Genomic DNA, 82,556 nt, shown 5'->3' with positions numbered 1-82,556 from the left:
CTGCGGCCTGCGCGCCTTGGCACACGTCAGCTATCTGGAGAGCACCCGCGCCAAGGCGCAGCTAAACCGCGACCAAGCTGATCAATTTTACACCGGGAACTTGGCCAATTTTGCTCCGGGATTGACACACACGTTTGACGCTGACGTCTTTGTTGCAACCTTGCGCAGCTTGCGTCCGGTAGGGAGCGCAGGTGCGGTCCCGCTTTTTGATCGTAGCCAAGATCAAACTGTGCCGGCGGGCCGGACCGTTGCGGACTCCGTTGGTATCCTTGTCGTCGAAGGGAATTACCTGCTGCTCGCGTCGCAGCCATGGCAACAAGTTGCCAGTCTGCTCGATGCCACGGTCGCGCTAAGGCCGTCACTTGGCACGCTCGAACAGCGGCTGATGAAACGCTGGCGCGCGCACGGGCTGTCACCGCAGATGGCCTATGGCAAGACCCATGGCAATGACCTCAACAACGCCAAGCGGGTGTTGAATGAAAGCGCCGATGCGACTTTGACATTGCACCAGCTGCATTGATAGCGCGCTCTGAACTGAATGGAGAGACCATGAAAATATTTGCTGATACCGCCGATCTGGACGCGATCAAGACCCTTGCCGCCTCGGGGCTCATTGATGGCGTGACCACCAATCCGACGCTTGTTGCGAAAAGCGACAAACCCTTCCTGAGCGTGATTGCAGAGATTGCGGAGTGTGTCGACGGCCCCGTCTCAGCGGAGGTGACGGGTCTTGAATATGACCAGATGATGCGCGAAGCAGAGGTCTTGCGAGCCATCGCGCCAAATATCTGCGTAAAACTTCCGCTGACACTCGACGGGTTGCGCGCCTGTCGACGACTTACGGATGAGGCTTGCCAGACCAATGTAACCCTCTGTTTCACGGCCAATCAGGCGCTTTTGGCGGCAAAAGCCGGGGCGACCTTCATCTCACCCTTTGTTGGACGCCTTGATGATATCGGCCTTGATGGTGTGGATCTGCTGCGCGACATTCGGCAGGTTTATGATAACTATCCCCGTTTTCAGACCCAGGTCCTTGCGGCGTCGTTGCGCGGGACGAACCATGTTCAAGCAGCGGCACTCGCTGGCGCGGATGCCGCGACTATGCCGCCGCAAGTAATCAGGGCTCTGACTGACCATCCGCTGACGAAAGCCGGCCTTGCAGGGTTTCTGAAAGATTGGGCCGCGACAGGTCAGACAATCTTGCCTTAATAGACAGACCAAGATCTGTTTACGCGTGAAGCAATTCCAGATTTGTGGGCAGCGCCCGTAGCCCCCACATCCAAAGTAGCGATGCGGCGATGTAGACTGCGCCTTAGCTGGCGAAGGCTCGGTCGGCGAAGTCGGCCTCGAGCTGCGTGAGTAGCCAACCAAAGAGCGCAAGGCTCGCATCGCCCGGCATGAGCAGGAACATGGAGGCGTCAGCGCGCCACCATGCGCAGATAGTAGAGCAACTGGCGATCTTGGCCAGCGCGGCCAAAGGGTAGATCTGCGCAATCGGCCTCCCAGGTTGCCTTTCCGTGGTCAGTGAGGCAAGCGGCGTTATCGCGCAGGATTTCCAGCCGAGCGATCCTAAGTTCGACATCCTCAAGCTGGCGCTTCGCAATGCGATCTACATCCGCGCAAGAGTGGTCTGGGTTGTCAGACAGATTTAGAAGCTCGCGATCGCATCGAGAGTAGAGCCAAGTTGTCGGGCGTGCCGGATGAAGGCCGTCTCGGGTTCCCTGCCTCCAGCATACGAAGCTGCCCAACGGTTTGCTCGATTCTGATGACAGGCACCGTCAGCCAGTGCATTGAGGTTGCTACAGACCAAGCTTTACCTCAGCGCGGTCACCGAGCCGGTTTGCTTCGCAAGATTCTGAGCCTGACGTAGCGTAAATTTTTAACATTTTTCGGGACGTCACACTGTTACAAAACATCACGTAAGCGATTGTTTTTATTAATACCAATAACGGTTCAAATCCGTTATCGCCCACCATCACTTCCCCAACAGAAACGGGATTTCCTTTTTCAAAGGGGTCTGTCCGTTCCTTTTTTGTATCAAAATCGGTCTGCATCAGCGGGCGCACCAAGATGCCTTGGGTATGCTGGGCAGCCGGGCAGAGTGCCGATGTCGCGCGCGACTTTTGCCGCGCATCTGGGCACCGCGCCCCGTTTGTCCTCGCCGTGTAGCACGCGCCCCGCGTCAGACGGCACGGGGCGCGTTGGTTTCAAGTTTCATCGGTCAGTTTCTTGTCTTCGCGCATCTCGAACCACATGGCGTTCAGGACGGCGAACATCGCGGCCAGCGGTAGGCCCAATATCCAAGCGAAATACCACATTTTCCGGCTCCTTTCAGTAAGCGTTCTTGTTGGTGATCATCTCGTCTTCATCGACCTTGCCCCACAGCACTTTATAGACCCAAGCGGTGTAGATCAGGATCAGCGGCATGAAGATGGCCGTGCAAACCAGCATGATGAACAGGGTCAGGTGCGAAGATGACGCGTCCCAGACCGTCAGCGACGATTTCGGGTCTATGGACGAAGGCATGATGAAGGGGAACATTGTCAGGCCGACGGATGAGATGACGCCGGTAATCCCCAGTTTCGACCATAGCAGGGCCGACACCTCGCCACCACGGGCCAAGCCGCGCACCGCCAAGGCCATGCCGACAAAGCCCATGACCGGCGCGATCATCGCCCAGGGTCGCACGTTATAGGCGTTCAACCACGACCCCTCACGCACCACCGCGGACATCAACGGGTTTGACGGGCCATCGGTCACGACTTGCCCGACCATCTGGAACCCGGTGATCCCGAATGCCAGCCACAGACCGGCCAGCGCATAACCTGCGATTGCAACCACCCCGGCCCAAAAGCCGATGCGACGGGCGCGGGCCAGAATGTCGGGCGAGTCCACCTTTACGGCCAACCATGTCGCACCATGGGCCACCAGCATCGCCAGCGACACAACGCCAGCCAGCAGCGCGAACGGGTGCAGAAGCTGGAAGAACGTCCCTTCATAGAGCGAGAACAGGTTGTCGTTCAGCCGGAACGGCGCGCCCAGCATCACGTTGCCCACGGCCACACCGAACAGCAGCGCAGGCACCGCACCGCCGATGAACAGCGCCCAATCCCAACCGCTGCGCCAGCGCGCCGAGGGGCGCTTGGAGCGGTATTTGAACCCGACAGGCCGCAGGATGAGCGCGGCAAGCACCACGAACATCGCAAGGTAGAACCCAGAGAAGCTGACCGCGTAGAGCGGTGGCCAAGCGGCGAAAATCGCGCCACCGCCAAGGATGAACCAAACCTGGTTGCCTTCCCAGACCGGACCAACGGTGTTGATGACCACGCGCCGCTCTGTGTCGGATTTCGCGACGAAGGGCAGCAAAGCGCCCACGCCCATGTCGAACCCGTCTGTCAGGGCGAAGCCGATCAGCAGCACTCCCAGCAGCAGCCACCAGATCAGGCGCAGGATTTCATAGTCGATAAGTTGGTGAAGAATCATCAGTCTTACTCCGCAGGCGTGCCAAGGGGCACATTGCCGTCATGGGTGCGCAGCCGGTGAGCGTGGCGTGCCATGGCGATTTCGGTTTCTTCAACGTCCTGCTCTGGCCCTTTGCGGATGTATTTCAGCATCAGCGACATCTCGATCACCAGAAGCACCGTGTAGAAGGCGACAAAGCCCATCAGGGTCAGCGCGACAGAGGTCATCGACAGGTGGCTGACCGACATCGCAGTTGGCAAAACACCATCCACCGTCCAGGGTTGGCGGCCAAATTCGGCCACGAACCAGCCCATTTCAGCGGCAAGCCATGGCGTCGGGATGGCGGCAACAGCCCCCCACAAAGCCCAGCGCGGATAGTCGCGGCTGCCGAAATTGCTGCGGATGAAGAAGAACAACATCACCCCGATGAACGCAAAGCCCAGAACCACCATCAGGCGGAAGGCCCAGAACAGCGGCCAGACGGTTGGCACTGTATCATCCGCGGCTTGCAGGATTTGCGCCTCGGTCGCGTTGCGCGGGTCATCTGTGTATTTCAGCAGCAAGAACGCATAGCCAAGGTCGGCGCCATGGACCTCGAAGGTTTCCAGCACATCCGGTGCCGTCGCCTCGCGGTCCGTGCGGATGGTCATCAGCGCGTCATAGGCGATGATCCCGTTGCGGATACGGTCCTGCGATTCCAGCACCAGATCGTTGATGCCCGGAATTTCCTTGGTCAGCGAGCGCGTGGCGATCAGGCCCATCGCATAGGGGATGTGGATGGCATAGTGGTTTTCCCGCGCTTCCTGATCGGGCAGGCCGACAAGGGTAAAGGCGGCAGGCGCATCATGCGTTTCCCACATGCCCTCCATGGCGGCCAGCTTCATGCGCTGCGTGTGCGTGGCGCTATAGCCCGATTCGTCGCCCAGCAGGACAACAGACAGGGCAGCGGCCAGACCGAAGCTGGATGCCACGGCAATCGACCGGCGGGCCAACTCGATATGGCGGTCCTTCAGCAGATACCACGCCGACACGCCCAGCACGAAGACCGATGCGGTCACATACCCGGAGCTGACGGTGTGCACGAATTTCGCCTGTGCGACCTCGTTGAACAGAACGGCGAAGAAGTCCGTCATTTCCATGCGCATGGTCATCGGGTTGAATTCAGCGCCGACGGGGTTTTGCATCCAGCCATTGGCGATCAGGATCCACAAGGCAGAGAAGTTCGACCCAATGGCGACCAGCCAGCCGACGACAAGGTGTTGCACCTTGCTCAGCTTGTCCCAGCCAAAGAACCACAGCCCGACGAAGGTCGCTTCCAGAAAGAAGGCCATCAGCCCTTCGATGGCCAGCGGCGCGCCGAACACGTCGCCCACGTAATGGCTGTAGTAGCTCCAGTTCATGCCGAACTGGAATTCCATGGTGATGCCGGTCGCAACACCAAGCACAAAGTTGATCCCGAACAGCGTGCCCCAGAACTTGGTCATCTGCCGCCAGATCACACGGCCGGTCATGACATAGACCGTTTCCATGATGGCAATCAGAAGTGACAGACCAAGCGTGAGCGGCACGAACAGGAAGTGATACATGGCCGTCATCGCAAATTGCAGGCGCGACAGCTCGACGATCCCGAATTCCATATCATTGCTCCACTTAAGCAGGGGAACCCCCCGGTTATGGGCCGAGCAATGCGCCCGTAAGCGAGTCGCAACATTGATCCATGTCAATAAGTCGTAGCTGCGGCACCAGTTATCCCAGCGTGATGGTGCGGTCTGCTGTCGCAGCCTCTCGCGCATGGTGGCTGGCCAGAACGATCATGGCGTCCGGCAGATAGCGGCGCAGACCGGCCAGAACCTGTGTGGCTGTCGCGTCGTCCAGCCCCTCAGTCGGTTCATCGAGCAGTAAAAGCGTGGGGCGGCGCAACACTGCGCGGGCCAGCGTCAGACGACGCGACTCGCCCCCCGACATCCCTGCGCCGCGCGGACCAAGCACCATGTCCAAGCCACCATTCGGGCTGATCGTATCGGCAAGCGCAACGGCCTGCAAAACGGCCCATAATTCGGCGTCTGATGCGTCAGGGCGCGCCAGTTGCAACGCCTCGCGCACCGAACCGGCCATCAATGCACTGCGCTGGGGCAGGTAGGTGATGTGCTGGCGCAAGCCGTCCTCGGACCAGTCGCCAAGCGACAGGTCGCCCAACATGATCTGCCCCGCATCCAGCGGCACCAAACCGGCAAGCGTCTGCAACACGGTGGATTTGCCGCAACCGCTGGGCCCGGTCAGCGCAAGGGTTTGGCGCGGGTGCAGTTCGAATCCAAGATCGCGCACCAGCGCCACTGCGCCACCGGGCCGCGCAAGTGTAATGCCATCGACCCGCAGGTATTCGGGCAAGGCCACGCGCCCCGCACTCGCGGCATCCGCACGGTCCAGCGACCTTCGCACGCGGCGCGCGGCCACCGCCATCCGGCCCAGATCGGCCACGGCGCGGCGCAAAGGGGCCACGGTTTCAGCCAAAGCCAGCATGGTGAAAAAGCCAAGCGCCGCAAGGGCTGCATCAAGCTGTCCGGCCTGCACCATCGCCGCCCCCAGCCAGAGCGCGCCCCCCGCCATAAGCGTCGCCAGCACGGATACCGCAGCGCCGGTGCGGCGTTCGACCGTATCAAGCCGCGCGCGTAACGCATCAAAACGCGCATGTGCCTTCAGCGCACTGTCAGCCTGCGCGCCAAGTCGCCCATGCGCGGCCAATGTGTCACGACTGCGCACCAGATCAATGATCCGCGCCCGCATCGCTTGCATTGCGGCTTCGGCGCGGCGCGCCAGTGGCGCGGCTGGCCGCGCGGCAAGCCAGATCACAAGTGCCGCGCCAAGAGTCCAGCCCAAACCGGACAAGAGTGCCAGCGCGGGCCCGACCAGCCACCACAAAATCGCAACCGCCAGAACATGCGTGCCAAGGCCTGCAATCAAGGGCAGAACCAGCCGCAAGGGCACACCGTCCAGCGCGTCTATATCGGCGGTCAGGCTGGCAATGGCCTGTGCGCCGCGCAACCGCGCCATGGCGTTGAATGGCAGCCGCAACAGCCCACGCAACAGGCGCAACCGCAAGGTTTCAAGCGCGCGCAGGGTCGCATCATGGGTCAGCATCCGCTCTCCGTAGCGGGCGGCTGTGCGCCCCAGCGCCAGAAAGCGGATCGCGGCAGAGGGGCTGAACACATCGAACACCGCGCCCATGCCCAGCAACCCGGCGGCAGCGGCGGCGGTGATGAACCACCCCGACACGCCCAGAAGCAAACCGCCCATGACAAGCACGACGAAGCCAAGCGCGACACCACGCAGCAGAGCTTGGCGCTGCGCAGTCCAGATCAGCCGAAAGACGTACCAGATATCGCTCATTCCGCGCGCCTCAGCTCGATTACACGGTCCATGCGCGCGGCAAGCGTCTGGTCATGCGTGGCAATCACAAGCGTCGCGCCGCGCGCGCCTTCGGCCAGCAACGCCTTGGTAATCTGGGCGGCAGTGTCCGGGTCCAGATCGGCGGTCGGTTCATCTGCCAGAATGACATCCGGCGCACCATGCACCGCGCGGGCAAAGGTAATGCGTCGCCCCTCGCCCCCCGACAGGCCCGCACCGGTTTCGCCCAGACGGGTATTCAACCCCTGCGGCAATGCCGCGACCACCGGCCCGATCGCGGCGCGGTCCAGCGCGCGCGCGGTCGCGGCGGCATCCGCTTGGCCCATGTCAATGTTGCGCCGAAGGCTCGCATTCAGGAAATGCGGCGCTTGCGGCATCCAGCCAAGCCGTGCGCGCCACGCATCTGCGGTGCTGTCATCCAGCGTCTGGCCTGCGACGCGCACCTGTGCGCCGGGCAGTTGCACCAGCCCGGCCAACACCCGCAACAGCGTGGTTTTGCCCGCGCCACTGGGGCCGATAAGCGCCACACGCTCGCCTGGCCGAATGTGCAAATCGGGCAATGACACACCGGATGGTAGACGCGCATCCGTCACCGTCATCTCTGGCGGGCCCGATAGCGGCATGGCGGCCATGCCCGCACCCAGACGCGCCGCAGCGCCGGTCTGGGACCAGTCATGGTATTCCTCTGCAACGGCTTCTGCCGCAGCCTTGTCGTGCCATGCGGCAGAAAGATCCCGCAACGGCTGGAAAAAGTCGGGCGCCAGAAGCAGCAGGAAGACCCCTGCCGCCGGGTCCAGCTTGGCACCCCATGTGCCGAAAGTGACAATGTCCAGCAGCGAGAATCCCACGAAAACCGCGACCATTGCCACCCCCAGCGCCGAGAACAGTTCCAGCACTGTTGAGGACAGGAACGCCACGGCCAGTACGCGCATGGTGCGGCGGCGCAGATCCTCTGCCCGCGCGGCAAAGCCGTCCAGCACCTGCGATTGCGCGCCCAGAACCCGAATATCGGCCAAGGCCGATAACCGTTCGACCAACGTGTCGTTCAGCGTGCCGATCTCTGCCAGTTGGCGCGCACTGGCCTCTTTCGCGGCCCAGCCGACAAGCGCCATGAACACCGGGATCAGCGGCCCCGCAACCAGCAGGACTGCCGCGACGACCCATGCCTGCCAGAAGGACAGCGCAAGGATCACCAGCGGCACCAACGCAGTGCGCAAGCGCGCGGGTTGATAGCGGGTGATATAGGGGATCAGCAGGTCCAGCTTTGTGCTGCCCAGCGCGGCAATGGCCCCAGCCCCGCCGAAACGCGTGTCACCGGCCCGCGCGGCTTCCGACCGCACAAGGGTTTCGCGCGCACCCGCCACGACAGCACGGGCGCTGGCTTGCAGGTTGCGGTCTGCCATCGCGGACAGTGCGGCCCGTATCAGCCCCAAAGCGACAAAGCCTGCAATAAGTGGCACGATGCCGCTGTCCGGCGCAGTCAGCATCCGGCTGATTGCCAGGGCCACCAACGCTGCCTGCGCGGGCCACAATACTGCACTGACCGCTGAAATCAGGCTGGCATGTTGAATGGCGCGCGCTTCAGCACGGACCATTTTCTGCAAAGCACTTGGAGGAGAAGATCTGGACAAATCGGCAGGCCGCTAAGTTGTATTCGCATGACCACTTAACGCTTGCTGCCGGGTTGCGAATTGATCCAGATCACCCCAGAGGGCCAAACCGACCACGACATGTGCCGCAAGGCTCCGACAAGCAAAACCGCGCGGAACACGCGGGGCAGCATGATCGAGGCCGATGGCCGTTCGAGCACGAGCATGAGGGCGTGCGGCTCGGTCCGGGTCCAGACATGGTCCGGATCGGCGAGGAATGCGCCAAGATTGGCCGCGCTTTCCCCATGATCGTCAACCCCGCCGACATGCATCCGCAGGTGCTGCTCGGGCGCTGAGAGAAGTCATGCGGAAATCTCTTTTCTGACGTGAATAGGGGCGGCCCGCAGCAGCGCGACCCCGACGACGATGAACCAAGCGATGGCACCAAGGCCAAAGACGGCGCCAGCGATCTTTCCAAGCGGCGGCAGGATGGTCGCGAGCCCCGCGGCCCCGCTGATAACGCCGATCACGGCAGCAAGGCGGCCCAAGGTGCCGCTGGCAATACCGTAGAGGCTAACCGCCACGATCCATGCGCCACCGGCGATCTCGTTACCGCCGCCTAGGCCCAGTTCGACCACATGCATCGTCGACCACAGTTCAGCAGCGGCCTCCGGCTCGTCGGCGAGAGCATGGACGTGCTCCACCGCGACATTGGCAATCATGCCAGCGCCGAGGACAAGGGTCGCCCAGATCAGACCGATCGCACCCCCCAATGCGGCGGCGTCAGGGCGCTCTGCGGCGATTTGGCGGTGCAGTGCGACGACCAGCACCGTCAGCGCCAGCGCGTTGACAACGTAGATCGTGGTGTTCCAAAGAATCATCATGCCCGGATTCTCGGCGGTATAGGCCACCACGGCGGGAATATCGATCTCGCCCGGGCCGAAGCCGAGCGGGGCGAACACGGTGACGAGAAAGACGAAGCCGAAGATGTAGGTTCCGGCACAAATGAGGGCGGCGAGGCCGCCGGCTTTGGTAAGGGTCATTTCCGTTCTCCTGAAGGATTGTGGACCGCCTCGGCGGCAAGCGTTGCAAAGTGGTCGGCAAGACGTCGCGTCCCGAAGCGGGGCGCGACCATGTCCATGCCGAGCGCGGTCAAGAAAAAGCGCGCGGGGCCGTCCAGCCGACGGGGCAGGATCGGCAGCACGGAAAGCGTGGCGCGGCGCAGGGCGTCCGGCAGATGGAAAATGCGCGGCTGCTTCCCAAGAGCGGCAAAAGCGGCGCGGGCGATTTCGTCCTGCGTCATCACGTCGGGGCCACCGATCTCAATCCAACCCCGCCCTGCATCGGTCGCGTTCGCGATGGCCAATGCAAGGTCGGCACCATCAATGGGGTTGAGGCGCTGTGCCCCATCACCGAACAGCCAGACGCGGCCACCCTGCGCCATCGCAAAAATATCACCCATGTCCGAAAAATAGCCGGTGGGCGCGATCACGGTCGCGGGCACGTCAGAGGCACGAAGCGCGTCCACAAAGGCGGTCTTTGCATCGACAAGCGGAACGCCCGCCATGGCGTCAGCGTTCAGGACATGAACATAAGCAAATCGTCCGACGCCTGCGGCCTCTGCCTCGCGCAGCAGATTCAGGTTCGCTTGGAAGTCAACGTCTCTATAGTTTAGCCCGTCAGCCTGCCGCGTGATGCCGAGCGACGAGACAATGAGGTCCATCCCGTCCATGATCCCCCTGAGCGTCTCGGGCTGGGTGGCTTCGGCCTCGATCAAAAGATCGGCAAGCCCCTCAGCCCGCGCGGTGTTTCGGATCAGTGCGGTAACATGGTGCCCACGCCGTGCGTATTCGGCGCAAAGGTAACGGCCAAGATAGCCGGTCGCGCCGGCGATGAGAACTTTCATGAATCGTCTCCGATGGTCATGTGAAGGCGACGCCAAGCGCTGCGGCAGCCATGAGGAAAAGAACCGGCGTCCACAGTAGGCGCTCTGGGCGCGATGGGCTGGCGGCGTTTGCGGCAAGCGACAGCAAAGTGAGCACAACAGCAGGCCAGAACATCGGCACCAGCTGCGCCGCGCCGATGCCGGCCCGTGCAAGCACCGCCCCGGCCATTGACCCGAGCAGCGCGGCCTGTGCCAGAGCCAGCACCCGCCAAACGGGCGGCAAACGGCCGGGGAACCGACCACCCACAGTCAGGCGACCCAGCGGGGCACCTGCACCAACGGCCAGGTGCATCAGCACTGGCAATGTGGCAAGACCGGCATAGGCGACGGCAAAAATCTGGGTCACGGGCCGGACCCTCCCCACCGCAGCAGACGCGCTGGAAGGGACCGACGCGGACTGCGTGGCGTTTGCTCCGGCTGGCCAGTATTGCCCCAGAGATGCCGAGGCGGGTACTCGCAACGCCACGTTGGTTGGGCCCTTTGCCCGGTCAGCATGTGGTGCAAACTCTTCATGCGGGTGCGAACTTCATGCATGGCTCTCTCCTTTAGTTGACCACCGCGTGGCCGCGCCCGCGCAGGCAGTTCAGAACAATGCCCCTGCGCGTGTCGCTTGCCTTGGATGCGCCAGCGGCAGCGCCTGCCAATGCGCCGACAACGGCCCCACCCAGCGCATCGCCGCCGCTGTCGGCTTCGCCCAGAAGGCCGCCAATTCCCGCACCAATGGCGGTCGAGGCCATCGTTTCATGGTGCAGCTGCGATTGGCTTCGGGCGAGGCTGCGGCAAGCTGCGACATCGCTGTGGAATTGCGGGCTTGGGGCGCCATCCAGTATCGGGTCCACATCCGCGCCCGTCTCGGCGCAGGCGCCAAGCAATGCGGCAAGGCACAGGGGAGCGATCAGTAGCGGTCTCATGTCAGGTTTCTTTCGACTGTTAAACGTGTCGAGGAAGGGTCTATCTGCCGGCGTCGGGCAGCGGCATGACCGCAGAGATCAGCGGATTGACCGCAAGCATCAATCGTTCAGTTTCGCGCCAACCACGTCGTCGGACTCGCCCCAGTCCAACGCCGGAAGGCCCTCACAAAGGCTGATGCCTCTGAGAACCCCAAAAGATAGGCTGTCTCTCCGACCGAGACCTTTCGTGCGCTCAGGTAATCCATCGCCATACGGCGGCGCAGGTCGTCATGAACCTGCGCGAAGGTGACGCCTTCGTCCTTCAGACGGCGGTAAAGCGTTTGCCGACTCATGCCCAGGTCGCGGGCGGTCCGGTCCATGGACAGCGTGCCCTCGTGCAGATCGGCCAGCATCGTTGCCTCTACCGCCGAGCGCACGGTATCACGCGCTGCAAGCTCGTCCAGCAGCGTATCAGCATGGCGCGTGAAAACGCCAAAAACATATTCCTTTCCACCGTCAAATGGGACGTCGAGCCAGATCGGATTGATGCGCAGCGCATTGCGCGGTGCGCGGAATGTCACCGGAACCCGGAAAAGCTCGGGATAACGATTTGCATGCGGTGGCGGCGCATAGCTCACCTCTAGCGCCATCTCGAACGGGTGCTCCGGCGCTGATCGGCGGAACTCGGAGATGAACCGCGCGAAACTCGCCTCCGTCGCCATCCAGCTGCCATCGCAGGGGCGATGGTCCACCAGCCAAATCGCGTCTGCCTCTTGCACCAACTCGAACTGATCCCGTCCACCGGGGATCGCGACATCGGCCATCAGCCGTGAATATCGGTTCAACTGGTCAAGGCTGTGCGGGAAGGAGGTGGAGGCATGCACGATCTGTCCGACGATGGACATTGTCTCCAGCCGGGTTTCCAGCACGTGGCGCAGAAGCAGCGAGGTGTCGCCGGCAAACGCGATCCCAGAGGCGATAAGCGACTGGTAGGCGGCGACTGGGATGCGCGTATCCTGATCCGCCAGATCTTGTTCCGTCAGCCCGGACTCCGACAGCAGGCGGCCCCGTGGTGCCCCCTCGGCCACAGCATAGTCCAGAAACGCGGTCGCGAAACCGGCAGCCATGGTCTGGTCTGACATGCGGCGGACCCCTCGCGTCACGATCTTGATACGCCCGGTCACGCAGTTACTGCACCGGTTTCGGTAGATTGTCCCAAGATACAATGATGAGACAACCCCTATAGGTGGGATCATCCGCCCTGCAATAAACGGCCACTATTCTAATTAACGGTTCGTGGAGACGGCCAGTGGTCGAGGCTGACGGGCTCGTGTTCCTCACCTTCTGCACAGGAAGCTGTTCAAGATTTGCTCGGTTGCAATGACAGGCATCAAAAGGCGTTGCATCTGCTTGCTGCAGGCTGGGCTATGTCTGAGCGTGATCGCCGAGCCCGTTTGCTTTGCCGGATCCTGAGCTTGATTTGGCATAGTCTTGGTCATTGTTCGGGGCGTCATAATGCTGCAAAAATAGCATAAGTCATTGATTTATTTTTACCCTCAACGATTCAGATCCGCTACGGATTTCCAATTCCCTTTTTGAAACACCGATGTCGATGCTGTTAGGACAAGCCGTTCCCAAGGGACTTTGTACCGCTTGGAATTTTCTTGGACTCGCGGTTCTGAAAGACAGCCTTGCAATCCGCGGGCTACGCGCCTAAATAGCTTTCATAATGCTTGCGTATGCAAGTTTTTTGCAAAGGATTTGAGCTATGACCACGATCGAGACCACAAATGCTCTGCGGCTTTTGCAAGCCGCTGACGAATTCTGCGCCGGTCTGGGGGGTGAATTCTCTGCTGTTCACGGCATCTCGGTAAACGAGTTCCTGATGCTGCTTCATCTGGACCGCGCAGCATCGAACCGCCTGCCAAGGGTTGATCTGGGAAAGCGGATGCATGTCAGCGCCTCCACCATCACCCGCATGGCTGCGCCGATGGAGAAAACCGGACTGCTCGCGAAAGAATCGGACGCGCGCGATGCGCGGCTGTCCTTCGTCGTGATCACACAAACGGGCAAACAAAAGCTATCAGAGGTGTTCGCTACGTTCGAAAAACGGGCGCAATACCTGTTTGATGACAGGTGCAGCACTGAAGAACTGGAACAACTATCCGCATTGCTACGGCGGATCGCGCCCAAGGCTTTGGGCACTCTGACCGCCTAGAGGATGCGCAATCAAGGGGGAGCAGACATGCGCTCCGACCGTCATTCGTTTGGCGGCATCTGAAACGCTATAATTCACTCTGGTCCACCTGACGCGCAACAAAAAGGCCCGGTCTTGCGACCGGGCCTTTGTCGTCTTCAGGGTTCGGGATCAGCGGTTGCTGAATTCCGGATAGGCTTCCATGCCCAGTTCGGACGTATCCAGACCGGTGATCTGGTCTTCGTCGCTGACACGAATGCCCATGATGGCTTTCAGGATGAACCAGACGATGCCCGAAGCGACAAACATGAAGGCACCGATTGCAACGATACCGTAGATCTGCGCGCCGATGCTTGCATCGCCGTTGGACAGCACGACCGCCAATGTGCCCCAGATACCCGCAAACAGGTGGACAGGGATGGCACCGACAACGTCATCGATCTTCATCTTGTCCAGCATCGGGACCGTGAAGACCACGATCACACCGCCGACAGCACCGATCAACGTTGCCAAGCCAAGGCCCGGAGCAAGCGGTTCTGCCGTGATTGACACCAGACCAGCCAGCGCGCCGTTCAGCACCATGGTCAGATCGACCTTTTTGTACAGGATTTGCGTCAGGATCAGCGCAGCGATCGCACCACCGGCAGCCGCCGTATTGGTGTTGGCGAAAATGCGGCTGACATCAGCGATGTCGCTGACAGTGCCCATGGCAAGCTGCGAACCGCCGTTAAAGCCGAACCAACCCAGCCACAGAATGAACATGCCCAGCGTCGCCAGCGGCAGGTTCGAACCGGGCATAACCGTGATACGACCGTCTTTGCCGTATTTGCCGGTCCGCGAGCCGAGGATCAGAACACCGGCCAGTGCAGCCCAACCGCCTGCACCATGCACAATCGAAGAACCTGCAAAGTCAGAGAAGCCAGCCTCGGACAGGAAGCCGCCACCCCAGCTCCAGCTTGCCTGGATCGGGTAGATGATGCCGGTCAGGATGACCACGAACGCAAGGAAGGGCCACAGCTTGATGCGCTCTGCAACAGCACCGGACACGATAGACGCGGTTGCCGCACAGAACATCAGCTGGAAGATGAAGTCAGAGCCGACCGACGCATAGGACACGTCGACAAGGTCGTCATAGCCGACGCCGACGGGTTCCAGTTCGGTCATCGAGAAGCCGCCCATCCAGCCCTGGATGATCCAGCCATCGCCCGGATACATCAGGTTGAAGCCGACGACGAAGTAAGCGACCGACGCGAGCGAGAATAGCGCGACGTTCTTGACCAACTGCATGGTCGCGTTCTTGGACCGGACAAGGCCGGTTTCCAGCATGGCAAAGCCTGCCGCCATGAAAAACACAAGAAAGCCGCCCATCAGGAACAGCAGGGTGTTCATGATGAACACCATTTCAGAGTTTACGCGGTCTGCGGTGACAGCCGCGTCCTGCGCAAGACCGAGGCTGGGCAAGAGCGCCGCCGCGGCCACAATCGGAAGGAGTTTTTTGAGTTGCATCAGCTTTTGTCCTTTTTGAACTGAGTCCACGAGATCACAGGGCGTCGTCGCCGGATTCACCGGTGCGCACGCGCGTGGCTGCGGCCAGATCAAGCACAAAGATCTTGCCATCGCCGATCTTGTCGGTCTTCGCGGTTTTTTGGAGCGTCTCGACCACCTGGTCGGCCATCGCGTCGCTGACGCCGATTTCCAACTTCAGCTTGGGCACGAAATTGACGGCATATTCCGCACCGCGATAGATCTCGGTATGGCCGGATTGCGCGCCGAACCCCTTGATTTCGGTCACCATCATGCCGCGCACGCCGATAGAGGTCAGCGCTTCGCGGACCTCTTCCAGCTTGAACGGTTTTATCGCCGCAATGATATATTTCACGGTGTCATCCCCTTTCATCCACTTTGTTGGCCAGTCGCGGCCGCACACCGTAAACAGAAGGTGAAGGGCGGGGTTGCTCAACTTTCTGCGGGCTTTCAGGCGCTGCAATGCGGCAGAATCCGAAAAACCGTGCACAAAATAACGCCACTGCCTATTTTTTAGGCTTTTATTGGACACTCCAAACCCTGTCCCGGTGTGGAACCGGCCGGATGCCTACCGATTCCACTGGTGACTCGGACCGGGCACAGTTGCGCGATGTGGGGGCAAAGAAGGTGGAAAACCGGCGCGCTGCATGGCAAGAAGGCGAAAACAAATGTATTTGCGCCAGCAATCGGCAATCAGGCATAGTGAATCATGAGTAGCGCCAAGCCCCCTCGCAAAAAGCTGGTTGCCCCGCAACGCGCGCAGACCAAGCAAAAACCGGCAACGCGCAAAGCTCCCGCGCGCAAACGCAAACCGGCGCGCGCGCCGCGTAGGGGGAACCCCGTCACGCGGTTCTTCCGCGCGGCGCTGTCGTTTCTTTGGCGTATCATCTGGGGCGTGGCATGGCGTGGGGCCGCGATGGTGGGCCTGATCCTTGCGCTTGCAACCTTCTATTTCTATTCGACCCTGCCACCCTTGGCCGACATGCTTGACGACCGCGCGCAAGGGTCTGTGACCATGATGGACCGTCATGGCGAAGTGTTCGCGTGGCGCGGCGAGACCTTCGGCGGCGTCATCACGGCCAGCACTGTCAGCCCGCATTTGAAAAACGCCATCGTGGCCACCGAGGACCGGCGCTTCTACCGCCATTTCGGGGTGTCTCCGCGCGGGATTGCTGGCGCCATCCGGGCCAACCTGTCCGAAGGGCGCGGAGCGTTTTCGGGCGCGGGCGGTTCCACGATCACGCAGCAGGTGGCGAAACTGCTGTGCCTTGGCGTGCCATATGACCCAGAGACATGGGAGTCTGAGGCCGACTACGAATCGGATTGCCGTCGCGGCACGCTCTGGCGGAAAATCAAGGAATTGCCCTACGCCTTCGCGCTGGAAGCGAAGTTCTCCAAGAATGACATCCTGACGATCTATATGAACCGCGCTTTTCTGGGCGCGGGCGCGCGCGGGTTCGAGGCCGCCGCGCAGCGCTACTTCAGCCGCTCAGCCAACGAAGTCGGTCCGGCCGAGGGCGCGATGCTGGCGGGCCTGCTGGTCGCACCGTCCTATTACGCGCCGACGCGCAATCTGGAACGCGCGCAGCAACGTGCCGCCGTGGTGGTCGAGCTGATGCACGATCAAGGGTATCTTGATGCGCATGAATACGCAGAGGCACGCGACCACCCCGCAACCCTGTCGGAGCGCGCAGAAGAGCAACAAGGCATCGCTTTTGCCGACTGGCTGATGCTGGAAAGCCCCGCCTATCTGGCGCGCGAAACCACTGAAGATGTCATCATGCGCACCACCTTCGACCCGCGCCTACAGGCCGCGACCGAAACGGCGGTCAGCGAAGTCTTTGCCAACAAGGTGCGCGATGGTTCAGAAGCAGAGGTTGCGGTCGTGGTCATGTCCGCCGATGGCGCCGTGCGCGCCATGGTCGGCGGTCGTGAAGCACAGGTGGGCGGCTTTAACCGTGCGGTGCAAGCGGTGCGGCAGACCGGCTCTGCGTTCAAACCGTTTTTGTTCGCAGCCGCTTTGGAAAACGGGTTCCAGCCCTTCGATATCGTCGAGGACGCGCCCCTGACCATCAACACGCCCGGATCCGGGCCTTGGTCTCCGCGCAATTACGATGGCGAGTTTCGGGGCTTTGTGACCATGTCAGAGGCGCTGGCGGAATCGCTCAACACCCCAGCTGTGCGCATTTCAGAGGCGATGGGCCGCGACCGCGTGCGCGAGGTGGCCAACGCCTTTGGCCTGCGCAGCGATCTTGCCGAAGGACCGGCGCTGGCGCTTGGCGCATCGGAATCCAACCTGCTGGACATGACAGCCGCTTATGCGGGCATTCTGAACGGTGGCAGCGCCGTGCGTGCCTATGGCATAGAAGAGCTAAAATTGCTGGGTGACAGCACACCGTTGTTCGGGGTTTCGAGCGGGATCGGCGAACGGGTCATATCCGAGACCTCCGCGCAGATGTTGACATGGATGATGAGCCGCGTGCTTGAAGACGGCACTGGACGGCGTGCGCGTCTGCCAGAACGGCAGGCCGCCGGGAAAACAGGCACCACGCAGGCCGCCCGCGATGCTTGGTTCATCGGCTTTACCGCCGACTATGTGGCAGGTGTCTGGATGGGCAATGACGACAACACACCACTGACCGGCGTAACCGGCGGCGGGCTACCCGCAGAGATATGGCACGAAACGATGCTTCGGGTGCATGAAAACCTGCCCATACGGCCCTTGCCGATGACCGCACCCGAGCGCCCAAGGCAGGTCGAGGAACCGCGCGCGCCTGCACCGCAACAACCCCGCACCGCGCCGCTGGATGATGCCATTCGCGGTATTCTGGGCACACTCTTTGGTGGCAACTGACCGCCCAAAGCACGCAGGATTGGTAAGGATGCGATGACACAGGACCAAGGCCTGATCTTTGCCATTCTGGCCGTGACCATGGGCCTGTTTTTGTGGGGTCGGTTCCGGCATGACGTTGTCGCGTTGGCTGCACTGCTTGCCAGCACGGTGGCCGGTCTGATCGCGCCCGAACTGGCCTTTGCAGGTTTCGGGCACCCTGCAGTGATCACTGTGGCCTGCATTCTGGTGCTGAGCCACGGGCTGCAACGCACCGGCGCGATAGATGCCGTAACCCGTCGAATGCTGCCCGCCGATGCAGGGCCGATGGTCAGCATGGCCGCGCTGCTGGGGCTGGGCGCGTTCCTGTCCGGCTTTATGAACAACGTGGGCGCGATGGCGCTTCTGATGCCGGTCGCGATCCAGATGGCCGGACGCCTGTCGCTGCGGCCCGGTCAAGTGCTGATGCCGCTGGCATTCGGCACCATCCTTGGCGGTATGACCACGCTGGTCGGAACCCCGCCCAATATGATTGTCTCTGGCTTTCGGGCCGAAGCGGGCTTGGGCGCCTTCGGCTTTTTCGACTTCGCGCCCATCGGGGCCAGCGTCGCGGTGGCGGGCGTGGCTGCCATTGTGCTGATAGGCTGGCGCTTGGTGCCCAAGCGCAAGGCAGCAGCGGGCGATGATTACGAGACCGGGGCCTACATGGCAGAGCTGCGCGTGCCAGAGGGCAGCAAAGCCGTGGGCCTGACCATTCGCGGGTTCGAGCGCGAGATCGACGTAAGTGGCGCGCAAATCGTGGCCATGATCCGCGCGAAAACGCGGGTCAATGCCCCGCATGGCGGGCGACGCATAAAGGCGGGCGACCTGCTGGTTCTGGAAGGGGAAACCGACGCGATTTCCAAGGCTTTGTCAGTGTTTGACGTGACACTTGATCTGGCCAAACCATCCGAGTCAGAGACAGATGCATCGCAGGAAGACGAGATCGTCCTGCGCGAACTGGTCGTTCAATCCGGCGCCGCGCTGTTGGACCGCTCTGCGGTGGATATCGGCATGCGCACCCGGTTCGGGCTGAACCTGCTGGCCTTGTCCCGCGAGGGTCGCAGGCCGCACCGTCGCCTGCGGGAAATCACGCTCAAGCCCGGCGATCTGCTGCTGGTCCAAGGGCCACCCGAGGCGATATCACAATTCGCCGCCGATATGGGATGCCTGCCGCTTGGGCCGCGTGATCTGCGCCTGCCAAACCCCAGGAAAGCGATCTTTGCAGGCACAATCATGCTGGGCAGCATTGCGCTTGTGACCTTGGGGCTGTTGCCCGCCGCCATCGCCTTTGCGCTGGGTGTGCTGGCGTCCATGGTGCTGCGCACCGTGCCGATGCGCGAGGTCTATACCGCCATCGACTGGCCCGTGGTTGTGCTATTGGCGGCCCTGATCCCGGTTGCGGGGGCCATGGAAAGCACCGGTGCGGCGGCATTGCTGGCCAATTTCCTGATCGGCACGGTCGCGCAGGGCAACGCGGTTGTGGCGCTGGTGCTTGTGCTGGTCACAACCATGTTCCTGTCGGATGTGATGAACAACGCGGCCACAGCGGCGGTGATGTGCCCCATCGCGCTTGGCATTGCCAGCGCGCTTGGTGTCAGCCCCGACAGTTTTCTGATGGCGGTTGCAATCGGTGCATCCTGCGCGTTCCTGACCCCGATCGGGCACCAGAACAACACGCTTATCCTTGGACCGGGCGGGTTCGGCTTTGGCGATTACTGGCGGCTTGGCCTGCCCCTAGAGGCGCTGATCGTAGGACTAAGCCTGCCCTTGTTGCTGGTCGTCTGGCCGCTTTAGGCCAACCCGCATCGCTGGGCTAGAGCACGCCACCCAAAAGCGCCGCGACCGCCAGACGGGCTTGGTCGACCAAGCTGACAAAGCTGCTTAGCGGTCCTTCCAGCGCGGGCACGGCGGCGGCAAGCGTCGGCGCAAGCATGTAAATCCCGACGAGCAGTGCCGCAACTCCCAAAGGTATCCCCATGCCCGTCAGAAAGCTGCGCTTGCGCGCCGCTTCTGTCTGCGGCAGGCCAGACTGCCCTGACCGCCCGCTGTCGATAGGTTCGAGGGTCGAGCTGATATCGTCAATATCCGGCAGGCTAGAGGCGCCGCTCGCCTTGTGCGGAGCGACCTCGTTCGTTCCAATCGGACCAAACAGGCCCAGTTCCTGCTGCGTTTCCAGCGGGGAGTCTTCGCGGGCGCGCTGCTGTGCCTCGAACGCGGCCTCTTCGCGCAGCACCTCGGCCACCGACGGGTCAAGCGGACGGGCGGGCGGGTCTGCTGCAGCAGGGACTGTGTCCTCTGCGGGTTCCGGCTGTGACCGGGGGGGCGGCGCTGGGGGGCGCGCGGGTGCAGGCCCCTCTGACGCGGGCGGGCGTGCATCGCCGCGCGGTCGGGGCCGCTCTGCCCGCGCAGGCGTTGGGCGCGGCGTCTCGGGGGCCGGTTTCGGGGTGTCTGGTCCGGGCTGGAACCACACAGTGCTGCACGCAGCGCATTGAACCTCTGTCCCCTCCGCCGGAAGCAGGCTTGCATCTACCTCATACTGAGCGGCACAATTCGGGCAAACCAGACGCATTATCACTCCAACTCCGCACCATATCGGCCATTGGCGCGCTACTTTAGATGTTGTAGCAAGCAAGTTGTCGCGTTCCAACAAGGATTAACGTTTTTTGCCGACAAGCCGCTTTTCCCCTGTTCGGGCCATACGCCTTTGCTTAGCCCATGATACAATTTGAGGACGTCGCGCATGATTACGGTGGCGGCGCCTTGTTCGAAGGCGTTACCGTCGCCCTGGATGCGGGTAGCTTCCACTTTCTGACCGGGCCATCCGGGGCGGGCAAAAGCACCTTTCTCAAGCTGTGTTACGGCGAATTGCTGCCCAGCCGCGGCACGGTCTTGTTGAACGATACCAGCCTGCGCAGCATGTCGCGCGATGCCTTGGCCGAAATGCGCAATTCCATCGGGGTTGTGCACCAAGATTGCCAGTTTCTGGACCATCTGGATATTCGCAGCAATGTCGCGCTGCCCCTGAGCGCAACGGGACGACCCGTGTCGGAGCGCGATGTCGATGACCTGCTGAACTGGGTCGGGCTGCGCGCACAGGCAGAAGCCCTGCCGCCAACCCTGTCGGGCGGCGAGCGGCAGCGCGCCGCGCTGGCCCGTGCCGTGATCGCCGCGCCCCGCGTTTTGCTGGCAGATGAGCCGACGGGCAATCTTGATTGGGATATGTCGCAACGGCTGCTGTCGCTGATGATGGAACTGAACCGCATGGGCACCGCCGTACTGATCGCCACACATGACATGAACCTGATCCGAACCGCCAAGTCGCATGTTTCGGCGCGGGTTTTGCGGATTGCCGGACGCAAGCTGCAAAGTGCGGGGTCCGAGTTGTGAGCGCGATTTCCGACCAGATCGTGCCGCGCAGCGGCCACGGCGCGTGGCTGGTCTGGCTGGGGGCGGCGGCGATGGCCTTTCTGGCCGTTTTCGCACTGGCGCTGTCCATGTCGGCAGCGCGTTTGGCCGATAGCTGGACCGCCGCGCTGGCGCAAAGCGCGACCGTGCGCGTTTCCGCCCCGCCGGCAGAGTTGGACGCGCAGACAGAGGCGGTTCTGGAAGTTCTGCGCACCACGCCGGGGATAGAGGACGCGCGCGTCATGACCCCCGAAGAGCAGGGTGATCTGTTGTCCGTCTGGCTTGGCCCGGACCTGCCGCTGGATGCCCTGCCCCTGCCCCGAATGGTCGAAGTCTGGGAAACCGCAGACGGGCCGGATCGGCAAGGCCTGCGCCTGCGCCTGAGCGCCGAGGCCCCCGGAGCGATTTATGACGACCACACCCAATGGCGCCGACCGCTGATTGACGCGGCAAGCCGCCTGCGCGCGGTTTCGGGTCTGGCACTGGCGTTGATCGGTGCCGTGACCGGCGCAATCATCGCGCTTGCGGCCAGCGCCGCTTTGGCATCGAACGCGCAGGTCATCCGTGTTTTGCGGCTTGTTGGCGCGCGTGACCGGTTCATTGCCCGTGCCTTTGTGCGGCGCATGACCCGGCGTGCCGCGCTGGGCGGCGTCATCGGAACGGCGCTTGGCATGGCGTCCATGATAGGCTTGCCCAGCTTGGGGCCGGACGCCACAAGCGGATTGGGGTTTCAGGGCGCGGGATGGCTGGCGCCTCTTCTGGTGCCTGTGCTGATTGCCGTCGTCGCTTGGGCAGCGGCGATGGCGACCGCCTTTACCGTTCTGCGCGGAGTGACCTGACATGCGGCTTGTGGTGCAATATATCCGGTCATTCCTGTTTATCGTGCAAATGTATCTGGCCATGGCCATCATGGCGCTGGCGTTTGCGCCATTTGCCTTGGTGCGGCGGGAAATGGCGCTGAAGGCCTGCCATACCTATTGCCGCTATGTGCGCTGGTCCGCAGGCTGGATGGTCGGGCTGCGCGCCGATATTCGTGGAGAGATCCCGCAAGGCGGCGCGCTTGTTGCGGCCAAACATCAAAGCTTTTTCGACATCATCCTGATCTTCGGGGCGCTTCCAAACCCGCGCTTCATTATGAAGAAACAACTGAAATACGCGCCCTTTCTGGGGTGGTACGCGATGCGGCTTGGCTGCATTCCCGTTGATCGGGGCAAGGGCGGCGTGGCCATTCGCGACATGCTGGCCCGCGTCGAACAGGGGCGCGAGGCGGCAGGCCAGATCATCATCTATCCGCAAGGCACCCGCGTCGCGCCGGGCGACAACAAGCCTTACAAGGTCGGCTCTGCATTGCTGTATGGCCAGTTGGGCCAGCCCTGCGTGCCAGTGGCCACCAATGTCGGCCTGTTCTGGCCCAAGCGCAGCATGTTGCGCAAACCGGGCATGGCAGTGGTGGAGTTTCTGCCGCCGATTGCGGCGGGCGTGGACCAGCGCCAGTTCCTTGCCACGCTGGAACGTGTTGTCGAAGACCGCTCTAACGCGCTGATGGCCGATGCGGGGTTTGCACCGTTGGGCTGAAGGCCCGGCACCCAACCGGAACATCAGTCGCGCGTCAGCGACCGTCCCGCATTTATGAACCCACCGAACAGGTTCAGCACGCGTTGCGTGGTCGTTGCCGGTGCCAGCGTGGCCAGAACGACATCGCCATCTTGCAACAGGAACTGGTCAGCGGCGAACAGCCGTTCGGCCCGCGTCAGATCAAAGCTGAAGACAACTTGGTCATGCGCCAACCCTTCGGTGCGCCGGGCCGTGCCGGACGGATAACGACGCAACACCAGCAAACCGCGCGGGTCGGCACGGTTGTCGGCGATCCCACCCATCACAGAAACCGCCCGCAAGGCACTCAGTTTCTCTGTCGGAAACGGGAAAACCCGTTGCCCCCCTGTCGCCCCAAGCGAGATGAAACTGCGCTCATCGGGGCGGATCACCACCCGGTCGCCGCCCCGCATAGCAACGTCAAGCGCAGGCGTTTCCAGAACATCCTCGAATGGCATGCGGTAGACCGAGCCGCCCCGCGTGATCATGATCTGGGGGTTGGCCATGTTTCCGCCCAACCCTCCGGCCTCACTGACCAGATTCAACACAGTCAGGTTGCGTTCCGTCAAGGGTAAGGTACCCGGCGCGCGCACGCCCCCCAACATATCGACCGAATTCCGGCGCCCGGTTGACGAGGTGAGCTGCACCTGCGCCGAGGGAATAATACTGCTGAATCGGTCCTCTATCCGTGCACGGGCGCTATCCGGCGACAGGCCGGCGACATGCACCTGTTCGACATAGGGAAGCGAGATATGGCCCGAGGGCAGCACTTCGAGATTCGGAATATCGGCGTAGCGTTCCCCTACGCGGGTGATCAGCGAGGTTTCCTCGGCAGTCCAGACACGCAAGGACAGCTTGTCGCCGGATGCGATTTTCTGGGTGGTCAGCCCGCCCCCGCGGCCGGGCCAGCGTGGCGCGGGGCGTGGGTCGTTCACCGGCCAATGCGCAATCTTGGCAAGGCTGTCCGACGACACCTCTATCAGGCTGAAGGTGCTGTCTCCCGCATTGCCGTCGGCATCTGCCCCTGCAACGATTTCAGATTTGCGCGCCGCGTCGCGCGCGATTGCACAGCCTGACAGTGCATAGGCGGTGCCCGCGAAAACGAGCGCCCGGCGCGAAATAGTCGTCATTATGGTCCTGCCGTGCTTTGAACGTCTACGGGCAGCGCAATCGACCACCCCCAATCCCCAAAGGGCGCGACCGACACTCGCATCGCTGGCCACAATACCCGCTCCCACCCCGTGGTCAACCGCTCTTGCAAGCAACGCGCGACCCGCAACAAATGCGTTGCAGACAGAGTCCGTCCTGGTGCCGCACGCTCGGGTCTAAGACGATAGAAGGGGGCGCATGGGCAAGCATTTTCGCGTAAGCTTGGGAATGTCAAAGCTTGCGATGAGACCATGCGCACCGATATGATCACTGTTGGACATGCGGCGCAGCAGGGAAGCGGAATGATCCTGGTCATAGACGATCACCCGCTTTTTTGCGAAGCGTTGCAGATGACCCTGTCGGAAACACTGGGCCTGCCGAAAGTGGCAACCGCGCCCTCTCTGGCGGCTGGGTTGACCGTGCTGCGCCAAGGCCCGATGGCCGATGTCATTGTTCTGGACCTGAACCTGCCGGACGTGGCCGGGCTGGAAGGGCTGACGCGGCTGCGCAACATGGCGCCGGGGGTGCCGGTGGTTGTCGTGTCATCCATGTCGGATGACCGGATCATCGCCGCGGTCATGCATGCGGGGGCTGCGGGGTTCGTTCCCAAGCACAGCCCGCGCGAGGCGTTTGTTACCGCGATCAGCACCGCGCTTCAGGGAGGGCACTATACGCCCGACGGCTACACCCCGCCAAGCGCGACCGCACCCGAGGGCGCGGAACGCAGTGTCATTGATCGGTTGTCGGATCTGACCCCGCAACAGGCACGAATCCTGTCGCTGGTCTGCGAGGGCTATCTGAACAAGCAGATTGCCTATGAACTGTCGATCACCGAAACCACGGTAAAGGCGCATGTCACCGCCATTCTGCGCAAGCTTGGCGCGCAAAGCCGCACGCAAGCGGTGCGCATTGCCAATTCCGCCAGCTTCGCCGAAATCCTTCGCAAGACGCACTAGAGAATGTCGCGCAAAAGTGGTTACCGGGTTTGCGCAAACCGCCATGCGACCACAGAAGGTTAGGGTGTGTCGCGTGAATGCCAATGAGCGCGGCGCGCACCAGGCTTGCCTTGAGCGACCGAACCCGTAGGGTTTACCAAGCGATTGACCGGGGGGGGCGGATGACGGGATCGGGCATAATGCGGCGCGCGCAATCTACCAAGCCCTGCTCCGGCGCGGCAATCGCCGATGTTCTGGAAGATCTTTCTCCGGACGGGCTTGCGCTGATCATGCTGTTCGTGGGCGAGGGGCATGACCTGCCCACGATCGAAGCCGCTCTGGCCGACCTGCCCGCCGATGTGCAGGTCATGGGTTGCACAACGGCAGGCGAGATCGGCACAGGCGGCTATCTGGATCACAGTCTGACCGCGCTTGGCCTGCCGCGCGATCTGTTCCGCGTGGCAGTCGGGGCGGTCAGCCCATTGCGCAACTTTGACCCAGAGCGCGCGCGCGCCATGGCGTTCGACCTGCGCGCCGACCTGACCTTTTCCACCGCCGACTGGTCGAACGAAGTTGCGTTTCTGCTGTCGGACGGGCTGTCGCTGATGGAAGACCAGCTTGTCTGGGCCTTGTCCGAGGCATTGGGGCAAAGCCCGCTGGTGGGCGGGTCGGCCGGTGACGGGCTGCGCTTTGCGCAAACCTTCGTGCTGGTGGACCGCCGCTTTCAGACCGATAGCGCCGTTCTGGCGGTGCTGCGCACGCCCTGCACCGTCACGGCCTTTCGCTTCGACCATCTGGAACCGACAGAGGCGCGCATGGTCGTGACAGAGGCCGACCCCGCGCAGCGCCTTGTGCTGGAAATAAACGGCATGCCCGCCGCGCCGGAATATGCCCGTATCCTTGGCAAAGACCCCGGCCAGCTTTCGCCATTCATTTTCGCCGCAAACCCGGTCGTGTCCAAGATCGGCGATACGCATCATGTGCTGGCCATTCAACGTGTGGAACCAGACGGCACCTTGCGGTTCTTTTCCGCGGTAGAGCGCGGGCTGGTGTTGCGGCTGGCGCAGGGGACCGACCTTGTGGCCCATCTGGACCGCGCGCTCGGCGGCTTGCGCGCAGGCGGTGCCATCCCCGATATTCTGGCCTGCGACTGCATTTTGCGGCGGCTGGAGGCAGAAAACAGCCAGACCGCACGCGACCTGTCGCAGGTTCTGGACCGCTACGGCGTGACAGGCTTCAATACCTATGGCGAACAGTTCAACATGGTGCATGTGAACCAGACCTTCACGGGGCTTGCCTTTTACCCGCCCGATTCCGGCGATGATCTGGCCGCTTACGGGGTTGGCTGATGTTGGAAGACATGATCGACCCTGCCCTGCCACTGGCCGAACAGAATGCCCGCCTGCGCGCCATTCTGGCGGCATTGATGGACCGGTCCGAACACAGCCGCATGCCTAGCCGTCCGATGGGGCAGTTGACGCATGTGGTCGCGTTGGAGCAACAGGTGCGCAGCCGCACGCGCGATCTGGCCGAAACGCTGGACAAGCTGCGCGTGGCCAATGCGCGCCTGTCGCAGGCAGAGCGCGATGCCGTAGGCGCGCGCAACAGCCTTGTCGATGCGCTAGAGGCCATGGGCGAAGGGTTCGCCATGTTCGACGCGCGCGACCGGCTGACGCTGTGGAATTCGCAATTCTGCGCCGCGCTGCCCGATATCCGTGACCAGCTTGATGCCGGGCTACCGTTTCGGGATTACGTTCAGACAGTATCGCAAAGTGATGCAATCGACCTGACCACGGCAACAGAGCGCCGCGCGTGGGTCGCGCAGCGTTTGCAAAGCCACATGCGCCGCAACGTCAATTTTACCGTGCCGTTGCGGGGCGACCACTGGTTGCAGGTCAGCGAGCAGAGGATGGCTTCGGGCGGCACCGCCATTATCCAGACCGATGTGACCGCCATGGTCCGCACCGAGCGGCTGGAGCGGGAAAAGCTGCTGGACGAACAAGCCCAGATGGTGCGCGCGACGCTGGATCACATTGATCAGGCAGTGCTGATCTTTGATGCGAAAGGGCGACTTGCCGGCTGGAACCGCCGCCTGCGCGAGATTTTTGCGCCGCCCAACGCGCTGCTGGCCAGTGGCACGCCCTTCACCCATGTGCTGAACGACCTGATGCGCCGCCGCCTGCTGGGGCGTGGCAACATCCGGCAGGTTTTGACCGATTGGGTCAACGGCCCCGCTTTTCGCCCGCCGCTTGGCCTGGATATCGTGCAAGAGGATGGAACCGAATTGCTGCTTTCGGCGCAGGCCATGCCGGATCGCGGGTTCGTCATGTCCTTCACCGATCTGACGACAGAGCGGCGCGCGATTGCCGAAATGCACCGCCTGAACGAGACACTGGAGGCACGAGTGCAGGCGCGCACGGGCGAACTGGTTGCCGCGCGCGATGCGGCCGAACGCGCGAATGCGAGCAAATCGCGCTTCGTGGCCAGTGCAAGCCATGACCTGCTGCAACCGTTGAATGCGGCCAAGCTGTTCCTGTCCTCGCTGGCGGCGATGGATAATCCGGCCGCGCAAGCCCGATTGATCGGGCGCGTGCAAAGCGCGTTCACAAGTGTCGAAGATATTCTTGGCGCACTTTTGGACCTGTCGAAATTCGACATCGGCGCCGCCCGCGCCCGCATGGATGTCGTACCACTTGCCCCGCTCTTCGCCCGCCTTCGCGACGAATTTCAGCCAATGGCAGACCGGCGCGGGTTGCGGCTGGCGGTTATGCCCACACAGGCACATGTGCGCAGCGATGCCGTCTATCTAAAACGTATTCTGCAAAACCTTGTATCCAACGCTTTGCGATACACCGAAACGGGGCGCGTTGTGCTGGGTGTGCGGCGGCAGGGCGCGCATCTTCGGGTAGAGGTGTGGGATACCGGGCCCGGCATCCCGCATGACAAACAGGTGGATATCTTCAAGGAATTCACCCGTCTGAACCCAAGCGGCGACGGCGGCATGGGGCTGGGGCTGGCCATTGTGGAACAGGCTTGCGCGCTGCTAGAGCATCCGCTGTCGCTGCGCTCTGAGCTTGGGAAGGGCACCGTCTTTGCAATCACCGTTCCAGTCGCGCAGGGCGCGGCGGCAACGCCCACGCCCAAAGCCGAGAGCGACCATCCACCCGGACTGTTGTCGGATATGCTTGTTCTGGTCATCGAGAATGATGCAACCAGCCGCCGCGCCCTCATGGGCATGCTGGAGGATTGGGGCGCAAGCCCGGTCGAGGCCGCGTCGCTGCCCGACGCGCAGGTGCAGATCGCCGAACTGGGCATTGCCCCCGATGCGATACTGGCCGACCACCAACTGGATGATGGCGCTACAGGGCTACAGGCAATCGCCGCGCTGCGGGCGGCCCATGGCGCTATTCCCGCCATTCTGGTGACAGCGGATCACGGTCTTGAGTTGGCCGAGCAGGCCGACGGCGCAGGCACACTTGTCATGACCAAGCCCTTGGCATTGCGGCGTCTGAAACGGGTTCTGCAACAACTACCCTATTACCGGCCCGATCAGGTGCGGGCCCTCGACTCGGGCGCGCGTAGCGGGGATAGCAGCTATTGGCTCCACCCCGAAGACTAGAGTGCCCGTAACAGCGCAGGCGTCGGCCAACCGTCTGCGGGCATCCCAAGCTGCGCTTGCACATCCTGCACAGCGGCGCGGGTATTCGCGCCCAGAATACCGTCCACATCCCCCACATCAAAGCCGCGCGCGACAAGCCGGGTTTGCAGGGTGCGCATCTGGTCTTGGTTCAAGCCGGTATCGGGATTGCCCGCCTGATACACCGGAGCGCCGGTCAGCCGTGTGGCGAAATACGCCGCCGTGGTGACGTAGATAAAGCTCTGGTTCCATTCGAACAGCGTCACGAAATTGTCGAACACCATGAAGGCCGGGCCACGATGCCCTTGCGGCACGATGATAGAGGCTTGCAGACTGCCCGAGGGCAAGCTGCCATGCGTGGGCCGAATGCCAAGATTCTGCCACTCGGACACGCTCATTCGGGTGCGCAGACCGGTCTGCGTCAGATCGAGACCCTGCGGCAACGCGACCTCGTGCATCCACGGCTCATTCGCGCGCCAGCCCTTGGCTTGCAACATGGATGCGCCCGACATGATGGCATCCGCCTGCGACGTTTTCAGCGTGATCTGACCGTCGCCATCGCCATCGACAGCGTGGTTGATGATGTCGGATGGCAGTTTCTGCACCATCCCGATTTCACCCGCCCAAGCGCCCGTCATGGTGCGCGGGTCCAGATCGCCCCGGCGGTGCATTTCCAACGCTGCGAAAACCTGCGGGCGGAACAATTCGGGACGGCGGCAATCATGCGCCAGCGTGACCAGCGCGTTGACAGTGTTGAAATCGCCCTGCACCGCGCCGAAATCTGTCTCGAACGCCCAGAAGGCCAGCAGAATGCCGGGGTTCACGCCGAACTGGCGTTGCGCGGCGTCAAAGATCGAGCGGTAGCGCTCGTAATTGCGCGCGCCATTGTTCAGGCGATTCTGCGAAATCAGCGCGCGCGAGAAATCCAGAAACGGACGCTGGAAAATGCCCTGCCGCCGGTCGGCGTTAATCACCGATTGGTCCCGCCGGACATTGGCAAAAAATCTCTCTACCAGCGCACGGTCATACCCCATGCTGACGGCCTCGCTCTTCAAACCGCCAACAAAGCCGCCGAAATCGCCGCCGCAGCTTTGCGACTGGGCCTGACCGGCCACCAGTGTTGCGACAATCGCAAGTGTCTTGAAAAAGCGCATATCTGCTCCATAGCTGAATTTGACCAAAGGTTAACGGATACCGTGCCTTATGGGAATCTTAATTACACTAGGCCCAGCAAAACCGCTGCCACAAAACCACCGGTGGCCAGCAGCATAAGCCCGACAGCAAGCGACCCGAGGTCTTTGACATTCTTCGCCATTTGCGACCATTCGGGCGACAGATGGTCGGCAAGGTCTTCGAGCGCGGTATTGATAGCCTCCACCGCCAGAACCAGCGCGAACAGGAACGCGGCGACCAACCAGTGCCACGGCGCCGCACCCCCTAAACCGAAGAGAACCACAACCAAGGCCGCACCCAGCATTTCCAGCCGCGCGGCAGTCTCGCGCCACAACCGACGCAAGCCCGCGAGCGAATAGCCCGCCGCGTCCACGATATGCAAAAGCCCGCCGCGCGGCATCACCACGCGCCGGGCGCTGTTTTTGCGCGGTTCCGTCATAGCTGGGCCGCTGCCATGCGACAGCCCTCTGTCAGGTCCAATGCAGGTTGGCGCGTGTCGGTCTGAATATCCAGAAGCCCAAGAACTGTATGGAATACGTTGTCCTGACTTGCCGGGCGCTGTGCAGTTTCCATCGGACATGCCGTGTCAATTCCCATGACACGACTATAGCTGTCACTTAGCCACATCACCATGGGCACCTTGGTTTGCATTTCGGGGGCCATGAACATGGGGGCTGCATGCAGATACAACCCGTTCTCGCCCAGAGACTCGCCATGATCCGACAGGAATATCACTGCGGAATAGGCACGGTCAGAGGCTTGCAGCATATCGATGCTGCGCGACAGAACATAGTCCGTTTCATAAATTGCATTGTCATAGGAATTGACCACCTGCTCAACCGCGCATTTCGCGAATTCCGCGGTCGGGCAATCCGGCTGAAAGGGCGCGCGCTCTGGCGGATAGCGCAGGTAATACGCAGGGCCGTGATTTCCGATCATATGAAGCACCAGAACAGTGTCGGATGTGATCGTTGCCAGCGTGTTTTCGATAATCGGCAGAAATATCTCATCCGTGCATTCGATCTCGCAAGCAGCGGGGTCCAATGTGGCATCCACGCGCGACACGCCCGTGCGCGCTGCGATATCGTATTCACCGGCGTTGTTCTCGAACCATTGCGCATCAAAACCGACCCTCTCTATCACGTCTAGCAACGTAAATTGGGACAGGAACTTTTCGCGCGAATACTCGGCCTTCGGCAGGGCAGAAAACATACAAGGCAACGACACGGCTGTTGACGTGCCGCAAGACGACACATCAGGGTAGTTGATCACACCGCGATCGCGCAGTCCCGGCGTCGTATCGCGGGCATACCCGTTCAAACCGAAGTTTTGTGCTCGGGCGGTTTCGCCGGCAAAGAAAACCAGCAGCACTGGCTTGTCCGCTGACGCGAGATAGGCGCCGCGGCGCGCGTCGGTCGCGATGGGCTGCGCTTCTGGCATTGCACTTGCGAATTGTTCTTTGCCGAACTTGAAAATGGCGGTCACGGTGGCGCCGGGCTGATAGCTGCCCATCAGGTCGTGACGCTCGCGCAAGACCGCAGAGAACGCCTTGAAGTCCATCATCAATCCACCCGCCACCAAGCCGAAGCAAGTAGCCACCCCTAGGGGCCAACGCCACAGATGGTGCACCCCAGAAACCCGCCGGACATGGGGCCAGAACACAAGCGCTGCGGGCAGCACACCCAGCAGCCCAATGTTCAGCACTGCGGACAGGGTGACAAGATGGCCCGCTTCGGTCGGGGTCGTTTCCATGACATTGCGGATCATTTCGCGGTCGATCAGCACTCCGAACACCTGCTCGAAGTAGCTGGAGGCAGCGGCGATCACAATCAACAGGGCGGCCACCGGTTTTTGTAAGCGCGACAGGCCGAAGAACTCAAGCATCAGCACGGTCAGGGCAAAACTTGCAAGGCCAAAGGCAGCTACCTGCAAAGGTTTGCCGCTGAATATGCCAAGCAGCCGTTCCCAGAACCCGGCGTTCAGGACAGCCAGCATGTATCCGGCAACGACCATGTTCAACCAAAGATGCGAAAGGGTTGGCCGCCAGAGCATCATCCGGGGCGAATGGTCGGAAGTCATGTGAAAGGCTTTCTTGGCAGTTTTATACCGGCGCTATAACGCTCGTTACCTGACAGCAAGCTGACAATTGCCCCTTGCCGCTGCTGCATGCCGACAAAGGTGCCGCCACGCGCACCCGCGTTCAAACTCGGGTAGCGCCCTGCCGGTAATGGTAGCGAGTCATCTGCTGCATCCCCGCCGCATCATACAAGGCGCGCGCGGGCGCGTTCGCCTCTGTCACCGCCAAGGCCAGCCAGTCCGCGCCCTGCCCTTGCGCCCAATGCGCAGCCCCGTGCAGCATGGTGCGCGCGGCCCCCTGGCGGCGAAAGGCGGGCGCAATTTCGACTGCGTGCAGCATCGCAACGCCGTCATGTATCGCACAAAAACCGCACCCCACAGCGCGGTCGGAAAGCCGCGCGATGAAGGCGGTTTTCGGGCCAGCCGCGCGGTCCATCACCGCCAAGCGCGCAGGACCAATGCCGCCTTCGGCCCAGATTTCGCGCATGATCGCCAGAGGTTTCCAAATGTCGAACAGGCTGACATGCGGCGGCTTTTGCGCCAGATCAGCGACGGGCGCGGCATAGACCAGCGTTGGGTCAACCATGCCATAGCCAAGGGCTGCCAGCTCGGCATCCAGCACGTCCTGATCGGGGCGCAGCATGGCAAGCGGACCGTCCGGCATCAGCCGTGCCAGATCGGCGGCGCGGGCCCCGTTTCTCGCGCTGGCCGCAGCGACGCGCTTGCCCCCTCCGGCACCGTCGCGCAGCGTCCAGCCGTCTTGGTCCCAACTGCGCGCAGGGGGCCATGTGGCGGCAAGCGCCGCCATGCAGGCATCTGCGCCGATCATGCAACCGCATCCGGGAAACTGGCGCAAAGCGCGACCATCACGGCATCGACCGCAGACTTATCGGCCGCGCGCACGACCACATTCACGGCGAACGCGCCGTCACGCTGGAAGGGATAGCTGCCGATGCCGACATCGGGGTGGGCCTTGGCCAAATCCGACAGAACGCCTGCAATCTCGCCCTCGCCGCGCTGGACACATAATGTCTGGCTGTAGAGCGCCGCACCACCTTGCAACCCCGGCAGGACAGATGCCACCATGGCCTGAAACACCGCAGGCACCCCGGCCATGACATGCACATTGCCCAGCGTGAAACCGGGGGCGGACGACACCGGGTTGTCGATCAATGTAGCGCCATCAGGAATGCGCGCCATGCGCAGGCGGGCTGCATTCAGTTCTAACCCCGTGCGCTGGTAATGCGCGGCAAGGATCGCACGGGCATCTTCGCGCACGTCGATTCCCACATCGAAGGCCGCCGCGACGGCATCGGCAGTGATATCGTCATGCGTGGGTCCGATCCCCCCAGAGGTGAACACATGGTCATAGGCACCGCGCAGTGCGGTCAGCGCATCAATGATGCGCGCGGACTTGTCCGACACGACCCGCACCTCTTCAAGGTCTATGCCCACGCGTGCCAATTCGCCCGCCAGATAGTGCATATTCGCATCGCGTGTGCGGCCGGACAGGATTTCATCGCCGATGACAAGCATGGCAGCGGTTGGGTTGGGCATGGGCGCTCCTGCGGTTGGGTTTGGCACGGGTATACCGCGCGGGGCGCGGGTTTCAAACTGTCAGCGCGCGGCGTCCATAATATGGGCCAGCGCGGCTTCGTCCAGCGCGACGGGATTGGCCTTCATGGATGATGAACTGGCCGCCATACGCGCGGCCTCTGCACGGTGGTCGGGTTCGACGCCCAGCGCGTCCAGCCCCGGCAGGCCAGCTTGCGCCGACCACTCGGCCAGCGCATCGAATGCTTGCGCGGCGGGCACATCCAGCGCCTGCCCGATCTTCGCCTGAACGCAGGCGATGCGGTCTGCCGCGTCGCCCGTGGCGCGCGCCGCGTTTGCGGTCAAGCCGTGGGGCAACATCACCCCGCATAACGCTCCATGCGGCGCATTGGACAAGCCGCCCAGCGGCCCGGCCAACCCGTGCACAACGCCAAGACCGGCATTCGCCAGCGCCAGCCCGCCACAGAGGCTGGTCAAAGCCATCTCGTCCCGCGCGGCGGCGCCCTCGGACTGCATAAGTCGCCCCAGCGCGCGCAGTGCAGGCACAATGCGCGGCAGGGTCAGCGCATCGGTCAGCGGGTTGGCACGAGTGCTGATATAGGGTTCGATCACCTGCGTTATTGCATCCAGACCAGAGGCCAGAGTGACCGAGCGCGGGCACAGATCGGTCAGCGCAGGGTCGATGACCGCCAAACGCGGCAGCATCCGTGCATCGCGCAGGCTGACCTTGCGCCGCGCGTCGGGCACGGAAATAACCGCATTGCGTGTCACTTCGGCCCCTGTTCCAGAGGTCGTGGGCAGTGCGGCAAACGGCAACGGCGCGTGATCCAACGGCAGGCCCTGTCCGACAACCTCCAGATGGTCCAAGACGGGGCGCGTCGCAGGGGCAAGGGCCGCCAGCGCCTTTCCGGCGTCTATGACCGCGCCGCCGCCGATCGCGACAACAGCCTGAACGTCTGTCACGCGCGCCAGTACCAGACCCGCGTCGATCATTGGCAAGTCCGGTTCCCCCAACACCGCAAAGCCGGTCACGGTACAGCCGCGTTCCGCCAACCCGTCACGCAACCACGCAGACCGCGCGGCGTTGGCCCCGTGCACAAGCAACAGGCGCGGGCCCATCGCTGCCAACTGGTCCAACGCGCGCGGCCCCACGCCGCGCCCGAACCTGATGTCTGTTGCGGTGGCAAAGGAAAACGCTGTCATGGGCAAGGCTCCCGTCATAGTGGTCCGGCTTTCAAGTGTCTACGCACAGATGATCTGCCTGCACCCAGCTCAAGGCCAGCCCATCTTGGCCAGATACCCTTCGATCAATGCCGTGTCGGACGGGTTGTTCAACTCCCAGAACACAGCACCGGGGGCGGTTACTTCGACCACGCGCACCGGGTGGCCGTTTTCCAAAAAGCGCAACTGCTCCAACCCTTCAAGCGTTTCCAGCGGGCCGGTATCCCAGCCCATATACGCGTCCAGCGCGGTGCGGCGATAGGCATATAGGCCGACATGATGAAACACGGGGACGACACCATCGACCACGCCCCGACCATTGGTAAAGGGGATGACCTCTTTCGAGAAGTAAAGCGCCTGCCCCAGTTGGTCCGCCACCACCGTCGTCGCGCCGACACGACCCGCCGCGCGGTCGGCGATGAAATTCGCCACCGCATCGGCGTCGCAGCGCAAAACGGGCGTGGCGATTCCGCAGGCCGGGTCAGCCTGCATCGCCTGCACCAGCGCAGTCACGAAATGCGGCGGTGTCAGCGGCGCGTCGCCTTGCAGATTGACAATGATCTCTGCGTCGATGCCAGCGCTCTGCACCGCCTCGGCCACCCGTTCGGTACCGTTGCGGCAGCCCTCGGATGTCATGATAACGTCGGCGCCAATGCGCGCGGCCTCGTCGGCGATCCGGCTGTCATCGGTCGCCACATGCAGCGTCGCGGCCAGTCCCATGTCGCGCATCGCCGCGCGCCCTGCCTCGACCGAGCGTTCCAGCAGGGTTTTCACCTGCCCCGACGCGCCCAGCAGCGGGGCCAGCGGTTTGGCCGGAAACCGGGTAGAGGCATAGCGCGCCGGGATGATGATGGCGATGTCATTCATGCGGCAAGCCCCTTGGCAAGCGCATCGAACGCGCGCAACTGCGCGATCAGAGCTTCCATCTGGTCCACCGGTATCATGTTGGGGCCGTCAGAGGGGGCGCTGTCCGGGTCTTCATGCGTTTCAATGAACAGCGCTGATACGCCCACGGCACAGGCCGCCCGCGCCAGCACCGGCGCAAATTCGCGCTGTCCGCCAGACGTGGTTCCCTGCCCGCCGGGTTGCTGCACCGAATGGGTAGCGTCAAACACCACCGGAAAGCCCGTCTGCGCCATGATCGGCAACCCGCGAAAGTCGCTGACCAGCGTGTTGTAGCCAAAGGACGTGCCCCGCTCGCACAGCATGACGCGCGTGTTGCCGGTCGAGGTAATCTTGGCCGCGACGTTAGCCATGTCCCAAGGCGCCAGAAACTGCCCTTTTTTGACATTAATCGCCGCACCCGTTTCGCCCGCCGCCAACAACAGATCGGTCTGGCGGCACAGAAAGGCCGGTATCTGCAACACGTCGCAAGCTTCGGCCGCGGGCGCGCATTGGCGGGCGTCATGCACATCTGTCAGAACGGGGCAGCCGAATTCGTCGCGAATTTTCGACAAGATCGAAAGCCCCTCTTCCATCCCAAGCCCGCGCGCAGTGCTCAGAGAGGACCGGTTCGCCTTGTCATAGCTCGCCTTGAAAATAAACTGCGTGCCAGTGGGCGCGCAGGCGGCGGCGATCCGCTCTGCCATCATGCGGGCATGGTCCAGACTCTCAAGCTGGCACGGGCCGGTGATCAGGGCAATCGGGGCCTTGCCCCCGATCTGGAAATCGCCGACGGAAACGGTGTGTGCAGTGCTCATGGGGCGCGTCCTTTGTCAGTTGCCCCGTTTTGTGGCGCATGACAGGACTTGTCCAGCCCGGAGTGGTGCCCAGGTCAGCGTTCCAGAAAGCTGCTTTCGAAATTCAACCGGATGAAGCCGCGAAATGTCTCATGGTGGAACCAGGCGGTATCGCGCACCAGCTTGTTCACGTCGATGCCCAATGCGCGGCCCTGAACATAGTGTTCTTCGGCGTCCAACGCGGTGGCCGGGCGCAAATTGCCGAAATGCTCGGGCATAGCCGCAACAAAGCCATCAATCGCACGGGCCTGCATGGCATGCGCATCCTGCACCGCTTGCACGGCGAAGGCGGGGTCGACATCGCCTGACCGGGCGCGCCGCAGAAGGCGGCATTCATAGGTCTGTCCCGCGATACGGGGTGTTTTCGCGCCATCCTCCGGCTCTGTCGGAAAGATGGAGCCGTCCACGCACAGCCCGCAATTTGCACAAACATCCGGCGCAGTGGTCTGGGCGGCGGGTGCCGGATCCGCGCTGGCCGCAATGTCTGGCTCTGACAGGTCGGCGCTGAAATCCATCGCATCGAAATGGGCCGCGAATTCGGCTGTAAACCATTCGGCAAGCGGACGCCCTTCGACGCCGCCGTTGTAATAGGTGTCCGTCCAGCCGATTTTATTGGCGGTGCGGGTGAGTTGCAAAGTGGTCATGCGGGCGTTCCTTGTGTTTTCTCAGGCGCACTCGGCCAGCGGCGCCAATTCGCCCGCGACCTCTTCGAACATGGGCAGAAGTGGCGCCGTCAGCCGACTGCGCTCTGCAAAATACATCGCGACATGGCATAGCTGGATCGCGAAATCCGGGTGCAGGCCCACATCGTCGCGGGCGACCACCTTGCGCTTGGATTTCCAGCCGCGCTTGGCCACCTCTGACTGCATAAGTTGCAGGCGTTGCAACGCATGGAACACCGTATACAGCGATAGCTGGTCCAGCCATTCGTCGCGCTGGTGCGGCGTGTCGGGGTCGTAGGCATCGCGCACCATCTCGAACATGGTTTGTGGGTCCATGGGCCAACTTTCATCGGCGATCAGCCATGCGAAATCCTCTGCCCCATGGCGCAATCCGCAATATTCGAAATCGAACCAGCGTAATTTGCCCGTCGCATCCAGCGCCGCATTGCCCGACCGGCAATCCCATTTCACAAATTGCGTCGGCTCGACTGTCAGGGCTTCTATTACCTTGAAGCGGTTAAAGCCCTTGCCCATCCGTGCGCCCTGCTTTTCCAGTTTGCGCACGGCATTCACGAACCGTGTCACCCAGGGCCGCGAGGCCCCGAGCGGCGGCATATACTTGTGCATCTCGGCGGCGCGCGCGGCGCGGTGCAGGGTAAACAACCCCTCAACCGCCTTGGCAGCGGTTGCTTCACGTGCGGTCTTGTCGCCTTCGAACATGGCCACGTTAAGGCGTCGTTGTCCGGCATCAGACTGGAATAGCACATCGTCGGTCAGGCCCAGACAGCGCGGCATGGAGTCACAAGTCGCACCCATTTTCCGCAATGCAAATGCTTCGATCCGCGTGCGACGGAAATCGTCGCGGCAACTGGCGATGGCAGTCGTGTCACCCAAGTGAACACGGTAGCTGGCGCGGTAGCTGCCACCCGGCGTGCTGATGCTTGTCAGCCGATCTCCGAACAAGGACTGCGCCGCGCTGTGTACGCGCCGGAACCGCGTCGCGTCTTCCTTGTCCATGTCCATTCGCTTGATGGTGTGTTCAATATCCATATCGCACCTCTGCTGGGCCTATACTGCCAAGAGGCCAAAAGATCGTGGCGAAAGAAGGACCGCGACGTGGCAGGGACCGGACAAAATGAAACCGCCCGGCGCATGGCCGGGCGGTAACGTGTCAGTCAGGATCGTTCAGCACCACCAGCCGTGGTCGTCGTCGTCATCCTCGTCGTCCTTGTCGGGATGATCGTCCTCGTCGGGATCGTCCCCGCCAAGCAGCGCGGCGTAATCATCATCCTCCGACTTTGGTTCCAGCGACAGGTTGCCCTTGTCATCCTCGACCAGGTTATAGTCGTAGTATGCCTCGTTGCCATCGGCATCGGTGCCAACCACCGTGACCTGCGTGACCTCGCCAATCTCGATGCCCTTTTCTTCCAGATCGGCCAGAACCGTCTCTTCGGCCTCTTCCAGCGGGATTTCGTCAAAGGCGGTGCCTTCCGGCATCTGTACTTCGACCACCTGCGCCCAGCCTTCAGGCGTCAGTTCACTGGTCGTACCGTCATCGTTGACCGTGCTGTAGAAGAACTTGACCTTGGACACATCGGTGCCGTCATTGTTATGACCGCCGCCGGAACCACGGCTACCACGCGAGCCCCGGCTACCGCATGAGCCTTTGCTACCACGTGATCCCCGGCTGCCACGCGAGCCTTTGCTACCACGCGATCCACGGCTACCACGCGAGCCTGATCCCTTATGACCGCGCGAACCACGGCTACCGCGCGATCCCCGGCTGCCACGCGAGCCTTTGCTGCCACGCGAGCCTTTGCTGCCACGCGATCCACGGCTACCACGCGAGCCTGATCCCTTGTGACCGCGCGAACCACGGCTGCCGCGTGATCCCCGGCTGCCACGCGAGCCTTTGCTGCCACGCGAACCACGGCTACCACGCGAACCCGATCCCTTGTGACCGCGCGATCCACGGCTACCACGCGAGCCAGATCCCTTGTGACCGCGCGAACCACGGCTGCCACGCGAGCCAGATCCCTTGTGACCGCGCGAACCACGGCTGCCACGCGAGCCTTTGCTGCCCCGCGAGCCCGATCCTTTATCGCCAGACGTTCCCGCCCCGCGCTCGTCATCATTCTTGCTGTTCCAGGCGTTTTTCCAGTTACCGCCCCAGTTGAAAAATTTAAAAGACATCGTCGCGTTCCTTTCACATTTCCGTCACAACCACGCACTGCGGCGTTAAGAAATGCTTAAGGGCAAATTGCGGCATTCTGGCTCGCTCATGGCCCAACTCTGGCCAAAATTCGCAAATTTTTCTGAGCGTTATCTTTGAATTCGAAACAGTTAGGCCAATCGCTGATTTCTAGATCGCCCTTGTGAAACAAAATAACGGGCCAGTTTTATACGTGGATAGAGCCGCAGACGTGAGCATCGCATCGACGACTCGGCCGAATCATTACATTTCCTCGACCAGAACCACACCGTCGAGCGACTTTACCGCCCCTTTCACTTCGGGCGTGATGGCATATAGCTGGCCCGTGTCGATATCGTATTCCTGCCCGCGCTCGGGATCGGTCACGCAAAACCACAGCGGACCGCGCGTGCGCCCGGTGCCGTAGCGCCCCAGCAGTTTGGCAACGGCCCCAATAGCTGACGGGTCGGCCACATGCACACGCAAGCCCGCAGCGCCGGCATCCGCCACGACAGCGTCAATCGGCTGAATGCCGCGTGCCAGCAGTTTCAGCGTGTCGGCTTCCATCGTTGCCTCGACCGAAAGGACAACGTTCTGCCCCGGCTCCAGATAGTCGCGCCCGGCTTCAAGGGCCTCGGAAAATACCGTTACCTCATACAAACCTGTCTGATCGGATAGCTGCACAAAGGCAAAGCGGTTGCCGCGTGCCGATTTGCGCTCTTGTCGGGACGACACGGCCCCTGCGATCTTGGCCACGATACCGCCGCCGACGGCTTTCTTCTCGATCTCGGCCAGCGTCATGACCTTCTTGCGCTTCAGCGCGCCCGCGTAATCATCCAGCGGGTGGCCCGACAGGTAGAACCCGATGGCCTGATGCTCACCCGCAAGCCGCTCTATCGGCAACCAGTCATCCACCTGCGCCATGCGCGGCTCTGGAATGTCGGTCCCCGCCTCGCCAAAGAGCGAGACCTGATTGGACGCGCGCGCCTCGAACACCGCCGCGGAATAGGTGACAAGCCCGTCCAGACTGTCGAACACGCGGCGGCGGTTGCGGTCCAACTGGTCGAACGCCCCCGCGCGCGCCAGCATTTCCAGCGCGCGTTTGCCGACGCGTTTCAGGTCCACCCGGCGGGCCATGTCGAACAGCGTGGCAAAGGGTTTGTCGCCGCGCCCCTCCACCAGCAGGCGCATGGCATCAACACCGACGTTCTTCAATGCGCCCAAGCCGTAGACCAGCGCCCCGTCCTTCACATCGAACCGCGCGCGCGACCGGTTCACACAAGGCGGGATGACGGCAATGTTCAGGCGGTCCACCTCGCGCTTATAGACCGCCAGCTTTTCGGTCAGATGAATATCGCAATTCATCACACCTGCCATGAACTCGACCGGGTAATTCGCCTTCAGATAGGCGGTCTGGTAGCTGACCACGGCATAAGCGGCGGCGTGCGATTTGTTGAACCCGTAATTGGCGAATTTCTCCAGCAGGTCGAAAACCTCGCCCGCCTTTTTCTCATCCACTCCGTTTTCAATCGCGCCCTTCACGAATTTCGGGCGCTCCTTGGCCATTTCCTCGGCGATCTTCTTACCCATGGCACGGCGCAACAGGTCCGCGCCGCCAAGCGAATAGCCCGCCATGACCTGCGCGATTTGCATCACTTGTTCTTGGTAAACGATGATGCCTTGGGTTTCTTCAAGGATATGGTCAATCGAGGGGTGGATGGATTCGAGCGCCTTCTGCCCGTTCTTCACCTCGCAATAGGTCGGAATATTCTCCATCGGGCCGGGGCGATACAGCGCCACAAGCGCCACGATGTCTTCGATGCAGGTGGGTTTCATGCGGCGCAGCGCGTCCATCATGCCCGTGCTTTCCACCTGAAACACGGCCACGGTGCGGGCGCTGGCATATAGCTTGTAGGTCGCCTCGTCATCCAGCGGAATGTGAGAGATATCCAGATCCACCCCGCGCCGTTTCAGCAGGTCCAGCGCGTTCTGGATCACGGTCAGGGTCTTCAAGCCCAGAAAGTCGAACTTCACAAGCCCGGCCTGTTCGACCCATTTCATGTTGAACTGCGTGGCGGGCATATCGGACCGGGGATCGCGATACAGCGGCACCAACTGGTCCAGCGGACGGTCGCCGATGACGACACCGGCGGCGTGGGTAGAGGCGTTGCGCAGCAGCCCTTCGACCTTTTGCGCATGGGTCAGCAAGCGGTCGACCACCTCTTCCGACTTCGCCATCTCGCGCAGCCGCGGCTCATCGGCCAAGGCTTTTTCAATGCTGACGGGTTTGACCCCTTCGACCGGGATCATCTTGGACAGCTTGTCGACCTGCCCGAACGGCAATTGCAGCACGCGGCCCACATCGCGCACGGCGGCCTTGGACAGCAAAGCGCCGAAGGTGATGATCTGGCCCACCTTGTCATGGCCGTATCTGTCTTGGGTGTAGCGGATCACCTCTTCACGGCGGTCCATGCAAAAGTCGATGTCGAAATCGGGCATGGATACACGTTCGGGGTTCAGGAACCGCTCGAACAACAGCGCGTAGCGCAACGGGTCCAGATCGGTGATGGTCAGCGCATAGGCCACAAGGCTGCCCGCGCCGGACCCACGACCGGGACCGACGGGGATATCCTGTTCCTTGGCCCATTTGATGAAATCGGCCACGATCAGGAAATAGCCGGGAAAGCCCATGCCTTCGATGATGCCCAGCTCAAACTCCAGCCGCTTCTCGTAATCCTCGACCGGGGCGGCATGGGGGATGACAGACAGTCGCGCGGCCAGCCCCTCGCGGGCCTGACGGCGCAATTCCTCGACCTCGTCCTCGGCAAAGCGCGGCAGGATGGGCGCGCGCTTCTCTGCCTTATAGGCGCAACGGCGCGCAATCTCGACGGTGTTGTCCAACGCTTCGGGCAGATCGGCGAACAGCGCCGCCATTTCCTCTGGCGATTTCAGGTAGTGCTGCGGCGTCAGGCGCCGGCGAGGCGCGGCCTGATCGACATAGGCACCTTCTTTTATGCACAACAGCGCGTCATGCGCCTGATACATGTCGGCCTTGGGGAAATAGACATCATTGGTCGCGACCAAAGGCAGGCCCATTTCGTAGGCCATCTCGACAAAGGGGCGCTCGGTGACGCGCTCGGCCTCCATCATCTGGCCGTCCTCACCCGCGTGGCGTTGCAATTCGATATACAGACGGTCCGGGAAGGCGCGCGCCAGCCGCTCCAACAGCGCGCGCGCTTTGGGCATCTGGTTGGTCTGCACCAGCCGGCCCAGCGCACCATCGGCACCGCCGGTCAGGCAGATCACACCGTCTGAATGCGCCTCCAGCTCTTCCAGCGTGACCTGCGGGACGGGGCGGTCTGTGGGTAGATACAGGCAGGAATTGAGCGCCATGAGGTTCGCATATCCCGCTTCCGACTGCGCCAGCAGCACCAATGGCGCGGGCATACGCAGCTTTTCGCCCGGCGCGGGCGGGTCATAGGCCAGCGACACCTGACATCCCAGAATCGGCTGCACACCTAGCCCCGACGCCAGAACCGAAAACTCCAGCGCCGCGAACATATTGTCAGTATCCGTCACCGCAATTGCCGGAAACCCCTTCTCGGCGCAGGTTTTCACCAGTTTTTTCAGCGGCACCGCGCCCTCTAGCAACGAATACTCGGTATGGGTGCGCAGATGTATGAAACGGGGGGTGTTGGTCATCCCCACACTCTAGTCCGGCAGTTCAGAACGCGAAAGACGGAATGGCGATCTTGCGGGCAGTTCTTTGCCACGGGGGACAAATTCGCAGCTTTCGCTTGCCTCTCGCGCGGCGGCGCGGTTTGTTGTGTGACGGTTCCGGCAAAGCAGGGGTTTCTCACCATCATGTCTACAACCACGCCACTATTGCAGATTTCTGGCCTGACAAAGGCCTATCCCGGCGTTGTGGCCAATGATGACGTGTCCTTTGATATCGGCGCAGGCCAGATCCATGCGCTGCTGGGCGAGAATGGTGCGGGCAAATCTACGCTGGTCAAGATGATCTACGGGCTGGTCAAACCCGACCGGGGTGATATGCGGCTGCGTGGGAACGCCTATGCGCCCGTCCAGCCATCCGACGCACGCAAAAGCGGCATTGCCATGGTGTTCCAGCATTTCAGCCTGTTCGATGCGCTGGATGTGGCCGAGAACGTGGCGCTTGGCATGGAAAACCCGCCACCGCTGCGCGATCTGGCAACCCGCATTCGCGACGTGTCAGAGGCTTACGGACTGCCGCTGGACCCGTCGCGCCTGGTCGGCGAACTGTCGGCGGGCGAACGGCAGCGGGTCGAGATTATCCGCTGCCTGCTACAAGACCCGAAGCTGCTGATCATGGATGAACCTACCAGCGTGCTGACCCCGCAAGAGGTGGACATCCTGTTTCGCACCTTGCGCAAGCTGTCGGAAGAGGGCACGGCGATCCTGTATATCAGCCACAAGCTGGAAGAAATCCGCAGCCTGTGTTCCGAAGCGACCATTCTGCGCGGTGGGCAGAAGGTCGCAACCTGCGACCCGCGTGAGAAATCTGCGCGCGCGTTGGCCGAACTGATGGTTGGCCAGTTACTGACACCGCCCGAACGCGCCGCCCGGGCGACCGGCGATGTGGTTTTGCAGGTGGACGGGCTGTCGCTGAAGTCGAACAACCCGTTCGGCACATCGTTGAAAGATATCAATTTCGCCCTGCGCGCGGGTGAGGTTCTGGGCATTGCCGGGGTCGCGGGCAACGGTCAGGATGAACTGTTGTTGGTGCTCTCTGGCGAACTGGCCAGCCCATCCGACCGCGTGCGCCTGCTGGGCCAGCCCGTGGGGCATCTGGGCCCGAACGGTCGGCGTGGCTTGGGCCTTGTCGCAGCGCCCGAAGAACGGCTGGGCCACGCCGCCGCCCCGGATATGAGCCTGACGGAAAATGCTTACCTGTCAGGCGCGGGCCGGAAAGAACTGGTGAAAAACGGCTTTATCGACTGGGGCAAGTCGCGCGACTTTGCCGAAAGCGTTATCGCACGGTTCGACGTGCGCACGCCGGGGCCGCACGTGGTGGCGCGGGCGCTGTCGGGCGGGAATTTGCAGAAATTCGTCATCGGGCGCGAAATCGAACAGGCCCCTGCCGTGATTATCGTGAACCAACCCACTTGGGGCGTGGATGCCAGCGCCGCCGCGACCATTCGTCAGGCGCTGCTGGACCTTGCGGCGCAAGGTGCGGGTGTGGTGGTCATCTCTCAAGACCTCGACGAGTTGCTGGAAGTCGCCGACAGTTTCGCCGCCCTGAACGAGGGCCGCCTTAGCGCGCCCCGTCCGGCGCGCGGGCTGACGGTGGACCAGATCGGGCTGATGATGGGTGGTGCGCATGACCTGCACGCGCCAGAAGGAGCGGACGCATGATCCAGCTGGAAAAACGGCTGGCGCCGTCGAAACGCGCGCAATACCTGAACCCGTTTCTGGCCGTCGCCCTGACAATGGTCGCGGGCGGGCTGATGTTCGCGGTCCTTGGCAAAGACCCGCTGGCCGCGATCCGGCTGATCTTTTTCGATCCCATCTTCTCGGAACAGTTCGGCAGCTACTCGCGCCCGCAACTGTTGATCAAATCCGCGCCGCTGATCCTGATCGCCGTGGGGCTGGCCATAGGCTTCCGCGCCGGTATCTGGAATATCGGGGCGGAAGGGCAATACATCATAGGCGCATTGTGCGGCGCGGGCGTGGCGCTCGCGTTCTACCCCATGGAAGGCTGGTTCATCTTTCCACTGATGGTCGTCGCCGGGGCGCTGGGTGGGTTTTTATGGGCCATGATCCCGGCCATTCTGAAGACCCGTTTCAACACCAACGAAATCCTTGTGTCGCTCTTGTTGGTCTATGTGGCCGAAAAGCTGCTGGCAGGCATGGCGCTGGGTTTATTGCGCAACCCCGACGTGGCGGGCTTTCCCGGATCGCGCGATTTGCGGCGCTATGAGAGCGCGCATAATGCCGATCTGATCGCCAATACCGGAATGCATTGGGGTGTGGTTGCCGCCATGATCGCTGTGATCCTCGCCTACGTCATGATGACACGGCACAGCCTTGGCTACCAGGTGCGGCTGGCGGGGCAAGCCCCACGCGCGGCGCGGTTTGCCGGTGTCTCGCCCACGCGGCTGGTTGTCGTCTGTTTCGGAATTGCCGGTGTGCTTGCGGGGCTGGCAGGCATGTTCGAGGTCAGCGGACCATCCGGTCAAGTTCGCATCGACTTCGCCAGCGGCTACGGCTTTACTGCCATCATCGTGGCGTTTCTTGGCCGCTTGAACCCCATCGGCATTGTGTTGGCGGGGCTTTTGCTGGGCTTGACCTATATCGGCGGCGAACTGAGCCAGATGATGCTGCAACTGCCCGGCGCGGCCATTCAGGTGTTTCAGGGGATGCTTCTGTTCTTCCTGCTGGCGCTGGATTTCCAGACAAATTATCGGCTGAAACTGACGAAAGGGGCGCGCGCATGATCCTTGGGTCCATTCAACCGGCCGTGCTGATCGCAGCTTTGATGGTAGCGGCCACGCCCATTCTGCTGGCGGCAATTGGCGAATTGGTTGTCGAAAAGGCAGGCGTGCTGAACCTTGGCGTCGAGGGCATGATGATCCTTGGAGCGGTCGCGGGCTTTATCGTGGCGGTGCAGACCGGCAACCCGACGCTGGGCTTTATCGGAGCCGCCGTCGCGGGTGGCGTTCTGGCGTTGTTATTCGCACTGCTTACGCAGGTGCTTATGGCCAATCAGGTCGCATCCGGCCTTGCGCTGACCCTGTTCGGGCTGGGATTGTCGGCGCTGCTGGGGCAATCCTATGTCGGCATATCGCCCCCGCGCACGCCCAAACTAGACCTTGGGCCGCTCTCGGATATTCCGTTTCTGGGCCGCGCGTTTTTCAGCCATGACGCGCTGGTCTATGTGGCCATCGCCATCGTGATCGGCGTCTTGTGGTTCCTGAAATACAGCCGCGCCGGGCTGATCCTGCGCGCGGTGGGCGAAAACCATGACGCGGCGCACGGTCTGGGCTACCATGTCAAACGCGTGCGCGCGCTGGCCATCATGTTCGGCGGTGCCTGCGCGGGTTTGGGCGGGGCCTACCTGTCGCTGATCCGCGTGCCGCAATGGACCGAAGGCATGACCGCAGGCGCGGGCTGGATCGCACTCGCGCTGGTTGTGTTCGCAAGCTGGCGGCCCTTTCGCGCGCTGGCCGGTGCCTATCTGTTCGGCGGAATCGTCGTATTGCAACTGAATCTGCAAGCGGCAGGCGTCAAGATACCCGTCGAATACTTGTCAATGTCGCCTTACCTGATAACCATCATTGTGCTTGTGTTCATATCGTCGGGCAAAGCGCGCGGGTCGCTGAATGCACCCGGATCGCTGAACCGGCCTTTCCACGCCTCGGGCTGAGGCATTTTGCTGCCACAACAGGGAGAACCACCCAAATGACCCTTAAGACCATCCTCGGCGCGGCCACCGCGCTCGGCTTGGCGCTTGCCGCCCCCGCTTTTGCCCAAGACCAGACCAAGGTCGGCTTTATCTATGTCGGGCCCATCGGCGACCACGGCTGGAGCTATACCCATGACCAGGGCCGTCTGGCAGTCGAAGCCGAATTCGGCGACGCGGTGGAAACCACCTATGTCGAAACCGTGGCCGAAGGCCCGGACGCAGAGCGTGTGATGACGCAGATGGCGCTTGGCGGTGCCGACATCATTTTCGCCACGTCCTTTGGCTACGGCCCGGAAATGAACAATGTCGCGGAACGCTTCCCCGACATCAAGTTCGAGCACGCGACCGGCTACATTCAGGAACAGCCGAATGTCGCGCTATATAACGCGCGCTTCTACGAGGGCCGCGCCGTGATCGGCCACATCGCGGGCAAGATGAACGAAAGCAACAAGGTCGGCTACATCGCGTCCTTCCCGATCCCCGAGGTGATCATGGGCATCAACGCAGCCTATCTTGCTGCGAAAGCCGTGAACCCCGATGTCGAATTCTCGATCATCTGGGCCTATTCCTGGTATGATCCCGCGCAGGAAGCCGCTGCCGCCGAAGCGCTGATCGAACAGGGCGCGGACATCATCATGCAGCACACCGATTCCACCGCTCCGTTGACGGTTGCGCAGGATGCGGGCGTGATGGGTTTTGGCCAAGCGTCTGACATGTCGGGGTTTGCGCCAGAGGCACACCTGACCGGTATCGTCGACGTCTGGGCGCCCTATTACATTGAGCGGGTTCAGGCCGTGATGGATGGCACCTGGGAGCCAGTCAATGTCTGGCACGGCATCGACGAAGGCATGGTCGGCTTTGCCCCCTTCAACGACAAGATCCCGGCAGAGCTGGTCGCCGAGGCTGAAGGCATGATCGCCGCGATTGCCGATGGCAGCTACCACCCGTTCACCGGCCCGATCAACCGTCAGGACGGCACGCCTTGGCTGGCCGAAGGCGAAGTGGCCGATGACGGCACATTGCTGGGCATGGATTTCTATGTCGAAGGGATCACCTCGGAAATCCCGAACTGATCCTATATCATCCAGCGAAGCCCCCGACGCCAGGTCGGGGGCTTTTGCATATGCGCAATTGGCGCTAAGGGTGGCGCAGAACCGTCCGAGGATGAAAATGCCCCCTGCCCCACCCCGCGCTTGGCAACGTATGCTTTCTGGCCGCAGGCTGGACCTGCTGGACCCGACGCCTGTTGACATAGAGATTGAGGACATCGCCCACGGCCTTGCCTTTGTCGCGCGTTGGAACGGGCAGACCATGGGGGACTGGCCCTATTCTGTGGCCGAGCATTCATTGCTGGTGGAGCGGATTTTTTCCCAAAGCACAAAGCAACCGGACCCGCGCTGGCAACTGGCAGCTCTGCTGCACGACGCCCCGGAATATGTGATCGGTGACATGATTTCGCCGGTCAAGGCGGCGGTCGGGCCGGGCTATGGCACGTTGGATGCGCGGCTGAGCGCGGCAATCCATATTCGTTTCGGATTGCCCGCCGTGCTGCCCGTGGCGATTAAACGCAAGATAAAGGCCGCGGATAAAGTCTCTGCTTGGCTGGAAGCGACACAGATCGCCGGGTTCTCCGAGCCGGAAGCAAACCGATTTTTCGGCCGTCCGGACCCTGACATGCTGCAAGGATTGGCGTTGAACCTGACCCCGCCCGCGGATGCGCGCGCGCGCTTTCTGGCGCGCCACGCCGAATTGCTGAAGCAGCTTTAACCCTTCATCCCGTCCCAGAACCCTTTGACCTTGTCAAAGAAGCTACTGCTTTCGGGGTTATTCTCGGCGCTCAGCTTCTCGAATTCTTCCAGCAGCTCTTTCTGGCGGGCTGTCAGGTTGACGGGGGTTTCCACCGCCAGTTCGATCAGCATATCGCCATTTCCCGACCCGCGCAGCGCAGGCATGCCCTTGCCACGCAGCCGCATCTGGCGGCCCGACTGGCTACCCGCTGGCACCTTGACCCGCGAGCGCCCGCCTTCGATGGTCGGCACCTCGACCTCGCCGCCAAGGGCTGCACGCGCGACGCTGACGGGCACGCGGCAAAACAGGTCCATGGCGTCGCGCTTGAACAGCGCATGTTCAGCGACATTGACGAAGATATACAAGTCGCCCGCTGGTCCGCCGCGCAAGCCCGCTTCGCCTTCGCCCGACAGGCGGATGCGGGTCCCGGTTTCAACCCCGGCGGGGATGTTGACCGACAGGTTCGCCTCTTTTTCCTTGCGGCCAGCACCGCCACACGCCTTGCACGGGTTCTTTACAATCTGACCTGCGCCGCCACATGTCGGGCAGGTGCGTTCCACGGTGAAAAAGCCCTGTTGGGCGCGCACTTTGCCCATGCCAGAGCAAGTCGGGCAAGTGACGGGTTCAGCGCCGCCTTCGGCACCGGTGCCTTCGCAGGATTCGCATTCCGACAAGCGCGGCACGCGAATGGTCTTGCGAGTGCCCGAATATGCCTCTTCCAGCGTGACGCGCATATTGTAGCGCAGGTCGGACCCGCGGCTGGCACGCGACCGGCCACCGCCGCCACGCCCGCCGACGAAATCGCCGAACAGGTCTTCGAACACATCAGAAAAAGCGCTGGCGAAATCACCGTTGCCGCCTCCGAAACCGGGATGGCCGCCACCGCGCTGACCGGCCCCCATGCCCCCGTCAAACGCAGCATGCCCGTACCGATCATAGGCGGCCTTACGCTCGGGGTCTTTCAGTGCGTCATAGGCTTCGTTGACTTCCTTGAACTGCGCTTCGGCATTGGGGTTATCCGCATTGCGATCCGGGTGCAGTTCTTTCGCCTTTTTGCGATAGGCTTTTTTGATCTCATCCGCCGATGCGGACCGGCTGACGCCCAGCAGGTCGTAGAAATCTGGCTTGGCCATGGCTGTGGACTCCGAACAAGGGGAACCGGCCCGACCTTGGTCAGACCGGTCCTGTTTGGTGATCAGGCAGGCTTATTTACGCTTGCCGTCTTCGAGATCTTCGAAATCGGCATCGACGATGTCTTGGTCGACATCGCGCGGGCCGTCATCTTCCGGAGTCTCTTCACCTTCGGCCTTTTCCGCCTGCGCCTTGTAGATCGCCTCGCCCAGTTTCATGGACGCTTCGGTCACGTTCTGGATGCCGGATTTGATCTTGCCTGCATCCTCACCTTCGAGCGAGTCCTTCAGCGCGACAATGGCCAGTTCAATCGCCTCGACCGTGGTCGGGTCAACCTTGTCCTTGTAGTCTTCGAGCGATTTCTCGGTCGAATGGATCAGGCTTTCGGCCTGGTTCTTGGCTTCGACCAGTTCGCGGCGTTCCTTGTCAGCCTCGGCATTCGCCTCGGCATCCTGCACCATTTTCTCGATGTCAGCATCCGACAGACCGCCCGATGCCTGAATGGTGATCTTCTGCTCGCGGCCCGTGCCCTTGTCCTTTGCGGACACGTTCACAATGCCGTTCGCGTCAATATCGAACGCCACTTCAATCTGTGGCATACCGCGCGGTGCGGGTGGAATCTCTTCCAGATTGAACTGGCCCAGCATCTTGTTATCTGCCGCCATTTCGCGCTCGCCTTGGAACACGCGAATGGTCACGGCGTTCTGGTGGTCTTCTGCGGTGCTGAACACCTGGCTTTTCTTGGTCGGGATCGTCGTGTTGCGGTCGATCAGGCGGGTAAACACGCCACCCAAGGTTTCAATCCCCAAGCTCAGCGGAGTCACGTCCAGCAGGACCACGTCTTTCACGTCGCCTTGCAACACACCGGCCTGAATAGCGGCACCCATGGCCACCACTTCGTCGGGGTTCACACCTTTATGGGCGTCTTTGCCAAAGAAGTTGGTAACTTCTTCGCTCACCTTGGGCATGCGGGTCATGCCGCCGACAAGGATGACCTCGTCGATGTCGCCTTTGGACAGGCCAGCATCTTTCAGCGCCGCGGCGCATGGCTTCAACGAGTTCTTGATCAGGTCGCCCACCAGCGATTCCAGCTTTGCCCGCGTCAGCTTCATGACCATGTGCAGGGGCTGGCCGGTGTTTTTATCCATGCTGATGAACGGCTGGTTGATCTCTGTCTGCTGCGAAGATGACAGCTCGATCTTGGCCTTTTCCGCCGCTTCTTTCAGGCGTTGCAGCGCCATCTTGTCGGCGGTCAGATCGACCCCGTTCTCTTTCTTGAACTCGGACGCAAGGTAGTTGACGATCCGCATGTCGAAATCTTCACCACCAAGGAACGTATCCCCGTTAGTCGATTTCACCTCGAACAGGCCATCGTCGATTTCCAGGATGGTAATGTCGAACGTGCCGCCACCAAGGTCATAGACGGCGATGGTCCTGCTCTCCTTCTTGTCCAGACCATAGGCCAGCGCCGCCGCAGTCGGCTCGTTAATGATACGCAGCACTTCCAGACCGGCAATCTTGCCCGCGTCCTTCGTGGCTTGGCGCTGTGCGTCGTTGAAATAGGCGGGCACAGTAATAACCGCTTGCGTGACCTTTTCGCCAAGATAGCTTTCAGCGGTTTCCTTCATCTTTTGCAGAATGAAGGCCGAGACCTGGCTGGGGCTGTATGTCTCGCCGCGTGCTTCGACCCATGCGTCGCCATTGCCGCCATTCACGATGGAATAGGGCACAAGGTTCTTGTCCTTCTCGACCTCTGCATCGGTCAGGCGGCGCCCGATCAGGCGCTTGACGGCATAGACCGTGTTGGTCGGGTTGGTCACGGCCTGACGCTTGGCGGGCTGGCCGACAAGGCGCTCGTCTTCCGTGAATGCCACGATGGACGGCGTCGTGCGCGCGCCCTCGGCATTTTCAATAACGCGGGCTTGGCTACCATCCATGATGGCAACGCAAGAGTTGGTTGTCCCAAGGTCGATACCGATGACTTTGGCCATGTGCTTCATCCTCTTCTTCAAGCGATGGGGCAGAGAGGTCCGCAAAGGCCCCTGCCTGCCCGAATTTCGGCCCTGTCGGGCGCTTGATCGCTATATAGGTAGGGGTTTTGGGGGCTGCAACCGTCACGGCTTTGTCAAATACAAGAAACCCCCTAAAAACTGCGCAATCAGGCCGCCAATCCCCGACCACGCAACAGCGCATCCACCCCCGGCATACGCCCGCGAAACGCGGTATAGAGCGTCTCTGCCTCTGCGCTGCCCCCAGCCGACAGAATAAAGCGCTCCAGCTTTTCCGCAGTATCGGGGTCGAAAGCATCCCCCGCTTCGCGAAATGCGTCAAAGGCGTCGGCATCCATCACTTCGGACCACATGTAGCTGTAATAGCCGCTGGAATACCCATCGCCGGAAAACACATGCGCGAATTGTGGCGTGGCATGACGCATGCGAATGGCCTGCGGCATCCCCAGCGCATCAAGCACCTCGGCCTGTTTCTGCATCGGGTCGGATGGCGGCGGACCTGCGTGAAACTCCAGATCCACCAAGGCAGAGGCGATATACTCAACCGTCGCAAACCCCAGATCGAAATTCTGCGCGCCCAGAAGGCGGTCAAGCAGATCCTGCGGCATCGGTTCGCCTGTCGTGACATGACGGGCATGTTCGGCCAGCACGCCGGGCACCTCCAGCCAATGCTCGAATAGCTGGCTGGGCAGTTCAACAAAATCACGCGCAACAGAGGTGCCGGAAATGAAGCCATGCGTTACATCCGACAGCATCTGGTGCAGCGCGTGACCGAATTCGTGAAACAACGTGCGCGCATCGTCATAGGACAGAAGCGCCGGGTCGCCCTTGGCGAAGTTGCAGATATTGACCACGACAGGGCGGACCTCGCCGCCCAGCTTGCGCTGGCTGCGCATGGTGGAACACCACGCGCCCGACCGTTTAGACCCGCGTGCAAAATAGTCGCCGATGAACACGGCCATGTGGCGACCGTTTCGTGTCACCTCCCACGCGCGGGCGTCGGGGTGATACAGCGGCACATCCAGCGGGCGGAATTCCAGCCCGAGCAGGCGGTGCGCACAGTCGAAGGCTGCCGCGATCATGTTGTCCAGACTCAGGTAAGGCTTCAGCGTGGCCTCGTCCAAGTCATGCTCTGCGCGGCGCAGTTTTTCCGCATAATAGCGCCAGTCCCAAGGCTGCAATGGGCCGGTCTGGCCGTCGGCTTGCAGCATCGCCTCCAGCTTGGCGGCGTCTTCCATCGCGGTCGCGCGTGCGGGTTGCCAGACCTGCGTCAGCAGATTGCGCACCGCGTCCGGTGTGCCGGCCATTTCGGTTTCCAGCTTGTAATCGGCAAAGGTTTCATAGCCCAGCAGCTTGGCGCGTTCGGACCGAAGGGCCAGCACCTCTGCGGCAATGGCGCGGTTGTCCGTGTCACCCCCATTCGCGCCGCGTGCTGTCCACGCGCTATAGGCGCGTTCGCGCAGGTCACGGCGGTTTGAAAATTGCAGGAACGGCACGATCAGCGACCGTGACAGGGTGATGACATGACCATCCAGCCCGCGTTCCTCTGCCGCTGCCCGGGCGCTGGAGATCACGAAATCCGGCAAGCCCGACAGGTCATCAAGCGGCATATGCCAGCCGCGCTCATCCCCAAGCAGGTTCTGGGTGAATTGCGTGCCAAGGCTGGCAAGGCGGGATTTGACCTCTGTCAGGCGGGTTGCGTCCGCGCCCTCCAGCGCTGCGCCTGCGCGCACGAACATCCGTCGATACAGCATCAGCACCCGCGCTTGTTCCGCATCCAGCCCAAGGCTGTCACGGGCGTGCCACAACGTCTCGACCCGGTCGAACAGGGCGCGGTTATTCACGATCTCGGACGAATAGGCCGACAGTTTGGGCGAAAGATCGCGCTGCAAGTCTTCGCGTGCGGGCGTGCTGTCTGCGCCCGCCAGGTTGAAGAACACACCCGCCACGCGGTCTAAAAGCGCATCCGCCTGCTCCATCGCCTCTATGGTGTTGGCGTAGCTGGGGGCGTCCGCCATCTGGGCAATCGCGGCATAGGCGGCACGACCCTCGGCCATCGCGGCGTCGAACGCGGGGGCGAAATCGGCATCGGTGATTTCTGCGAATGGCGGCAGTTGAAAGTCACTCTGCCAGTCGGCCAGAAGCGGGTTGGTCATGATCGGCCCTTTGCATGCTAGGTTGTCTGGCAAGCTAGGGCCGATGCGTCACGGGTTCAACGCGCAACTTGCGGTTTGCTACGGGCGCGCGCCGTCCTCGGCAGTCTCATTCTCGGCAGCTTCCATCTCCGCTGCCTCTGCTTCGGCATTCTCGGCAGACCAGACTGCCGCCGCCTCTACCGCCACGGCGGATGCGGTGGGCAGGACGCCCAGATAACTGTCGGTTTCTGTCGCCGGAACCGCCGCGCGCTGGGTCATGCGATACAGCGCATAGAGCGCGATTGACGCAAAGGTCACGCCCATCACCAGCCAGAACGCCATCGGCCCCAGTTGCTCCATGGCAGCACCTGCCACAAGCGGCCCGACGATCGCGCCCGATCCGAAGGTGAACACCAATCCACCAGAGGCCGCTGCCATATCCTCTGGCGCCAGCGTGTCATTGGTATAGGCCAAGAACAGCGCATACAGCGGGGTTGTGACACCCCCCGCGAAAAATGCCGACAGCATCAGGAACCAAAATCCGCCATCCGTGACCCAACCGACGGCGCAGAACCCTGCACCAATCAGCGATGCGCCCACGATCAACTTGCGCCGGTCCATCCGGTCCGACAGCCAGCCTATTGGGTATTGCAGCAGCAGCGCCCCCGCGAAAAGCATGGCCACGAATAGCGCAATCTGTCCGGCGCCCAAGCCAAGCTCGCTGCCAAAGACCGCGCCCATGCCCGATTGCGTTGCATAGACAGCCCCGAGCAGGAATATCCCAACCGTTCCCAACGGGGAGCCGGTGAACAACTGCCTAAGCGACATCGGTCGCAACACTTCGGCTGCGGGAACAGGTGTGGCCGATAGCAGAATCGGGGCAAAGGACACTGACACCAGAATGGACGCACCTATAAACAGTGCGGAACTGGCGGCGTCGCCAAAAGATAGCAGCCCCTGCGCGCCGATAATCCCCAAGGTCTGCGCGATCATGTAGGCCGACAGGATCTTGCCACGTGTCTCGTTTGTGGCGGCGTTGTTCAGCCAGCTTTCCGCCGCCACATAGATACCGGACATGCAAAACCCGATCAGGATGCGCAGAATTGTCCAGGCCCAAGGCTCTGCCAGCAGCGGGAATGCGATCAGCCCCGCCGACATGAAGCTGCCCAGCGCCGCAAAAACCCGCACATGCCCGACACGGCGGATCAGCACGGGCGTGTAGCGCGCACCCGACAGGAAGCCCACGAAATAGCCGGATGTAACGATTGACAATTCAAGCGCCGAGAACCCCTCGACCCCGCCGCGCAGGCCGATCAGCGTGAAATGCATGCCATTGCCCAGCATGATCAGCACGATGCCCAGCAACAGGGCCCAGACGCCGGAAAAGACCTGAAACATGGTGCTCCCTTTCGACATGCCTGCGGAGAATGCTCGCGCATCTTATCGCATGTCGCAACGCAGCATATTTTTGCTGCAACGCCGCATAATGGTCCGAGACCGACATATGCCGCGAAACTTCTCTGGACAGTGCCGCGTTCGCAGCGCATGGCAAGGTCTCTTGACCGCGCTAACTAAGCCTTATGCGCGCAGAGGAGCACAGGATATGACGGTCTCACTTCTCGGGCTTGGCTGCGTTGTGCCGCAGCACGAATTGCCCCAGACCGTGGCCGAAGAGACCGCGCGGGCCTTGCTTGGACCACGCTACCCTGAATTTGAACGAATCGCCCCCAGTTTTGCCGCATCAGGCGTGGACACGCGCTATTGCGTGGTCCCGATTGACTGGTTTTCGCATGACAAACGCTGGAGCGCGCGCAACGCCGCCTATCTGGACGGCGCGACCGAACTATTCATCCGCGCGGCCCGCGCGGCGCTGGACAGTTCCGGGCTGCGCGCGGACCAGATTGATACGGTTGTGACCGTGTCGACCACCGGCATCGCCACCCCCAGTCTGGATGCGCGCGCCCATGCCGATATGGGGTTTCGGCCCGATATACAGCGCGTTCCCGTATTCGGGTTGGGGTGTGCCGGCGGTGTCAGCGGGTTGGCGCTGGCGCAACGTCTTGCGCTTGCCGCGCCGGGGTCGAATGTGCTGGTGGTCGCGGTGGAAACCTGCTCGCTCTCATTCCGCACGGACAGGATGCAAAAGGCCGATATCATCGCCACCGTGCTGTTTGGCGACGGGGCGGCGGCGGCGGTTTTGTCCACGGACGGGGCGGGGCCGCAGATCGGGGCGGGCCAACAGGTGCTTTGGCCCGATACCCTGGATATCATGGGTTGGGACGTGGATGATGTGGGGCTGGGCGTGGTGTTTGACCGCTCCATCCCCGGTTTCGTCACGCAGCATATACACCGCGCCGCCCATCAGGCGATGGATCGCGCCGGTCTGCAAGCGGATCAGATTGACCGTTTCGTCTGCCATCCGGGTGGCGCAAAGGTCGTCACAGCGCTTGAAACCGCTCTGGGTTTACCCAATGGCGTTCTGGACCACGAACGCGAGATACTTCGCCAGTTTGGCAACATGTCCGCGCCCACGGTTTTGTTCGTTCTGGATCGGCTGTTGTCAGAGCGCGCACAGGGGCAGTTCATGCTCGCCGCGCTTGGCCCCGGCTTTACCGCATCCTTCCTGCCTGTGAGCGTGCCATGACCCCTGCCATCCTGTTTCTTGCGTTCATCATCGTGCAACGCCTGTCCGAACTGGTGATCGCCAAACGCAACACCGCGCGGCTGCTGGCGCAAGGCGCGGCCGAGCATGGTGCGGGGCATTACCCGGTAATGGTCGCCATGCACACGGGCTGGATCGCGGCGCTGGTGGTGTTCGGCTGGGATAATCCGGTGTCTTGGCCATGGCTGGCGGTGTTCGTGCTGTTGCAGGTGTTCCGCGTCTGGATACTGGCCACACTGGGGCCGCGCTGGACCACGCGCATCATCGTGCTGCCCAAACCCTTGGTGGCGCGCGGACCGTTTCGATTTATGCGCCACCCGAACTATGCGCTGGTGGTGACAGAGATCATTGTCGCCCCAATGGTGCTCGGGCTGGTCTGGGTCGCCGTCCTCTGGACGGTGCTGAACGCGGCAATGCTCTGGGTGCGCATCCGGGCCGAGGACCGCGCGCTGGCGCCCCTGCGCTAGCCCGTCATTCGCGCATCGTGAATGGTGAGGACCGTTGGCGGCGCATGCCGCACGTCGCTCACGCATAGCCGCTGGTTCGATCAACGAACACAGAGCAAGGATCTGGGCATAGTCCTCAAAACCGGAGCCCGTTTCCATGTTCACGACCATTCTGTCCGCGATTCCCCTCTGGGTATTTCCATTGCTCTTTGGCCTTGTCTGGCTGGGGTCACGCGCCAGCAAATCGCGCGCCGTTTCGTCATGGCTGGTATATGCGTTGCCCATGCTGGGTCTGTTGTCGCTGACTGCTGCGCAGGGGCTGGCGCAGGCGGAAACGGCGCTGACCGCGATGGCGGTGGCCTATATCGCGGGCGCGCTGTGGGGCTACCGGGCGCAGGCCGCATGGGTCATCCGGCGCGACGCGCGCCGCGTGCATCTGCGCGGCGAATGGGTGACGATGGTCACGATCCTGTCGCTGTTCATTCTGAACTTTGCGACGGGTATCGTTCAGGGCATGGCCCCCGCACTGGCCGAAGGCGCAACCTTTGCGCTTGGCTTCGGTCTGCTTGCGGGCGTTCTGTCGGGCAGCCTGATGGGCCGCGCGCTGCGTGTCGCGCGCTGGCCCGTGGCCGCGTGACCGGCAGTGCTTGTTGCCCAAGGGGTCAACAGGCTATGTCGGGGCAAACAGCACTGACCCAAGGGGAAAACCATGCGCATTCTGTTTACTGGCGGCTCTGGCAAGGCGGGACGCCACGCCATCGCCTATCTGCTCGCACAGGGGCACCGGGTGCTGAATGTCGATCTGACGCCGCTGGACATGGATGGCGTCGACAACCGCATGGCTGATATTGCCGATGCCGGGCAGATGTTCGACGTCATGGCCAGCTATGCGGGGTTCGACGAGCTGGACCCCGGCACAGGTGTTCCGCGTTTCGATGCCGTGGTGCATTTCGCCGCTGTCCCACGCATTCTGCTGAAAACCGACAATGAGTGCTTTCGCGTAAACACGCTGGGCACCTATAACGTGCTGGATGCCGCGCTGAAAATGGGCGTGCGCAAGGTGATCTTCGCGTCATCGGAAACGACTTACGGTATCTGCTTTGCCGATGGAGAGCGCAAGCCCGACTACCTGCCCATAGACGAAGAGCACCCGACCATTCCCGAAGACAGCTACGCCATGTCCAAGGTCGTGAACGAGGCCACCGCGCGGTCCTTCCAGCGCCGTACAGGCGCGGATATCTACGGGCTGCGTATCAACAACGTGGTCGAGCCGCACGAATACGCGCGTGACTTTCCGGGCTATGTTGCCAATCCGGCCAGCCGTCGACGCAATATCTTCGCCTATATCGACGCGCGCGATCTGGGGCATATGGTGGACTGTTGCTTGCGCGTGGACAGGCTGGGGTATCAGGTGTTCAACGTCGCCAATGACACGCATTCGGTGGGTATGAAGACCGACGACCTGCTTGCAGAGTTTTATGCGGGCGTGCCGGTCACACGCGCGCTCGGGCCGGAGGAAAGCTTCTATTCCAACGCCAAGGCAAAGAAAATGCTGGGGTTTTCACCCCAGCATAATGATTGGCGCAGCCTTTTGGCGGGCTAGCGATTAGCCGTCCTTGCGGATGGTCGCGTTCGTCGGGTCATAGGGGCTGTCACAAGTGACGGTCGCGTCCCACAACTCATTGAACATGCGCACTTTCAGCTTGGTCCCCTCGACCGCAAGGTCGGGGCGGACGTAGCCCATGCCGATGGATTTGCCGAACGCCACCGAATACCCGCCAGAGGTCAGACGGCCCACCTTGGTGTCGCCCTCATACAGCGCCTCGCGGCCCCACGGGTCGGCACCCTCTGGCCCGTCAATCAGCAGCGTGCAGCATTTGGACCGCACGCCGGTCGCTTCCATCGCGGCCTTGCCGTGAAAGTCTTTCGACATGTCGATGAAGCGCGGCAGATCCGCTTCCATCGGCGTCGCGTCGCGGCCCAGTTCGTTGCCGAAGGCACGGTAGGATTTTTCCTGCCGCAGCCAGTTCTGCGCCCGCGCGCCGACAAGTTTCAGACCGACATCCTCACCCGCGCTCATCAACTGATCGAACAGGTAGGTCTGCATCTCTATCGGATGGTGCAGCTCCCAACCCAGCTCGCCGGTGTAGGCCACGCGCACGGCACGCACGGGGCACATGCCTAGCTCGATGTTACGCATGGACAGCCACGGGAAGCGCTTGTTCGACAGCGCTGTGGCGGGGTCGGCATCCTTGCCCAGCTTGCCCAGCAGATCGCGCGATTTCGGACCGGCAACCGCGAATACACCCCATTGCGTGGTGACATCGTGAATGTCGATCCAGCCGAATTCGGCCATCTTGTCCTCTGCCGCCCTGCGCATGAAATCGCTGTCATACGCGGTCCACGCCCCGGATGAGATCAGGTAGTACTCATGTTCTGCCAGCCGCACGATGGTGTATTCGGTGCGCGTGGTGCCCGCTTCGGTCAGCGCATAGGTCAGGTTGATGCGGCCCACCTTGGGCAGCTTGTTGCAGGTGAACCAGTCGAGGAACTGCGTTGCGCCCGGCCCGCGCACAAGGTGCTTGGTAAAGGCCGTCGCGTCGATCATGCCCACGCCGGTCCGGATGGCTTTCGCCTCTTCGACCGCGTATTGCCACCAGCCGCCCCGGCGGAAGCTGCGGCTGTCATGGTCGAACCCTTCGGGCGCATCCTTCGGGCCGAAATAGTTGGGCCGTTCCCAGCCGTTCACGCAGCCGAATTGCGCGCCGCGCGCTTTCACACGGTCGTAGCACGGCGCGGTACGCAGCGGGCGGCAGGCTTCGCGTTCTTCATCCGGGTGGTGCAGGATATAGATGTGCGAATAGGCTTCCTCGTTCTTGCGCGCAGCGTATTCCGTGGTGGTCCAGTCGCCGAAGCGGCGCGGGTCAAGGCTGGCCATGTCGATCTCGGCCTCGCCTTCGACCATCATCTGCGCCAGATAATACCCGGTGCCACCGGCGGCGGTGATCCCGAAGCTGAACCCTTCGGCCAGCCACATGTTGCGCAGGCCCGGCACCGGCCCGACCAGCGGGTTGCCGTCGGGGGTGTAGCAGATCGGGCCGTTGAAATCGGCCTTCAGCCCGGCGGTTTCCGAGGTGGGCAGCCGGTGGATCATGGACATGTATTCTTCTTCGATCCGCTCCAGGTCGAGCGGGAAAAGGTCGGCGCGGAAGCTGTCGGGCACCCCGTATTCGAACCGCGCGGGCGCGCCGTACTCATACGGCCCCAGCATCCAGCCACCGCGTTCTTCGCGGACATACCATTTGGCGTCGGCATCGCGCAGGACCGGATGCTCGCCATTTTGCTTGCGCCATTCCAGCAAGGCCGGGTCAGGTTCGGTGCAGATATACTGATGCTCGACCGGGATCGCGGGGATCTTGATACCCAGCAGTTTGGCCGTGCGCTGCGAATGGTTGCCCGTGGCGGTTACAACATGTTCCGCGTGAATGATAATCTGCTCATCCGACGGGATCAGGTTGCCACCCTTTTCCACCATCTTTGTGCAGGTCACGTCCCAGTGCTGGCCTGTCCAGCGATACCCGTCGACCTGCCACTTGCGCTCTATGGTCACACCGCGCAGACGCGCGCCCTTGGCCATGGCCATGGTCACATCGGCGGGGTTTATATACCCATCGGTCGGGTGGTAGATCGCGCCTTTCAGATCGTCGGTATGCACCAACGGATACTTGTCCTTGATCTGCTGCGGCGTCATCCACTCATAGGGGATGCCCACGGTTTCCGCCGTGGAGGCATAGAGCATGAACTCATCCATCCGCTCTGCAGTCTGCGCCATACGCAGGTTGCCGACGACGGAAAAGCCCGCGTTCAAGCCGGTCTCTTCTTCCAGCGTCTTGTAGTATTTCACCGAGTAGTCGTGAATGTGGCTGGCGGCATAGCTCATGTTGAACAGCGGCAACAGGCCAGCGGAATGCCAGGTCGATCCGGCGGTCAGCTCGTCGCGTTCCAGCAAAAGGATGTCTTTCCAGCCCGCTTTTGCAAGATGATAGGCTACAGAGGCCCCGATGGCCCCGCCGCCGACGACAAGAGCTTTGACATGGGTTTGCATGGGCGCGGACTCCGGCAAGGTGAAACTTGCGCCCTCAATCGCAAATCAGCGCGGCTGTGGGCCATGCCTTGGCGACCAGATGCAGCGGAAAAACGACGCACCCATCGCAGGCGCGCCGTTTGGGGGCATTTAGCGCCCGAAATCGGCCGTGGTCACGACCCCGTCGCCATTGCGGTCGATCAGCGGAAACAGGCGGTCACTTGCGGCGGTGAACTCGGCTTTGGTAATCGTGCTATCGCCATCGGCATCGTTGAACGCCAGACCCATCGCGTCATGAATAACTTTGCCCGGTCCATTGCTCCCATGTCCGCCGCCTTTGCCTTGCTCCATCTCCAGCGCCTCGCGGTCGGTGATCGTGGCGGTCATATTGTCCAGTTCCGCGGTTTCCAGCACACCGCTGCCATCCAGATCAAACATCTCGAACAGGCTGGCACGGCGCTCGCGGATGTCCTCTGGTGTGACAGTCCCGCTGCCGGACATATCCCACTCGGCGATAAAGCCGGCGCCGGGTGTGCCATTGCCTTGGGCCAGAACCGGCAGGGGCATAAGCAGCGCGGCGGCGAGGAGGGTGATTTTCATGTCTTGGTTTCCTTGCGTTTGACATTCATACAAACGCATGTGTGGCCCGTTTCCGTCTGGACAGTTTGTCGCAGCTTGGCATTGGCCCGACAGGGCCGTAAAAGACGGGCACGAAACGGGGGGACCAGATGGAAATCTGCCGCACAAAGGATGCGATCCGCGCTTGGCGCGCAACGGCAGAGCATGTCACCCTTGTGCCCACCATGGGCTTTTTACATGCAGGTCATCTGTCGCTTGTGCGCCGCGCGCGGGCCGAGGGCGGCAAGGTCGCCGTATCGATCTTCGTGAATCCCACGCAATTCGGCCCGACAGAGGATCTGGCCACCTACCCCCGAGACGAGGCCCGTGATCTGGACCTGCTGCGGACTGAGGGGGTGGATGCCGTGTTCATCCCCGATGTGGCAGAGGTTTATGACCCTGCCGCCCAGACCATCGTGGAAACCACCGAATTGGCCAAAGTGCTGATCGGCAAGCTGCGCCCCGGCCATTTTCGCGGCGTGGCGACGGTTGTGACCAAGCTGTTCAACATTATCCGCCCCGATGCCGCCGTGTTCGGGGAAAAGGACTACCAGCAAGTGGCCGTTATCCGCACCATGGTGCGCGATCTGGATATGGATGTGACGATCATCGGCGCGCCTATCGAGCGTGAGGCGGATGGGCTGGCCATGTCCTCGCGCAATGTGCGGCTGACGCCAGAGGATCGCGCAAGCGCCCCCATTCTGGCGCGGGCCTTGGATGAGGCCGCCGTCATGGCCCCCACCGGCGTCACCGCGTCGCGTTTGCGCAGCCATGTCCGCGCCACACTGGAAGCGGAGCCCCGCGCGCAGGTACAATCGGTCGATATCCGCGATGCCGAAACACTTGAAACCATATCCGGGCCACTGACCCGTCCCGCCGTTATCTTGCTTGCGGTCAAGTTCGGTCAGGTGTTCCTGATCGACAACCGCGTTGTGACCCCGAAGGAGTGAACATGAGCGCCCAAGCCCCCATCCGCCGCATCACCGCGCCCAAAATCCGCGCCCGCAAAGGCGGCGAGCCGATTGTGTCGCTGACCAGCTACCACGCGCATACGGCCGCCATTGTCGACAAATACGCCGATTTCATCTTGGTGGGCGACAGCCTGGGCATGGTCATGCACGGCATGGACAGCACCATCGGCGTGCCTCTGGACCTTATGATCATGCATGGCAAGGCCGTGGTGCGCGGCACAGAGCGCGCGCTGATCGTGGTGGATATGCCCTTTGGCACCTACGAGGAAAGCCCGCAAATGGCTTTTCGCCATGCCGCCAAGATCATGAAGGAAACCGCTTGTGGCGCAGTCAAGCTGGAAGGCGGCGCGCGCATGGCCGAGACCATTCGCTTCCTGTCAGAACGTGGCATTCCGGTCATGGCGCATATCGGCCTGACCCCGCAATCGGTGAACACGATGGGCGGCTTCAAGGTGCAGGGCCGGGATGAGGCCGCGTGGCAGACCCATATTGACGATGCTGTTGCCGTGGCCGAGGCGGGCGCCTTTGCGCTGGTCGTCGAAGGCGTGGTCGAGGAACTGGCCGACCGCGTCACGGCGGCGGTGGATATTCCCACCATCGGCATCGGCGCGTCAAAGAATTGCGACGGGCAAATATTGGTGCTGGAAGACATGCTGGGTCTGAACCCCCGCGTGCCGAAATTCGTGAAAATCTACGGCGACCTTGGCCCGGCGATCGAACGCGCGGTGTCGGCCTATGCGGAAGAGGTGCAGGACCGCAGCTTCCCGACCTCTGACAACGTCTACAAATAGCCCATGCCCAGCCGTATCGCGCTCTTTTCCTTGCTCGTGCCCGACTATGACGCGGCCTTGGCGTTCTTCACCGGCATCGGCTTCGAATGTCGCGAGGATACCGACCTTGGCGGCGGCAAACGTTGGGTTCGGATTGCCCCGCCGGGCGCGCAGACGGAAATCCTGCTTGCCCGCGCCGTGGGCGACCGGCAGCAAGCCGCCATCGGCGAACAGGGTGGCGGGCGCGTCTGGCTGTTTCTGGAAACCGACAAGTTCGAGCGCGACTACCGCAACATGCTGGACCAAGGCGTGGCTTTCGAGGGCACGCCGCGGGACTAGCCTTATGGTCGCGTCGCGGTCTGGCAAGACCCTTGGGGCAACCGCTGGGATCTGATCCAGTTTGCGCAGGCCGACCGTAGCGGAACCGTCACACCCTAATGCGCGGGCACCGATACCGGGTCCAGTAGCGTGCGCCCGCCGTCGATAGTCACGATCTGCCCGGTCATGAAGGCGGCAGCGTCAGAGGACAGGAATTGCACCGCTTCAGCCGCTTCGGACGCGGCACCGATCCGGCCCATGGGCGTGTGGTGAAGGATGCGGTCGCGGTAAGCGTCATTCGACTGCATCTGGTCTTTCAGATTCGCACTCATGACAGACCCAAGCGCGACCCCGTTCACCCGCACCCGCGACGACGCCAGCGCCACGGCCATAGAGCGTGTCATCTGGTCCAGCGCGGCAGAGGCAATGGAATAGGCCATCAGTTCCGGCTGAGTGCGGCGCGCGGCAATCGAGGACAGGTTCACGATGGACCCGGCGGTCTTGACCTTGTCATCTTCGCCCTCTGCCTGCGAAATCATGCGCTTGGCGACAAGCTGGCTGAGTTTCAGACTGGCCAGCAGGTTCTGCTGCAAGGCCTCTTCCACCGTATCGCTCTGGTCATCCAGCGGGTCGAACGAAAAGCACTGGCGCGTGGCGTTGACCAAGATATCCACGCGGTCGAACGCATCCACGGTGGCCGATAGCAGGTTGGCGATGGTCAACCGCTCGCGCAGGTCGCCTGCAAAGAAAATGACCTGTTCATCGGCCCCCGAAATCTTGGCGACTTCGGATTTCAGCCTGCTTTCATCACGGTCGGCCATGACGACATTGGCGCCCTGATCGGTGAAATGGCGGGCAATGGCCAGCCCGACCCCGTTGGCAGAGCCGGTGATAATGGCGGTCTTGCCGGCGATTGAAAAGCTCATCGTTTCACCTTGCGCGGTTGCTTGGCATGCCAGACGCGGAAACGGTTGTCCTCTGCCACAACGGACACATGCACAAACCGGTCTTCCAACGCCTGTGCATAGGGTAAGTGGCGGTTGGCGACCACCCATAACTGCCCGCGTGTGCCCAGCGCGCGGGCGGCGGATGAAATGAACGCCATGCCAAGTTCCGGTCGCGCTTCGCGCCCAACATGGAAGGGCGGGTTCATGACAATGCCACCCAAGGATTCGGGCAGCGCGAAGCTGGTCGCGTCGGCCCAGTGAAATTGCGCGCGCGGGTCGGCTATATTGCGGCGCGCCGCGTGCAGTGCGTCATGCTCTGCTTCGACGACATGCAGGGTTTCGACGCCGCGTCGCGCCAGCACGGCCGCAGACAGATAGCCCCAACCTGCACCGAAATCGGCCATGCGGGCGGGCAATTCCGGCGGGAGCGCATTGGCCAGCATATGCGACGCGGGATCGACCGCATCCGCCGAAAACAGGCCCGGCGCGGTGGACATCGGGCCAAATTCCGTTTGCACGGTCTGCTCGGCGCCTGCCCAGTCGGCAAAATCCACGCCCTGCGGGTTGAACCACAGCACTCTGCCATGGGCTTTTGACAGGCTTTCGACGGCCACACGTCCGCGCAGTGCCTTCAACACCGAATCGATTCCGTCGGTTTTTTGCCCGTCCACGATCACCAGATCGCTGGCCAGGGCAGCGGCTTGGGCGATCAGCATATAAGCATGATCCTTGGCGCGCGGCAGGCAGACCAGAACCGTGGGCGCAGGCGTTGCGTCTACGCTCACCTTGTACCCCGCCTGTTGCAACCCGTCGTGGTCGGGACGGAACCCCTGCACCATGTTCAGCCGCCCTAGGTCTATCGGGTCAAACCGTTCACCGGCATGGGGCCGCAACACGGTCACGCGCCCGTCGGGCACAACAACGCCTTCGGACATGGCGTGGGCCAAACGCTCGGCGCGCGGCGCCGGGGCCGCAAGAGTCACAGGGCTGTGGGGCATGAAAGAGGGTTATTCTTTCTCTAGCGTGCATTGCAGCGGGTGTTGGTGACGGCGCGCGAAATCCATCACCTGCGCGACCTTGGTTTCCGCCACCTCGTGAGAGAAGACACCGACCACGGCAACACCCTTCTTATGCACCGTCAGCATGATGTCGAAGGCCATCGCGTGCGACATGCCGAAAAACCGTTCCAATACATGCACCACGAATTCCATGGGCGTATAATCGTCATTCAGCAGCATCACCTTGTACATCGGTGGCCGCTGTGTGCGGGTCTTGGTCTTGGTGACGACCGCGTCATCATTGTCCGGTCCATCACCATCTGTCATGGTCGGTGCGATCTGCATCGGGTTCATCCGCTTGGTTGCTGCTGGCTGCTATAACGTCGAATATAGGACGAGTCACCCCTCAGAAAACCCCACACATCAGGAGCCGCAATGGACAGGATCACCACCATCGGGTTCGATGCGGATGACACCCTTTGGCACAACGAACGTTTCTTTCGTATGACGCAAGAGCATTTCGCGGGGCTGCTGGCCGAATATACCGAACGCGACCGCTTGCTCTCGCGCCTGCTGGAGGCCGAGAAGCGCAACCTTGCGCGCTACGGTTACGGCATAAAGGGGTTCATGCTGTCGATGATAGAGACCGCGATCGAGGTGACAGACCAACGCGTGCCCGCCAGCGTGATCACTGAAATTCTGCACGCCGGGCAAGAGATGTTGCGCCACCCGATCGAACTGTTGCCCCATGCGCAGGAAAGTATCCGCGCGCTGGCACCATCCCACCATCTGGTGCTGATCACCAAGGGCGACTTGCTGGATCAGGAACGCAAGCTGGCGCAATCGGGCTTGGGCGATTTGTTCGACGCAATTGAAATCGTATCGGAAAAGACGCCGGACACCTATGCCCGTATTTTCGCGCGCCATGGCGAGGGCGCAGAGCGCGCCTTGATGGCTGGCAACTCCATGCGCTCTGACGTGGTGGCCCCGATTATGGCGGGCGCTTGGGGCGTACATATCCCCCACGGGCTGGAGTGGGAAATCGAACAGGCCGACACGCCGTTCGATCACGCGCGCTTCCGGGCCCTGCGGCATTTGGGCGAACTGCCCGATTTGGTCGGCTGGATTGACGGATGCTGACGCAGCATCTGGGGGGCGCGCGTGGCAAAAGCCCAATACCTGCCCGTTTCCGACATTAAGAAACACCTAAAACATATTGAATAAACATGCTTTTCCGGGCTTTCGCTTCGTGCTATCGTTGTTACAGCAGTTAAACCGCGTCAAAAAGCGGAACCAGATCAGAGGCAAACATTATGCAGGCGCATGTCATGCGACGCGTAGGGCTGGGCATAGTCGTGCTCGGGTGGTTGGTGGTGATGGCCGCCGCGCCACTGGTTGCGGCACCGTATGCCGCGATGGTTGTGGATGCCCGGAATGGTGAAGTGCTGCATGCGCGCAACCATGACACCAAGCTGCACCCTGCCTCGCTTACCAAGATGATGACGCTGTATCTGGCGTTCGAAGCGGTCAAACATGGCGAAGTCGGGCTTGATACGAAATTCAAGGTCAGCCGCCGCGCAACCCGCGCCGAATGCGTGTGCTTGGGCCTGAAACAAGGCCAGACCATCTCGTTGCGCTACCTGATCCGCGCAGCCGCACTACGCTCTGCCAATGATGCCGCCGTGGTGATTGCCGAAGGGATTTCCGGCAGTGTCGAGGCGTTTGCAAAACGCATGACCCTGACGGCGCGCGCCATGGGCATGCGCAACACGACCTTCAAAAACCCCCACGGGCTGACCCAGTCGGGGCATGTATCGACGGCGCGGGATATGACCACGCTGGGACGCCAACTGTTTTTCGACTATCCGCAATATTTCAATATCTTTTCGCGCCGGTCCGATTTCGCAGGCGTGGCAAATGTTCCCAATACGAACCGCCGCTTTCTGGATGCGTATCGCGGCGCCAACGGCATCAAGACAGGGTATACGCGCGCTGCCGGGTTTAACCTGACGGCGTCGGCGCAGCGCGGGTCAGAGCATATTATCGCAACCATGTTCGGCGGCAGCTCCACCGCAGCGCGCAACGCACGGGTGGCCGAATTGCTGGACATGGGATTCAGCCGCGCGAAATCGCGGGTGGCAGTGCGCAAACCGGGCACACCTGCCTATCAGGGGCGCGGCAATCTGGTAGCTGCGAAACCCAAGAACGGCGATGATGATCCCAATGCCGGGGCCAAGACAATCCGGCTGGTGACAGCCGTGCGCAAAAGCCCGCGCCCCCGCGCGCGCCCTGCGCCACAACTGCCTGAAGAATTGCTGGTCGCCGTCGCCGAAGGTGTCGACCTGTCCGTTACGGAAACCGCGGCAGAGTTGAGCCTTGCGGAACTGGCGCCCGAAGCGCTTCAGATTAGCCCGCCGCCCCGCCCGGACGACGAAGCTATCGCCGCCAATGAGCAAACCACGGAGGGCACGGACGACGCTGTCGATCTTGCGGTGGCAGAAGCGGCCGGCTTTTCGATTGCAGACCCGGAAGATCTGGCCGCGCTGGAACCGCCGGACGCGACGGACAGTTTGGCCGCGGATGCTGTTGAGGAAACCGCCGCAGAGCTTGTTGCACAGCCGCAAACCCCGAATACACGCCCAAGCGAGGCCGTGGGTGCCATGGCCCAAATCGACCCCGCTGCACCGGAAGAGGATGCGGCCCGCCTTGCGGCAGCTGCTGAGGAAGCGCCCAATCCTGTGCAACCCCCTGAGGCAATCGCTCAGGATGATGGTCCGCCACCGGAGATGCTCTGGACCGGAGCGCCAGAGTCGTTCCTGCCAGAGCCTGTCGATAGCGCGCTAAGCCTGAACGCCGATCTGGATGTAACTGTCCAGCCCACAGAACCCGCGGAAAACGGGATCATCCTGACCCGGTCAGAGCCTTCGGACTCTGATCTTGTGACGGCTATGGTTGCAGAAAGCTTCGACTCTGGTCCACCAGAGGTGATCAGCCGCGTTTCGACCTCGGATGCGGCGCGTCTTTGGGGCATATCATTGGGGGCGTTCAACACCCGCCATGATGCAGAGCGTAGTCTTATCACCGTTCGGATGGCTGAAGCGCAGGCGCTTTCCAGTGGGATCAGCCGCATTCGCCAGACCAGCGGACGGTTTGAGGCCAGCTTCGCCGGGCTGACCGAGGGCGAGGCCGACCGCGCCTGCGCCCGCTTGTCCGCGCGCGGGATGGATTGCAACGTGGCGCGGCCCTAACCGAGTTTGGCAACGACACGCGAACGTTGAACCGCCAGAATGCCCGCCATGATGATCGCGACCCCGATCACATCATAAATGCCAAGGCTCTCGCCCAGCAGCACAGCAGCAACCGCCACCCCGAAAAACGGGTTCAGGAAATGGAAGGTGGCGGCGCGGACCGCCCCGATCCGGCCCACCAACAGGAACCAGACCCAGGTCGCGGCCAAACCCGGAACCAGCACCGTGTAGCTGAACGCTGCGGCAAGCTGCCATGACCATGTGACCGTAAACGTCTCAAACGCAAGCGCCGGTCCAGCCAGAATCGCGGACCCAACCAACATCTGAAGGCCCACGATCATCAGCAGGTTACCGCCCCCGGCGGATGCGCCGCGCACCGACAGGGTTGCGACGGTCAAGGCGATTGCACCTGCGACGCACAGCGCCACGCCATACAGATCAACCCCGCTGCCCATGCGCGCGCCCATGATGATGGCTACACCGCCAAATCCGGCGGCAAGTCCGAAAATCGCCAGCGGACGCAAGCGTTCGCCCGCAAAAGCCCATCCCGCGAAAGCGACCAGCAAAGGCATGGACGAGGCGATGATCGCGGCGAGAGAGGCCTCTACCGTCTGTATGGCGACAAAGTTCAGGCCGAGATAGAGTGCGTTCTGTGACAGGCCAAAGACCAGAATCGCGCGCCATTGCGCACGTGTCAGGTTCCAGTTCTGCCCCAAGGCCCGCGCAATCGCGATCCCGATCAGGCCGGAAATCAGAAAGCGCAGCGACAGCGACATCAAAGGGGGCGCCGCCAGCACGATAATTCGTGCAGACGCAAAGGCCGACGACCACATAAAGGCAAAGGCCAGCCCCATCAACAGCGCGCGGATTTCCATGCATCGCCCCTTCCATCTGTTCGCTGCACATGTGAACCGATACCCGTAGCGCGCAAGAGTTTCCAGCGCGCAGTTTTCGCGGCAATGCCCTCTGCGACAAAAGGTATATTCATGATTTTATATTTAGTGCGTTGCGAAAGGGGATTTGTCGGGTATGGTGAGAGCGTTGTCCGGTATCCCACCGTATTCTGACGACTGTAAGCCAACGAGGAAGAGGACCCGATGAAGCTTAAAGCCGCCATGATTTTTACCCTGTGCGCCCTGCCGATGGGTGCGCACGCTCAAGCCAGCGGTGATGCCGCCGAAGGCGAAAGTAATTTCCGCCAATGCACCAGCTGCCACGGTATTGCATCGCCCGATGGTGAGGTCATTCACCGCGTCGCGCCCACGGGGCCGAACCTGTGGGGCGTTGCGGACCGCGTTGCCGGCTCGTTCGACGGCTACAGCCGGTATTCCAGCGCCATTCAGGCAGCGGGCGAAGCCGGGATCACTTGGACCGAAGAGAACTTCGTCGCTTATGTGAATGACCCAACCGGCTACCTGCGCGAAGTGACCGGCGATGCACGGGCACGCTCGAATATGAACCACCGCCTGCGCGGCTCCGCCGAGGACATCTACGCTTATCTGGCGCAGTTCGGCGCGGAATAATCCGGGCATAGCGACACCAAAAGGGGCCCTAAGGCCCCTTTTTTCATGCGCATTGATCTAGCCGTTCTCGCGCAGGATATGCCCCGCCAAATAGAGCGATCCGCAAATCAGAACCTGCGCGGTCGGGTCGGTTTCAGCAATGCTGCGCAAGGCGCCGACCACGCTTTCGGCTTCGACCGCCGCAAGTCCCGCCGCGCGCGCGGCCTGTGCCGTGGCCTCTGCGCTCAGGGTCGCCGCCTCGCCGGGAATGGATACCGCATAAAGCTGTCGCGCATGCGGGGCCAAGGGCTGCATGAAGCCTGTCACATCCTTGGTGTTGAGCATCCCGCAGATCAGCCATCGCGGTCGGTCGCCCTGCGCTTTCAGCGTGGCGGCAATCGCTTGCCCGGCGGCGGGGTTATGCCCGCCATCCAGCCAAAGCGTTCCTTCAGGCAACGTTTCGGCCAGCGGACCGTGACGCAGACGCTGCATGCGGGCGGGCCACTCTGCACGCGTGACGGCCGCTTCGGCGCCCTCACCGTGCCCCAATGCGCGCAGCGCCGCGATCGCAGTTCCGGCGTTTTGCACCTGATGCGGCCCCGCCAGACGCGGCATCGGCAGGTCCAGCAATCCGGTCTCGTCCTGATAGATCAGCCGCCCGCCTTCGCTTGTGACATGCCAATGCTGGCCCTGCACCATCAGGGGCGCGCCCAGCCGCGCCGCGCGCGCTTCGATCGCGTCCAGCGCCGCGTCGTCTTGCGCGGCGACCACACAGGGCACACCGCGTTTCATGATCCCGGCCTTTTCGCCGGCAATCTTGGCCAGCGTGTCGCCTAGATATTGCTCATGGTCCATGCTGACGGGCGTGATGATTGTCAGCGCAGGCGCGTCCACCACATTGGTTGCGTCCAGACGCCCGCCAAGCCCCACTTCCAGCAACGTGTAGTCGGCGGGCGTTCGGGCAAAGGCCAGCAACGCGGCACAGGTGGTAATCTCGAAATAGGTAATCGCACCCGCGCCATTGGCGTGCAGGCATTCGTCCAGAATCGCGCTCAGGGCATTTTCTGCAATCAGATCGCCGGACAGGCGTATCCGTTCATGAAACCGCGCCAGATGGGGGCTTGTATAGGCATGGGCCGACAGCCCGACCCCTTCCAGCCCCGCGCGAATCATGGCCTGCGTGCTGCCCTTGCCATTGGTTCCGGCAAGATGAATGACGGGGGGCAAACGCCGCTCTGGATGGTCCAGCGCCGCCAGCAGACGCCAGACACGGTCCAGCGTGAGGTCAATGATCTTGGGATGGAATTCCATCATCCGCGCCAGCAGCGCGTCAGACTCCGGCATCATGTTACTCTGCCTGTGCGGGGGCAGGCGGGGGCGGCGCTGGCAGATCGCCATGCACCACGGCGCTTTGGCCCGTCAGCATGCGCAGGATCGTGGCGATTTCCGCGCGCTGTTCCTTGCGGGGCGTCACGCGGTCCAGCATCCCGTGTTCCAACAAATACTCGGCGCGCTGGAACCCCTCAGGCAAGGTTTCGCGTATCGTCTGTTCGATCACACGCGGCCCGGCAAAGCAGATCAGAGCGCCGGGCTCTGCAATCTGCACATCGCCCAGCATGGCATAGCTTGCGGTTACGCCGCCGGTGGTGGGATCGGTCAGCACCACGATATACGGCAGCCCCGCCTCGCGCAGCATGTCGACCGCGACGGTGGTGCGCGGCATTTGCATCAGCGACAAAATGCCTTCCTGCATCCGCGCGCCGCCGGCGGCGGAAAACAGCACCAAAGGCAATTTGCGGTCCACGGCGTGCTGGCAGGCGGCAATGATCGCATTGCCCACATACATGCCCATCGACCCGGCCATGAAGCTGAAATCCTGCGCCACGGCAACGATCCGTGTGCGCAGCACTTCACCCTCGGCCACCAGCATCGCTTCTTTTTCGCCCGTGGTTTTCTGGGCAGTTTTCATCCGGTCAGGATATTTCTTCTGGTCGCGAAATTGCAGCGGGTCAGGCAGGGGCGCAGGCACCTGAATTTCCTGAAACAGCCCGCCATCGAAGAAACCGGCGAAGCGTTCGCGCGGAGTCAGCGGCATATGATGCCCGCAACTGGTGCAGACCTGGCTGTTGTCGGTCAATTCGCGATGAAACAGCATGGTCCCGCAGGCGGGGCATTTTTCCCACAGGTTTTCCGGCATCTCGCGCTTGGTAAAGAACGAGTCGATTGTGGGGCGAACGTAATTGGTGATCCAGTTCATCGGGCATCCCTGCGCAGGCTTTGGGCTGAGATAAGCAAACCGCGCGACAAATGCAATCAGCGACCCCGCAGCCAGCGCCGCAGCACAGCCCAGACCAGCACCAAAGCAAGCAGATCGGCCACAAGCAGCCCGAGAACGCTGGACGGATCAGACAGCGAATACGGCAGACGGAACAGGGCGACCCCGTCCAGCGCCTCTCCGGTGGTGAAGACAAGGATTGCAAGAATATTGTTGCCGAAATGCATACCCCACGCCAGCCCAAGTGAGCCACTGCGCGCGGTCAGATCTGCCATGAGCAGGCCGAAAAATCCGGTCAAGCCGACCAGCAACCACGCCCCCTGCCCCATTTCTGCGGGCGCATAATGCAGCAGGCCGAACAGGATGGAGGGGATCACGAAAGAGACCCAGCGCGCCACGAACCGCGCGGCAAGCTGCTGTTGCAGGTAGCCGCGAAAGACGATCTCTTCGGCGCCGGTTTGCAGGATCAGCCCCAACAGAACCGGCACAACAAAGATGGCCCATGTCGACAAGGGCACCCCCGGCGTCAGGTTGCCAGAGGCCACCACCCACACGATGCCCGGCAGCGACACGGCCATGAACACGCCAAACGCCACCCCGAAATCGCGCAGCAACACGTCGCGCGGGCCGAACAGGCTGGCAACAGCGCGTTTGTGAACCCAACGAACCGCTGCGAATGTGCCCAATACCAAGCCGCCGAACGTGGCCAGAAGCACCAGAATAGAGAGTGGTGACGATCCGATACCGACCTGCCCCATCGCCCGGTCTGCGCCGTCCAGCCCGACCGCGAACGCCACCGCAAGCCCGATCACGGCCATCCATGCAAGGTAGATTAAAAGGATCAACCCGACGCCAAGACCCAGCCGCCATAGCTGCGGGCGCAACCGCGCGGGGGCGATAAATCTGTCTTGAGCTTGTGAAAACGGCATGGGCGCTGTCCATTTCTGGCAGAAAATTCTTATATGATGCGACAAGATAGAACCGGCTCCTGTGCTTCAAGCAAATACGGGGGCCAAGCGCAATCGACCTCGGAGGGGGGATGGCATCGTTCTCGGTCACATTGGTGTTCATGGCGCAGGCCGCTTTCGTGGTCCGCGCATTGCTGCGCCCCGGTCTGACCCCTTCTGCGCGGCTGGCTTGGGTCACGATCATCCTTGCCCTGCCGGGTGTCGGTCTGGTGGCATATTTCCTGTTCGGCGAAATCCGCATGGCACGGGCGCAGCGCGAACGCATCCGCGAGATTCGCAATCACCTGAGCGCAGCGCAGATCGGACGGGTCGGGCCGCAGGCGGATGTCACGCGGCAGGCGCGGCCGGCCTTTGCGGCGGGGCAGGCCACCAGCCAGTTTCCGCCCGTGCCGTGCAACCAGATGACCTTGCTGCCCGAGGGCGATGCGATGATGGACGATATCATCACCGCCATCGACGCCGCGCGCGATCACGTGCATGTGCTGTTCTACATATGGCTGCCCGACCGGACCGGCACGCGCATGGCCCAAGCCCTGACGGCGGCGGCGCGGCGCGGTGTCGCCTGCCGCGTGCTGGTCGATGATCATGGTGCAAGACGGCTCATCCGCTCGCCCCTGTGGCGGCAGATGCAGGCGGCGGGCGTGGCGCTGGAACGCGCGGCCCCCTTGGGCAACCCGCTAGTCAGCCTGCTATTCGGGCGGATCGACCTGCGCAACCACCGCAAGATCGTGGTGGTCGATAACAGCCTGTCATGGGTAGGTAGCCGCAATTGCGCGGACGCAGCCTTTGCGATCAAACCGCGCTTTGCGCCTTGGGTGGATATTCTGGTGCGGCTGGAAGGGCCTGTCGTGCGCCAACAGCAGGCCGTGTTCGTGCATGACTGGATGACCCACCACGCAGAAGACCTTGGGGCGCTTTTGGCCGAACCCCTTGCCAATGACGCGCCGGGACATGTGGTCGCACAGGTCATTTCCTCTGGCCCCGATGACGTGCAGACCACGCCCTCGGACGCGCTATGCGCCATGATCTATGCCGCCACCGACCGGCTGGTTATGACAACGCCCTATTACGTCCCCGACCACGCATTGCACGTGGCCATATGCTCGGCAGCCGAACGCGGCGTGACGGTGGATCTGGTCCTGCCCGCCCGCAACGACAGCGCCATCGTGGGCGCGGCAAGCGAGAGCCTTGTGCCGGAATTGCTGAACGCGGGCGTGCGCGTGCATCTGTTCGCGCCGGGGCTGATCCATTCCAAGATAGTCACGGTGGACGGGCAATTCGCCATGCTGGGCACCGCCAATCTGGACCACCGCAGTTTCGACCTGAACTACGAGAATTCGCTGCTACTGGAATGTCCCGACTTCACCGCAGAACTGGATGCCCGCCAGCACAGCTATATCGACCGCGCCACAGAGTTGGACCGCGCCACAGTCGCCGCATGGCCATTCTGGCGCCGGTTGCGCAATAACATCATTGCGCTGGCCAGCCCACTTTTGTGAAAAAGCCGCCCCGGCGTGGGAGGACGCAGGGACGGCAAAGTGTTGGGATAAACCCCGCGCCTTATGGCAGCGCGGGAATTTCCACTGCGGGCATTTCACCCGTCAGCGCGTGCAGGAAGGCAACGATCGCGTCATTCTCATCTTCAGAGAATTCCTGCCCCAGCATCTGTTCGCCCATCAGGTTCACCGCGTCGTGCAGGTTGTCCACCGACCCGTTGTTAAAATACGGATAGGTCACAGCCACGTTGCGCAGCGTCGGCGTGCGGAAGGCGAATTTGTCGGCCTCATCGCCCGTAACAAGAAAGCGGCCTTCATCCTTCGAGCTGGGCAGCTCGAACCGGTAATAGTTGCTGTCGGTCAGGGCGGGGCCGTTGTGGCACGCCACGCAACCTGCATCGACAAACAGTTTCATGCCGTCCACCTGCTGATCGGTCATCGCCTGCACATCACCGCGCAGGAAACGGTCCAGTGGCGAATTGGGCGTGTTCAGCGTGCGCTCGAATGCGGCAATCGACAGGGCCACGTTTTCGGCGCGGATCGGGTCGGCATCCTCCGGGAAGGCGGTTGCGAAGTGGTCTTGATACACCTCGAACTCTTTCAGGCGCTGGATCGCTTCTTCAAGCGTCATGTTCATTTCCACATCGGCCTGAATGGGGCCAAGCGACTGGCCTTCAAGGTCAGGCTCGCGCCCGTCCCAGAATTGCGCGCCAAGGAAACCCGAGTTCAGCACGGTCGGCGTGTTGCGGTTGCCAACCTAGCCACCATGCCCCACGGCGCGGTCGATCCGGTCGGTCCAACCAAGCGCAGGGTTGTGACATGTCGCGCAGCTAATCACGCCCGACGCTGAAATACGCGGTTCAAAGAACAGCATCTGGCCAAGCTCGATCTTGGCTTTGTCCATGCTGTTATCGGCCGGAATCGGCGGCAGATAGGGCAGCGGCTCGAAGAAATCCATGTATTCGGCGATATCCTCGGCATGAACAGCGGTTGCGCCAAGCACAAGGGCAAGCGCCGTGGCACCTAGCCGGGGAAGAAAGCGGGGGTCATATTGGCCTCCATGTTCGGTCATCTCCTGACGGTCCTGCGACACGTGCCGCAAAACTTTCGCGCGTCTGAGATCACCTTACCGTGAGGATTCGGCGGCGGCTTTGACCTAGATCAAACATTAGAATGATTATAAATTCAGTAATGGTGATAGATGTTTTATCACATCACTGGCGGCCAGGGGCGCGTGGCCTCGGCAGCGATCCAGGCTTGCACCCAATCGGGCAGTGAAGGGCTTTCGCCGCTATGCCCAAGGGCATCCAGCACATCTGCTGTGGGCACGATTCCCTTGGAACTTGTCACGGCAGAGCGGATCAGGATGTGATTGGCACATTCCGCGCCCTTCCACATGGATTGCTCGGTATACAGAAACCGTGCATCCCAGCCAATGCAGCGGCTGCGCATCTCGAACCGCTCGAACGCGCGAATGCGCTTGCGGTAGCGATTGGAATTGCCCGCCACGGTGATCCCCCATCCCTTGCTGCGCAGCACCACGCCCAGCCCTGTGCGCATGGCCATCGGAATGCGGCCCAGATCATATAGCGTCAGCGTGCGGCCATTGTTCAACTCGACCCAAGGGTCCAGATCCCACGGCCAGCAGCGATGGTGCGACACATGCGTGTCCAGCAGCCCCAACCGGGGCGCGTTGCGGAATTTCAGCATTTGGGCGGCGAAGCGCAGAAACGGATACATCGGAATTCCTTTCTGGCGCGTGGGTGTCGCGGGCGGCAGGCCGGGTCAAGCCCCGCCCCAACGTAAAGTAGCGCGTCAGAGGCTATGCAGACGGGACAGAATCTCTGCGCCGAACCGTTCCATGCGTGCGTCATCCATGCCCCTGATCCGGGCCAGATCGGCATCATTGGCGGGGCGCCGTTCGGCAATGGCGCGCAAAGTCGCAGGGGTCAGCGTCAGCAACTTGCCCGTGCCGTCCGCGCCCCGCTCCAGTCCGCGCGCGACCTCTGCCAGTTCGTCAAACAGCGCGCCTGCCTCGCGCCCAGCCAGCTTGCGGCGCTGGGGGTGCTGCGCGTCCGGCATGGCGCCGGTAATTACGGCCAGAAACTCTGCCCCGTAACGCTCCAGCTTGGTCGCCCCCACGCCGGAAATGCGCGCCATTGCATCCATGCTGTTTGGCCGGGTTTCCGCCATTTCGATCAAGGTGCGGTCGGTGAAGATGACATAAGCGGGCACGCGCGCGGTTTCGGCCAGCGCGCGGCGCTTGGCTTTCAGAGCTGACAAAAGCGGCGCGTCTTCATCCGAAACAAGCGCTTTGACCGCAGGACCGTCACGGGCGGTTGTGATCGTATCTTCGCGCAGGGTGATCTCGGCCTCTCCACGCAGGATGGGGCGGGCCGCTTCGGTCATCCGCAACGCGCCGTGGCGCTCGGCATCGGGGCGGACCAGATCGCGCCCCATCATCTGCCGGAACACCGCCTGCCACTTGGCGCGGCTCAGATCGCGGCCCACGGCGAAGGTGGGCAAGTGCTCATGTCCACGCGCGCGCACCTTGTCGGTGGCATTACCAGTCAGAATATCGACCAAGTGACCCACGCCGAACCGCTCATCCGTGCGCAGCATGGCCGACAGCGCCTTGCGCACGGGTGTGGTCGCATCGAACAGCTTGACCGGTCGGGCGCACAGGTCGCAATTCCCGCAAGGCTCTGACGCCTCGCCAAAATAGGACAAAAGCACCTGACGGCGGCATCCCACGGCCTCTGCCAGCCCCAGAAGAGCGTTCAACCGCACATGGTCAGCCTCTCGTCGTTCCGGCGGCGCAGGGCTTTCGTCTATTTGCGACCGGCGCAGGCGAATATCATCGGGGCCATACAGCGTGAACGTGTCGGCAGGCGCGCCGTCACGCCCGGCGCGGCCGATTTCCTGATAATACGCCTCGATGGATTTCGGCAAATCGGCATGGGCCACCCAGCGGATATCGGGCTTGTCTATGCCCATGCCGAACGCCACGGTCGCCACCACGATCAGGTCATCCTCGCGCTGGAACAGTTCTTCCACGGCGCGGCGGGTGTCTGCTTCCATCCCGCCATGATAGGCGCGGGCGTTGTGGCCCGCCTCGCGCAGCCCTTGCGCCAAGGCTTCGGTGCGTGCACGGGTCCCGCAATACACAATCCCCGACTGCCCGCGCCGCGCGCCTGCATAGGTCAGGATCTGCTTGCGCGGGCTGTCCTTGACCGTGAAATTGAGCGTGATGTTCGGCCGATCGAACCCGCGCAAAAAGATGTTCGGCGCGCGCCCCTCGAACAGCCGTTTCAGGATCTCGGCGCGGGTTTCGGCATCTGCGGTGGCGGTAAACGCCGCCATCGGCACGTCCAACGCGCGGCGCAGATCGCCAATACGCAGGTAGTCGGGGCGGAAATCATGCCCCCACTGGCTGACGCAATGCGCCTCATCCACCGCGATCAGCGTGCAGCGGGCGCGGCGCAGCAGGTCCAGCGTGCCCGACGACGCCAACCGCTCGGGCGCAATATACAGCAGCTTCAAGTCCCGCCGGTCTATGGCCTCGAACACCGCGTCGCGCTCGGCCTCTGTGTTGCCGGATGTCAGCGACCCTGCCGCCACGCCCAGTTCCTGCAACCCGCGCACTTGGTCACGCATCAGCGCGATCAGCGGCGAAATCACAACGGTCAGACCGTCACGGCACAATGCAGGGAGTTGAAAACATAACGATTTACCGCCGCCCGTGGGCATCAGCGCAAGCGTGTCTTGCCCGGCGGCGACAGATTCCACGATTTCGGCCTGTCCCGGGCGGAACCCGTCAAACCCGAATACCTGTTGAAGGATTGCCTGAGGGTCAGCCCCCTCAGATAAACATGGCTGCATTGTTGGTCAGGATAATCTGGATCGCATAAATGGCCAGCAGTGCAACCAACGGCGCAAGGTCGATCCCGCCCAGATCGGGCAGAAAGCGGCGAATGCGGGTATAGACCGGCTCCACCAGCCGGTTAATGCCATCCCAGATCGACGCCACCATCGGCGACCCCAGGCTGAGAACATTGAAATTTATCAACCAACTCAGGATGATATGCGCGATAATGATGAATTGCGCCACGTTCAGCACAAGCAGGATAATCTGGATGATCGACAGCATCTTGGGCCTTTTCGCGATTGGATAGGCCCTATCTAAGGGCGCGCGCCACCAAGAGCAACCATTTCACCCGTCTGGACAGCAGCGACACAATCGCTAGGTAAGCAGTGTTGCCACGAAGGACCGCGCTGATGCTTGTTATCTTGTCCCCTGCGAAAAAACTCGACTGGTCGCCTCAGGACGTTGCGTCCACGTCACCCGATTTTCAGACAGACGCCGTGGTGCTGGCCGCGACTGCCAAGAAGCTGGGCGCACCGGGGCTGAGAAAGCTGATGCATATCAGCGACAAGCTGGCGGAACTGAACCTGGAACGGTTCGAATCCTTTCAGGCCGACCCCGCGCCAGAAGCGACCCGTCCCGCAATTCATGCCTTCGCGGGCGACACCTATACAGGGCTGGATGCCCACTCGCTTGATGCCGATGCGCTGGATTGGGCGACAGGGCATTTGCGCATCCTGTCGGGGCTATACGGCCTGCTGCGCCCGTTTGACGCGATGCAACCCTACCGGCTGGAAATGGGCAGCCGCCTTGCAACCTCGAAAGGCAAATCGCTCTATGCGTATTGGGGCGACAGTATTTCCAAGGCGCTGAATGACGCGGCAGCGCAGGCCGGTGCCAATGTCGTGGTCAACTGCGCCTCGCAGGAGTATTTCGGTGCGGTGGATTTGGATGCACTCTCGCCACGCATTGTCACCCCGCAATTTATGGACAGCCGCGACGGCGCGGACCCCAAGGTCATCAGCTTTTTCGCCAAGAAAGCCCGCGGTGCCATGGCGCGGTTCATCTTGGAACATCGCCTGACAGATCCGGCAGACTTGCAGGGCTTTCAGACTGGCGGGTACGTTTATGACCGCACGCGATCATCGCCGGATCAACCGGTTTTCATCCGCGAAAGCTAACACGCCAAACGCGGCACCTTTTGCCCATTCATCCTTGCGGAAATATCCTCAGGGGGTGAATTGGCCGCAGGCCAAGAGGGGGCGCGAGCGCCCCCTGCAGTCGCCTATCCAAAGCGCCGCTATTCCGCAGCCCGCAGCGGCAATTCCGGCTCGATATCCGGTGCGACCGGGACAGGGCGCGGCGGCGTGACCCCGGTATCCCAGATCAGCTCCGTGCCGCGTATGCGCGCAAGCTTCTTTTCAAGTGCACGGTCACGCCGCGCCGCGCTGCCACGTTTGGCAAACAACCAGCGCAGTCCAAGCGCGCCGCGATAGGCACCCTTTTCGATCCAGACACGCAGTGCCAACAGCGCAGGCGTCAGCATCAGCGTCAGAACCGTGGCCACGCCTAGGCCAAAGACCACAGCCGTTGCGAGTTGCTTCCACCACAGCGCCGTCGGGCTGTCGATGCTGTAGCCGCCATTTGCGAAATCCAGACTGATCCCCAGCATCATGGGCGTCAGACCGGCCATGGTGGTGATCGTGGTCATCAGCACAGGGCGGATACGCGCCTCGACCGTGCGGATGATCGCTTCGATCCTTGGCATGATCTTGGCGTAGCTTTGATAGGTGTCGATCAGCACGATGTTGTTGTTCACCACGATACCCGCAAGCGCCACGATGCCGGTGCCGGTCATGATAACAGAGAAGGTCTGCTCCATCACCAGCATGCCGATCAGCACACCGGCACTGGACAGGATGACCGCCAGAAGCACCAAAACAGAGTTGTAGAAGCTGTTGAACTGGGTCAGCAGGATGACGAACATCAAGCCCAGCGCGGCGCCGAAGGCATACATCAGGAATTGCTGGCTCTCCTGCTGGTCCTGTTGCTCGCCCGTCCATTCCCAGTCGATGGCCGCAGGCAGGTCCGCTTCTGTTTGCAACCACTCCGTCAACGTTTCGATCCGTTCGGTCGCGGTGATCGGGACAGAACGCCAGCCATTGCGCTCCATCTCGGCCACGGTTTCGACGGCGCGGGTATGGGCCTCTGATCCCTCTTCGCTCTCTGCGGGGTGGGTTTCGGAACGGGTGACAACCCGCTGCACCACACCGTCTTCATCGACAAGCTGCTCCAGATTGGCGCGCACATCAGCCTTCACATCGAAATAACGCTGCTGATCCATCCGGTCGATGCGCGAGCGGCTGGCGACGGTTTCGGTGGTGATGAAATTCGACAACGGAACCATCCCGAAATTGGTCTGGACACGCAGGGTTTCCAGTGTCGAGAGCAGCCGGTTTTCCTCTGGCAGCCGCACGCGGATGTCGATTTCCTCTTCGGAACTGTCGACGCGCATGGTGTCCAGCAGCAACCCGCGGGTCACAAGTTGCACCATGCCGCCAATGGTCTGCACATCTGCCCCGAAACGGCCCGCAATCTCTGTGTCGACATTGATCTGCCAGTCGATGCCGGGCACGGGACGGGTGTCTTCCAGATCAAACAGACCGGGCGTATCCGCGAATTTTGCGCGGACCTGATCGACGGCTTGCTCCAGCGTCTCGAAATCCTGTCCGGTCAGGCGCAAATGCACGGGCTTTGCGCCCGCAGGCCCGCCCGCCTGAATGAGCGTTTCGGCATAGATGCCAGGAATTTCCGACAAGCGCGCCTGCATCCGTTCCACGATGCGCGACCCGGACATTTCCGGGTCATCCGTGCGGGTTTGCCAGCTCGTCAGCTCGAACTGAACCTGCCCCACAGCATCATTGGGGGCACTTGTGCCACCGGTATTTGTGTTCAGCCCGCCATCGCCCGCGAAAGCAAAAACCGAATCTACACCGTCGGTTGTCATGGCGACCTGTTCGGCCTGCCGCACAAGCGAATCTTTTTCGTCCAAAGACAGGTTCCCGCGAGCACGGACATAAATGATGCCCTGCTCGGGTTCCGTCTCGACAAAGAACTCCACACCACGGTTGTTCGCGCCGTAATACTGGAACACGCTCATCACAAAGGCGACCACGGCCACGACAATCACAATCGGCATGACCGGGTTGCCCACGGCGAATTTTGCCAGCCAGCCGGTCAGCCCGTATTGGCGGCTGGCGTCAATGGTCTTGGCTGGACGGCGGATGGCGATTGCGCCGAACGTGATGGAAACGCCGACAGCCGCCAGCGCCAGAAGCACTGCGCCCGGCAACAATTCGACCGCAGACTGTGCTGCTTGCGTGCCGCCCGCAAGAAAACCGGGGTTCAGCATAAGCATACCGCCCAGCCACATCCCAGCGATTGCCAGCGCGGCAAAAGGCAGACGCAAAACCCACGGCAAACGGCGCAAGCCGTCCGACATCTGGCCGACGCGCCGCGCCATACGTCCTGTAACCCCGCCCATGACGGGTAGAAACACCAGCGCAACAATCAACGAGGCCGTCAGCACGAAAATCAGCGTGACCGGAAGCATGCCCATGAATTCACCGGCCACACCGGGCCAGAACAGCATGGGCAGG

Annotated in this window: 74 protein-coding genes and 2 pseudogenes (1 of these 76 cut by a window edge); 28 read left to right on the top strand and 48 right to left on the bottom strand. The window is 62.1% G+C overall.

Going from position 1 to position 82,556, the window contains the following annotated elements; all coding sequences use genetic code 11:
* Together ROE7235_RS20095 and fsa are read left to right on the top strand one after the other, a co-directional pair.
* On the top strand, positions 1–520 hold a 520-nt coding region (locus ROE7235_RS20095), incomplete at its 5' end, for a nucleoside/nucleotide kinase family protein (protein WP_503128423.1).
* Positions 521–549: 29 nt separating this feature from the next.
* Positions 550–1,209 carry a fructose-6-phosphate aldolase gene (gene fsa / locus ROE7235_RS04810; protein ID WP_121093536.1) on the top strand — a complete coding sequence of 220 codons (660 nt, stop codon included), beginning with the start codon at positions 550–552 and terminating at the stop codon, positions 1,207–1,209.
* A gap of 209 nt (positions 1,210–1,418) precedes the next feature.
* On the opposite strand, the gene ROE7235_RS04805 is transcribed toward fsa, so the two are convergent.
* The 13 genes from ROE7235_RS04805 to ROE7235_RS04750 all read right to left on the bottom strand — a co-directional run bounded on the left by ROE7235_RS04805 (position 1,419) and on the right by ROE7235_RS04750 (position 12,433).
* Positions 1,419–1,748 carry a MerR family DNA-binding protein gene (locus ROE7235_RS04805; protein WP_370743436.1) on the bottom strand — a complete coding sequence of 110 codons (330 nt, stop codon included), beginning with the start codon at positions 1,746–1,748 and terminating at the stop codon, positions 1,419–1,421.
* A 51-nt stretch (positions 1,749–1,799) separates the two neighbouring features.
* Positions 1,800–2,066, bottom strand: a complete 267-nt coding sequence (locus ROE7235_RS19850) for a hypothetical protein (protein ID WP_147434168.1) — start codon at positions 2,064–2,066, stop codon at positions 1,800–1,802.
* Between the two features lie 141 nt (positions 2,067–2,207).
* Complete coding sequence (cydX, locus tag ROE7235_RS04800) at positions 2,208–2,318, bottom strand: cytochrome bd-I oxidase subunit CydX (protein ID WP_121093535.1); 111 nt, start codon at positions 2,316–2,318, stop codon at positions 2,208–2,210.
* Between the two features lie 13 nt (positions 2,319–2,331).
* Complete coding sequence (gene cydB, locus ROE7235_RS04795) at positions 2,332–3,483, bottom strand: cytochrome d ubiquinol oxidase subunit II (protein WP_121093534.1); 1,152 nt, start codon at positions 3,481–3,483, stop codon at positions 2,332–2,334.
* A 5-nt stretch (positions 3,484–3,488) separates the two neighbouring features.
* A complete protein-coding gene (locus tag ROE7235_RS04790; protein WP_121093533.1) occupies positions 3,489–5,099 on the bottom strand; it encodes a cytochrome ubiquinol oxidase subunit I in 1,611 nt (536 codons plus the stop codon).
* A 109-nt stretch (positions 5,100–5,208) separates the two neighbouring features.
* A complete protein-coding gene (locus ROE7235_RS04785) occupies positions 5,209–6,849 on the bottom strand; it encodes an amino acid ABC transporter ATP-binding/permease protein (RefSeq protein ID WP_121093532.1) in 1,641 nt (546 codons plus the stop codon).
* Entirely contained in the window at positions 6,846–8,462 is a 1,617-nt protein-coding gene (gene cydD, locus ROE7235_RS04780) for a thiol reductant ABC exporter subunit CydD (RefSeq protein WP_121093531.1), read from the bottom strand. Before cydD ends, ROE7235_RS04785 begins: the two co-directional genes overlap by 4 nt.
* A 71-nt stretch (positions 8,463–8,533) precedes the next feature.
* Positions 8,534–8,788 (bottom strand): hypothetical protein, encoded by a 255-nt coding sequence (locus ROE7235_RS04775; protein ID WP_121093530.1) that lies wholly within the window; start codon positions 8,786–8,788, stop codon positions 8,534–8,536.
* A 30-nt stretch (positions 8,789–8,818) separates the two neighbouring features.
* Entirely contained in the window at positions 8,819–9,499 is a 681-nt protein-coding gene (locus ROE7235_RS04770; RefSeq protein ID WP_121093529.1) for a hypothetical protein, read from the bottom strand.
* The gene (locus tag ROE7235_RS04765; protein ID WP_121093528.1) at positions 9,496–10,362 is read right to left on the bottom strand and encodes an SDR family oxidoreductase; all 867 of its coding nucleotides are present in this window, start codon (positions 10,360–10,362) and stop codon (positions 9,496–9,498) included. The genes ROE7235_RS04770 and ROE7235_RS04765 overlap by 4 nt, the downstream gene beginning before the upstream one ends.
* A 16-nt stretch (positions 10,363–10,378) precedes the next feature.
* Positions 10,379–10,747: a hypothetical protein gene (locus ROE7235_RS04760; protein WP_121093527.1), complete on the bottom strand. Its 369-nt coding sequence runs from the start codon at positions 10,745–10,747 to the stop codon at positions 10,379–10,381.
* Between the two features lie 199 nt (positions 10,748–10,946).
* The gene (locus ROE7235_RS04755) at positions 10,947–11,312 is read right to left on the bottom strand and encodes a glycine zipper family protein (RefSeq protein WP_121093526.1); all 366 of its coding nucleotides are present in this window, start codon (positions 11,310–11,312) and stop codon (positions 10,947–10,949) included.
* Between the two features lie 107 nt (positions 11,313–11,419).
* Entirely contained in the window at positions 11,420–12,433 is a 1,014-nt protein-coding gene (locus ROE7235_RS04750; RefSeq protein WP_121093525.1) for an AraC family transcriptional regulator, read from the bottom strand.
* A gap of 626 nt (positions 12,434–13,059) precedes the next feature.
* Between ROE7235_RS04750 and ROE7235_RS04745 the strand changes: the two genes are divergently transcribed.
* Positions 13,060–13,509 carry a MarR family winged helix-turn-helix transcriptional regulator gene (locus tag ROE7235_RS04745; RefSeq protein ID WP_121093524.1) on the top strand — a complete coding sequence of 150 codons (450 nt, stop codon included), beginning with the start codon at positions 13,060–13,062 and terminating at the stop codon, positions 13,507–13,509.
* A gap of 150 nt (positions 13,510–13,659) precedes the next feature.
* Here ROE7235_RS04745 and ROE7235_RS04740 read toward each other — a convergent pair whose 3' ends face one another.
* Both ROE7235_RS04740 and ROE7235_RS04735 read right to left on the bottom strand, forming a co-directional pair.
* Entirely contained in the window at positions 13,660–14,994 is a 1,335-nt protein-coding gene (locus ROE7235_RS04740; RefSeq protein WP_121093523.1) for an ammonium transporter AmtB, read from the bottom strand.
* A gap of 34 nt (positions 14,995–15,028) precedes the next feature.
* Entirely contained in the window at positions 15,029–15,367 is a 339-nt protein-coding gene (locus tag ROE7235_RS04735; protein WP_121093546.1) for a P-II family nitrogen regulator, read from the bottom strand.
* A 354-nt stretch (positions 15,368–15,721) separates the two neighbouring features.
* On the opposite strand from ROE7235_RS04735, the gene ROE7235_RS04725 reads away from it, so the two are divergent.
* Both ROE7235_RS04725 and ROE7235_RS04720 read left to right on the top strand, forming a co-directional pair.
* Complete coding sequence (locus tag ROE7235_RS04725) at positions 15,722–17,866, top strand: transglycosylase domain-containing protein (protein ID WP_121093521.1); 2,145 nt, start codon at positions 15,722–15,724, stop codon at positions 17,864–17,866.
* Positions 17,867–17,899: 33 nt separating this feature from the next.
* Positions 17,900–19,678: an SLC13 family permease gene (locus ROE7235_RS04720; RefSeq protein ID WP_121093520.1), complete on the top strand. Its 1,779-nt coding sequence runs from the start codon at positions 17,900–17,902 to the stop codon at positions 19,676–19,678.
* A gap of 19 nt (positions 19,679–19,697) precedes the next feature.
* Here ROE7235_RS04720 and ROE7235_RS04715 read toward each other — a convergent pair whose 3' ends face one another.
* On the bottom strand, positions 19,698–20,453 hold the full coding sequence (locus ROE7235_RS04715; RefSeq protein ID WP_121093519.1) for a zinc-ribbon domain-containing protein: 756 nt from the start codon (positions 20,451–20,453) through the stop codon (positions 19,698–19,700).
* A gap of 146 nt (positions 20,454–20,599) precedes the next feature.
* Between ROE7235_RS04715 and ROE7235_RS04710 the strand changes: the two genes are divergently transcribed.
* From ROE7235_RS04710 to ROE7235_RS04700, 3 genes are read left to right on the top strand one after another with little or no spacing between them, the layout of a single operon-like run.
* Complete coding sequence (locus tag ROE7235_RS04710) at positions 20,600–21,271, top strand: cell division ATP-binding protein FtsE (protein WP_121093518.1); 672 nt, start codon at positions 20,600–20,602, stop codon at positions 21,269–21,271.
* Entirely contained in the window at positions 21,268–22,128 is an 861-nt protein-coding gene (locus tag ROE7235_RS04705) for a cell division protein FtsX (RefSeq protein ID WP_121093517.1), read from the top strand. Before ROE7235_RS04710 ends, ROE7235_RS04705 begins: the two co-directional genes overlap by 4 nt.
* A 1-nt stretch (position 22,129) precedes the next feature.
* Positions 22,130–22,864: a lysophospholipid acyltransferase family protein gene (locus tag ROE7235_RS04700; protein WP_121093516.1), complete on the top strand. Its 735-nt coding sequence runs from the start codon at positions 22,130–22,132 to the stop codon at positions 22,862–22,864.
* Between the two features lie 23 nt (positions 22,865–22,887).
* Here the strand turns inward: ROE7235_RS04700 and ROE7235_RS04695 are convergent, their stop codons facing one another.
* Positions 22,888–24,012, bottom strand: coding sequence for a polysaccharide biosynthesis/export family protein (locus ROE7235_RS04695; RefSeq protein ID WP_121093515.1), 1,125 nt, complete (start codon positions 24,010–24,012; stop codon positions 22,888–22,890).
* A gap of 321 nt (positions 24,013–24,333) precedes the next feature.
* Here ROE7235_RS04695 and ROE7235_RS04690 point away from each other — a divergent pair, with 321 nt between their 5' ends.
* The 3 genes from ROE7235_RS04690 (at position 24,334) to ROE7235_RS04680 (ending at position 28,585) form a co-directional block, all read left to right on the top strand.
* Positions 24,334–24,987, top strand: a complete 654-nt coding sequence (locus ROE7235_RS04690) for a response regulator (RefSeq protein WP_121093545.1) — start codon at positions 24,334–24,336, stop codon at positions 24,985–24,987.
* Between the two features lie 110 nt (positions 24,988–25,097).
* Positions 25,098–26,315, top strand: coding sequence for an FIST N-terminal domain-containing protein (locus ROE7235_RS04685; RefSeq protein WP_183073325.1), 1,218 nt, complete (start codon positions 25,098–25,100; stop codon positions 26,313–26,315).
* Complete coding sequence (locus ROE7235_RS04680) at positions 26,315–28,585, top strand: hybrid sensor histidine kinase/response regulator (protein ID WP_121093513.1); 2,271 nt, start codon at positions 26,315–26,317, stop codon at positions 28,583–28,585. The genes ROE7235_RS04685 and ROE7235_RS04680 overlap by 1 nt, the downstream gene beginning before the upstream one ends.
* Here the strand turns inward: ROE7235_RS04680 and ROE7235_RS04675 are convergent.
* The 12 genes from ROE7235_RS04675 to dnaE all read right to left on the bottom strand — a co-directional run bounded on the left by ROE7235_RS04675 (position 28,582) and on the right by dnaE (position 42,921).
* Positions 28,582–29,757 carry a lytic murein transglycosylase gene (locus tag ROE7235_RS04675; RefSeq protein WP_121093512.1) on the bottom strand — a complete coding sequence of 392 codons (1,176 nt, stop codon included), beginning with the start codon at positions 29,755–29,757 and terminating at the stop codon, positions 28,582–28,584. The two genes, ROE7235_RS04680 and ROE7235_RS04675, sit on opposite strands and share 4 nt — an antisense overlap.
* Positions 29,758–29,819: 62 nt before the next feature.
* Positions 29,820–30,215 carry a diacylglycerol kinase gene (locus tag ROE7235_RS04670; RefSeq protein ID WP_121093511.1) on the bottom strand — a complete coding sequence of 132 codons (396 nt, stop codon included), beginning with the start codon at positions 30,213–30,215 and terminating at the stop codon, positions 29,820–29,822.
* Positions 30,212–31,855, bottom strand: coding sequence for a phosphoethanolamine transferase (locus ROE7235_RS04665; protein ID WP_121093510.1), 1,644 nt, complete (start codon positions 31,853–31,855; stop codon positions 30,212–30,214). The genes ROE7235_RS04670 and ROE7235_RS04665 overlap by 4 nt, the downstream gene beginning before the upstream one ends.
* A 121-nt stretch (positions 31,856–31,976) precedes the next feature.
* Complete coding sequence (locus ROE7235_RS04660; RefSeq protein WP_121093509.1) at positions 31,977–32,681, bottom strand: GNAT family N-acetyltransferase; 705 nt, start codon at positions 32,679–32,681, stop codon at positions 31,977–31,979.
* Positions 32,678–33,409: a competence/damage-inducible protein A gene (locus ROE7235_RS04655; RefSeq protein WP_121093508.1), complete on the bottom strand. Its 732-nt coding sequence runs from the start codon at positions 33,407–33,409 to the stop codon at positions 32,678–32,680. Before ROE7235_RS04655 ends, ROE7235_RS04660 begins: the two co-directional genes overlap by 4 nt.
* Before the next feature lie 60 nt (positions 33,410–33,469).
* On the bottom strand, positions 33,470–34,609 hold the full coding sequence (locus tag ROE7235_RS04650) for an iron-containing alcohol dehydrogenase (protein ID WP_121093507.1): 1,140 nt from the start codon (positions 34,607–34,609) through the stop codon (positions 33,470–33,472).
* A 69-nt stretch (positions 34,610–34,678) separates the two neighbouring features.
* On the bottom strand, positions 34,679–35,494 hold the full coding sequence (locus ROE7235_RS04645; protein WP_121093506.1) for a 3-deoxy-manno-octulosonate cytidylyltransferase: 816 nt from the start codon (positions 35,492–35,494) through the stop codon (positions 34,679–34,681).
* Positions 35,491–36,327, bottom strand: a complete 837-nt coding sequence (gene kdsA, locus ROE7235_RS04640; RefSeq protein ID WP_121093505.1) for a 3-deoxy-8-phosphooctulonate synthase — start codon at positions 36,325–36,327, stop codon at positions 35,491–35,493. Before kdsA ends, ROE7235_RS04645 begins: the two co-directional genes overlap by 4 nt.
* A gap of 74 nt (positions 36,328–36,401) precedes the next feature.
* Complete coding sequence (locus ROE7235_RS04635; RefSeq protein ID WP_121093504.1) at positions 36,402–37,010, bottom strand: hypothetical protein; 609 nt, start codon at positions 37,008–37,010, stop codon at positions 36,402–36,404.
* Between the two features lie 21 nt (positions 37,011–37,031).
* Positions 37,032–38,078 (bottom strand): phosphotransferase family protein, encoded by a 1,047-nt coding sequence (locus tag ROE7235_RS04630; protein ID WP_121093503.1) that lies wholly within the window; start codon positions 38,076–38,078, stop codon positions 37,032–37,034.
* Positions 38,079–38,213: 135 nt separating this feature from the next.
* Complete coding sequence (locus ROE7235_RS04625; protein WP_121093502.1) at positions 38,214–38,621, bottom strand: hypothetical protein; 408 nt, start codon at positions 38,619–38,621, stop codon at positions 38,214–38,216.
* An 862-nt stretch (positions 38,622–39,483) separates the two neighbouring features.
* Positions 39,484–42,921 (bottom strand): DNA polymerase III subunit alpha, encoded by a 3,438-nt coding sequence (dnaE, locus tag ROE7235_RS04620; protein ID WP_121093501.1) that lies wholly within the window; start codon positions 42,919–42,921, stop codon positions 39,484–39,486.
* 162 nt (positions 42,922–43,083) lie between these two features.
* Here dnaE and ROE7235_RS04615 point away from each other — a divergent pair, with 162 nt between their 5' ends.
* The 5 genes from ROE7235_RS04615 (at position 43,084) to ROE7235_RS04595 (ending at position 48,433) form a co-directional block, all read left to right on the top strand.
* Positions 43,084–44,616 (top strand): ABC transporter ATP-binding protein, encoded by a 1,533-nt coding sequence (locus ROE7235_RS04615; protein WP_121093544.1) that lies wholly within the window; start codon positions 43,084–43,086, stop codon positions 44,614–44,616.
* Positions 44,613–45,698: an ABC transporter permease gene (locus ROE7235_RS04610; protein WP_121093500.1), complete on the top strand. Its 1,086-nt coding sequence runs from the start codon at positions 44,613–44,615 to the stop codon at positions 45,696–45,698. Before ROE7235_RS04615 ends, ROE7235_RS04610 begins: the two co-directional genes overlap by 4 nt.
* A complete protein-coding gene (locus ROE7235_RS04605; protein ID WP_121093499.1) occupies positions 45,695–46,627 on the top strand; it encodes an ABC transporter permease in 933 nt (310 codons plus the stop codon). The genes ROE7235_RS04610 and ROE7235_RS04605 overlap by 4 nt, the downstream gene beginning before the upstream one ends.
* Positions 46,628–46,662: 35 nt before the next feature.
* Complete coding sequence (locus ROE7235_RS04600) at positions 46,663–47,739, top strand: BMP family ABC transporter substrate-binding protein (protein ID WP_121093498.1); 1,077 nt, start codon at positions 46,663–46,665, stop codon at positions 47,737–47,739.
* 97 nt (positions 47,740–47,836) lie between these two features.
* A complete protein-coding gene (locus ROE7235_RS04595) occupies positions 47,837–48,433 on the top strand; it encodes an HD domain-containing protein (protein ID WP_121093543.1) in 597 nt (198 codons plus the stop codon).
* On the opposite strand, the gene dnaJ is transcribed toward ROE7235_RS04595, so the two are convergent.
* The 4 genes from dnaJ to ROE7235_RS04575 form a co-directional block, all read right to left on the bottom strand.
* Positions 48,430–49,587, bottom strand: a complete 1,158-nt coding sequence (gene dnaJ / locus ROE7235_RS04590) for a molecular chaperone DnaJ (RefSeq protein WP_121093497.1) — start codon at positions 49,585–49,587, stop codon at positions 48,430–48,432. The genes ROE7235_RS04595 and dnaJ overlap by 4 nt on opposite strands.
* 72 nt (positions 49,588–49,659) lie before the next feature.
* Positions 49,660–51,576, bottom strand: coding sequence for a molecular chaperone DnaK (gene dnaK, locus ROE7235_RS04585; protein ID WP_121093542.1), 1,917 nt, complete (start codon positions 51,574–51,576; stop codon positions 49,660–49,662).
* Positions 51,577–51,743: 167 nt separating this feature from the next.
* Entirely contained in the window at positions 51,744–53,750 is a 2,007-nt protein-coding gene (locus ROE7235_RS04580) for a M3 family metallopeptidase (RefSeq protein WP_121093496.1), read from the bottom strand.
* Between the two features lie 78 nt (positions 53,751–53,828).
* Entirely contained in the window at positions 53,829–55,127 is a 1,299-nt protein-coding gene (locus ROE7235_RS04575) for an MFS transporter (RefSeq protein WP_121093495.1), read from the bottom strand.
* Between the two features lie 205 nt (positions 55,128–55,332).
* On the opposite strand from ROE7235_RS04575, the gene ROE7235_RS04570 reads away from it, so the two are divergent.
* The 4 genes from ROE7235_RS04570 to ROE7235_RS04555 all read left to right on the top strand — a co-directional run bounded on the left by ROE7235_RS04570 (position 55,333) and on the right by ROE7235_RS04555 (position 58,440).
* Positions 55,333–56,373, top strand: a complete 1,041-nt coding sequence (locus ROE7235_RS04570) for a type III polyketide synthase (RefSeq protein WP_121093494.1) — start codon at positions 55,333–55,335, stop codon at positions 56,371–56,373.
* A complete protein-coding gene (locus ROE7235_RS04565) occupies positions 56,370–56,858 on the top strand; it encodes an isoprenylcysteine carboxyl methyltransferase family protein (RefSeq protein ID WP_121093493.1) in 489 nt (162 codons plus the stop codon). The genes ROE7235_RS04570 and ROE7235_RS04565 overlap by 4 nt, the downstream gene beginning before the upstream one ends.
* A gap of 136 nt (positions 56,859–56,994) precedes the next feature.
* Positions 56,995–57,474 carry a DUF6622 family protein gene (locus ROE7235_RS04560; RefSeq protein WP_121093492.1) on the top strand — a complete coding sequence of 160 codons (480 nt, stop codon included), beginning with the start codon at positions 56,995–56,997 and terminating at the stop codon, positions 57,472–57,474.
* 72 nt (positions 57,475–57,546) lie between these two features.
* Positions 57,547–58,440 (top strand): NAD-dependent epimerase/dehydratase family protein, encoded by an 894-nt coding sequence (locus ROE7235_RS04555; protein WP_121093491.1) that lies wholly within the window; start codon positions 57,547–57,549, stop codon positions 58,438–58,440.
* A gap of 3 nt (positions 58,441–58,443) precedes the next feature.
* Here ROE7235_RS04555 and ROE7235_RS04550 read toward each other — a convergent pair whose 3' ends face one another.
* Together ROE7235_RS04550 and ROE7235_RS04545 are read right to left on the bottom strand one after the other, a co-directional pair.
* Positions 58,444–60,942: a GcvT family protein gene (locus ROE7235_RS04550; protein ID WP_121093490.1), complete on the bottom strand. Its 2,499-nt coding sequence runs from the start codon at positions 60,940–60,942 to the stop codon at positions 58,444–58,446.
* A gap of 129 nt (positions 60,943–61,071) precedes the next feature.
* Positions 61,072–61,521: an EF-hand domain-containing protein gene (locus ROE7235_RS04545; protein ID WP_183073322.1), complete on the bottom strand. Its 450-nt coding sequence runs from the start codon at positions 61,519–61,521 to the stop codon at positions 61,072–61,074.
* 128 nt (positions 61,522–61,649) lie between these two features.
* Between ROE7235_RS04545 and panC the strand changes: the two genes are divergently transcribed.
* The 3 genes and pseudogenes from panC (at position 61,650) to ROE7235_RS04530 (ending at position 63,718) form a co-directional block, all read left to right on the top strand.
* Positions 61,650–62,489, top strand: coding sequence for a pantoate--beta-alanine ligase (gene panC, locus ROE7235_RS04540; RefSeq protein ID WP_121093488.1), 840 nt, complete (start codon positions 61,650–61,652; stop codon positions 62,487–62,489).
* A 2-nt stretch (positions 62,490–62,491) separates the two neighbouring features.
* The gene (gene panB / locus ROE7235_RS04535) at positions 62,492–63,301 is read left to right on the top strand and encodes a 3-methyl-2-oxobutanoate hydroxymethyltransferase (protein WP_121093487.1); all 810 of its coding nucleotides are present in this window, start codon (positions 62,492–62,494) and stop codon (positions 63,299–63,301) included.
* Positions 63,302–63,304: 3 nt separating this feature from the next.
* Positions 63,305–63,718: pseudogene (locus ROE7235_RS04530) on the top strand (VOC family protein).
* Here ROE7235_RS04530 and ROE7235_RS04525 read toward each other — a convergent pair.
* Genes ROE7235_RS04525 through clpS form a run of 3 tightly spaced genes read right to left on the bottom strand, consistent with a single transcriptional unit; the run spans position 63,715 to position 65,888 of the window.
* Complete coding sequence (locus ROE7235_RS04525; protein WP_121093486.1) at positions 63,715–64,524, bottom strand: SDR family NAD(P)-dependent oxidoreductase; 810 nt, start codon at positions 64,522–64,524, stop codon at positions 63,715–63,717. The pseudogene ROE7235_RS04530 and the gene ROE7235_RS04525 overlap by 4 nt on opposite strands.
* Positions 64,521–65,543, bottom strand: coding sequence for a class I SAM-dependent methyltransferase (locus ROE7235_RS04520; protein ID WP_121093485.1), 1,023 nt, complete (start codon positions 65,541–65,543; stop codon positions 64,521–64,523). Before ROE7235_RS04520 ends, ROE7235_RS04525 begins: the two co-directional genes overlap by 4 nt.
* A gap of 9 nt (positions 65,544–65,552) precedes the next feature.
* Entirely contained in the window at positions 65,553–65,888 is a 336-nt protein-coding gene (gene clpS, locus ROE7235_RS04515) for an ATP-dependent Clp protease adapter ClpS (protein WP_370743426.1), read from the bottom strand.
* 90 nt (positions 65,889–65,978) lie between these two features.
* Here clpS and ROE7235_RS04510 point away from each other — a divergent pair, with 90 nt between their 5' ends.
* The gene (locus ROE7235_RS04510) at positions 65,979–66,683 is read left to right on the top strand and encodes an HAD family hydrolase (protein WP_121093484.1); all 705 of its coding nucleotides are present in this window, start codon (positions 65,979–65,981) and stop codon (positions 66,681–66,683) included.
* Between the two features lie 173 nt (positions 66,684–66,856).
* The gene (locus ROE7235_RS04505; RefSeq protein WP_121093483.1) at positions 66,857–68,791 is read left to right on the top strand and encodes a D-alanyl-D-alanine carboxypeptidase family protein; all 1,935 of its coding nucleotides are present in this window, start codon (positions 66,857–66,859) and stop codon (positions 68,789–68,791) included.
* Here ROE7235_RS04505 and ROE7235_RS04500 read toward each other — a convergent pair.
* Positions 68,788–69,666 carry a DMT family transporter gene (locus ROE7235_RS04500; protein ID WP_121093482.1) on the bottom strand — a complete coding sequence of 293 codons (879 nt, stop codon included), beginning with the start codon at positions 69,664–69,666 and terminating at the stop codon, positions 68,788–68,790. The genes ROE7235_RS04505 and ROE7235_RS04500 overlap by 4 nt on opposite strands.
* A 222-nt stretch (positions 69,667–69,888) precedes the next feature.
* Between ROE7235_RS04500 and ROE7235_RS04495 the strand changes: the two genes are divergently transcribed.
* Entirely contained in the window at positions 69,889–70,314 is a 426-nt protein-coding gene (locus tag ROE7235_RS04495) for a c-type cytochrome (protein ID WP_121093481.1), read from the top strand.
* 57 nt (positions 70,315–70,371) lie between these two features.
* Here the strand turns inward: ROE7235_RS04495 and ROE7235_RS04490 are convergent, their stop codons facing one another.
* Genes ROE7235_RS04490 through ROE7235_RS04480 form a run of 3 tightly spaced genes read right to left on the bottom strand, consistent with a single transcriptional unit; the run spans position 70,372 to position 73,497 of the window.
* Positions 70,372–71,640 carry a bifunctional folylpolyglutamate synthase/dihydrofolate synthase gene (locus ROE7235_RS04490; protein WP_121093480.1) on the bottom strand — a complete coding sequence of 423 codons (1,269 nt, stop codon included), beginning with the start codon at positions 71,638–71,640 and terminating at the stop codon, positions 70,372–70,374.
* 1 nt (position 71,641) lies between these two features.
* Complete coding sequence (gene accD, locus ROE7235_RS04485; protein WP_121093479.1) at positions 71,642–72,550, bottom strand: acetyl-CoA carboxylase, carboxyltransferase subunit beta; 909 nt, start codon at positions 72,548–72,550, stop codon at positions 71,642–71,644.
* Between the two features lie 56 nt (positions 72,551–72,606).
* Entirely contained in the window at positions 72,607–73,497 is an 891-nt protein-coding gene (locus ROE7235_RS04480; RefSeq protein WP_121093478.1) for a CPBP family intramembrane glutamic endopeptidase, read from the bottom strand.
* Between the two features lie 110 nt (positions 73,498–73,607).
* Here ROE7235_RS04480 and cls point away from each other — a divergent pair, with 110 nt between their 5' ends.
* Positions 73,608–75,035, top strand: a complete 1,428-nt coding sequence (cls, locus tag ROE7235_RS04475; RefSeq protein WP_121093477.1) for a cardiolipin synthase — start codon at positions 73,608–73,610, stop codon at positions 75,033–75,035.
* 61 nt (positions 75,036–75,096) lie between these two features.
* Here cls and ROE7235_RS20515 read toward each other — a convergent pair whose 3' ends face one another.
* From ROE7235_RS20515 to ROE7235_RS04455, 5 genes and pseudogenes are all read right to left on the bottom strand, one after another.
* Entirely contained in the window at positions 75,097–75,447 is a 351-nt protein-coding gene (locus tag ROE7235_RS20515) for a cytochrome-c peroxidase (RefSeq protein ID WP_245963876.1), read from the bottom strand.
* A gap of 42 nt (positions 75,448–75,489) precedes the next feature.
* Positions 75,490–75,936: pseudogene (locus ROE7235_RS20510) on the bottom strand (cytochrome-c peroxidase); the annotation flags it as partial.
* Between the two features lie 305 nt (positions 75,937–76,241).
* The gene (locus ROE7235_RS04465; protein ID WP_121093476.1) at positions 76,242–76,772 is read right to left on the bottom strand and encodes an acyl-CoA thioesterase; all 531 of its coding nucleotides are present in this window, start codon (positions 76,770–76,772) and stop codon (positions 76,242–76,244) included.
* A 75-nt stretch (positions 76,773–76,847) separates the two neighbouring features.
* Positions 76,848–78,914 (bottom strand): DNA helicase RecQ, encoded by a 2,067-nt coding sequence (gene recQ, locus ROE7235_RS04460; protein ID WP_121093475.1) that lies wholly within the window; start codon positions 78,912–78,914, stop codon positions 76,848–76,850.
* Positions 78,895–79,182, bottom strand: a complete 288-nt coding sequence (locus ROE7235_RS04455) for a YggT family protein (RefSeq protein WP_121093474.1) — start codon at positions 79,180–79,182, stop codon at positions 78,895–78,897. The genes recQ and ROE7235_RS04455 overlap by 20 nt, the downstream gene beginning before the upstream one ends.
* A gap of 128 nt (positions 79,183–79,310) precedes the next feature.
* On the opposite strand from ROE7235_RS04455, the gene yaaA reads away from it, so the two are divergent.
* Complete coding sequence (gene yaaA, locus ROE7235_RS04450; RefSeq protein ID WP_121093473.1) at positions 79,311–80,078, top strand: peroxide stress protein YaaA; 768 nt, start codon at positions 79,311–79,313, stop codon at positions 80,076–80,078.
* 119 nt (positions 80,079–80,197) lie between these two features.
* Here yaaA and ROE7235_RS04445 read toward each other — a convergent pair whose 3' ends face one another.
* Positions 80,198–82,556: the 3' portion of an efflux RND transporter permease subunit gene (locus ROE7235_RS04445; RefSeq protein ID WP_121093472.1), read on the bottom strand. The gene runs 1,340 nt beyond the window's last position; 2,359 of the gene's 3,699 nt are visible here — the last part of the coding sequence; its start codon lies off the right edge, out of view; the stop codon is at positions 80,198–80,200.

Origin of the sequence: Roseinatronobacter ekhonensis (genome assembly GCF_900499075.1) — a bacterium.
Taxonomy (GTDB): Bacteria; Pseudomonadota; Alphaproteobacteria; order Rhodobacterales; family Rhodobacteraceae; genus Roseinatronobacter; species Roseinatronobacter ekhonensis.
The sequence above is the reverse complement of the archived record's forward strand: the minus strand, read 5'-3'. Positions and strand labels throughout refer to the sequence as shown.

What these genes read in the sequence shown, in the direction of transcription:
- fsa (WP_121093536.1), top strand. Translation starts at nt 550, where the DNA reads ATGAAAATATTTGCTGATACCGCCGATCTGGACGCGATCAAGACCCTT.
- cydX (WP_121093535.1), bottom strand. Translation starts at nt 2,318, where the DNA reads ATGTGGTATTTCGCTTGGATATTGGGCCTACCGCTGGCCGCGATGTTC.
- cydB (WP_121093534.1), bottom strand. Translation starts at nt 3,483, where the DNA reads ATGATTCTTCACCAACTTATCGACTATGAAATCCTGCGCCTGATCTGG.
- ROE7235_RS04790 (WP_121093533.1), bottom strand. Translation starts at nt 5,099, where the DNA reads ATGGAATTCGGGATCGTCGAGCTGTCGCGCCTGCAATTTGCGATGACG.
- ROE7235_RS04785 (WP_121093532.1), bottom strand. Translation starts at nt 6,849, where the DNA reads ATGAGCGATATCTGGTACGTCTTTCGGCTGATCTGGACTGCGCAGCGC.
- cydD (WP_121093531.1), bottom strand. Translation starts at nt 8,462, where the DNA reads ATGGTCCGTGCTGAAGCGCGCGCCATTCAACATGCCAGCCTGATTTCA.
- ROE7235_RS04775 (WP_121093530.1), bottom strand. Translation starts at nt 8,788, where the DNA reads ATGCATGTCGGCGGGGTTGACGATCATGGGGAAAGCGCGGCCAATCTT.
- ROE7235_RS04770 (WP_121093529.1), bottom strand. Translation starts at nt 9,499, where the DNA reads ATGACCCTTACCAAAGCCGGCGGCCTCGCCGCCCTCATTTGTGCCGGA.
- ROE7235_RS04765 (WP_121093528.1), bottom strand. Translation starts at nt 10,362, where the DNA reads ATGAAAGTTCTCATCGCCGGCGCGACCGGCTATCTTGGCCGTTACCTT.
- ROE7235_RS04755 (WP_121093526.1), bottom strand. Translation starts at nt 11,312, where the DNA reads ATGAGACCGCTACTGATCGCTCCCCTGTGCCTTGCCGCATTGCTTGGC.
- ROE7235_RS04750 (WP_121093525.1), bottom strand. Translation starts at nt 12,433, where the DNA reads ATGTCAGACCAGACCATGGCTGCCGGTTTCGCGACCGCGTTTCTGGAC.
- ROE7235_RS04745 (WP_121093524.1), top strand. Translation starts at nt 13,060, where the DNA reads ATGACCACGATCGAGACCACAAATGCTCTGCGGCTTTTGCAAGCCGCT.
- ROE7235_RS04740 (WP_121093523.1), bottom strand. Translation starts at nt 14,994, where the DNA reads ATGCAACTCAAAAAACTCCTTCCGATTGTGGCCGCGGCGGCGCTCTTG.
- ROE7235_RS04725 (WP_121093521.1), top strand. Translation starts at nt 15,722, where the DNA reads ATGAGTAGCGCCAAGCCCCCTCGCAAAAAGCTGGTTGCCCCGCAACGC.
- ROE7235_RS04720 (WP_121093520.1), top strand. Translation starts at nt 17,900, where the DNA reads ATGACACAGGACCAAGGCCTGATCTTTGCCATTCTGGCCGTGACCATG.
- ROE7235_RS04715 (WP_121093519.1), bottom strand. Translation starts at nt 20,453, where the DNA reads ATGCGTCTGGTTTGCCCGAATTGTGCCGCTCAGTATGAGGTAGATGCA.
- ROE7235_RS04710 (WP_121093518.1), top strand. Translation starts at nt 20,600, where the DNA reads ATGATACAATTTGAGGACGTCGCGCATGATTACGGTGGCGGCGCCTTG.
- ROE7235_RS04700 (WP_121093516.1), top strand. Translation starts at nt 22,130, where the DNA reads ATGCGGCTTGTGGTGCAATATATCCGGTCATTCCTGTTTATCGTGCAA.
- ROE7235_RS04695 (WP_121093515.1), bottom strand. Translation starts at nt 24,012, where the DNA reads ATGACGACTATTTCGCGCCGGGCGCTCGTTTTCGCGGGCACCGCCTAT.
- ROE7235_RS04690 (WP_121093545.1), top strand. Translation starts at nt 24,334, where the DNA reads ATGATCCTGGTCATAGACGATCACCCGCTTTTTTGCGAAGCGTTGCAG.
- ROE7235_RS04680 (WP_121093513.1), top strand. Translation starts at nt 26,315, where the DNA reads ATGTTGGAAGACATGATCGACCCTGCCCTGCCACTGGCCGAACAGAAT.
- ROE7235_RS04675 (WP_121093512.1), bottom strand. Translation starts at nt 29,757, where the DNA reads ATGCGCTTTTTCAAGACACTTGCGATTGTCGCAACACTGGTGGCCGGT.
- ROE7235_RS04670 (WP_121093511.1), bottom strand. Translation starts at nt 30,215, where the DNA reads ATGACGGAACCGCGCAAAAACAGCGCCCGGCGCGTGGTGATGCCGCGC.
- ROE7235_RS04665 (WP_121093510.1), bottom strand. Translation starts at nt 31,855, where the DNA reads ATGACTTCCGACCATTCGCCCCGGATGATGCTCTGGCGGCCAACCCTT.
- ROE7235_RS04660 (WP_121093509.1), bottom strand. Translation starts at nt 32,681, where the DNA reads ATGATCGGCGCAGATGCCTGCATGGCGGCGCTTGCCGCCACATGGCCC.
- ROE7235_RS04655 (WP_121093508.1), bottom strand. Translation starts at nt 33,409, where the DNA reads ATGCCCAACCCAACCGCTGCCATGCTTGTCATCGGCGATGAAATCCTG.
- ROE7235_RS04650 (WP_121093507.1), bottom strand. Translation starts at nt 34,609, where the DNA reads ATGACAGCGTTTTCCTTTGCCACCGCAACAGACATCAGGTTCGGGCGC.
- ROE7235_RS04645 (WP_121093506.1), bottom strand. Translation starts at nt 35,494, where the DNA reads ATGAATGACATCGCCATCATCATCCCGGCGCGCTATGCCTCTACCCGG.
- kdsA (WP_121093505.1), bottom strand. Translation starts at nt 36,327, where the DNA reads ATGAGCACTGCACACACCGTTTCCGTCGGCGATTTCCAGATCGGGGGC.
- ROE7235_RS04635 (WP_121093504.1), bottom strand. Translation starts at nt 37,010, where the DNA reads ATGACCACTTTGCAACTCACCCGCACCGCCAATAAAATCGGCTGGACG.
- ROE7235_RS04630 (WP_121093503.1), bottom strand. Translation starts at nt 38,078, where the DNA reads ATGGATATTGAACACACCATCAAGCGAATGGACATGGACAAGGAAGAC.
- dnaE (WP_121093501.1), bottom strand. Translation starts at nt 42,921, where the DNA reads ATGACCAACACCCCCCGTTTCATACATCTGCGCACCCATACCGAGTAT.
- ROE7235_RS04615 (WP_121093544.1), top strand. Translation starts at nt 43,084, where the DNA reads ATGTCTACAACCACGCCACTATTGCAGATTTCTGGCCTGACAAAGGCC.
- ROE7235_RS04610 (WP_121093500.1), top strand. Translation starts at nt 44,613, where the DNA reads ATGATCCAGCTGGAAAAACGGCTGGCGCCGTCGAAACGCGCGCAATAC.
- ROE7235_RS04605 (WP_121093499.1), top strand. Translation starts at nt 45,695, where the DNA reads ATGATCCTTGGGTCCATTCAACCGGCCGTGCTGATCGCAGCTTTGATG.
- ROE7235_RS04600 (WP_121093498.1), top strand. Translation starts at nt 46,663, where the DNA reads ATGACCCTTAAGACCATCCTCGGCGCGGCCACCGCGCTCGGCTTGGCG.
- ROE7235_RS04595 (WP_121093543.1), top strand. Translation starts at nt 47,837, where the DNA reads ATGCCCCCTGCCCCACCCCGCGCTTGGCAACGTATGCTTTCTGGCCGC.
- dnaJ (WP_121093497.1), bottom strand. Translation starts at nt 49,587, where the DNA reads ATGGCCAAGCCAGATTTCTACGACCTGCTGGGCGTCAGCCGGTCCGCA.
- dnaK (WP_121093542.1), bottom strand. Translation starts at nt 51,576, where the DNA reads ATGGCCAAAGTCATCGGTATCGACCTTGGGACAACCAACTCTTGCGTT.
- ROE7235_RS04580 (WP_121093496.1), bottom strand. Translation starts at nt 53,750, where the DNA reads ATGACCAACCCGCTTCTGGCCGACTGGCAGAGTGACTTTCAACTGCCG.
- ROE7235_RS04575 (WP_121093495.1), bottom strand. Translation starts at nt 55,127, where the DNA reads ATGTTTCAGGTCTTTTCCGGCGTCTGGGCCCTGTTGCTGGGCATCGTG.
- ROE7235_RS04570 (WP_121093494.1), top strand. Translation starts at nt 55,333, where the DNA reads ATGACGGTCTCACTTCTCGGGCTTGGCTGCGTTGTGCCGCAGCACGAA.
- ROE7235_RS04565 (WP_121093493.1), top strand. Translation starts at nt 56,370, where the DNA reads ATGACCCCTGCCATCCTGTTTCTTGCGTTCATCATCGTGCAACGCCTG.
- ROE7235_RS04560 (WP_121093492.1), top strand. Translation starts at nt 56,995, where the DNA reads ATGTTCACGACCATTCTGTCCGCGATTCCCCTCTGGGTATTTCCATTG.
- ROE7235_RS04555 (WP_121093491.1), top strand. Translation starts at nt 57,547, where the DNA reads ATGCGCATTCTGTTTACTGGCGGCTCTGGCAAGGCGGGACGCCACGCC.
- ROE7235_RS04550 (WP_121093490.1), bottom strand. Translation starts at nt 60,942, where the DNA reads ATGCAAACCCATGTCAAAGCTCTTGTCGTCGGCGGCGGGGCCATCGGG.
- ROE7235_RS04545 (WP_183073322.1), bottom strand. Translation starts at nt 61,521, where the DNA reads ATGAAAATCACCCTCCTCGCCGCCGCGCTGCTTATGCCCCTGCCGGTT.
- panC (WP_121093488.1), top strand. Translation starts at nt 61,650, where the DNA reads ATGGAAATCTGCCGCACAAAGGATGCGATCCGCGCTTGGCGCGCAACG.
- panB (WP_121093487.1), top strand. Translation starts at nt 62,492, where the DNA reads ATGAGCGCCCAAGCCCCCATCCGCCGCATCACCGCGCCCAAAATCCGC.
- ROE7235_RS04525 (WP_121093486.1), bottom strand. Translation starts at nt 64,524, where the DNA reads ATGAGCTTTTCAATCGCCGGCAAGACCGCCATTATCACCGGCTCTGCC.
- ROE7235_RS04520 (WP_121093485.1), bottom strand. Translation starts at nt 65,543, where the DNA reads ATGCCCCACAGCCCTGTGACTCTTGCGGCCCCGGCGCCGCGCGCCGAG.
- clpS (WP_370743426.1), bottom strand. Translation starts at nt 65,888, where the DNA reads ATGCAGATCGCACCGACCATGACAGATGGTGATGGACCGGACAATGAT.
- ROE7235_RS04510 (WP_121093484.1), top strand. Translation starts at nt 65,979, where the DNA reads ATGGACAGGATCACCACCATCGGGTTCGATGCGGATGACACCCTTTGG.
- ROE7235_RS04505 (WP_121093483.1), top strand. Translation starts at nt 66,857, where the DNA reads ATGCAGGCGCATGTCATGCGACGCGTAGGGCTGGGCATAGTCGTGCTC.
- ROE7235_RS04500 (WP_121093482.1), bottom strand. Translation starts at nt 69,666, where the DNA reads ATGGAAATCCGCGCGCTGTTGATGGGGCTGGCCTTTGCCTTTATGTGG.
- ROE7235_RS04495 (WP_121093481.1), top strand. Translation starts at nt 69,889, where the DNA reads ATGAAGCTTAAAGCCGCCATGATTTTTACCCTGTGCGCCCTGCCGATG.
- ROE7235_RS04490 (WP_121093480.1), bottom strand. Translation starts at nt 71,640, where the DNA reads ATGATGCCGGAGTCTGACGCGCTGCTGGCGCGGATGATGGAATTCCAT.
- accD (WP_121093479.1), bottom strand. Translation starts at nt 72,550, where the DNA reads ATGAACTGGATCACCAATTACGTTCGCCCCACAATCGACTCGTTCTTT.
- ROE7235_RS04480 (WP_121093478.1), bottom strand. Translation starts at nt 73,497, where the DNA reads ATGCCGTTTTCACAAGCTCAAGACAGATTTATCGCCCCCGCGCGGTTG.
- cls (WP_121093477.1), top strand. Translation starts at nt 73,608, where the DNA reads ATGGCATCGTTCTCGGTCACATTGGTGTTCATGGCGCAGGCCGCTTTC.
- ROE7235_RS20515 (WP_245963876.1), bottom strand. Translation starts at nt 75,447, where the DNA reads ATGAAACTGTTTGTCGATGCAGGTTGCGTGGCGTGCCACAACGGCCCC.
- ROE7235_RS04465 (WP_121093476.1), bottom strand. Translation starts at nt 76,772, where the DNA reads ATGTATCCGTTTCTGCGCTTCGCCGCCCAAATGCTGAAATTCCGCAAC.
- recQ (WP_121093475.1), bottom strand. Translation starts at nt 78,914, where the DNA reads ATGCAGCCATGTTTATCTGAGGGGGCTGACCCTCAGGCAATCCTTCAA.
- ROE7235_RS04455 (WP_121093474.1), bottom strand. Translation starts at nt 79,182, where the DNA reads ATGCTGTCGATCATCCAGATTATCCTGCTTGTGCTGAACGTGGCGCAA.
- yaaA (WP_121093473.1), top strand. Translation starts at nt 79,311, where the DNA reads ATGCTTGTTATCTTGTCCCCTGCGAAAAAACTCGACTGGTCGCCTCAG.